The sequence below is a fragment of the Delftia lacustris genome (genome assembly GCF_040267515.1).
In the GTDB taxonomy this organism is placed as follows: Bacteria; Pseudomonadota; Gammaproteobacteria; order Burkholderiales; family Burkholderiaceae_C; genus Comamonas; species Comamonas tsuruhatensis.
Window position 1 is genome coordinate 4,867,487 of the sequence record NZ_CP141274.1, and the last position, 111,597, is coordinate 4,979,083.

At 66.0% G+C, this 111,597-nt stretch carries 111 protein-coding genes, 6 tRNA genes and 1 pseudogene (2 of these 118 only partly in view); 78 read left to right on the top strand and 40 right to left on the bottom strand.

The features are described from left to right. Positions 1-343: the final stretch of an efflux transporter outer membrane subunit gene (locus U6958_RS23735; RefSeq protein WP_023098535.1), read on the top strand. Its footprint begins 1,112 nt before the window's first position; the window shows 343 of its 1,455 coding nt (coding positions 1,113-1,455); its start codon lies off the left edge, out of view; its stop codon occupies positions 341-343. A 178-nt stretch (positions 344-521) separates the two neighbouring features. After that, entirely contained in the window at positions 522-1,655 is a 1,134-nt protein-coding gene (locus tag U6958_RS23740) for an MFS transporter (protein ID WP_197913143.1), read from the top strand. A 105-nt stretch (positions 1,656-1,760) separates the two neighbouring features. Here the strand turns inward: U6958_RS23740 and U6958_RS23745 are convergent. Beyond that, positions 1,761-2,085: pseudogene (locus U6958_RS23745) on the bottom strand (superoxide dismutase); the annotation flags it as partial. 71 nt (positions 2,086-2,156) lie between these two features. On the opposite strand from U6958_RS23745, the gene soxR reads away from it, so the two are divergent. Next, entirely contained in the window at positions 2,157-2,609 is a 453-nt protein-coding gene (gene soxR, locus U6958_RS23750) for a redox-sensitive transcriptional activator SoxR (RefSeq protein WP_023098533.1), read from the top strand. Positions 2,610-2,843: 234 nt separating this feature from the next. On the opposite strand, the gene U6958_RS23755 is transcribed toward soxR, so the two are convergent. Beyond that, the gene (locus U6958_RS23755; protein ID WP_003090234.1) at positions 2,844-3,266 is read right to left on the bottom strand and encodes a MerR family DNA-binding protein; all 423 of its coding nucleotides are present in this window, start codon (positions 3,264-3,266) and stop codon (positions 2,844-2,846) included. A gap of 143 nt (positions 3,267-3,409) precedes the next feature. On the opposite strand from U6958_RS23755, the gene U6958_RS23760 reads away from it, so the two are divergent. From U6958_RS23760 to U6958_RS23855, 20 genes are all read left to right on the top strand, one after another. After that, a complete protein-coding gene (locus U6958_RS23760; protein ID WP_079279895.1) occupies positions 3,410-3,844 on the top strand; it encodes a hypothetical protein in 435 nt (144 codons plus the stop codon). Between the two features lie 154 nt (positions 3,845-3,998). Then, positions 3,999-4,400: a hypothetical protein gene (locus U6958_RS23765; protein ID WP_003090236.1), complete on the top strand. Its 402-nt coding sequence runs from the start codon at positions 3,999-4,001 to the stop codon at positions 4,398-4,400. Positions 4,401-4,411: 11 nt separating this feature from the next. Next, positions 4,412-4,651 (top strand): DUF2933 domain-containing protein, encoded by a 240-nt coding sequence (locus tag U6958_RS23770; RefSeq protein ID WP_003090237.1) that lies wholly within the window; start codon positions 4,412-4,414, stop codon positions 4,649-4,651. Then, positions 4,648-5,298: an isoprenylcysteine carboxylmethyltransferase family protein gene (locus U6958_RS23775; protein ID WP_003090238.1), complete on the top strand. Its 651-nt coding sequence runs from the start codon at positions 4,648-4,650 to the stop codon at positions 5,296-5,298. Before U6958_RS23770 ends, U6958_RS23775 begins: the two co-directional genes overlap by 4 nt. 1 nt (position 5,299) lies before the next feature. Further along, complete coding sequence (locus tag U6958_RS23780) at positions 5,300-5,458, top strand: hypothetical protein (RefSeq protein WP_010791738.1); 159 nt, start codon at positions 5,300-5,302, stop codon at positions 5,456-5,458. Between the two features lie 10 nt (positions 5,459-5,468). Further along, positions 5,469-6,332: a polyphosphate kinase 2 gene (gene ppk2 / locus U6958_RS23785; RefSeq protein ID WP_003090242.1), complete on the top strand. Its 864-nt coding sequence runs from the start codon at positions 5,469-5,471 to the stop codon at positions 6,330-6,332. A gap of 32 nt (positions 6,333-6,364) precedes the next feature. Further along, positions 6,365-8,830 (top strand): cation-translocating P-type ATPase, encoded by a 2,466-nt coding sequence (locus U6958_RS23790; RefSeq protein WP_023098532.1) that lies wholly within the window; start codon positions 6,365-6,367, stop codon positions 8,828-8,830. 31 nt (positions 8,831-8,861) lie between these two features. Next, positions 8,862-10,169: an MFS transporter gene (locus tag U6958_RS23795; RefSeq protein ID WP_170954377.1), complete on the top strand. Its 1,308-nt coding sequence runs from the start codon at positions 8,862-8,864 to the stop codon at positions 10,167-10,169. After that, on the top strand, positions 10,166-10,777 hold the full coding sequence (locus U6958_RS23800; protein WP_009516025.1) for a LemA family protein: 612 nt from the start codon (positions 10,166-10,168) through the stop codon (positions 10,775-10,777). The genes U6958_RS23795 and U6958_RS23800 overlap by 4 nt, the downstream gene beginning before the upstream one ends. Position 10,778: 1 nt before the next feature. Next, a complete protein-coding gene (locus U6958_RS23805) occupies positions 10,779-11,684 on the top strand; it encodes a YgcG family protein (RefSeq protein WP_023098530.1) in 906 nt (301 codons plus the stop codon). 1 nt (position 11,685) lies between these two features. After that, positions 11,686-12,174, top strand: coding sequence for a TPM domain-containing protein (locus U6958_RS23810; protein ID WP_074923282.1), 489 nt, complete (start codon positions 11,686-11,688; stop codon positions 12,172-12,174). A gap of 25 nt (positions 12,175-12,199) precedes the next feature. Continuing rightward, positions 12,200-13,561 carry an MBL fold metallo-hydrolase gene (locus U6958_RS23815; RefSeq protein ID WP_003090261.1) on the top strand — a complete coding sequence of 454 codons (1,362 nt, stop codon included), beginning with the start codon at positions 12,200-12,202 and terminating at the stop codon, positions 13,559-13,561. After that, positions 13,558-15,111, top strand: coding sequence for a thymidine phosphorylase family protein (locus U6958_RS23820; RefSeq protein ID WP_023098529.1), 1,554 nt, complete (start codon positions 13,558-13,560; stop codon positions 15,109-15,111). Before U6958_RS23815 ends, U6958_RS23820 begins: the two co-directional genes overlap by 4 nt. Continuing rightward, a complete protein-coding gene (locus tag U6958_RS23825; protein ID WP_023098528.1) occupies positions 15,108-16,007 on the top strand; it encodes a ribose-phosphate pyrophosphokinase in 900 nt (299 codons plus the stop codon). The genes U6958_RS23820 and U6958_RS23825 overlap by 4 nt, the downstream gene beginning before the upstream one ends. A 53-nt stretch (positions 16,008-16,060) precedes the next feature. Further along, positions 16,061-16,705, top strand: coding sequence for a DUF6629 family protein (locus U6958_RS23830; RefSeq protein WP_003121541.1), 645 nt, complete (start codon positions 16,061-16,063; stop codon positions 16,703-16,705). Beyond that, complete coding sequence (locus U6958_RS23835; RefSeq protein ID WP_023098527.1) at positions 16,702-16,956, top strand: hypothetical protein; 255 nt, start codon at positions 16,702-16,704, stop codon at positions 16,954-16,956. Before U6958_RS23830 ends, U6958_RS23835 begins: the two co-directional genes overlap by 4 nt. Next, positions 16,953-17,984, top strand: a complete 1,032-nt coding sequence (locus U6958_RS23840) for a hydroxyacid dehydrogenase (RefSeq protein ID WP_023098526.1) — start codon at positions 16,953-16,955, stop codon at positions 17,982-17,984. Before U6958_RS23835 ends, U6958_RS23840 begins: the two co-directional genes overlap by 4 nt. Before the next feature lie 86 nt (positions 17,985-18,070). Beyond that, on the top strand, positions 18,071-19,603 hold the full coding sequence (locus U6958_RS23845) for an AarF/ABC1/UbiB kinase family protein (RefSeq protein WP_170954379.1): 1,533 nt from the start codon (positions 18,071-18,073) through the stop codon (positions 19,601-19,603). Positions 19,604-19,630: 27 nt separating this feature from the next. Then, entirely contained in the window at positions 19,631-20,686 is a 1,056-nt protein-coding gene (locus U6958_RS23850; protein WP_023098524.1) for a type II glyceraldehyde-3-phosphate dehydrogenase, read from the top strand. Beyond that, positions 20,683-21,945, top strand: a complete 1,263-nt coding sequence (locus U6958_RS23855) for an MgtC/SapB family protein (RefSeq protein ID WP_023098523.1) — start codon at positions 20,683-20,685, stop codon at positions 21,943-21,945. The genes U6958_RS23850 and U6958_RS23855 overlap by 4 nt, the downstream gene beginning before the upstream one ends. Before the next feature lie 8 nt (positions 21,946-21,953). Here the strand turns inward: U6958_RS23855 and U6958_RS23860 are convergent, their stop codons facing one another. Next, positions 21,954-22,784, bottom strand: coding sequence for an SDR family oxidoreductase (locus tag U6958_RS23860; protein ID WP_023098522.1), 831 nt, complete (start codon positions 22,782-22,784; stop codon positions 21,954-21,956). 105 nt (positions 22,785-22,889) lie between these two features. On the opposite strand from U6958_RS23860, the gene U6958_RS23865 reads away from it, so the two are divergent. Further along, positions 22,890-23,492 carry a TetR family transcriptional regulator gene (locus U6958_RS23865; protein WP_023098521.1) on the top strand — a complete coding sequence of 201 codons (603 nt, stop codon included), beginning with the start codon at positions 22,890-22,892 and terminating at the stop codon, positions 23,490-23,492. A 177-nt stretch (positions 23,493-23,669) separates the two neighbouring features. On the opposite strand, the gene U6958_RS23870 is transcribed toward U6958_RS23865, so the two are convergent. The 9 genes from U6958_RS23870 to U6958_RS23910 all read right to left on the bottom strand — a co-directional run bounded on the left by U6958_RS23870 (position 23,670) and on the right by U6958_RS23910 (position 34,843). Further along, positions 23,670-26,099, bottom strand: coding sequence for a hypothetical protein (locus U6958_RS23870; protein WP_023098520.1), 2,430 nt, complete (start codon positions 26,097-26,099; stop codon positions 23,670-23,672). Positions 26,100-26,205: 106 nt separating this feature from the next. After that, the gene (locus U6958_RS23875) at positions 26,206-27,534 is read right to left on the bottom strand and encodes a cyclopropane-fatty-acyl-phospholipid synthase family protein (RefSeq protein ID WP_023098519.1); all 1,329 of its coding nucleotides are present in this window, start codon (positions 27,532-27,534) and stop codon (positions 26,206-26,208) included. 154 nt (positions 27,535-27,688) lie between these two features. Further along, on the bottom strand, positions 27,689-28,141 hold the full coding sequence (locus tag U6958_RS23880; RefSeq protein WP_009516039.1) for a MerR family transcriptional regulator: 453 nt from the start codon (positions 28,139-28,141) through the stop codon (positions 27,689-27,691). A 217-nt stretch (positions 28,142-28,358) separates the two neighbouring features. After that, entirely contained in the window at positions 28,359-29,492 is a 1,134-nt protein-coding gene (locus U6958_RS23885; protein ID WP_003090282.1) for an acetate/propionate family kinase, read from the bottom strand. 295 nt (positions 29,493-29,787) lie between these two features. Continuing rightward, complete coding sequence (locus tag U6958_RS23890; RefSeq protein ID WP_023098518.1) at positions 29,788-31,455, bottom strand: DUF3141 domain-containing protein; 1,668 nt, start codon at positions 31,453-31,455, stop codon at positions 29,788-29,790. A gap of 8 nt (positions 31,456-31,463) precedes the next feature. Further along, positions 31,464-31,763 (bottom strand): heavy-metal-associated domain-containing protein, encoded by a 300-nt coding sequence (locus U6958_RS23895; RefSeq protein ID WP_003090284.1) that lies wholly within the window; start codon positions 31,761-31,763, stop codon positions 31,464-31,466. Between the two features lie 18 nt (positions 31,764-31,781). Beyond that, entirely contained in the window at positions 31,782-32,108 is a 327-nt protein-coding gene (locus tag U6958_RS23900) for a DUF2933 domain-containing protein (protein WP_003090285.1), read from the bottom strand. A gap of 634 nt (positions 32,109-32,742) precedes the next feature. Next, the gene (locus U6958_RS23905; protein WP_003097498.1) at positions 32,743-34,179 is read right to left on the bottom strand and encodes a Cu(+)/Ag(+) sensor histidine kinase; all 1,437 of its coding nucleotides are present in this window, start codon (positions 34,177-34,179) and stop codon (positions 32,743-32,745) included. Then, complete coding sequence (locus U6958_RS23910) at positions 34,151-34,843, bottom strand: heavy metal response regulator transcription factor (protein ID WP_003097513.1); 693 nt, start codon at positions 34,841-34,843, stop codon at positions 34,151-34,153. The genes U6958_RS23905 and U6958_RS23910 overlap by 29 nt, the downstream gene beginning before the upstream one ends. 254 nt (positions 34,844-35,097) lie before the next feature. On the opposite strand from U6958_RS23910, the gene U6958_RS23915 reads away from it, so the two are divergent. The 9 genes from U6958_RS23915 (at position 35,098) to U6958_RS23955 (ending at position 44,433) form a co-directional block, all read left to right on the top strand. Then, a complete protein-coding gene (locus U6958_RS23915; RefSeq protein ID WP_005408884.1) occupies positions 35,098-37,008 on the top strand; it encodes a copper resistance system multicopper oxidase in 1,911 nt (636 codons plus the stop codon). Between the two features lie 25 nt (positions 37,009-37,033). Continuing rightward, entirely contained in the window at positions 37,034-38,014 is a 981-nt protein-coding gene (locus U6958_RS23920) for a copper resistance protein B (protein WP_005408883.1), read from the top strand. A 37-nt stretch (positions 38,015-38,051) separates the two neighbouring features. Continuing rightward, the gene (locus tag U6958_RS23925; RefSeq protein ID WP_023098517.1) at positions 38,052-38,537 is read left to right on the top strand and encodes a DUF411 domain-containing protein; all 486 of its coding nucleotides are present in this window, start codon (positions 38,052-38,054) and stop codon (positions 38,535-38,537) included. Between the two features lie 33 nt (positions 38,538-38,570). After that, on the top strand, positions 38,571-38,843 hold the full coding sequence (locus U6958_RS23930) for a DUF2933 domain-containing protein (RefSeq protein WP_003097518.1): 273 nt from the start codon (positions 38,571-38,573) through the stop codon (positions 38,841-38,843). 287 nt (positions 38,844-39,130) lie between these two features. Next, complete coding sequence (locus U6958_RS23935; RefSeq protein ID WP_228846310.1) at positions 39,131-41,437, top strand: heavy metal translocating P-type ATPase; 2,307 nt, start codon at positions 39,131-39,133, stop codon at positions 41,435-41,437. Between the two features lie 141 nt (positions 41,438-41,578). After that, positions 41,579-41,965 carry a copper homeostasis periplasmic binding protein CopC gene (gene copC, locus U6958_RS23940; protein ID WP_023098516.1) on the top strand — a complete coding sequence of 129 codons (387 nt, stop codon included), beginning with the start codon at positions 41,579-41,581 and terminating at the stop codon, positions 41,963-41,965. Between the two features lie 4 nt (positions 41,966-41,969). Further along, positions 41,970-42,896: a copper homeostasis membrane protein CopD gene (gene copD / locus U6958_RS23945; RefSeq protein WP_023098515.1), complete on the top strand. Its 927-nt coding sequence runs from the start codon at positions 41,970-41,972 to the stop codon at positions 42,894-42,896. Between the two features lie 128 nt (positions 42,897-43,024). Next, positions 43,025-43,309, top strand: a complete 285-nt coding sequence (locus U6958_RS23950; RefSeq protein WP_003090336.1) for a CopK family periplasmic copper-binding protein — start codon at positions 43,025-43,027, stop codon at positions 43,307-43,309. Between the two features lie 233 nt (positions 43,310-43,542). Further along, complete coding sequence (locus U6958_RS23955; protein ID WP_003097524.1) at positions 43,543-44,433, top strand: LysR family transcriptional regulator; 891 nt, start codon at positions 43,543-43,545, stop codon at positions 44,431-44,433. Between the two features lie 4 nt (positions 44,434-44,437). Here the strand turns inward: U6958_RS23955 and U6958_RS23960 are convergent, their stop codons facing one another. After that, on the bottom strand, positions 44,438-44,743 hold the full coding sequence (locus U6958_RS23960; RefSeq protein WP_003097526.1) for a helix-turn-helix domain-containing protein: 306 nt from the start codon (positions 44,741-44,743) through the stop codon (positions 44,438-44,440). A gap of 107 nt (positions 44,744-44,850) precedes the next feature. Here U6958_RS23960 and U6958_RS23965 point away from each other — a divergent pair, with 107 nt between their 5' ends. The 5 genes from U6958_RS23965 to U6958_RS23985 all read left to right on the top strand — a co-directional run bounded on the left by U6958_RS23965 (position 44,851) and on the right by U6958_RS23985 (position 52,122). Next, positions 44,851-45,492, top strand: a complete 642-nt coding sequence (locus tag U6958_RS23965) for a LysR substrate-binding domain-containing protein (protein WP_023657317.1) — start codon at positions 44,851-44,853, stop codon at positions 45,490-45,492. A gap of 286 nt (positions 45,493-45,778) precedes the next feature. Next, positions 45,779-46,090 (top strand): hypothetical protein, encoded by a 312-nt coding sequence (locus U6958_RS23970; protein WP_006226245.1) that lies wholly within the window; start codon positions 45,779-45,781, stop codon positions 46,088-46,090. A 75-nt stretch (positions 46,091-46,165) separates the two neighbouring features. Continuing rightward, entirely contained in the window at positions 46,166-47,473 is a 1,308-nt protein-coding gene (locus tag U6958_RS23975) for a TolC family protein (protein WP_010791747.1), read from the top strand. 15 nt (positions 47,474-47,488) lie between these two features. Beyond that, positions 47,489-49,006, top strand: coding sequence for an efflux RND transporter periplasmic adaptor subunit (locus U6958_RS23980; protein ID WP_023098514.1), 1,518 nt, complete (start codon positions 47,489-47,491; stop codon positions 49,004-49,006). Beyond that, complete coding sequence (locus tag U6958_RS23985) at positions 49,003-52,122, top strand: efflux RND transporter permease subunit (RefSeq protein WP_023098513.1); 3,120 nt, start codon at positions 49,003-49,005, stop codon at positions 52,120-52,122. The genes U6958_RS23980 and U6958_RS23985 overlap by 4 nt, the downstream gene beginning before the upstream one ends. 130 nt (positions 52,123-52,252) lie before the next feature. On the opposite strand, the gene U6958_RS23990 is transcribed toward U6958_RS23985, so the two are convergent. The 12 genes from U6958_RS23990 to tig form a co-directional block, all read right to left on the bottom strand. After that, entirely contained in the window at positions 52,253-52,609 is a 357-nt protein-coding gene (locus tag U6958_RS23990; protein WP_071535740.1) for a LysR substrate-binding domain-containing protein, read from the bottom strand. Positions 52,610-52,663: 54 nt separating this feature from the next. After that, a complete protein-coding gene (locus U6958_RS23995) occupies positions 52,664-54,598 on the bottom strand; it encodes an integrase arm-type DNA-binding domain-containing protein (RefSeq protein WP_023098512.1) in 1,935 nt (644 codons plus the stop codon). 227 nt (positions 54,599-54,825) lie between these two features. Beyond that, positions 54,826-54,901: transfer RNA gene (locus tag U6958_RS24000), tRNA-Gly, on the bottom strand. Between the two features lie 139 nt (positions 54,902-55,040). Further along, a complete protein-coding gene (locus U6958_RS24005) occupies positions 55,041-55,814 on the bottom strand; it encodes a M48 family metalloprotease (protein ID WP_074923281.1) in 774 nt (257 codons plus the stop codon). Between the two features lie 383 nt (positions 55,815-56,197). After that, positions 56,198-56,271: transfer RNA gene (locus tag U6958_RS24010), tRNA-Cys, on the bottom strand. A 43-nt stretch (positions 56,272-56,314) separates the two neighbouring features. After that, positions 56,315-56,390: transfer RNA gene (locus U6958_RS24015), tRNA-Gly, on the bottom strand. Positions 56,391-56,448: 58 nt separating this feature from the next. After that, positions 56,449-56,524, bottom strand: a tRNA-Gly gene (locus U6958_RS24020). Positions 56,525-56,593: 69 nt separating this feature from the next. After that, positions 56,594-56,669 (bottom strand) — tRNA-Gly (locus tag U6958_RS24025). Positions 56,670-56,772: 103 nt separating this feature from the next. Continuing rightward, positions 56,773-59,187 (bottom strand): endopeptidase La, encoded by a 2,415-nt coding sequence (gene lon / locus U6958_RS24030; protein ID WP_016445089.1) that lies wholly within the window; start codon positions 59,185-59,187, stop codon positions 56,773-56,775. A gap of 120 nt (positions 59,188-59,307) precedes the next feature. Continuing rightward, positions 59,308-60,570 (bottom strand): ATP-dependent Clp protease ATP-binding subunit ClpX, encoded by a 1,263-nt coding sequence (gene clpX, locus U6958_RS24035; protein ID WP_012204530.1) that lies wholly within the window; start codon positions 60,568-60,570, stop codon positions 59,308-59,310. 107 nt (positions 60,571-60,677) lie between these two features. Further along, positions 60,678-61,286 (bottom strand): ATP-dependent Clp endopeptidase proteolytic subunit ClpP, encoded by a 609-nt coding sequence (clpP, locus tag U6958_RS24040; RefSeq protein WP_016445088.1) that lies wholly within the window; start codon positions 61,284-61,286, stop codon positions 60,678-60,680. Between the two features lie 135 nt (positions 61,287-61,421). Continuing rightward, positions 61,422-62,732: a trigger factor gene (gene tig, locus U6958_RS24045; RefSeq protein ID WP_016445087.1), complete on the bottom strand. Its 1,311-nt coding sequence runs from the start codon at positions 62,730-62,732 to the stop codon at positions 61,422-61,424. A 569-nt stretch (positions 62,733-63,301) separates the two neighbouring features. Between tig and U6958_RS24050 the strand changes: the two genes are divergently transcribed. From U6958_RS24050 to U6958_RS24160, 23 genes are all read left to right on the top strand, one after another. Next, positions 63,302-63,520 carry a hypothetical protein gene (locus U6958_RS24050; protein WP_016445086.1) on the top strand — a complete coding sequence of 73 codons (219 nt, stop codon included), beginning with the start codon at positions 63,302-63,304 and terminating at the stop codon, positions 63,518-63,520. Positions 63,521-63,901: 381 nt separating this feature from the next. After that, positions 63,902-64,105 (top strand): tail protein X, encoded by a 204-nt coding sequence (locus U6958_RS24055; protein ID WP_016445085.1) that lies wholly within the window; start codon positions 63,902-63,904, stop codon positions 64,103-64,105. Position 64,106: 1 nt separating this feature from the next. Next, on the top strand, positions 64,107-64,373 hold the full coding sequence (locus U6958_RS24060) for a hypothetical protein (protein WP_074923280.1): 267 nt from the start codon (positions 64,107-64,109) through the stop codon (positions 64,371-64,373). Beyond that, the gene (locus tag U6958_RS24065) at positions 64,370-64,951 is read left to right on the top strand and encodes a glycoside hydrolase family protein (RefSeq protein ID WP_074923279.1); all 582 of its coding nucleotides are present in this window, start codon (positions 64,370-64,372) and stop codon (positions 64,949-64,951) included. Before U6958_RS24060 ends, U6958_RS24065 begins: the two co-directional genes overlap by 4 nt. Further along, entirely contained in the window at positions 64,951-65,517 is a 567-nt protein-coding gene (locus U6958_RS24070; protein WP_012204522.1) for a DUF2514 family protein, read from the top strand. Before U6958_RS24065 ends, U6958_RS24070 begins: the two co-directional genes overlap by 1 nt. After that, entirely contained in the window at positions 65,501-66,010 is a 510-nt protein-coding gene (locus tag U6958_RS24075; protein ID WP_046239913.1) for a phage tail protein, read from the top strand. Before U6958_RS24070 ends, U6958_RS24075 begins: the two co-directional genes overlap by 17 nt. A 98-nt stretch (positions 66,011-66,108) precedes the next feature. After that, on the top strand, positions 66,109-66,714 hold the full coding sequence (locus tag U6958_RS24080) for a phage baseplate assembly protein V (RefSeq protein WP_074923278.1): 606 nt from the start codon (positions 66,109-66,111) through the stop codon (positions 66,712-66,714). Next, on the top strand, positions 66,711-67,061 hold the full coding sequence (locus U6958_RS24085; protein ID WP_016445079.1) for a GPW/gp25 family protein: 351 nt from the start codon (positions 66,711-66,713) through the stop codon (positions 67,059-67,061). Before U6958_RS24080 ends, U6958_RS24085 begins: the two co-directional genes overlap by 4 nt. 8 nt (positions 67,062-67,069) lie before the next feature. Next, positions 67,070-67,915 carry a baseplate J/gp47 family protein gene (locus U6958_RS24090; protein ID WP_244160536.1) on the top strand — a complete coding sequence of 282 codons (846 nt, stop codon included), beginning with the start codon at positions 67,070-67,072 and terminating at the stop codon, positions 67,913-67,915. Continuing rightward, on the top strand, positions 67,912-68,892 hold the full coding sequence (locus tag U6958_RS24095) for a phage tail protein (protein WP_074923276.1): 981 nt from the start codon (positions 67,912-67,914) through the stop codon (positions 68,890-68,892). Before U6958_RS24090 ends, U6958_RS24095 begins: the two co-directional genes overlap by 4 nt. Before the next feature lie 2 nt (positions 68,893-68,894). Continuing rightward, positions 68,895-69,380, top strand: coding sequence for a hypothetical protein (locus U6958_RS24100; RefSeq protein WP_012204516.1), 486 nt, complete (start codon positions 68,895-68,897; stop codon positions 69,378-69,380). Positions 69,381-69,390: 10 nt separating this feature from the next. Continuing rightward, positions 69,391-72,507, top strand: coding sequence for a DUF4815 domain-containing protein (locus U6958_RS24105; protein WP_074923275.1), 3,117 nt, complete (start codon positions 69,391-69,393; stop codon positions 72,505-72,507). After that, positions 72,504-73,043, top strand: coding sequence for a hypothetical protein (locus U6958_RS24110; protein ID WP_074923274.1), 540 nt, complete (start codon positions 72,504-72,506; stop codon positions 73,041-73,043). Before U6958_RS24105 ends, U6958_RS24110 begins: the two co-directional genes overlap by 4 nt. Next, the gene (locus tag U6958_RS24115; RefSeq protein ID WP_074923273.1) at positions 73,040-73,726 is read left to right on the top strand and encodes a hypothetical protein; all 687 of its coding nucleotides are present in this window, start codon (positions 73,040-73,042) and stop codon (positions 73,724-73,726) included. The genes U6958_RS24110 and U6958_RS24115 overlap by 4 nt, the downstream gene beginning before the upstream one ends. Before the next feature lie 336 nt (positions 73,727-74,062). After that, a complete protein-coding gene (locus U6958_RS24120; protein ID WP_074923272.1) occupies positions 74,063-74,473 on the top strand; it encodes a hypothetical protein in 411 nt (136 codons plus the stop codon). Next, complete coding sequence (locus U6958_RS24125) at positions 74,474-74,959, top strand: hypothetical protein (protein WP_074923271.1); 486 nt, start codon at positions 74,474-74,476, stop codon at positions 74,957-74,959. Between the two features lie 58 nt (positions 74,960-75,017). Beyond that, positions 75,018-76,211 carry a phage tail sheath subtilisin-like domain-containing protein gene (locus tag U6958_RS24130; protein ID WP_074923270.1) on the top strand — a complete coding sequence of 398 codons (1,194 nt, stop codon included), beginning with the start codon at positions 75,018-75,020 and terminating at the stop codon, positions 76,209-76,211. 63 nt (positions 76,212-76,274) lie between these two features. Beyond that, complete coding sequence (locus U6958_RS24135) at positions 76,275-76,784, top strand: phage major tail tube protein (protein ID WP_012204508.1); 510 nt, start codon at positions 76,275-76,277, stop codon at positions 76,782-76,784. A gap of 66 nt (positions 76,785-76,850) precedes the next feature. Next, positions 76,851-77,210, top strand: coding sequence for a phage tail assembly protein (locus U6958_RS24140; protein WP_012204507.1), 360 nt, complete (start codon positions 76,851-76,853; stop codon positions 77,208-77,210). Positions 77,211-77,218: 8 nt separating this feature from the next. Beyond that, the gene (locus U6958_RS24145) at positions 77,219-77,335 is read left to right on the top strand and encodes a GpE family phage tail protein (protein ID WP_012204506.1); all 117 of its coding nucleotides are present in this window, start codon (positions 77,219-77,221) and stop codon (positions 77,333-77,335) included. 113 nt (positions 77,336-77,448) lie between these two features. Continuing rightward, complete coding sequence (locus U6958_RS24150) at positions 77,449-80,277, top strand: phage tail tape measure protein (protein WP_074923269.1); 2,829 nt, start codon at positions 77,449-77,451, stop codon at positions 80,275-80,277. Between the two features lie 11 nt (positions 80,278-80,288). After that, positions 80,289-80,729 (top strand): phage tail protein, encoded by a 441-nt coding sequence (locus U6958_RS24155; protein ID WP_012204504.1) that lies wholly within the window; start codon positions 80,289-80,291, stop codon positions 80,727-80,729. After that, entirely contained in the window at positions 80,729-81,730 is a 1,002-nt protein-coding gene (locus tag U6958_RS24160) for a contractile injection system protein, VgrG/Pvc8 family (RefSeq protein WP_074923285.1), read from the top strand. Before U6958_RS24155 ends, U6958_RS24160 begins: the two co-directional genes overlap by 1 nt. Before the next feature lie 48 nt (positions 81,731-81,778). On the opposite strand, the gene U6958_RS24165 is transcribed toward U6958_RS24160, so the two are convergent. Further along, a complete protein-coding gene (locus U6958_RS24165; RefSeq protein ID WP_012204502.1) occupies positions 81,779-82,111 on the bottom strand; it encodes a helix-turn-helix domain-containing protein in 333 nt (110 codons plus the stop codon). 86 nt (positions 82,112-82,197) lie between these two features. On the opposite strand from U6958_RS24165, the gene U6958_RS24170 reads away from it, so the two are divergent. The 6 genes from U6958_RS24170 (at position 82,198) to U6958_RS24195 (ending at position 85,886) form a co-directional block, all read left to right on the top strand. Next, a complete protein-coding gene (locus U6958_RS24170) occupies positions 82,198-82,419 on the top strand; it encodes a hypothetical protein (protein WP_224986487.1) in 222 nt (73 codons plus the stop codon). Between the two features lie 61 nt (positions 82,420-82,480). Further along, entirely contained in the window at positions 82,481-82,804 is a 324-nt protein-coding gene (locus tag U6958_RS24175) for an ogr/Delta-like zinc finger family protein (RefSeq protein ID WP_074923268.1), read from the top strand. Between the two features lie 108 nt (positions 82,805-82,912). Next, entirely contained in the window at positions 82,913-83,377 is a 465-nt protein-coding gene (locus tag U6958_RS24180; protein ID WP_070080536.1) for a hypothetical protein, read from the top strand. A 4-nt stretch (positions 83,378-83,381) separates the two neighbouring features. Continuing rightward, a complete protein-coding gene (locus U6958_RS24185) occupies positions 83,382-85,367 on the top strand; it encodes a replication endonuclease (protein ID WP_074923267.1) in 1,986 nt (661 codons plus the stop codon). A 21-nt stretch (positions 85,368-85,388) separates the two neighbouring features. After that, positions 85,389-85,637, top strand: a complete 249-nt coding sequence (locus U6958_RS24190; RefSeq protein WP_074923266.1) for a hypothetical protein — start codon at positions 85,389-85,391, stop codon at positions 85,635-85,637. Positions 85,638-85,679: 42 nt separating this feature from the next. Beyond that, the gene (locus U6958_RS24195; protein ID WP_012204496.1) at positions 85,680-85,886 is read left to right on the top strand and encodes an AlpA family transcriptional regulator; all 207 of its coding nucleotides are present in this window, start codon (positions 85,680-85,682) and stop codon (positions 85,884-85,886) included. A 26-nt stretch (positions 85,887-85,912) separates the two neighbouring features. Here the strand turns inward: U6958_RS24195 and U6958_RS24200 are convergent, their stop codons facing one another. From U6958_RS24200 to U6958_RS24225, 6 genes are all read right to left on the bottom strand, one after another. After that, positions 85,913-87,220, bottom strand: a complete 1,308-nt coding sequence (locus tag U6958_RS24200) for a type II toxin-antitoxin system HipA family toxin (RefSeq protein WP_074923265.1) — start codon at positions 87,218-87,220, stop codon at positions 85,913-85,915. Continuing rightward, entirely contained in the window at positions 87,220-87,645 is a 426-nt protein-coding gene (locus tag U6958_RS24205; RefSeq protein WP_074923264.1) for a helix-turn-helix domain-containing protein, read from the bottom strand. Before U6958_RS24205 ends, U6958_RS24200 begins: the two co-directional genes overlap by 1 nt. A gap of 119 nt (positions 87,646-87,764) precedes the next feature. Then, entirely contained in the window at positions 87,765-88,781 is a 1,017-nt protein-coding gene (locus tag U6958_RS24210; protein WP_074923263.1) for a tyrosine-type recombinase/integrase, read from the bottom strand. 185 nt (positions 88,782-88,966) lie between these two features. Further along, positions 88,967-89,053, bottom strand: a tRNA-Leu gene (locus U6958_RS24215). 120 nt (positions 89,054-89,173) lie between these two features. Beyond that, the gene (locus U6958_RS24220; protein ID WP_016449589.1) at positions 89,174-92,389 is read right to left on the bottom strand and encodes an efflux RND transporter permease subunit; all 3,216 of its coding nucleotides are present in this window, start codon (positions 92,387-92,389) and stop codon (positions 89,174-89,176) included. Next, on the bottom strand, positions 92,386-93,609 hold the full coding sequence (locus U6958_RS24225; RefSeq protein ID WP_074923879.1) for an efflux RND transporter periplasmic adaptor subunit: 1,224 nt from the start codon (positions 93,607-93,609) through the stop codon (positions 92,386-92,388). The genes U6958_RS24220 and U6958_RS24225 overlap by 4 nt, the downstream gene beginning before the upstream one ends. Positions 93,610-93,783: 174 nt before the next feature. Between U6958_RS24225 and hpnC the strand changes: the two genes are divergently transcribed. The 4 genes from hpnC (at position 93,784) to U6958_RS24245 (ending at position 98,096) form a co-directional block, all read left to right on the top strand. After that, positions 93,784-94,668: a squalene synthase HpnC gene (hpnC, locus tag U6958_RS24230; protein ID WP_074923876.1), complete on the top strand. Its 885-nt coding sequence runs from the start codon at positions 93,784-93,786 to the stop codon at positions 94,666-94,668. Between the two features lie 67 nt (positions 94,669-94,735). Beyond that, the gene (hpnD, locus tag U6958_RS24235; RefSeq protein ID WP_012204489.1) at positions 94,736-95,581 is read left to right on the top strand and encodes a presqualene diphosphate synthase HpnD; all 846 of its coding nucleotides are present in this window, start codon (positions 94,736-94,738) and stop codon (positions 95,579-95,581) included. Beyond that, on the top strand, positions 95,578-96,951 hold the full coding sequence (gene hpnE, locus U6958_RS24240) for a hydroxysqualene dehydroxylase HpnE (protein WP_074923872.1): 1,374 nt from the start codon (positions 95,578-95,580) through the stop codon (positions 96,949-96,951). The genes hpnD and hpnE overlap by 4 nt, the downstream gene beginning before the upstream one ends. 125 nt (positions 96,952-97,076) lie before the next feature. Further along, positions 97,077-98,096 carry a tripartite tricarboxylate transporter substrate binding protein gene (locus U6958_RS24245; protein ID WP_074923869.1) on the top strand — a complete coding sequence of 340 codons (1,020 nt, stop codon included), beginning with the start codon at positions 97,077-97,079 and terminating at the stop codon, positions 98,094-98,096. 45 nt (positions 98,097-98,141) lie between these two features. On the opposite strand, the gene U6958_RS24250 is transcribed toward U6958_RS24245, so the two are convergent. Beyond that, the gene (locus U6958_RS24250) at positions 98,142-98,825 is read right to left on the bottom strand and encodes a GntR family transcriptional regulator (RefSeq protein ID WP_074923867.1); all 684 of its coding nucleotides are present in this window, start codon (positions 98,823-98,825) and stop codon (positions 98,142-98,144) included. Between the two features lie 167 nt (positions 98,826-98,992). Between U6958_RS24250 and U6958_RS24255 the strand changes: the two genes are divergently transcribed. From U6958_RS24255 to U6958_RS24265, 3 genes are all read left to right on the top strand, one after another. Beyond that, entirely contained in the window at positions 98,993-99,391 is a 399-nt protein-coding gene (locus U6958_RS24255) for a carboxymuconolactone decarboxylase family protein (RefSeq protein ID WP_012204485.1), read from the top strand. A gap of 10 nt (positions 99,392-99,401) precedes the next feature. After that, positions 99,402-100,265 carry an NAD(P)-dependent oxidoreductase gene (locus U6958_RS24260; protein WP_074923865.1) on the top strand — a complete coding sequence of 288 codons (864 nt, stop codon included), beginning with the start codon at positions 99,402-99,404 and terminating at the stop codon, positions 100,263-100,265. Between the two features lie 132 nt (positions 100,266-100,397). Further along, positions 100,398-101,381: a tripartite tricarboxylate transporter substrate binding protein BugD gene (locus U6958_RS24265; protein WP_016449598.1), complete on the top strand. Its 984-nt coding sequence runs from the start codon at positions 100,398-100,400 to the stop codon at positions 101,379-101,381. 7 nt (positions 101,382-101,388) lie between these two features. Here U6958_RS24265 and U6958_RS24270 read toward each other — a convergent pair whose 3' ends face one another. The 4 genes from U6958_RS24270 to U6958_RS24285 are packed head-to-tail and all read right to left on the bottom strand — an operon-like array spanning position 101,389 to position 103,902. Then, positions 101,389-101,979, bottom strand: a complete 591-nt coding sequence (locus U6958_RS24270) for a class I SAM-dependent methyltransferase (RefSeq protein WP_074923863.1) — start codon at positions 101,977-101,979, stop codon at positions 101,389-101,391. Positions 101,980-101,998: 19 nt separating this feature from the next. After that, a complete protein-coding gene (locus U6958_RS24275; RefSeq protein ID WP_016449600.1) occupies positions 101,999-102,211 on the bottom strand; it encodes a DUF2788 domain-containing protein in 213 nt (70 codons plus the stop codon). A gap of 56 nt (positions 102,212-102,267) precedes the next feature. Next, positions 102,268-103,101 (bottom strand): DUF2189 domain-containing protein, encoded by an 834-nt coding sequence (locus U6958_RS24280; protein ID WP_074923862.1) that lies wholly within the window; start codon positions 103,099-103,101, stop codon positions 102,268-102,270. A gap of 30 nt (positions 103,102-103,131) precedes the next feature. Beyond that, positions 103,132-103,902, bottom strand: coding sequence for an HAD family hydrolase (locus U6958_RS24285; RefSeq protein ID WP_074923894.1), 771 nt, complete (start codon positions 103,900-103,902; stop codon positions 103,132-103,134). A 91-nt stretch (positions 103,903-103,993) separates the two neighbouring features. On the opposite strand from U6958_RS24285, the gene hemH reads away from it, so the two are divergent. From hemH to U6958_RS24305, 4 genes are all read left to right on the top strand, one after another. Continuing rightward, on the top strand, positions 103,994-105,091 hold the full coding sequence (hemH, locus tag U6958_RS24290; RefSeq protein WP_074923861.1) for a ferrochelatase: 1,098 nt from the start codon (positions 103,994-103,996) through the stop codon (positions 105,089-105,091). A gap of 146 nt (positions 105,092-105,237) precedes the next feature. Beyond that, positions 105,238-106,212 (top strand): sulfurtransferase, encoded by a 975-nt coding sequence (locus U6958_RS24295; protein ID WP_017404609.1) that lies wholly within the window; start codon positions 105,238-105,240, stop codon positions 106,210-106,212. A 93-nt stretch (positions 106,213-106,305) separates the two neighbouring features. Then, positions 106,306-107,403 carry a YeeE/YedE thiosulfate transporter family protein gene (locus U6958_RS24300; protein WP_016454056.1) on the top strand — a complete coding sequence of 366 codons (1,098 nt, stop codon included), beginning with the start codon at positions 106,306-106,308 and terminating at the stop codon, positions 107,401-107,403. Positions 107,404-107,414: 11 nt separating this feature from the next. Beyond that, positions 107,415-107,588: a hypothetical protein gene (locus U6958_RS24305; protein ID WP_016449605.1), complete on the top strand. Its 174-nt coding sequence runs from the start codon at positions 107,415-107,417 to the stop codon at positions 107,586-107,588. A gap of 19 nt (positions 107,589-107,607) precedes the next feature. Here the strand turns inward: U6958_RS24305 and U6958_RS24310 are convergent, their stop codons facing one another. The 3 genes from U6958_RS24310 to U6958_RS24320 all read right to left on the bottom strand — a co-directional run. Continuing rightward, complete coding sequence (locus U6958_RS24310; protein WP_016449606.1) at positions 107,608-108,603, bottom strand: rhodanese-like domain-containing protein; 996 nt, start codon at positions 108,601-108,603, stop codon at positions 107,608-107,610. Between the two features lie 110 nt (positions 108,604-108,713). Beyond that, on the bottom strand, positions 108,714-109,634 hold the full coding sequence (locus U6958_RS24315) for an alpha/beta fold hydrolase (protein WP_074923859.1): 921 nt from the start codon (positions 109,632-109,634) through the stop codon (positions 108,714-108,716). Positions 109,635-109,696: 62 nt separating this feature from the next. Then, on the bottom strand, positions 109,697-111,597 hold the 3' portion of the coding sequence (locus U6958_RS24320) for a 3-hydroxybutyrate oligomer hydrolase family protein (protein ID WP_074923892.1). It continues 304 nt past the right edge of the window; the window shows 1,901 of its 2,205 coding nt (coding positions 305-2,205); the start codon falls outside the window, past its right edge; it ends in the stop codon at positions 109,697-109,699.

Here is a 111,597-nt window from a genome sequence, read left to right on the forward strand (position 1 = left end):
CGAGGCTGGCAACCTGGCAACTTACGAGCGCACCGTGCTGACTGCGCTGGAGGAGACCGAAAACGCGCTGGTGCAGGTTTCCCGCAGCGCACGCCAGACCGCGCACCTGGAGCAGGCGGCGGCAGCCGGGACGCGCGCCGCGAGCATGGCGAGGTTGCGCTTCGACCAAGGCTCGATCGACGTGTTGGAGTTGCTCGACGCCGAGAACGCGCGCTTGCAGAGCCACGACGCCTTCGCGCAGGGCCGCGTGCGCAGCACACTGGCCGTCGTCTCGCTGTACCAGGCGCTCGCAGGCGGCTGGCCTCGCCATCACCCTGCTGCCCATAACGTGGCGAGCAAGTAGGCCGACACCAGTCTTGCGCAGGCCCGCGGCCGCCCCGAGCATCAAGCGCGCGGCGCGGTCTTCTATGCGCGCTTGCGCTCAGGCCATCTGGCCGAATACCAAACGGACGACACAGCAAATGCGTCATTCTTCCACGACGGACGACCAGCACGACGCCAACTGGCCGGCGGTACTATCCATGGCAATCACCATGTTTGCGCTGGTCTGTAGCGAACTGCTGCCGATCAGCATTCTGACGCCCATGGCCAAGGACTTGGAACTGTCGGTCGGCGAGGCAGGCCAGGCCGTGACCGCAACGGCCGTGGTCGCCGCCGTTGCCAGCCCCGCGGTCATCTTTCTCGCCGGGCGGATTGACCGACGTTTGCTGATTCGTGGGCTGACCGTCGTCCTCTTGCTATCGAGTCTGCTGGCGTCGGTCGCGACCGATCAGTGGACGCTGCTTTTCGCGCGCGGGCTGCTGGGGGTGGCACTGGGCGGAACCTGGGCGATGGTGACCACGCTAGCACTGCGGCTGGTATCTCCGGCCCAGGTCGCCCGGGCCATGAGCATCATCTTCACGGGCGTAACAGCGGCGAGTGTCGCCGCGCCCGCCGCTGGTGCCTTTCTGGGCGAAACTTGGGGTTGGCGTGGCGTATTTCTTGTCACGGCAGGCTTGGGCGTGCTGGCGTTGCTCGCGCAATTGTCGACCCTTCCGCGCCTTCCCACGATGCATCGTCCGGCACTGAACGCTTTCGGCGATGCGCTCAGCCGGGCTCCGGTGCTGGGCGGGTTGGTCACGATTGTCCTGGTGCTTTCAGGACAGTTTGCCGGCTACACCTTCATCCGGCCGCTGCTGGAACAGGTGGTTAACCTGAATGTCAGCCAGATCTCGCTGGCGCTTTTGCTTTATGGGATTGGGGGCCTCATCGGAGGTGCGGTCGGCGGGCTGCTGGCGGCGCGCAACGCGTCACTATGTGCAGCGGGAGCGGCGCTTGTGATGGCACTGATGGCCGCCTTGCTGGCATTCGCTGGAACCACTTCCCTGATCTCGCTATTGCTCCTCGTTATCTGGGGGCTGGCCTTCAGCGCTTTCTACGTCTCGATCGCGACGTGGCACGCGAGAGTGGCCCCTGACCTTGCTGAGAGCGTCGGTGCCCTGCAGGCGACCGCATTCCAATTCTCCATTGCGCTCGGCGCCGGCGTCGGCGGCGTTGCCATCGATACTTTCGGCCTCTCCGGCGTCTTCACCTACGCTTGCGCAGCGTTGCTGGCAGGGGCGGCCGTGATCTTGACAACGGGCGTGCGATCCCAGAGGAGGAGCCCATCCCTTTGAAGCAGAAAGAGATGAGAAACCATCAGCACTGTGCGCCAGCATGCACGGACATGCCGCTGTGCGCTGCCGGACGCCAGCCGTGGCAACCGGCAGCGGCATCATTGAACCGACGGCCTCTTTGTAGCGCCGGGCGACTCGTGCCAGTTAACGATGTTGAAGATGGCCGCGATGTAGTCGGGACGGCGGTTCTGGTAGTCCAGATAGTACGCGTGCTCCCAGACATCCAGAGCAAGGATCGGCGTCTCACCTGAGAGGCCTGCGTATGCGCCCATCAGAGAACTGCCCTGGTTAGCGCTGCTCTTGACTAACAGGTTGCCGTCCTGGCCAACCTTCCTTGCGGCTTGCCATCCTCGGCACTCAGTACCGTCCAACACAGCGAGTGGTTGGCGTGACCGCCGCCATTGCTACGCACAGCCGTCTGACTGCGTGGCCAGACTTTCGATTGCGATGCGACTTGGGCACAACTAGAATCTCAACATAACTTGAGCAATGGAGTCAGCCATGAACCGGATCGACACGTCGCGTCGCTTGACGGTTGGAGAGGTGTCACAGCGCAGCGGCCTGCCCGTATCCACGATCCACTTCTACGAGTCCAAGGGCCTGATCCAGAGCGAACGCACGTCCGGTAATCAGCGGAGATACTCGCCCGCTATCTTGAGGTATCTGGCCATCGTCAAAGTCGCGCAGCGGGCCGGACTATCGCTGGACGAAGTGCTCGACGCTCTCGGGCAGTATCAGCCGGGCGTTCATCTGACTGCTGCGCATTGGCGCCGTGTGGCGTCTAGGTGGCGTGAAGACCTTGACGACCGCATTACGCAGTTGATGCGGCTGCGGGACGAACTCGGGGGATGTATCGGGTGCGGTTGTCTCTCTCTCAAAGAGTGCCCGTTGCGTAATCCGGGCGACATACTCGCGGGCCAGGGGCCCGGTGCGCGTATCCTTGAGCGAGAATAGGCGGGACTTGTGAGATTGACAGTCGACTGAGTGGATCGCGCCGGCAGGGTCGACGTAGGGCGATGTATCCGCTACGCCGACCGCCGCAGTTCACGTCGTCTAAGTCGGCCGTGAGATTGCTGAAAATTCATTCGGCATTTTTGTGCAGCGAACAGTCCGCACGACCATTACCAACGAAGTGCGACAGGCCTCGTTCGCTTTCCTTGGGTCTCGTCTGTTCCTCACAGCGCGCAATCATTCGGACGTATTCAAAGGCCCCATGAGCGCAGCAATGATAGGGCAAGGAAGCGCCTCTCCCGTGTCTTCGCACCTCTCCAGCATGTCTCTCAGAGCGCCTCGCATGCGCTGAAGGTCGCCAACCTTCTCATCGATCTGGTCAAGGCGCCGCCGTGTCACCGTCTGAATAGCCCGGCGATTCCGCCCATCCTCCAGATCCAAGAGCGACTTCACCTCGTCCAGCGAGAACCCAAGGCTCTGAGCGCGCTTGATGAAGCCGATCCGCTGGATCATCGAAGCGGGGTAGCGCCGGAAGCTGCCGGCGTTCTTCGGGATCGGCAACAGGCCGCGTCCCTGGTAGTAGCGGATTGTCTCCACGCCGACGCCAGCGACCTTCGCCAGCCTGCCAACCGTCATCCAATCACCCAAACCTTCGTTCATCGAGCGATCCACTGTCTATTCACGAGCAACACAGAATAACGCAGTACCGCGTAGTTGACCCTTGCCTCCATTTGATCCAAATCAATTTCCCGCAGCTCAGTTGGGAATAGGATCACAGGTGTCAATGGGTCAATAGGCCGCACATGCGCACACTTCTCAACCACCGCAGGATTCGCGCCATCGCGTGGATGGTGCTCGGGGTATGGCTGTTTGCGCTCGGGGCCGGGGTGGCCAATGCCTGCCTTCTGGAGTCTCCGCAGCAACATCGGCATGCTGTCGGGTATGAGCATGTCCCATCGTCCGGGCATGGAAATCATGAAGGCCTCCATGGTGAGCACGAAGAAGGTTCCCACGACCCGTCGAAGGCCCCGTGCCTGAAGCTCTGCGGCGACGTCAACCAGTCCGCCATTCAGAAAGCACCAACCTTCGCGTTCGACCTCGTCGGTTTGGCGCCTCCCGCCTATGGAGACCAGCTGCTGGCTCCGACGTTGGCTCTGCGAGCCATCCCATCGAGGGGTCACCAGCGACCACCTCCCAAGCGGCCGTCGTGGCTGCTGTTCGAGCGTCTCGCGCTGTAGCGCCTCCTTTGAGTTGCCGTGTCGGTCACACCCGGCGCACAACTCATAAGCCTTGACTCTGTACCCGACTACGGAGTTTTCATAGGGCTTTGTCCGCTTGCGGCGACATCGGTTTCGCCCCAATGGCAGGCACCCGCGGCTAAAGGAGAGAGAAATGAAATTCACGCATTCGATCGCGGCCATCGTTGGCGCCGCACTGGTCACCTTGTCTGCGTTCGCGCAGGACAACCATCAGGCCCATCACCCCGCAGGTGCGAGTCCGACCGCGGCCGAGACGCCAAGGGCGCCGACCACCGAGGGCATGGATGCGCAACTGAAGTCGATGCAGGCCATGCACGAACGGATGGTGGCTGCGAAGACGCCTGCGCAGCGCAAGGCGCTCATGGCCGAACACATGCAGGCCATGCGGGCTGGCATGGCGATGATGGGCGCAATGAAGGATGGAGCCGAGTCGGCGCCGACAGCTGAGCGGCAGCAAATGCTCGAAATGCGCATGGACATGTGCCAGTCCATGATGCAGATGATGATGGACCGGATGCCTGAGCCGGCGAAGTGAGGAGGACGACCATGACAACTTCTCACCGCACCGGTCCAAGGTTTTCGCGCTCGCGATGGTTCCTGGGCTTTCTGGTCTTCCTGGCCGTGAGCATCTACATGCTGCTGACGGAACACCGCGGGCACTACCTGGCCGCGCTGCCACTGGTCCTCCTGGCGACTTGCGTCATCGCTCATGTGCTGATGCATCGCCATGCCGTACCAGGCGACGGTAGCAAGGCGAATCCACCGTACCCGGGAGAGCGCAAATGAACCACGATGCGCCCGCTTATGGGCTTTGGTTGCTCGTCCTCGTGAACTCGGCGGTCTTCATCATGTTCGCCTTCAGCTTCTTCAAACCGCAGACCTCGCGCGACTGGAGAACCTTCGGGACATTCGCAGCGTTCATTGTTGCCTTGTTCGTCGAGATGTACGGCTTTCCGCTGACGCTGTACGTGCTGTCCGGCTGGCTTCAGACCAAGTATCCCAGTCTGGACTTGCTGTCGCACAACAGCGGCCATCTCTGGTCGACCCTGCTGGGCGAGAGCGGCGACCCTCACTTCAGCCCGCTTCATATCGCAAGCTACATCTTCATCGGGGGCGGCTTCTGGCTTCTGTCGAGCGCCTGGACGGTGCTCTACCACGCGCAACGGCACGCCCAACTTGCCGTGAGCGGCCCATACGCCAGGATTCGGCACCCGCAGTATGTGGCCTTCGTGGCGATCCTTTTCGGCTTTCTGCTGCAGTGGCCGACGCTGTTGACGCTGCTGATGTTCCCCTTCCTCGTCGTGATGTATTCGAGGCTGGCAGTCAACGAGGAGAAGGACATGCGCAAGCAGTTCGGCGCCGAGTTCGACGCCTATGCCGCGCGCACGCCGCGCTTCCTTCCCTCCCTCTCGGACACGCGCCAGCGAGGCTGACATGAAGAAGACCCGCTGGCGTCAGCGCATCAATCGACCGTACCTGGCTGCAGCCTACGGACAAGGCGATGGCTGCGGCTCCCGCTCGGATGCGGACATGAGCGCCGCGCCCCGCCGGGCGTCGACACACGCAATGCTGATCGCCTGCGACCAGACCTAACGGAGAACCCATGGCAAAGAACAAGAAGGGCGCCAAAGGCGCCAAGCACAAGGCCGATGTGGACGGCACCGGCACTGCCCACGGCTCAGCGCGCGACGAGACAGCGACACGCTCGATCGGCCGCGAGGACTACGAAGCACAGTTGCACATGCTGCAGATCGAACTGGTGAAACTGCAGCGGCATTTCATCAAATGCAACGACCGTATCCTGATCCTCTTGGAGGGAAGGGACGGCGCAGGCAAGGACGGCAGCATCAAGCGGCTGGTCGAACACCTGAGTCCTCGGGAAACACGGGTCGTCGCGCTAGGAAAGCCCTCCGACCGGGATCGCACGGGCTGGTACTTCCAGCGCTACGTCCCGCACCTGCCAGTTGGCGAAGAGCTCGTGGTGTTCAACCGCAGTTGGTACAACCGTGCGGGCGTGGAACCGGTGATGGGCTTCTGTACCGCCGAGGAGCACGAAGAATTCATGAACTCAGTGCCCAAGTTCGAGGAGATGCTGGTCAACTCCGGCATCAAGCTGCTGAAGTATTACCTCGACATCGGCAAGAAGGAGCAGAGCCGCCGGCTCGGGGAACGCCGCCGTGATCCCCTCAAACAGTGGAAGTCGAGCCCGGTGGATGCCGTCGCGCTGAAGCACTGGGACGGCTATACACGGGCGCGCGACGAGATGTTCATGCGCACCCATACGGCCGCGGCGCCCTGGTCTGTCGTGCACGCCGACAACAAACGGTTGGCGAGGCTCAACCTGATCAGAGACATCCTCTCCCGGCTGCACTACGCCGGCAAGAAGCACAAGGTCATCGCTCCCGACCGGGAGATCGTCTTCGAGTTCTCGCAGGACTGCCTGGACTCGGGCCGACTCGCTCGTTGAGACCACGAACACAGCGAACAGGAAGAACAGCCATGAAGTCGATCAACGTTGAAGTCGGAGGGCTCGTATCGAGCCTGAGCGCGGAGGGAGTACGCCGCAAGCTGCTGCAGCTTCCCGGCGTCCATCATGCAGATGTCAACTATGTTGCGGGAAGCGCAACGGTCCATCTCGATGAGGGACAACTCAGTGTCGAGGATCTGCGCCAGCGCATCGCCGAATGCGGCTATCACTGCCGTGGCGAGCAGACGCCCAAGCACGTGTGCGCGCCCGCCGCTGGCGTCTCTGCCGACCCCAGCCATGCGGTGCACGGCCATCACGGCGCACCCGCACGTCAGGCGCAAGAGATGGGGCATGAGGGGCACCACGCGCATGCCCCCGCCACGGCCGCACGCGCGAAGGCTGCGGCCACGACGCCCGCCGCCCATGCTGCGCACCAGGCCCACGCAGGCGACCCTGCGATGGCCGACATGATGCACGACATGGGCCACGGGTCGGGCTCGATGCAGGACATGGCTCGGGACATGCGCAATCGCTTCTTCGTGGCCCTGGTCTTCGCCATTCCCGTGTTCTTCTATTCCCCGATGGGGAAGATGTTCGGCGACTTCCAGACGCCGTTCGGGCTGGACGACAAGCTCTTTCTTTTCTTCCTCGCAAGTGCCGCGATCATCTATCCAGGTTGGCCTTTCTACGTGGCGGCGTGGCGCGCGCTGCGCAACGGCGTCGCCAACATGGCCACGTTGGTCGTGCTGTCGGTGGGCACCGGCTACCTGTTCAGCATCGGCGCGACCTTCTTCTACGAGGGTGAGGTGTTCTATGAAGCGGCATCGGTGCTGCTGGTCTTCATCCTGCTGGGGCACTGGCTGGAGATGCGCGCCCGCGCGGGCGCATCCGACGCGATTCGCGCGTTGATGGATCTCGCCCCACCCATGGCCACGGTCGTGCGCAACGGGGTGGAGACCAAGGTACCGACCGCCGAGGTTGCAGCCGGGGAACTGGTCGTGATCAAGCCCGGCGACAAGATCCCGGTGGATGGCGAGATCGTCGAGGGCGCGTCGCAAGTGGACGAGTCGATGCTGACGGGCGAGTCCATGCCGGTCAAGAAGGGCGTGGGCAGCACCGTCGTAGGCGCCAGCATCAACAAGAGCGGGAGCTTTCGCTACAAGGCCACGAAGGTCGGCGCGGACACGGCCTTGGCGCAGATTGTCAAGCTGGTCCAGGAGGCCCAGAACTCGAAGGCCCCCGGCCAGCTGCTGGCCGACCACGCATCCCAGTGGCTGGTGCTGGCGGCGATCGTGATTGGCCTGCTGACCTTCAGCGTCTGGTACTGGGTGATGGGACAGACATTGCTGTTCGCACTCACCTTGACCATCACCGTGTTCGTGATCGCATGCCCTGATGCGCTGGGGCTGGCCACCCCGATGGCCATCATGGTCGGGACCGGGCTGGGCGCAATGAACGGCATTCTCTTCAAGAATGCGGCCGCATTGGAGAACGCCACCAAGTTGACGGTCGTGGTGTTCGACAAGACCGGCACCTTGACACTGGGGCAGCCCGATGTCGTCGAGATGGTGGCCGCGCCCGGTGTCGAGGAGACGCGGCTTCTGGCGACGGCCGCCGCGGTGGAGAAGTTCTCCGAGCACCCCCTCGCGCTCGCAGTGCTCAAGCGTGCGGGAGACATGCCGACGGAGGTCACCGAGAACTTCACCAACATCGATGGGCAAGGCGCACGGGCCACTATCGGGGGCGAGACGGTGCTCCTGGGCAACCGGCTGCTGATGCAGTCGGAACAGGTGGATCTGGCCCCCCTTGCCAGCGAGGCGGCGCGGCTGCAAGGCGGGGGGCGCACTGTGGTCCACGTCGCGCGCGGTGGCCGGCTGATCGGCCTCATCGCGATCGCCGATGCCGTGCGGCCGACCTCGCGCGAGACGATCGCCAAGCTGCAGGCACGCGGCGTGAAGGTCGCGATGCTGACCGGGGACAACCAGGCGACCGCCGAGCGCATCGGCAAGGAACTGGGTATCGACATCGTGCTTGCGGATGTGTTGCCCGGGCAGAAGGCCTCCAAGATCAAGGAACTGCAGCAGCAGGGTCACAAGGTCGGCATGGTCGGCGACGGCATCAACGACGCTCCGGCGCTGACGCAGGCCGACGTGGGCTTTGCGATTGGCGCGGGGACGGACGTTGCGATGGAAAGCGCCCAGGTGGTGTTGATGAAGAGTGACCCCTACGACGTGGTCGGGGCCATCGAACTGTCCCGGGCGACGCTGCGCAAGATGCACCAGAACCTCTGGTGGGCCGTGGCCTACAACGTGATCGCCTTCCCGCTGGCGGCCGGGGTGCTGTATCCGTTCACCTTGTCGCCCGAGGTCGCTGCATTGTCCATGTCGGGCAGTTCCGCGATCGTCGCGATCAATGCGCTGATGCTCAAGCGCACGCGCCTGCCGGGGATCAAGCGCGTGACGTCGCGTGCCAGTGTCCCAGCGGCCGCGTCAGCCTGAGCGGCGGGCCACCATGGTAGAGAGCCGCGCCATGCGATCACCGCGCGAATCCGGGCCCACCCGCCAGCAAGACCTCGGCGTCGCGCAGCTGGGTTGGCTCGCTGCGGCCGTATTCGTCGTCTCGGCCGGATATGGGGCACTGATGCCCTTGATCCCCGACTGGCTGCGGCCCTTGATGGGCGACGCGGATCCTGCGGCGCTTGCGCGCCATGTCGGCTACCTCAGCGGCATCTACACGGCGGGCATCCTGCTGGGTGCGCCCCTGTGGGGCATGCTGGCGGACAGGCTGGGGCGTGCCCGCGTGTTGCTGGTGGGCCTGATCGGCTACGTGGCCAGCCTGCTCCCGCTGCTGCGCCCCGAGTCCCTGGGCGTGGTCGGCATCTATGCGCTGCGCGGCGCGACGGGCTTTTTTGTGGCCGCGGTCGTGCCGGTGGTGCCGGCGCTCGTCGCGCAGTACACCCCAGAATCGATTCGCGCCAGGCGCTTTGCATGGCTGGGTGCGATGTCGCTGCTCGGGTTCCTGTTCGGCCCCGGCCTGAACGCCGCTGCAGAACGGCTTGTCGGCCTGGGCTTCTTGAGCGTGCTGGTACAGGGCTCATCGACCACGCTCGTGATCGCACTCTCGGCCGCGCTCGGCGCGCTGATGATGCTGGGCCTGGCCGCAACGCTTCCCGCACCTTCCTCCCTTGGAGAGGCGGACGCAGCCGATCACGACGGAGCACCCCGGAGCCGCTCCCTGGCGCTCTGGATTCTCAACGGTGTGGTCATGTTCGTGCTTGCCGGCTTTGAACTCGGCATCGTGCTGCAGGGCCAGCGCCACCCCGATCTCTCCTCCCGAGAGGTGTCGTTGATGTTCGCCGAGTGCAGTCTGGTGATGCTGGGCGTCAACGCGGTGCTGTTCTTCACCGGCCTGCTGGAGCGCGCCGACCCACGCCGCGTACTGGCCTGCGGCATGGTCCTGGGCATCGCCGGGCTCCTGATGCTGGCCCGCCATGGCAGCGAGATGTGGCTGTACGTCGGCGTGAGTTTCACGGCTGCGGGCACGGGTCTCGTGCTCCCCACCCTGGCCTACCTCGCTGCCGGCACCTCGGCGCGGCGGCTCGGTATCGCGATGGGAGGGCTCGCCGCGGCAGCCGGCCTCGGACAAACACTGGGATCGGCCGCCACCGGATGGCTATTCGGCGCTGTGATGCAGAGCACCTTTGCGTGGCTGTCGATTCCACTGGCCGCCACCCTCGCGCTGCTGCTCATTCCGCGGCATTGGTGGCCAGCCAACCCCGTCCTGGTGAGCGCTTCACCGTCCCGCACTTTTCTCACTTCCACGGAAACCGAACCATGAGACTGATCCTGATGTCCCTGCTCGCAGCGCTTGCCCTGTCGCTGAGCGGATGCGGCTACAACGACTTCCAGCGGCTGGACGAGCAGACCAAGTCCGCCTGGTCCGAGGTGCTGAACCAGTACCAGCGGCGCGCCGACCTGATCCCCAACATCGTCGCGACCGTCAAAGGCGAGACCAACTTCGAGCAGGAGACGCTGACCCGGGTGGTCGAGGCCCGCGCGAAGGCGACCTCGATCCAGGCCACGCCGGAACTCGTCAACAACCCCGAGGCGTTCCAGAAGTTCCAGGCGGCACAGGGCGAACTGTCCGGCGCGCTGAGCCGGCTGCTGGTGGTGAGCGAGAACTACCCGCAACTCAAGGCGAACCAGGCTTTTCAAGACCTGCGTGCCCAACTTGAGGGCACGGAGAACCGCATCACCGTGGCGCGTGGGCGCTACGTGAAGGCGGTGCAGGATTACAACGTGCTCACGCGCAGCTTCCCGACCAACATCACGGCCAAGCTGTTCAGCTACGTCGTCAAGCCCAATTTCTCGGTCGCCGACGAGAAGGCCATGGCGGCGCCGCCACAGGTCGATTTCGGCGCCTCGGCGCCGGCGGCGCGCCCCTGACATGAGAACGCCCAGAACAGCGGTGCTCTCTCCGGCGGCCCCTCTTCGGCTGGCCCACGCTCTGGCCTGGCTGCTGCTGAGCCTGTTCCTTTCGGTCGCGTCCGCGCAGGAGTTGGTCGCCGTTCCCCCGCTGCAGGCGCGCGTCACCGATCTCACGGGAACGCTCGCCGCCGATCGTGTCGCCGCGCTGGATGCGCAGCTTCGGGCCTTCGAGCAACGCAAGGGCGTGCAGATCGCCGTGCTGATGGTCCGCTCGACGCGGCCCGAACCCGTCGAGCAGTACACCCTGCGGGTGGTAGAGCAATGGAAGCTCGGCCGTCGCAAGGTGGACGACGGCGCGTTGCTCCTGGTGGCCAAGGACGACCGCACCGTGCGCATCGAAGTCGGATACGGCATCGAGGGTGCGCTGAGCGACGTGGTATCGCGGCGCATCATCGACGAGGTGATCACGCCGCGCCTGCGCCAGGGCGATTTCGACGGCGGCATCGTCGCAGGCGCCGAACAGATCATGCGGGTGATCGATGGCGAGGCCCTGCCTGCGGCGGACCCACGGCGGCAGGGGCAGACCAACGACATCGGGCAGGCCTGGCCCTTCCTGTTCGTCGCGGCCCTGATGCTGGGCGGAGTGCTGCGCAACGCCCTCGGCCGCCTTCCAGGCTCCCTGGTCACGGCTGGCGTGCTGGGTGCCGCTGCGTGGCTGTTGGTGGGCACCTTCGCGGTGGCCGCGGTGGCTGGACTGGCGGGATTCCTCGTCACGCTGCTGGGCATCGGCATGGGTGGCCACGGCGGCCTGCACGGGCGCCACCGGGGAGGCGGCTGGCCGGGCGGAGGATTGGGCGGTGGTGGCGGTGGATTCCGCGGCGGCGGCGGCGGCTTCGGTGGCGGCGGCGCGTCAGGACGGTGGTGAGATGAACATGCAACGACTTCTTCGCCACCTTGCGACCACGGATCGCGCAGTCCGCCGCGCCTTCCCCCCGCGTGCCCTGGATGCGATCGAGCAGGCCATCCGCACGGGAGAGTTCCAGCATGGGGGCCAACTGCGCTTCGTGGTCGAGGGTGCGCTGGACGGATCGCCACTGTGGCGCAACCAATCGCCGGGCGAGCGGGCGCTGGACCTGTTCGCACGCCTGGGTGTGTGGGATACGGCGCACAACAGCGGCGTCCTGATCTACGTGCTGCTGGCCGACCGGGCCGTGGCCGATCGCGGCATCCATGCCTGTTGCGGTGCCGAAAGGTGGTCGGCTGTGTGCCAGCGCATGGAAGCCCAGTTTGCGCAGGGACGCTTCGAGGCCGGAGCCCTGGAAGGCATCGTGGCCGTCAGCCACCTGCTGGTGCAGCACTTTCCGCGGGGCGCGGACCACGGCAACGAGTTGCCGGATCGGCCGGTCCTTCTTTGAACGACAACATCCTTGGAGACCTACCATGCAACTTCAATTTCTGGGTGCCACCGGCACCGTGACCGGTTCCAAATACCTGCTGCGCCATGGCGACGCGACCATTCTGGTGGACTGCGGCCTGTTCCAGGGATTCAAGCAGCTGCGCCTGCGCAACTGGGAGCCGCTGCCGGTCGCGCCCAAGACCGTCGACGCGGTCGTGCTCACCCACGCCCACATCGACCACAGCGGCTACCTGCCACTGCTGGCGCGACAAGGCTTTCGCGGCCGGGTTTACTGCACGTCCGCGACGCACGAGCTGTGCAAGATCCTGCTCACCGACAGCGGCCATCTGCAGGAGGAAGAGGCGAAGTTCGCCAACCGGCACGGTTTCTCCAAACACCAGCCCGCGCTGCCGCTGTACACCCGTGAGGACGCCGAGCGCTGCCTGAAGCTGTTCGCGCCACGTCCGTTCTCTCAGGACTTCGAGGCGCTGCCCGGACTCACCGCGCGGTTGACGCCTTCCGGGCACATGCTCGGCTCGGCCTTCGTGCACCTCAACGACGGCCGGCGATCCGTGCTCTTCTCCGGCGACATCGGCCGGCCCAACGACCCGGTGCTGCGCCCGCCGGTGCAGGTCCCCGGCGCCGACTACCTGCTGGTGGAATCCACCTACGGCAACCGCAAGCATGAAGCGTCCGACGCACTGGCGCAGCTGGAGACTGTCATCAACAAGACGGCCGCCCGTGGAGGGGTCGTGGTCATCCCAGCGTTCGCTGTCGGCCGAGCGCAGAGCCTGATGTACGGCATCTACCAGCTCAAGAAGCAAGGGCGCATCCACCAGCACCTGCCCGTGTACCTGGACAGCCCGATGGCCATCGATGCCACACGGCTGTACCACGCCCATCGCGACGAGCACCGGCTCTCGCCCGAGGAATGCGAGGGCATGTGCCATGCCGCGAAGATCGTCAACAAGGTCGAGGAGTCCAAGGCGCTCAGCGCCGGTCGTGGACCGATGGTCATCATCTCCGCCAGTGGCATGGCCACGGGAGGACGCGTGGTGCACCACCTCAAGTCATTCGCGCCCGACCATCGCAACACCATCCTGTTCGCCGGCTACCAGGCGGGCGGCACCCGTGGCGCCGCGATCGTGCACGGCGCGTCCACCGTCCGCATCCATGGCCAGGACGTGCCGATCCGCGCCGAGGTGGCCTCGCTCGACAACCTTTCCGCCCACGCCGATGCCGACGAGATCCTCGCGTGGATGCGCGGCTTCACGCAAACACCGCGCCGAACCTTCGTGACCCACGGCGAGCCGGAGGCGGCCGATGCGCTGCGCGCGCGGATCGACCATGAACTGGGCTGGTCGGTTGCCGTGCCCGAGTACCTGCAGACGGTGGATCTGGTATGACGGCGCACCTGCACGAGACCGGCACCGGCACCGGCACCGGAGAGGATGGCGTGAACACGCTGCAGGCGTGGCGCACCGGCATCGACACCCATCAGGAGCCGGTGGTCTACATGCGGCGCGACTGCCCTGTCTGCCGGTCGGAGGGTTTCACGACCCAGGCGCGCGTGCAGCTGACGGCCGGCCGCCGCAGCATCGTGGCGACGCTCAGCGTCGTCGATGGGGATTGGCTGGCCGAGAACGTCGCTGGCCTGTCCGAATCGGCATGGGCGTCGCTGGGGGCGCAGCCGGGCCAGCTGGTCACGGTGACCCATGCACCGCCGCTGGATTCGCTCAGCCATGTCCGGGCCAAGGTCTACGGCAATGCCCTGGGCGATGCCGAGTTCAGCGCCATCATCTCCGACGTCGCGGCGGGCCATTACTCTGACCTGCATCTGGCCACCTTCATCACCGCCTGCGCCGGCGATCGCCTGGACCTCGCGGAGACCGTCTCGCTCACGAAAGCCATGATTGGCGTCGGTGACCGCATCGATTGGGGGCGCCCGCTGGTGGTGGACAAGCATTGCGTCGGCGGCCTGCCCGGCAACCGCACGACCCTGCTCGTGGTGCCCATCGTGGCCGCCTGCGGCCTCACGACGCCCAAGACCTCCTCGCGCGCCATCACCTCGCCGGCCGGGACGGCCGACACAATGGAGGTGCTGGCGCCGGTGAACCTGGATGTGCGGAGCATGCGGCGCGTGGTCGAACGCACGGGCGGCTGCATCGTCTGGGGCGGCTCGGTACGGCTCAGCCCCGCCGACGACATCCTCATCCGCGTCGAGCGGCCGCTGGACCTGGACAGCGAGGGCCAGCTCGTCGCCTCGGTCCTGTCCAAGAAGGCCGCTGCGGGCTCGACCCATGTGCTGATCGACCTGCCCGTGGGTGCCACCGCCAAAGTGCGCAGCGCGCAGGCCGCGGCGGCGCTCGGTCGGCGCCTGCAGGAGGTGGGCAGCGCCATCGGCCTGCACGTGGCCTTGCGCGTCACCGATGGTGAGCAGCCGGTCGGCCGCGGGATCGGCCCGGCACTGGAGGCCCGCGACGTGCTGGCCGTCCTACAAGGGACGCCCGAGGCCCCGGCCGACCTGCGGGAGCGAGCGTTGCGGCTGGCGGCGGACATCCTCGAAATGGGCGGTGCAGCGCCCGCCGGCGGCGGCCTGACGCTCGCCACGCAGGTGCTGGCCGACGGCCGCGCCTGGGCCACGTTCCAGGCGATCTGCGCTGAGCAGGGCGGCCTGCGCAGCATCCCGGTGGCAACGCATCGGCACACCGTCGCATCGCCGTCCACGGGACGGGTCTCCCGAATCGACAACCGGCTGCTCGCGCGGGCGGCCAAGCTCGCCGGAGCACCGACCGCCGCTGCCGCCGGCATCGACGTGCATGCGCGCCTGGGCGACCAGGTCGAAGCGGGACAGCCGCTCTTCACGCTGCACGCCCAGGCGCCGGGCGAGCTGGCCTATGCGCTGCAGTTCGTCCGCTCGCGCCCACCGATCTTCCAGATTTCGGAGAACCTATGAAACCTCTCGTTTTTCACCTGCCGGGCGACGAAGACTTCGCCGATGGACTGATCCGGGCGTTGTGCGCGCAGCGGGCTGCCCTGCAACTGCACCGGTTCCCGGACGGCGAGTCGCTGGTGCGGCTGGACGCCGACGTCACCGGCCGCACCGTCGTGATCGTGGCCAGCCTGGCACAGCCGGACGCCAAGGCGCTGCCCTTGTTGTTCGCCGCGGACGCAGCGCGCGACCTCGGCGCCACCCGCGTGTTGCTGGCTGCCCCGTACCTGGCGTACCTGCGTCAGGACCGGCGCTTCAACACGGGCGAAGCCATCACGTCCCGCACGTTCGCTGCGCTGGTGTCGACGGTGTTCGACGGTGTCGTCACCGTCGATCCCCATCTGCACCGCTACCGCTCGCTCGGCGAGGTCTACCGGGTGCCGACCCGTGTGGTCCAGTCCGCGCCCGCCATCGCGGCCTGGGTCGCAGCCCATGTGGACCGTCCCGTGTTGATCGGACCCGATGCGGAAAGCGAGCAATGGGTCCAGGAAGTCGCGCGCTTGGCTGGCGCGCCGTTCACGGTGTTGCAGAAGATCCGCCGGGGCGACAAGGACGTGGAGGTCAGCCTTCCCGACACCGCGGCCCTGGCAGACCGCCAGCCCGTGCTCATCGATGACATCGTGTCCAGCGCGCGCACGATGATCCAGGCAATCGCCAGTGTGCGCAGCGTGGGATTGCCGCCACCGGTGTGCATCGGGGTGCACGCCCTGTTCGCCGCCGACGCGTACCACGCACTTCTTGCGGCAGGGCCCCAGCGGGTGGTGACCTGCGACACCGTGCCGCATGTCTCCAACGGCATCAGCGTGGTGGCACCGCTGGCGACAGCGGTGCAGGAACTGATGGAAGCCGGCGCGCCATGAGCCGCTGCGCCGCGCTCGCCATGACGCTCACGATCGAGGGGAGATGACTGCCCATGTGCTTTTCCGCACCCGCCAGTTTCACGGCCGCAGCGGTTCTGCTGGGCCTGGGGACCGTCACCATGCGCCGGGCCCGCTCACGGCGCGAACTGCCGTATGCCGCCATCCCGCTGCTGTTCGGGGTCCAGCAACTGCTCGAAGGCATGCTGTGGCTGACGTTCCCCGACCGCGCGCCCTTGCTGAACGTGGCGCTGACGCATCTCTACTCGTTCTTCTCGCACGTCCTGTGGCCGATCTACGTCCCGCTGGCTGCGCTGGCGCTGGAGAGCGTCCGTTGGCGCCGTCGGGTTCTGGTGGCCATTGCAGTCGCGGGCGCGCTCGTCGGTCTGTACCTGCTGGCGATGCTGGTGAAGCTGCCCATCACGGCCCGCGTGGTCGGCCAGCACATCCTCTACGACTCGCCGCACTTCTACGTGATGACCACGATGGCCCTGTATCTGATCGGCACCTGCGCAAGCCTGATGGTTTCTAGCCACCGGCGCGTGGCGGCTTTTGGGGTGGCCGCCTTTGTCTCCGCAATCGCCGCCTACATGTTCTATGCAACCTGGTTCATCTCGGTGTGGTGCTTCTTTGCCGCTGTGCTCAGCTTCATCGTGCTGTGGCAGTTCCGTGAGCCCCGAGCGAGGCTGGCCGTACCATGACGAATCCTCCGGCCAGATTCAAGCCCGCACTGGCCTACGCGGACTGCGGCCCCACGCAGGGCCCGATGCGCCGCGCGGCGTTCTTCACGGTTCAGTTGCTCGACGGATTCGAGACCATGCGCGATGCGGTCGCCGGCCGGCTGCCGACGGTATTCGCGCAAGCGGGACTCGCGCAAGGCACCAAGATCGGGCACTTCATCGCCGCGTTCTGCATCCTGTCCCTGCACCGGGTAATCGAGGAGGGCTCATGACCGCACAAAACCGTCTGTCCGTTCTGTTCTCCGACATCGCACCGGCGGACCAGGCCGCGCTGCAGCAACGGCTTCCGACCCACTGGCACGCGCATTTCGTCCAGAACGAACGCCTGGTGGTATCCGATGTCGGCGATGAAGACACCGAGGTGCTGTGCGTCTTCGTGCGCACGCGCGTTGACGAATCGGTGCTCCGGTTGCGGCCGCGCGTGCGGCTCGTGGCAACGCGCTCCGCGGGCTTCGATCACATCGACCTGCAGGCTTGCCGCCGACGCGGCATTGCCGTGTGCCACGTGCCGGACTATGGGTCCGCCAGCGTCGCCGAACATGCCTTCGCGCTGCTGCTGGGCGTGGCTCGCCATCTGACACAAGCCCACGAGCGGGCGCGCCAAGGTTCGTTCGCTTACCGCGGCCTCACCGGCTTCGAGCTGGAAGGCAAGACGCTGGGCATCGTCGGGCTGGGCCGGATCGGGCGCCACGTGGCCCGTATCGCCCTGGGCTTCGGCATGGAAGTTCTCGCGTACGACCCGGCCCTCGCCCCATCGCTCGACATCACGGCAGCGCCCATCGCCGGCGTCCGCGTGGTGACGTGGGAGCAGATCCTGCAAAGCAGCGATGTTCTGAGCCTTCATGTTCCGGCCACGCAGGCCACGCACCACCTTCTCGATGGGCAGGCCTTCGCGCGCATGAAACCGGGCATGGTACTGATCAACACGGCACGGGGTGCGCTCATCGACGAGGCCGCCCTGCTGCACGCACTGGAGGCAGGTACCGTCGCCGCAGCAGGACTGGACGTGCTGGAACAGGAAGGGGATCTGTCTCCCGAAGTGCCCACGGGCTGCGGCGGACTGGGTTGCGATACCGGCTGGTCGGCATCCAGCCCACTGCTGACGCATCCGCGTGTGCTCGTGACACCGCATGTCGGGTTCAATACGTCGGAGGCGATCGCGCGCATCCTCGACGAGACCATCTCGAACATCGCAGCCTGGCATGCGGGCCGCCTGCGCAACAGGTTGGATGAGCCATGACGCGACCGAACCGCCCCGTTTCCACCGTGCGTCTTGCGGGCCGCCCAACGCAACGCTCGGCGCTGCGCCGGGCCACGCAGATCGCTATGGCCCTGAGCGGGTTCCTGCTCTGGGTGGCCTGGCACCGGGGCCTGATGCGCTGTGATACCCACCGGGCGGCCGACCGCTTCGCCGAAGTGCTGCAGCGATTGGGCACGACCTTCGTGAAGCTGGGCCAGCATCTCAGCCTGCGGGCCGACATTCTGGCGCCCGATGCGCAAGAGGCTCTGGCCAGCCTGCAGGCCAATGTGGCGCCGTTTCCTCCCGAGCAGGCGGTCCAGGAGGTCGAGGCGGCGCTCGGCCGCCCATGGCAGCAGCTCTTCGCACGCTTCGACATGCACGCGCTCGCCGCGGCCTCGATCGCCCAGATTCATCGTGCAGCCCTGCCGGACGGGACGGAAGTGGTGGTGAAGATCCGCCGCCCTGGCGCGGCCGAGCAGGCCGAGACCGACATGCGCATCCTGCGCCGCATCGTCCTGGTCATGCAGGGGCTCGTGCCCTCGCTGCGTCGCTGGGGGCTGGCAGCCATCGTGGACGAGGTTGCGGCCAACTTCCGCTACGAGATGGATTTGTCGCGCGAGGCAGCTTCCGTGCGACGTTTCGCCGACGCCTGGCGCGGCTCTGCCGACATCGTGATCCCCGACGTGGTGGACGGCCTGTGCACGCCGACCGTCATGGTCCAGCAGTTCAGCCACGGAGCTCACCTGCACGGTCTGCCTTCGTCCACCGCGGTGGCGGCCGCGGGCAAACTCGTGGACAGCTACGTCGCCCAGATCTTCCGCGATGGCTTCTTCCACGGCGACCCCCATCCCGGCAACGTCTTCGTGATGGACGATGGCCGCATATGCCTGCACGACTTCGGCATCGTGGGCCGGGTCGACGGCAACATGCGGCGGGCGCTGGTGGCGTTCGCCCTGGCCTTCGTCGAGCAGGATGCCGAATGGGTGGTCGATGCCTGGCTCGACCTGGGCCTGCTCGGCGACGGCACCGATCGGGCCGTGTTCGTGCCTGTCGTGCGTGCCCTGGTCGCAGACTGCGCACAGAGGCCGCTGAAGGACTGGTCGCTCTCAGGTGCTCTCGCGCAGCTCGTGGCGGCGGGCCGGACCCAGGAAGTCCGGCTGCCCAGGGACCTCCTCGTGCTCACGCGTACCCTGTTGTTGCTCGAAGGGACGGTGCGCCTGCTGGCACCCGAGTTTTCCATCATCGAAGCCATCTCTCGCCACACGACCACGGGCGTCTTCGACGAGCCCAAGTCTGCGGCATCGCAGCGTCTGCCCTATGAACTGGGGAACGCGGCCCACGCCCTGCCCTCCCTGCTGGCGCGGCGTCTGCACAGCGTCTTGCGGCAGGGTGACCTGCTGCAACTGTCGATCAAGCCGGATGCCAGGATGCTGAGCGGGATCGACCGCCTCGGCCGTCGCGTCTCGCTGGCGCTCGTGACGCTCGGCCTGTACATCGCATCGAGCTTGTTGATGCAGCACGGCGTGGGCCCGCGCTGGGGCGACATGCCGGTACTCGCGCTGCTGGGCTATGCGCTGGCGATCCGGTTCACGTTTTCCATCGCGCGCAGCCGCGGCTGAGGCGCCTCATCAAGCAAGGAGTCAGGCATGAACAAGGTCAGAGTGGCGGTGAACGGATACGGTGTGATCGGCAAGCGGGTGGCGGATGCGGTCGCACTCCAGGAGGACATGGCGCTAGCCGGCGTCGCGGATGTGGTGCACGACTATCGCCTGCAGGTGGCCGCGCAGCGCGCTTTCCCGATTTACGCGGCGACCGCTGAAGCCGCACAATCGATGCGTGCTGCGGGGCTTCCTGTCGCGGGCGATCTGGCCGACCTGCTCGCCAACGCGGACGTCGTGGTCGATTGCACACCCAAGAAAGTCGCCGCGGTCAACAAGAGGGCGTACGACGCTGCCGGTGTGAAGTCCATCTTCCATGGCGGCGAGTCCCACGCGTTGACCGGTCATTCGTTCGTCGCGCAGGAGAACTACGCAACCGCGATCGGCCGCACCTCCACCCGGGTGGTGTCCTGCAACACGACGTCGATCGTGCGCACCCTCGGGGCGCTTCGGACAGCGGGCCTGCTCAAGCGAGCCCGCGGGACGCTGATCCGCCGGGCTTCCGACCCGTGGGAGGCGCATGCGGAGGGCATCATCAACACGCTCGTGCCGGAGAAGACGATCCCCAGCCATCAGGGACCGGACGCGCGCACTGTGATCCCGGACCTGGACGTCGTCACGATCGCGGTCAAGGCGCCGCACAACAGCAGCCACCTGCACACCTGGTGGGTCGAACTGACGAGGCCGGCCACGCGCGACGAGGTGCTGGCGGCCTTTCGCGCTGCGCCACGGATCGCGTTCGTGCGATCCTCGGATGGTCTCGTGGCCCTCAACAGCACGGTGGAACTGATGGCCGATCTCGGCCGCCCGCGCGGCGACCTGTGGGAGGTCGCGTTGTGGGAGGACGTGCTTTCGGTCGAAGGCGATCAGGCGTACTACACCTACCAGGTCTTCAACCAGGCGATCGTGATTCCCGAAACCATCGATGCCATTCGCGCCTTGAGCGGCATCGAGACCGATCCCCAGGTGTCGATGGCGCGCACCGATGCTTCGCTGGGACTGCAGCGTGATTTCATCCGCGACCGCGTCCAGGTTCGACGATGAGTGAATTCGATGATCCCGCGCTGGTCGGGCTCGGGCTGGCACTCGCTTCGGGACTTCTGATCGGCCTGGAACGGGGATGGCAGCAACGCGAGCGGCCCGAGGGACATCGCGTCGCGGGCGTTCGCACCTTTGCGCTGATCGGCCTGCTCGGCGGCCTTGGCGGGCTGCTGGCCCAGCGCTGGGGAGCCGGCATGCTCATCGCGCTGCTCGTACTCGTCGGGGTGTATCTGGTGGTGGGCTACCTGGTGACGGCGCATATGCATGCCGTGATGGGACTGACCACGTCCGTCGCCGCCCTTGCGACTTTCGCCATCGGGGCGCTGGCGACCAGTGGCGCTTGGCGCGTTTCGGCGGTCGCCGCCGTGGTCGTGCTGGCGCTGCTGCGTTTCAAGCAGCTCTTGCACGCCGGCGTCGGCAAGCTGTCCGAGGCGGAGATCAGCAGCGGCACGCAGTTGCTGTTGATCAGCGTGGTCGTACTGCCCGTACTCCCTGATCGTGGCTTTGGCCCCTATGAGGCGTTGAATCCCTATCGCCTTTGGTGGGCCGTTGTCCTGCTGGCAGTGCTGTCGTTCGCTGGGTTCGTCCTGATGCGCTCGCTCGGCAGGAAACGAGGGCTGGTATTCACAGCGCTGCTCGGCGGGATCGTGTCGAGCACCGCCACCACGGCCACGTTGGCGCGCTGGGCCGGGCAGACGCCAGGCTGGCGTCCACTGGCAGCGGCGGGGGCGGCGCTCGCCTGCGCAGCCATGTTTGCGCGCATGGCGGCTCTCGTCGCCATCGCAGCCCCCGGCATCGGCTGGGACCCGGTGGTCATCTTCGTGGCCATGGCCGTGGCTGGCGGTGTTCTGGGGACGTTCCTGGCAGCGCGGTCGCCCGCCGACGACTTGCCCGAACTTCAGCTTGGCAACCCATTGCAGCTGCGCTCCGCGCTCCAGTTCGCAGCCTTCCTGGCCGCGGTGATGCTGGCAGGCCGCTTTCTTGCCGATCGCTTCGGGGATGCCGGCGTCATGCTGACCGCCGCTGCCTCGGGTCTGGTGGACGTCGATGCGATCACGCTCTCGATTGGCCGCCTGGTGACCGAGGGCGCCGTCACCGCCGCTTCGGCCACCCTGGCCTTGTTCATCGCCGCATCCGTCAATCAGGTCACCAAACTTGTCCTGTTGATGTCGCTGGCCGGTAGGGCGCTCGCATGGAGAGTGCTGCCGTCGTACGCGGCCATGGCTGCTGCTGGCTTTGCCGTCGCCCTGGGCTTGACCTGAAACAGCGATCAGCTATCGAAGGCCACCGATCGCGCCAGACTCTCCTGCGCTTCAAGAGCAGACAGCCTGCCCTTGAGCGCCGCCTGGATGACGCCGAAGGCGTCACCGCCCAGCGCCACCCGAAGCGGTGGCTTCTCGCTCGTGGCCGTGTCGAAGATCCGGTGCGCGATCTTCTGCGGATCGAGCGTGTACAACTCGTCACCCGCGTTCTCGAACATCGCGCGAATCTGTCCAGCAGGCGTGTCCTGATAGGCGGGGTTCGCCAGCGCGTACTGCAAATTGCGGCTGAAGCTCGTGCGTGCGCCGCCCGGTTCAATGAGTGTGACGAAGACCCCAAACCCCTCCAGTTCCTGGCGAAGGCATTCGCTGAAGCCTTCCAGACCCCATTTCGCGGCGTGGTAAAGACTGCTGGTCGGCAGGGAGCCTTGGCCACTGGCGCTGGAGATTTGGATGATCCGACCGGCTCGCCGTGTGCGCATGGCGAGAATGAAAGCCCGCGTGACGTGCACCGGCGCCAGCAGGTTGAGGCTGATCTGCCCTTCGATGTCCGCGTCGGAAAACTCTTCGGTGGCGCCGATGATGCCGCCGCCGGCGTTGTTGACCAGGACATCGACCGGGCGGCGGGCCTCGGCGCGCTGGACCACGGGTGCGATGTCCCCCTTCACGGTCACGTCGAGCCGTTCGACAACGAGCTGGTCACCGTAGCGTGCTGCCAGGTCGTCGAGCGTCTCGGGACGCCTGACGGTGGCCGTGAGGTCATCCCCCGAAGCCAGGATGATTTCGGCAAGATGGCGACCGATGCCGCTGGATGCGCCGGTGAGGAACCAATGTCTGGACATAAATGCACTCCTGTGGTTTACTTACCAACTAGTTTGTAAGTTAATGGCGCCCGTGTCAAGCGATGATGGGCGCTCGGATGAAATGTTGTTGAGGAGTAACGGCCCATGGCCAAGAGACGTCCCGCCGAGACCCAGCAAATGCTGCTGGACGCTGCGCTGGGGGAATTTGCCGAGAACGGGCTGGCGGGGGCACGAATTGACCGGATCGCGGCGGCTGCAGGCATCAGCAAGCCGATGCTTTATGTCCATTTCGGGGACAAGGAGGCTCTCTTCGACGCCGTGCTCAGCCGGGAAATCCTCGCCGCGGCGCAGGACGAGCGCTTCGATGCGGACGATCTTCCCGGCTATGCAGGGCGCACCTACGATTTGCTCACCGAGCGGCCGCACCTATGGCGGCTCATGACCTGGTTCCACCTGGAGCGAGGCCAAGAAGTGCTCCTGCTTCCCGCCGGTCACAGCGTACTGGAAGCCAAACATGCGGCCATCACCGCTGCCCAGGCGGAAGGACGCATCACCGCGGATTTCACGCCTGATGAGATCGTGCGACTGGTAGCGACGGTCGTGCAAACGTGGTGCATGGCACCGGCGGCGAGGGATTCGCAGGAGCACGAGGCGCGCAGACGGGCGATTCAGTTGGCGATTGCGCGGATGCTTTCGCCTGGCGAATCCCCTCTCCAGCGCAGGAAAATGGTTGACGCCTCGCGCTGAACGCCCGGACAAGGAAGTGCTACTTGGCACGGGAGGACGACATTCAGGCGCGACGTGGCCATCGGTCCCACAGCCATTCGTCAGACATCCGAACCCAGTGCGACCTGGCAACGCACATGAAGAAGCAGAGTGCGTTGGCGCAATCAGCGTCCGGTCGTGGGTCGTGCTGGAAGGGGGTTAAGCCGAGACCGTGATGACGCGCGGGTCGCCACGCCCCTGCACGGCCGCCCACTCCTCGGCGCTCAGCAAGCTCTGCGGATCGACACCGAGCCCTTGAGCGGCCTCCGCCGCGACGTGCGCCCACGTGCAACGGTTCGCGAACAGCATGCCGGCCACATCGAGTGTCCCGCCGCGCGCCTGGTAGCCCAAGGCACGGGTCTGCCGCGCCCCTGTATCGATCCGACGCATCAGGCCCAGCGTCGGCTCGGGTCGCATGTGCGAGACGATGACGCGCACGGCGGCAGTCTCCGGGAACAGGGCGCGCAAGGCCTGGTCGCCGGCCACAAAGTCCTGCTCGCGTTCGTCGCGGGGTGCTCTGAAGCGGCCCGGCTCGATGACGCAGGTCACTGCGGTCCGATGTCCAGCGGCTTCGAGGCGCCGCGCCGCAAGCAGGGCCTGCTGTAGCTGGTATGCGCCGATGGCAACCAGCAACACGTCGGGGGCGTCGCAGGGCTTCACCACCCAACCACCCTGATCGACCAAGCGTTCGGCCTGCTCGGCACTCAACTGGCTGGCGACGGCCCGCTTGGGAACGACCAGCGTCCAGAACTGGCCATGCGAGGCGTAGGCCGCGCGCAGCGCCGCAACGGCACTGTTGGCATCGACCGGGAACAACACGCGCGAGGTGTCGGACATTTCGCCCAACAGCGCTTCGGCCAGCGTCGGATCCTGGTGCGACTGCTCGTTCTTGCCGTTCTCCCAGGTGTGGGACGTCGCAACCGTGACCACCGACAGCCATCCGGGTGGTGTGCCTGCCTGCGCCTGATGTCGCGCGAACAGGATTTCCTGGCGCAGCGCGCCCAGCATCTTGACGGCAAATGCCTCGTAAGAGACGACCAAGTTGATGCCGCCCTTGTTGCCCAGCGCCGCGCTGACCACCGCTTCTTCGTTGAGCGCCGTGATCACGGCGCCATCGACGGCCTCCGCCAGGCCCGGTTCGGGCGTGAAGACGCGGTGTTTGAGCAGGTCCAATGTCTGGCCCATGCGGTTGCTGCGCAGCTCGTCCGGATTGCCCACCCGCGGACGCAGCTGTGGGTTGGCTTGGACGAGGGCCGCGAAGGCTCCGTCGAGTGCCGCCATTGGCGAGACCTCGCCCTGGCCCGCAACATGCCACTGCGGAACCGGAAGTCTGGGGGCCGCCACCTGGCGGTGCGCCAGGGCATGGTCCCGCTCCAGGGGACGATGCTGCACTTCGTGCCGGCACAGTAGTGCCACCGCTTCGTCGAGTTCGTGCGACGGCACGAAGAGAGCGCGAGCACCCTCGTTGAATTGCTGAAGCGCTATCTGGTCGACCCGGGGGTTCCCCTCCAGCGGCAGGTTGTGCGCGGCATTGGTTCCAGCACCGGGGAAGCCGAATCCTTTGGGCGCTTCGGCGATGGTGTAGTGGAGGGGTACCGGGTACTGAACGGTGCCCTGCGAAACTCCAGCCGCGCAGGCCGACAACCGCTCCTCCATCGCGTGAACGGCCCAGGCGAACGCGGCGGGGTCGGTGCCGTCGATCTCCATCGGGTCGAAGCCGTTCAGCCGCAGATGCTGGTGGAACCATTCTCGGCCCCCCTGCTGCTGCATGGTGCTGCGCTGTTCGATGCGGCGACCGTTGAGGATCATGAACGGAGCCACGAAGCCGCTGTCTTCTGCCCGCCACCAGCGCGGCGCCCAGTCACTGCCACGCTGCTCCTCGAAAGCGCCGTCGCTGAGGAACACCACCAGCCGCTCGCCGGGCAAGGGCATGTGCACGTACTGCAGTTCGGCAAAGCCGAGATAGCCGCCCTCGGACAGACCGCCTGCCGTATTCGGGCCGACGTGGCTGCCCAGCGGCGAGGCGGGACGCCCCTGTGCGTCGATCGCGTAGCTATAGAAATCCCGGGCAAAGCGCGTGAGGCCGCTTTCGCTGCGGTCGTATCTCTCGGCGTGGCGCGGCGTCATGTTGCCCACCAGAAGGTTGCAGGCATCGATGCCCGCGACGCAATGGCCCTGGCCCATCAACCAGCCACGCGTCAACCCACTGAGCGCGTTCGCGGCCAGGTAGCCGACATAGGCCGGCACGATGTTCAGCGACCCACCGGTATGCCCCTCCGGCGTCTCCTTGAAATCCTCGGCTCTCATCCCCCGGCCATCGGGATAGACCCGGTCGGCATAGGTCATGTGAACCGTCAACCACATGCCTGCCACGGCCAGGCGGTCCGCCGCCCAAAGCGTGCGATACACCGCGGTTGTGTCGCTCGCCTTGCCTTCGGCAACCAGCACCTGTGCGAGATCGTGGACTCGCAGTTGCGTGAGATCGTTGTGGGTGATGGGGCCGTGGCCGCGCGCCCAGCGGGCGAACTCGGGATCAGACTCGCGGAACACGCGGACGCGCTCGGCGACCCAGGGAAGCTCGTGGTTCATGTGGAAAGTCCTTGAGAGCCGGTACGCAGGTAAGCGCGACGGCGAGATTGGGAAGGCTGGCGTCTGCGATCGTCTTTCGCGCGCCAGCGGCACGGCCATCTAGCGTTCATGGCTGGTGTTCTCCATAAAGATCAGAGCGGGTCAAGGGCACGGGCCAGCTTCCGCCGTCGCGTTTGGACGCGACGATCTGGTAGATCCCAGTTCCCCCGGCCTCGAATTCCAGTGCACACGCCGCCATGTACAAGCGCCAGATGCGGAAGGTCACCTCATCGACCTCCCGCAAGGCCTCCTCCCGGCGCGCTTCGAGCCGCTGGACCCAATGACGCAAGGTCAGCGCGTAGTGGGGTCGAAGACCTTCGACGTCATGGATCTCGAAGCCGGAGCGCTCCATCCCTAGCTGGATATTGCTGACGCAGTCCAATTCGCCGTCGGGGAAGACGTAGCGGTTGATGAACTCGGTCGCGACGGTTCGGTTCCAGCCCTCCTCGTCATGGGTGATCCCATGGTTGAGGAAGAGTCCTCCTGGCCGCAAAACCCGCTGGACCACGGCGTAGTAGGCCGCTAGGTTCGCGAGTCCCACGTGCTCGAACATGCCAATGCTTGACACCTTGTCGAAAACGGCCGTGCCTTCGAGGTCACGGTAGTCGCGCAGTTCAACAGTGACGAGATCCTGCAGGCCCTCCGAGCGGATGCGCTCGCGCGCGTATTCAAGTTGCTGTTGGCTGAGCGTGATGCCGTGCGCACGGACGCCATGTTCTCTTGCCGCCCAGCATACGAGCGCGCCCCAGCCGCAGCCGATGTCGAGCAGGCGTTCGCCTCGCTGCAGACGCAGCTTGCGGCAGATGTGCTCCAGCTTGTTGCACTGAGCCTGGTCCAGCGTGTCATCCGTCGCCTTGAAATAGCCACATGAGTAGACCCTCTCGGCATCGAGCCAGAGTCCATAGAACGCGTTGGACACATCGTAGTGAAAGGAGATCGCGGCCTGATCGGTTTGACGCGAATGGCGATGGGAGAAGCGACGTGCGACGCGCGAGGCCAGACTCCGCGAGGGCTTCAACCCGTCCTGGTCGGACACGCGCAGCAGCAGTGCGTCGCGCAACAGGGCCAGTTTGTCGCGCCAAGAGAGCGAAAACCTCTCGAAATGCGCCTTGAGCCCGAGCGCGGTGTACAGGTCTCCCTCAATGTCGATGGTGCCGCGGAAATAGGCTTCCGCCAGCAGCAGCGGATCCGGGCGCAGGACCAAGCGACGCAGCAGACCCGGGTCACGGATGATCAGGGTGTATTCCGGGTGCGATTCGAGCTCGTGCAAGAGCATATCGCCCAGACGCAACGCCGGCGGGCGCTCGATGCCGGCCAGCAGCCGGCGCAAGATCCGTAGCGCGGCGGCATATCCGTCGGGCGATACGGTTCGATCCCGTGTCGTGAGGTGGCTCATTGGGGGCGCCTCGCTCGCTCGTGTGCAGCGGATGCTGCGAAGTGGATAGACGACTCATACTTGGCGCTGGCGTGATCGGCACGACCACAACCGCTGCACCGCATGTACGTAGAGCGTCGTGATGCCGGGGAATGTCGACGATGATCAGAGCGATTCATGCGCGTACACGACGGGACTTCGCGCGCACCGAATTGCGCTGAACGTCCGCATCCGCTCCTTCGATCAAACCGCAGACGGAATGGCCATCCGGGACGCCGTCCGGCAGCCGCTTCCAGTCGCGCTCTGCCTGCTGCATGCGGCGATGCAAATCTGTCGCCTCCTTCAGCCGCCGGGCCTGCTCGTCAAGCCGTTCGCTCAGCAGCGCCCGCGCGCGCGGACAAGGCGATGCACCGCGCTGGCTCATCTCGACAAACTCTGCAGCGTCCTTGAGCGTGAAGCCGAGGGCCAATGCATTGCGTATGAAACGAACCCGGGCGACGCTTCGATCCGAGAATGCGCGGTAGCCGTTCGTGCCCCGGCCATCGGGCACCACAAGCCCCACCCGAAGGTAGTGACGCAACGTGTCCGGTGTGACGCCTGCCGCCTTGGCGCATTCAATGAGTTGCATCACCATCCTCCAGCAAGGTTGTCTTGAATCCCTTCACTTTCGAGCGAGTTTGAACCCAGGTGCTGCACATGGGTCAAGGGCCCGGTGTCTGAACCGCTCCGTTTCTTCCTTCAACGTGCGGTTGGATGGGCAACTGGACCATCATCGGCGCGAGCATCAACGGGCGTGGCTCCCGGCCCGGAGGAAGAATTATCGTGGTCTTGTCCCAGTTCATTGCCTATACCAAACCACTTGCCTGGTCATTCAGCGCTCGGAACGTCTCACGCGCGATCGCTAACTGCTCGCGTGCTTGAACCACCAGCACGGCGACGGCGGATCGGGATGACTGCAACTGGGCGACTTCAGTGTTGGGCGAGTAGGCGCGATTGCGCTCTTCGTCTAGTTCCAGGCCGATGAACTCCAGGCCATCAACGATGCGCCGACGCAACGCGGCCGAATTTTCTCCAGCTCCGCCAGTGAAGGCCACAGCATCGCAACCGCCCATCGCGGCGGCGTAGGCGCCGATGTATTTGCGCACGCGGTACGCGTGAACCTGCATTGCCAGTTGGGCGGCTGCGACTCCTTCTCCCGCGCGCTTCTCCACAATCCGCAGGTCCGAACTCTCACCCGACAATCCTTTGAGTCCACTGTCGCTGTAAAGCGCCGCCTCGATCTGCGCCAACGTCAAACCCAGTGCGCGTGCGACGAAGCCGGGTACGCCAGGGTCGAGGTCTCCACAGCGCGTGCCCATCACAAGACCTTCAAGCGCGGTCATTCCCATAGATGTATCGACCGACCTTCCGCGATCGATCGCGCAGACGCTGGCGCCGCTTCCAATGTGGCAGCTCACGATACGAAGTTCTGACGGCGGCCGTTTCAGCTCGGTGCTGACGGCGGCCAGTACACCCTGGTGGGACAGGCCATGGAAGCCGTATCTCCGTACCCCTGCCGCGCGCCACGATGGCGGAACAGCATAGGAATGGGCGTATTCGGGCATGTCGTCATGGAAAGCGGTGTCGAAGACCGCGACGTGGCGCACGCCGGGCCAACGCTCACGGGTCAGGCGTATGCCGGCCAATGCGGCAGGATTGTGATGCGGCGCCAGAGCCGAAGCCTTGCCGATCTCGCGTTCGACTTCTTCATCCACGAGCACCGCGTTGCTCAACAGTGGGCCACCGTGTGCGACGCGGTGACCAATGCCATCGAGCGTTGTGACACCCGCCCTGTGCAAGTGCCGCTCGATCTCCTCGAAGGTCGCAGCATCCACCGCAGGATGATCAATCGCCGAGTCGATCAATGGCAAGGTACGAGCCGACTCGAAAACTCCGAACTTCAGGGTCGCACTGCCGGCATTGATGGCGAGGACGCGCATGTCGGAGCTCCGTCAGCGCCGGTCAGTGCCGACGTCGCCGCCATTGGCAACGTTCATCAGATCGAATTGCCAAGTCTCGCTCGGCGCTAGCAGCACGCGAGGCCGCCGATCAGGCCCATGCTTCCGATGCTGTAGCGCCGTTGCTGGCGTGGTGATACGGGAGAATCCAACTTTGATCCGTGCCTGGACGACGCTGAAAAGCGAAATCGGCCGTGGCAGGCGCATCGCCTCCGACAAGGAGCGTGCTGCTTGCGACCCGTGAGCGTCTCTTTTTGCAGCCACAGTGGAGGGTCGTTCAGTTGGCATAGGCCTGCTCGAACACAAGCTCAGCCCACAGGTCCCGGCTCTTGCGCCATGATTCCATGGCCTGCCCAATCGCGTCTGCACCAGTTCGCTCAAGCTGATACCAAGGATTTTCGACCCGATGGGGATCCTGCGCACTCCACTGCTCAAGCCATCGTTGCACCCATGGCAGCAGCGCCAGGGCCGGGGTCACCTGCTCGGACCAGACCTTGCGACTGACGCGCATGGGGTGCAGCGCGCGAAGTTCACGAGCCGAGTCGGGGGTGACGGCGAAGCGGACCCACGGCGACACCCACTGCGAATAGAAGCGCTCGGTGATCTCCGAGAGTGCTTCGACCTTGTCGAACCCCGCCGGGTTGGCGTCGTAAGGCAGGTCTTCCAGCCGCCGCGGCTGGAACTGCGCAGCGGCGGCCGACTCCGAAGAGGCGCTGTCCTCCAGAACCATCTCGTAGAGTCCAGGCTTGAGTGCCTGGATCGATTCGGCATGATGCAAGATGGCGCGGTGCTCGCGTCGCGCCACCCCCGCGGAGACGAAGATGCCAAGGTGGCCAACATGTTGGTGCAGCAGGTACACCACGCGCTGGCCCGCCGCCACCAGGTCTGCGGTCGTCGGATATACCGCTTTGAGCCAGCCGAGCGCCTGGTGGGGCGGTGTGATGTTGTCGCCGTTGGAGCAAAAGACCACCAGCGGTGCGCCAATGCGGCTGAGATCCGCGCGGCAGTGGCCATCGACCACGACCTCGCCGCTCTCCAGGTGATTACCTACGAAAAGATCGCCTGCGATCGACAACATTTCCTCGCGGGCAAGCTGGTAGAAGCCATTCCACCAACGCTCGAACTCCAGGAAGCGATCGCGCTCAGTCTCCGGCTGCGCGAAGAGCGTGTCGTATTTCTTGAACACGCCCTCGGGCCGCAACGCCTCGAAGTTCTGGACCAGCCAGGCACCGTCGAATCGCCCGGCGCCGAGGTCCGACGCCCAGTGCGCCGGCCAGATGCCGCCCGTGAGCCCACCGAGCAGCCGCATGGGGTTGATGCCTCTCTCGCCTGCCCAGTACGACAGCGGCGAGCCATTGAGCACTGCCAAGGCGGCACGGTGCTCGCAGTGCGACAGCGCCAGCGTGATCGCCCAACCGCCTTGGCAGTTGCCGTAGACGATCGGGGCCTTGCCTCGGTGGCGCTTGGCCACCATGTCGATGAATGTGGCCAGGGTCTGGACGACTGCGCCCATGGTCTGGCCCTCGACGGGCTCCGGATCGAACACTACGAAGTACACGGGATGGCCTTCGAGCAGTGCCATGCCAACTTCAGAATCGCGTTTGAAGCCGCCAATGCCAGGGCCGTGGCCGGCGCGTGGATCGACCACCAGCACCGGCGCGGCGCCTTTGCGCACATGCTTCTCCAAGGCGTCGGTGCCACAGCGAGTGACACGCAGGAGCCGGTAGTTGCTCGCCGGTTGCAAGTCGTGGCCGTCAGCCACCTGCTCTGACTCGAAGTGGAGCAGCGGCGGCATACCCGCCGCTTCGTGTTCGGTCATGTTGTTGGCGCGCTGTCTCAGCGCTTCGCCGGACGCGACGGTCCGCCACAGCATGTCGCCCCAGTAGGCAGCAAAGAGCCCAAGCGGTGCGGCGGCGATACCCTGGGAGTTCGTGCGTGCGTCCATGGCGTCGATCAGCGGCAGCAGCAGCCGCCATGCCCCTTTGAACGGGCAGCGGCCGGCGCATGGGAGGCACCGGCACCCGCCGCAATGCCCGGCGAGGAATCAGCGGATGCCTCGTAGCCCGCGGCAGCTAAGGCCGCGATCAGCTCAGGCGTCTTCTGGGCCGTCTGGTCGCCGGTGACACTCGCTGCGCCGCGAGCGAGATCGACATGCACGTCTTGCACACCAGCTACGCGCTTGAGCGCCTTGCTGACCGAGTTCGCGCAGGAGGCGCAGGTCATGCCGGCAACCTTGAGTTCGATGGTTTCCATGATGATGCTCCGGTGGTTTCAGTGGTGGTGCCCGGACTGGTCGACGGATTTCGGGCGGCTCCGGTCGTCTGATTGGCGCGCAGGCGAACCCCCTTCATCGCCCCGAGGCGGCTGATCTTGATGGTCATGACCGCCATGTGCGCCGTGACTGCCATGGCCGAAGATGTGCATCAACGGACAGGCGAGGATGAAGAGGAAGGGAAGCAGTTGCAGAAGATGGGCGTTGTGGCGGTAGAACATCCAGGCAACGGCGGCGGCGAGGCCGAGCCACAGCAGCCACTGGTTGATGCGAGACCAGTTCGGGCCGTTTCCTGTGCTCTTACTTCGATCGGGCGGAATATTCATGGCGATGCTCCTTCGTGAAGTTGACCCTTGTCGATTGGCGAGATTCCCGCATTCGAGTGCCGTGCAGGGCGCTGATCAGGCCCATCCATAAAACAGGTATGCCAGAAGAATGGGGCTGAACACCGGAGATTTCCATGGCCCCGCTAAAAAGTCCTCGATAGTTTCTGAGCATGATCGACCCGTGCCAAATGTGGCTTGTTAAGCTCAGCATAGAGCTGAGGTGAAGGCAGTACCTTGATCTTGATCAAAAAGACTCTCTGTACCCAGCTACGGGGTACATACCCCGCGCAGCGAACCAGCAGACCAGCTCACCTCAGGGGCTCAGCGCACACCGCCAAGTGAGCGCGCGACAGATGTGCCGAGCAGGCAGACGTTCGGCACCGATCGGAGGCTATCTACGAACGGTGTCCGGAACTGTGACCGGATCGCGGCCGAGCAAAGGCCCTCGCGTGCGGTGTGGACGTAGCGATGGGATACACAAGCGCATGATGTCGGCGCCTGCCGCTAGGACTGGGCACGTGGCAGTCACGGAGAAAAAATGTCCCGCTCGCGTAGCAACGTGGCCGGCCGGGTAGATCCCAGAATCAGGCAAAGAGATACGCCAGTTGGCTGGACGGACCGCAGCGCCCTCGGACTACTGCCGCAGATGGGGCAATACCAAGTCAAACCTGGTGACAAGCTCACTGGAGGTCACGGCAACGGAGCCACCATGTGCCTCCGCAATCGATTTCACGATGGCAAGGCCAAGACCGGCGCCCGCCGTATTTCGTTGCCGTGCCGGATCAACTCGGTAGAAGCGGTTGAAGAGCTTTGGTAGATCGCGCTCAGGAATTCTCTCACCGGGATTGACCACACTGATCGTTGTCCACTGCTCATCCTGCGAAAGCAAGACCGTGATGCTCTTGCCGCGAGGCGTGTGTCGAATTGCATTCGAGAGAAGATTGTTCAGCGCCCGGGTGAGCATTTCCCGATCCGCCGCTATGCTGCCGATCGCCCCTTTAACACCAAGCGTAATGCCGCTATCTTCTGCCAGCGCCTCGAAATAGTCGAACAGACTCCGCACCAATTCGGACAGATCAATGGTAGACAGACGCAAGTTGCGGGGATCATTTTCCGTTTGGGCAAGAAACAGCATGTCACCAATCATGCGTCCCATCCGATCAAACTCTTCCAAATTTGAATAGAGGATTTCTCTGTATTCCTCGTTGCTGCGCGGCTGGCCAAGCGCCACGTGAGTCTGCGTGACCAGGTTGGTGACGGGCGTGCGCAACTCGTGCGCGATGTCTGCGGAAAAGTGTGATAGCCGGGTGAAGCCTTCCTCGATTCTCGCCAACATATCGTTGAAGGCGAATACCAGTTCCGCCAGTTCGATCGGCACATCCCGAGGATCCAGCCTCACATCCAGCTTTGAAGAGCGAATCGCCCGAATCTCTTCATTGACCTTGCGAATCGGCAGGTGGCCCCACTGCACCGCCAGCCAAGCCACACCGAGCGCCAGACACATGACCAAGCCGGTTGCCCACCAGAGCATGCGCTTGAACTCCGCCAGGAAGTCGAGATGAAAGCCGATGTCCATGGCAGCGACGATGCGGTAGCCGGGCGCCGCTGAATCGTCAGCAGGCAGTTGCAGCACCACACCTCGATATGACCTCTGATCCTCCTGCCACACGATCAAATCGTCAGCGGTGATGCGGTTGACCAACTTTTTGCTACTGGCAAGTTTAGACAGGTCAGGACCGGGCGTGGCATAGATGCTATTGCCAGCCCCATCGTAGACGCCGTACGTCATCCCATGATGTCCTGCGACTGCGTTGGCCAAGTGTTGCTTCAGTTCGTCGCTTGCGATGTCACTTGCAAGCTGGTGCAAGGGCTGAGCCAAAGCGGTTGTCACTGCCTCCAGTTCGTGGGCATCCTGTTGAGCAAAGTGGTGCTCCAACGACCGGAGAATGACCCAATTGAACACAAGAAACACCAAGGTCGTGGCGATACCAACGAGGGCCGTGACCCTCAATGCAAGCGACGCTGGACGGCTTTGCCGCGGCTTATGGCGCAGGGGCATCATCGGGCGCATCGAGCGTGTATCCCATTCCACGCACGGTGTGGATGAGCTTCGGATTGAACGCATCGTCTATCTTCGCGCGTAGACGGCGGATGGCTACATCGATGACGTTGCTGTCGCTGTCGAAATTCATGTCCCATACCTGCGACGCGATCAGAGAACGTGGAAGGACCTCCCCCTGGCGACGGGCCAGGAGCTCAAGCAACGCGAACTCCTTGCTGGTGAGATTGATGCGTTGGCCAGCGCGCGTTGCGCGCCGGCGCGCCAAGTCCAGCACCAAATCGGCAACCTGGATGCGATCAGGCTGGCTCGGAGCGCTTCCGCGTCGCAGCAGCGTCCGCACCCGCGCCAGCAACTCAGAGAACGCGAATGGCTTGACGAGGTAGTCGTCCGCTCCCAGTTCCAATCCCTTGACACGGTCGTCTACACCGCCACGCGCCGTCAGAAAGAGCACAGGGACCTGTTTACCGGCATCTCGAAGGGCACGCACGATGCGCCAACCATCGACATCCGGCAGCATGACATCCAAGACCACCAGATCGTATGTCTCGCCCATGGCCAGGTGGTGTCCGTCCAATCCGTTGCGCGCCAGATCCACGACGAATCCCGCCTCCATGAGACCTTGGCGGACGTAATCCGCCGTCTTGTTCTCGTCTTCAACGACCAGCAGTTTCATCGCATGTCCCATGAAATCGCTACGGCGCGGAAAAATAGCCGCTCACGATGTACGCATTCATCCACTTTCAATCAGCAATTTACTGGTTGCCAGCTTCCACGAACATGACACGAACATTACATGAATGTAATTCAGGGGTCATTCGATGGAAAGTGCCCAACCCATAGCATGACCTGCATTGCGTCGAACTGTGCCGCTCAGGATGGGGTGGCGTTTAGAACGACTTCCGAGTCATCTATGGAGGATTTCAGGCCATGCCGCCTCGTTCACCCTTTTTTATCGTGCCCACACAGGGCCTTTCTCGTCGGCGTTTCGTCCAAGGGTTAGCCGCCGGCGGCGTTCTCGCTGGGCTGTCCACGCCGGCGTTCAAGGCATTTGCCCAGCAAGGCTCCGCGACGCGCGGTGCCGCCCCTGTGCTGAAGGGCACCGAGTTCGACTTGGTGATCGCCGAATCGCCCGTGAACTTCACGGGCAAGCCAGGCGTGGCTACGACCATCAACGGCTCGCTGCCGGCACCGACATTGCGTTGGCGCGAGGGTGACACCGTCACAATCCGTGTAACCAACAAGCTGCGTGAAGCCACATCCATTCACTGGCACGGGATCATCCTGCCGTATCAGATGGATGGCGTGCCGGGCATCAGCTTCAATGGCATCGCTCCCGGCGAGACCTTCACGTACCGCTTCAAGGTTCAGCAGAGCGGCTCCTACTGGTACCACTCGCACTCCGGCTTCCAGGAACTCACGGGCATGTACGGGGCGATCATCATCGACCCCGCTGGCGCCGAGACCATCCACGCCGACCGTGACCACGTGCTGCTGTTCTCGGATTGGACCGACGAAGACCCGATGCGGGTGTTCACCAAGCTCAAGTCCCAAAGCGACTATTACAACTACAACCAACCTACCGTCTTCGACTTCTTCCGGGACGCCTCGCGCGAAGGCACGGCCGCTGCGATCGACAAGCGCAAGATGTGGAACGAGATGCGGATGAATCCGACGGATCTCGCAGATCTGTCTGCCGCCACGCTGACCTATCTGGCCAACGGCGTCACCCCCGCCGGCAATTGGACGGCGCTGTTCCGACCGGGTGAGCGCGTGCGGCTGCGCATGGTCAACGGTGCGGGCAACACCTTCTACGACGTACGCATTCCAGGACTGAAACTCACGGTGGTGCACGTCGATGGTGTTGACGTGGAGCCGGTGACCGTCGATGAGTTCCGATTCGGTCCTGGCGAAACCGTCGACGTGATCGTCCAGCCACGGGATGACGCTTACACGATCTTCGCCCAGGCGATGGACCGGACAGGCTACGCGCGTGCCACGCTGGCCGTGCGTGAAGGTCTTCAAGCTCCCGTGCCTGCCCTCGATCCGGTCGAATGGCTGACCATGAACGACATGATGGGCGGCATGATGGGGGGCATGGACCATGGCGGGTCCGGCCAGGCCATGGAGATGACCGGGATGACGGGCATGACGGGCATGACGGGCATGACCGGGATGACCGGGATGGGCTCGGGTTCGATGTCCGGGATGGATCATGGGGCGATGGCAGGCATGAATCACGGCGCCATGAACCACGGTGGCATGGCGATGGATCACAGCCAACACGCCGCGGCGGCGGGGGGACTGGCCGTGCCCAGCACTACTGCTCGCCACGCTCGCACCGAGTATGGTGCCAGCACGGACATGCGCGTTGACATGGCGCGCACCAACCTCGATGACCCCGGCATCGGACTGCGCAACAACGGTCGGCGCGTGTTGACCCTCGCGGATCTGCATACCCCGTCGGGGCCGCTGGACAAGAGAGGCCCCGGCCGGGAGGTCGAACTGCACCTCACGGGCAACATGGAACGCTACGCATGGTCCCTGGACGGGCTGGAGTTCGGAAAGTCCACGCCGGTGCACTTCAAACACGGCGAGCGGCTGCGGGTCATTCTGCACAACGACACCATGATGACCCATCCCATGCACCTGCACGGCATGTGGAGCGAGCTGGAAAGCCCCGACGGTCGCTTCCTTGCGCGCCGCCACACCCTGCCGGTGCAGCCGGCACAACGCATCAGCTTCCTGGTGACAGCCGACGCGCTCGGCCGCTGGGCGTGGCACTGCCACCTGATGTTCCACATGGATGCCGGCATGTTCCGCGAAGTCGTGGTGTCTTGAACCCAGCGCACAAGGAAGACCAAGAATGTCCAAAGCACTCCCCACTCGCGCACTGGCCACGACGCTTCTGGCCCTGGTAAGCGTCGCCGCCCAGGCACAAGCACAGAACGACCATGCAGCGCACGGCCAGGCCGACGCTCAAACGGCCGCGCCATCCACTCAGACCGTGGCTCCTGCCGCCGACCCGCACGCGGGTCACGCGACGTCGGCGAGCGGCTCGACCGCGGCCCCGGCCATGGATCACGGCAACATGCAGATGCAGGGCGGGTCGGCGCCTCCTGACGCCCGCGATCCGCATGGCTACTCCAATGGCCTGACATTGGGATCGGGCGACTACGCCGTACCCGGTGTGCCGCGGCTGATGCTGGCCGACGAACACAGGTTCTTTTCGTTGCGCGGCGAAACTCTGGAACGCCGCTTCACGCGCAAAGGAGACGACTCCACGGCCTACGACCTCCAGGCGTGGTATGGGACGACCTACAACAAGGCCGTCGTGAAGGCCGAAGGCGATATCGCCAAAGGAAAGCTCGAAGAATCGCGTACCGAGCTTCTCTGGGGGCACGCCGTCGCACCGTACTGGGACACCCAGCTCGGCGTTCGGGTGGATAACGGGGAAGGCCCGAGCCGTCAATGGTTGGCTTTCGGCATCCAGGGCCTCGCCCCCTACTGGTTCGAGCTGGAGGCGACGGGCTACGTGGGAAGTGGTGGACGTACGGCGCTGCGTGTCGAAGGCAGCTACGAGCTGCTGCTGACCCAGCGACTGATTCTGGAGCCTCGCGCCGAGTTGCAGTTTTATGGCAAGGACGACCCGGAACGCGGTATCGGCAAGGGCCTGGCCGAAGCGTCTGCTGGCTTGCGCCTGCGCTATGAATTCAGTCGCCAGTTCGCCCCCTATATCGGCGTGGAACGGGCGGGCAGCTTCGGACGCACCGCGGACTATGTGCGTGCCGAAGGCGGCCGTGCGCAGCAGACGCGCTGGGTGGCTGGCGTGCGATTCTGGTTCTAGAACCTAGCGGGTTTGATCATCTGATGAGAGGCGATCCATGAACATGCACCACGACAGAAGCCAGGGCAAAGTGCCGAGACGCCAGGCATTGATCGCTGGCTTGTTGGTGATGGCACTCGCAGGACCGAGCCTGGCGCAGAGCCGACCGATTGCCAAGGTCTGGAAGGACCCGAGCTGCGGATGCTGCAAGGACTGGGTCTCACACCTGCAAGGCGCAGGCTTCGATGTGCAGGTTCTCGACACCGGGAACACCGCAGCGCGCACGCGGCTGGGCATCCCGCAGAAGTACGGTTCTTGCCACACGGCGCAGATCGGCGGCTATGCCATCGAGGGTCATGTGCCTGCCTCGGACATTCAACGCTTGCTGCGCGAAGCCCCGCAGGCCATCGGCCTCGCGGCGCCCGGCATGCCGGTCGGTTCGCCCGGCATGGATGGTCCGGCCTATGGTGGACGCAAGGACGCCTACGACGTGCTGCTGATTGGGAAAAACGGTAGCAGCACGGTCTATCAGTCGCATCGCTGACCATCCATCAACCCTTCTCCGTGGAGATATGCCATGCAGCATCAGCACACACAGACCCCCAGCGATCGCCCCCGGTTCTGGCGATCGCGCTACGGCGTGGCGTTCCTCATCATCGCCGCTGTCGCCGCGTATTTCCTGCTCAAGGAGCACACGGCACATGTTGCCGGCTATCTCCCCTTCCTGCTGCTGGCGGCTTGTCCGCTGATGCACCTGTTCATGCACCGTGGTCACGGCCACGGCGGACACGATCATGCCGCGCGTCAGGGTAAGGAAGGTGCCGCAGCCTCCAAGGAGCAGAAGCAATGAGTCGAGGCACTCGCACCGTGCGAGCACGCGACGCCGCGCTTGTCTCCTTGCGCGCCTGCGGCCTGCTGCGATCACCAGACACCAAAGGTTAACGGCGGAGGGCACTTGTCACTATGAATTCACCCAGCAAGTCTTCAGGACATGAGCACGCAGGCATGGCGGCGGGTGCCACAACGTCCGGCCCGCATACGCACCACCATCACGCCAGCCATGCTGGAAGTGACGACGCGGGCGGGTCCTCAAGCCACACGCAGCCCGATGCCGCGACGCGAGATCCGGTGTGTGGCATGGCGGTCACGGCGGCGTCGGAGCACCGTTCCACGCACTTGGGGAACACGTACTTGTTTTGCAGCACCGGATGCAAGGCCAAATTCGACGCCGATCCGGCGCGATATGCCAGCGGTGACGCGGGCATAGGCACAGGCAGCGGCCATGCACCGCATCACCATGCCAGCACCGCAGTTTCACCGGCCCCGGCGGCATCGCCAACCGCACCCGGAACCATCTACACCTGCCCGATGCACCCGGAGATCCGCCAGGATCATCCGGGAACCTGCCCCAAGTGCGGGATGACGCTGGAGCCTCTGCTGCCCGACCTCGATGACGACAACCCGGAGTTGCGTGACTTCTCGCGTCGCTTCTGGTGGACCTTGCCGCTGACGCTCGTGGTCTTGGCGCTGGCGATGCTGGGCGAGCGGCTGCACCTGATGGACATGGCTACACAGAGCTGGGTCGAGTTGGTGCTGTCGTTGCCGATCGTGCTGTGGGCCGGCTGGCCCTTCTTCTCCCGCGGCTGGCTGTCCGTGGTCAACCGCAGCCCGAACATGTGGACACTGATCGGCCTGGGAACGGGTGCGGCATTCATCTACAGCGTTGTGGCAACCGTTGCGCCGGAAGTGTTTCCAGCTTCCTTCATGTCCATGGGACGGGTCGGCGTGTATTTCGAGGCCGCCGCCGTCATCATCTCGCTGACACTGCTCGGCCAGGTGCTGGAACTCAAGGCCCGCTCCCAGACTTCGGCAGCCATCAAGTCGCTGCTGGGGCTGGCACCCAAGACGGCGCGGCGCATCAATGCGGACGGCAGCGAGGAAGACGTGCCACTCAGCCATGTGCACGTCGGCGACCTGCTGCGCATCCGACCCGGCGAGAAGGTGCCGGTGGATGGCATCGTGCACGAGGGCAGCAGCTCGATTGACGAATCCATGCTGACCGGCGAACCGCTGCCCGTCAGCAAGCGCGTGGGCGACAAGGTCATCGGGGCCACACTCAACACCAGCGGCGCGCTGATCATGCGTTCGGAGCGGATCGGCTCGGACACCGTTCTATCGCAGATCGTCCAGATGGTCGCCCAGGCGCAGCGTTCCAAGGCACCGATGCAACGCATGGCCGATGTCGTTGCCGGCTACTTCGTGATGGCCGTCGTCGCCATTGCGGTAACGACGCTCCTTGTATGGGGATTCTTCGGGCCACAGCCCACCTGGGTCTATGGACTGATCAATGCGGTGGCCGTCCTGATCATCGCCTGCCCGTGCGCGCTGGGTCTGGCCACGCCGATGTCGATCATGGTCGCAACGGGCCGTGGCGCCACGCAGGGCGTGCTGTTCCGCGATGCCGCGGCGATCGAGAATCTTCGCAAGGTCGATACCCTCGTCATCGACAAGACAGGAACCCTGACCGAAGGCCGACCTGCTTTCGATCAGGTCGTCGCAGCCCCCGGCTTTACGAACGATGAGGTGCTGCGTCTTGCGGCCAGCCTGGACCAGGGCAGTGAACACCCCCTGGCCGACGCCATCGTGCAGGCCGCGCGTGCCCAGGGCCTCCAACTCGTGAAGCCTCAGAGCTTTGAATCGGGAACCGGCATCGGCGTGCGCGGAAAGGTTGAGCACCGGCAACTGGCGTTGGGCAACACAGTGCTGATGGAACAGTCTGGCGTATCGGTGGAACCGCTCGTACCCCAGGCCGAAGCTCTGCGCGGCGAAGGGGCCAGCGTCATGTACCTGGCGGTGGACGGGCAGCTCGCGGGCTTGCTCGCCGTGTCCGATCCGGTCAAGGGCAGCACCCCCGAGGCCCTGGCCGCGTTGAAGGCTGCGGGCCTGCGGGTCATCATGGCCACCGGGGACGGGCAGACCACCGCCAAAGCCGTCGGTGCACGCCTAGGCATCGACGAGGTGCATGGTGAGGTCAAGCCGGCGGACAAGCTCATGTTGATCGAGCGACTGCAGAAAGAAGGACGCATCGTCGCCATGGCCGGAGACGGCATCAACGACGCGCCGGCCTTGGCGAAGGCAGACGTGGGCATCGCCATGGGAACGGGAACCGACGTGGCGATGAACAGCGCCCAGGTCACGCTGGTCAAGGGTGACCTGCGTGGCATCGCTGTCGCTCGCACGCTCTCGGTGAGTACCGTGCGCAACATGAAGCAGAACCTCATGTTCGCCTTCCTCTACAACGCGCTGGGCATCCCCATCGCCGCCGGGGTTCTCTATCCCCTCACGGGCTGGCTGCTGTCGCCGCTGATCGCAGCATTGGCGATGAGCCTGAGTTCGGCGTCGGTCGTTGGCAACGCCTTGCGCCTGAGAGCGAGCCGACTGTGACCGGATTTTCTTTCTGAACCTACAGGAGCCTGCTATCGCCCAGCAAACCGTTTCTTTCGTTCCACGCCGTTGCAAAGGTGCGAGCCTTATCTCGGCATTTCGTTCTTAAACCACACCTCACACATCCAGGTAGAAACTTCTATGACCCGTTCACATTTCATCGCCAAGCTCGTCGCGCCGATCGCTGCTGGTCTGTTCGCCACCGCCGCATTCGCGCATCCTTCGCTGGTGTCTTCAACGCCGGCCGACAAGTCGCAGGTTTCTGCGCCAGCCACCATCGAACTGAAGTTCTCCGAGACGCTGGTGCCGCAGTTCTCCGCCGCGAGCCTTGTCATGACTGGCATGCCGGGAATGGCGAGCCATGGCCCGATGAAGATCAACGCCAGCGTCGCGGCTGCCGGCGACGGCAAGACCATGGTCATCACGCCGGCACAGGCGCTCCAGCCCGGTGACTATCGCGTCGAATGGCGTGCCGTCTCCTCGGACACGCATCCGATCACGGGTAACGTCACCTTCATGGTGAAGTAAGCCCATGGCCGGGGATTGGTTGACCATCGTCCTGCGCCTGGCGCTGTATCTGGACCTGGCGGCGGCGTTTGGCGTCGCCATGTTCGGTCTCTATGCTTTGGGCAACGACGAGCGATCCTCGACGATCTCGCGCCGCTATCGCGTCCTCATTGGCGCATCCGCTGCCATCGGCATTGCCCTGTCGATGTGGGGCATGACGGTCATGGCCAAGGCCATGTCCGGTGCCCAGAGCTACGCGGAGCTGTCAACGCACGTCTTCGACATGCTCATTACGGGCACGCACATGGGCATCGCCTGGTGCATTCGCATCCTCGCGCTGTTGGTGTGTGTGCTCGTCGCAATGTTGAAATTGAACGCTACCTTGCGATTTGCAGTGATGGCGCTCTCCACCGGCGTGGCGCTGGCGACCCTTGCGTGGGCAGGCCACGGCGCGATGGACGACGGCGTTCGCGGCTACATCCATCTTGCGTCGGATATCACGCACCTCTGGGCAGCGGGCGCTTGGGTGGGCGCATTGGTGGCGTTCTTGATGCTGGCATCCCACAAGCAGGATGTCGCGCAAGACCCGGTAGCGGTCCTCAGTCGGACGTCGAATGGCTTTGCTCGCATAGGTACAGCGATCGTGGCTGCACTCGTCGTGAGTGGAATTCTCAATTACCTGTCGATCGCCGGACCATCGTTTGATCCGCTCATCTCGACGCTGTATGGCCGGCTGCTGATGGTAAAGCTCTTGCTTTTCGCAGGCATGCTGGCGTTGGCTGCTGCCAATCGGTATCGGTTGAGCCCGAGCCTGGAGGCTGCTTTGAAGGCAGGCAATCGCGCACAGGCAGTCATCAAGCTTAGACAGAGTCTGTTCACGGAGGCGACCTTGGCCGTTTTGGTTCTGGCGAGCGTTGCATGGCTTGGCATCTTGTCTCCCACTGGAACCTAGTCCTTCATGGGCGGCAGATGACAGCACATGAATTGAATGTAATGCACGGGTAAGCGCTCTGTAGACCGCCTGCTTCTACATTTAACGACGCGGCGCAAGTTGTCGTCGTTTTTACAAAGGAGTCGATCATGAAATCGCAAATTGTCATTGCCGCCCTGTTGAGCGCTCTCTCCGTGCCAGCCTTCGCCGGTCATGCAGCAGCCCAAGCAGCCAAGGAAATGGTTCCCTTGGCTGACGGGGGAACGCTGTACATCTTCAAGGACGGAAAGATGGCACAGGAAAGCCGCTTCGGGCGCGCCGTCTATCTCAATGTCGGAGCTTCGGTGTCGACGAAGGATGGGCGCAACATCGCGATCACCAGCAATGAAGTCGCTCGCCTCGGGTCGCTGCTACAAAAAGAGCACGGCGGATGACGCCGCGGGTGTGCGGTGCTTTTCAAAGCTTCTGCACAGTGTGACAGAGACGCGCGCCCCGATTGGGCGCGCGCGCGCTTGGGACGCGTCACGAGCAACCACGAGCGCTCAAGGTGCCAGTTTTTGCGATGTCAAGCGCATCAACTTCCCTGAAATGGATCCAGCCTCCCCGTCCACCGTGATTCGTCCACGGGACATCTGGCGCGAATGAGAACTTGCGAGGAGCCCGATTTATGGAGTTGCGTCATCTACGATGCTTTGTCGTCTTGGCAGAGGAGTTGCATTTCACGCGGGCGGCCGAGAGGCTGCATATAGAGCAACCCCCCTTGTCTCGCGCGATCAAGGAATTGGAAGATGAGCTTGGGGTCACGCTGTTTGACCGCGACCGCAGGGGCACACGGCTGACCGTGGCGGGGGCGGCATTCTTGCAGGACACCCGCCGACTCTTCACTGTCCTGGAGCAAGCGCGTGAGAATGCCAGAGCCATTGCCGCGGGCCTGAGGGGCAGCCTGCGCATTGCAATTTCCGATGGTGCGATGGACCCACGACTATCGGCGTTCCTAGCTCGTTGCCGCGCGGAAGAGCCCGAGGTCGAGATACGTCTCTCCGAGGTACCGCTGACCGAGCAGATACGGGGCCTACGGTCTGGCGACTTCACGATCGGATTTGCACACGCGGCGGATGTTGGCGAAGGCATCGTGGCTGAACCGATCTGGCGAGATCCGATTGTGATCGCCGTGCCAGCGCGGCACTCGCTTCTTGCGCACAAGCAAGTTCCGCTGAACGAACTTCAGGGTCACCCACTGGTTCTGTGCGACAAACTGGCCTGCGAAGGCTACTGCCGAGAACTAAATCGGCTGCTACAGGTTCTGGAACACAGACTCAACGTTGTCGAAGAAGTGTCGTCGCTGGACATGATGCTAACGCTCGTCGGCGCAGGCTATGGGATTGGTTTCATGACGGCGACCAAGATTCCCATCAGCCAGAGGCCGGACGTGGTGATTCGCCCTCTGGCGCAGGACACGGCGGTAATCACAACCTATCTGCTTCGGCCAGAAAGCAGCAACTCATCGGTTTCGCTGGATCGCTTCATCGAACGTCTGCGAGGACCTCCGGATGACTAAAGCGTCAATGCCTATCTGAATCGTGCGCCGCGGCACGAAGATTGCGTTCGGCTGCGCTGACGAGTTCCGCAGCACTGAGCTTGAGTCCGGCGGCGATTCTTAAGATCAGAGCGAGAGTGGGCATGTGCTCCCCACGCTCTATTTTGCCCATGTGCGATCGCTCGATCCCTGCTTTCGCAGCCAGTTCTTCCTGAGCAACACCTTGCGTCAGGCGGGCGACACGAACGGCCGCTCCGAATGCCAACGCTGGCTCGGCGTCGAAAGTGGTAGTTCCTGGGGGACGGCCTCGTCGGACAGTTCGCTTCTCCATCCTTGGAAGCGTCGAACAGTCCAAACAATTTAACCACGTTAAGTTTAACTCAAACTAGCTATCATGAAGACTTTCCATCCTTGTCTTATCGCTTCTTGGGGCCTCTCATGCACGACGCCACCAGCCCACGCCCACAGCTCAGGCTCGCCATAGCGCCTGGTGTGGCCTCTTCGTACCTAGCTGCATTGCTTGCCCTGCAGCGCGCGGAGGAGCCCGAAGTTTCTATGGAATTTAATGAGGTTACGGCGAGCGATCTCATTACGGGCCTCTACAAACGGCGCTTCGACGTCGGCCTTTCTCTGAAGCAGGTGAGCGATTCTTCGCTGAAGAGTCTTTCTATTTGGTTCGAGGCGACAGCTCTTGCCACGCCGCTGCGATACCCACTGCTCCGGCAGCAGTCAATCAGAATAGACGAACTTAAGGAGCACTCCGTGTTTCGATGGAAGGCCGAATATTCTCCTTCGCTGGACCAGTACCTGTCCTCCATGTCATCAACGGAAAGGCCGAATGTCCAGCATGTCAGTTCTTTTGAGATGTTATTGCTCTGGGTCGCAGCTGGATATGGCGTAGGGATTTCCTCGCGATCACGCATCGAAACCGCTAGCCAGTGCGGAATCTGCACGCGCCCAATAGCCGATGGCCCCTACGAGGTCATTACGCACCTGCAGCGACTCTCGGGACAGACGAATCTTGTAGCTGATCGATTTGAGCTTAGAGCCTTGCGAGTTGCCGAGGCGCGTAAAGCATGACAACCACGTGCGGTGCCCGCCCTTGCCGGTGGATTTGCAGCGGGTGCCGGTTCGGGCCAAGGCGCCGTCCAGACGCATCAATTCATCCTGGAAACTGACCTTGATCAATTCAACTCCCTACAACTTCCAATAGTATGTCCGCATGATCGGCTTAAGGCGCCTTCTCGCAAGATGGAGCCGCTGGATTACCAGCGGCCTAGTCGTAACCTTGCTTTTCTCGCAGGTTGCGATGGCGATGTACGTCTGTCCCAAGCCAGACCCGAGGGCATCTGTGGAAACCACGCAAATGCGTGCCACGATCTCGATGCAGCAGGCTGACAAGTTGCCAATGTCGGATTGCACCGGCATGCCTGATTCCATGGACAGCGAAGCGCCACAGTTGTGCCACGCTCATTGCAGTGGCGATCGGGAGTCGGCGCTTTCATGGCAGGGGCTGGACATTCAGTTTCTCGCGGCGCACGTGATGTGGCTCGCCAACTCGCTGCCCGGGTTGGTTCTCGACCGGGTAGCCCTCAGGCGGCACGTTACCTACATTCCTCCCAATCCCCGCGCGGGCTTTCCGCCGATCTACCTCACGTTCCAAGTCCTGCGGAATTGATTTATGTGTCCGTGCTCGCCGCGCACCGATGCGGCAGACCACGTGATTTCGTGAATACCAATTCCGAGGACAACCATGTTTACTCCCTTTTTTGGCGCCCCCGAGGGGCGCCCGTCGGCGTACGGCCGAGGCACAACGCCGGCCTCGATGCGAGTGCATCGTCTGAAAGCTATCAGCATCGCGTTGGCGGGCAGTGCGCTTGTCTCGCCTGTAGCCTACGCCCTCGATTTTGCTGAGGCACGCCTTATCGCGGAGCAGCAGAGCCCACGCATAAGCGCGCAGCAGTTGCAGGTTAACGTCGCCGAATCCGTGCAGAAGGCAGCAGGCTCGCTGCCCGACCCCAAGCTCTCGCTCGGCATCGAAAACTACCCCATCAGCGGCATGGATCGCTGGAGCATGACGCGCGAATCCATGACGATGCAGCGCTTGGCGCTCATGCAGGAAGTGCCCAACAGGGCCAAGCGCGACGCCCAGGTCGCCAGCGCGCAGGCGCGTGTGGATCGAGAACGCGCGGCGCTGGTTTTGCAGCGATTGCAGATCCGCCAGGAGCTCAGCCTGGCGTGGATCGCCGCGCAGGCGGTGGAGCAACGGGAGATACTGCTGACGGAACTGCTCGCGGAGAACCAGCGCCTGCAAGACAGTCTCCCCGCTCGCGTCGCCGGCGGCACCGCCCAGGCTGGCGATCTGTTGGTCGCGCAACAGGAGGCGCTGACACTCACGGACCGCCGTGACGATCTACAGCGGGACCGGGCCAAGGCCAGGGCCGCGTTGCGGCGCTGGGTGGGCTCCAGGGCCGACGAAGCACTGCAAGGCGATCCAGGCCCGCTCACTCGCCCCGTCGCGCAACTGCGCACAGAACTGGCGAATCACGCGGAGCTTGAACTCTATCCGGCGATGCAAAGCATGGCCCGGGCCGAGTCCCGCGAAGCCCAATCAGAGACCCGCGGCGATTGGGCCTGGGAGATAGCCTATAGCCGGCGTGATCGCCGATGGGGCGACATGGTGTCATTTCAGGTGACATTCGATCTGCCTTGGCAGAAGGATCGACGCCAAGTGCCCATGATCGAGGCAAAACGGCACGAGTTGGAACGTCTGGACGCCGAACGCGAAGACGTGGCGCGGCGGCATTTGCAGGAGCTGGACGACAGCGCCGCCGAACTCCAAGCGTTGAACAGCCAGATCGACCGCCTGCAGACCGCCGGCTTGCAACTGGTACGGAACCGAGCGGCACTTGCATTGAGCAACTACCGATCCGCCAAGGGGGACCTGAGCGCTGTGCTCAGTGCACGCGCCCAGGTGCTGGAGACGCGCATGCGTCTGATCGACCTTGGAGCGCAGCGCGACAGCCTCGTCGCCCGACTGAACAGCCTGATCGCGGACTGAGTGGAGACCCTCGCCATGAATACCTCTTCGAGAAACATCCTTGCCGGCTTGACGCTGGTTGCTGCCGGTATTGCCGTTGGATGGGGCGTCGCCCAATGGCGCGCCGGCCACCTCAGCGGCTCCCCCGCTGCCAACGTCACCGTTGCAAGCGCTCCGACCGAGCGCAAGGTGCTGTATTGGTACGACCCGATGGTGCCGACCCAGAAGTTCGACAAGCCCGGCAAGTCGCCCTACATGGACATGCCGTTGATGCCGAAGTACGCGGATGAAGACACGCAAGACAGCACGGGCCTCAGCGTGTCGGCGCAAGCGGTGCAAGCCCTAGGGCTGCGTACAGCCGAAGTCCTGCAAGGCAAGATCGGCGCAGATGTGAACGTCGTGGGCACCGTGCTGCTCAACGACCGCGACGTCAGCATCGTGCAGGCGCGGACCGCTGGCTTCGTCGAGCGTGTCTACGCACGGGCTGCGGGCGACGTGATCGCAGCAGGGGCACCGCTGGCTGACCTATTGCTGCCGGAGTGGATCGCCGCACAGCGCGAGTTTCTCTCGGTTCGCGCGATGGGCGACGCACCGTTGACCGCAGCTGCCCGCCAACGGCTGCTGCTGCTCGGCATGCCGCAAGCCCTGATCGCCCAGGTGGAGCGCACAGGCGAGCCCAAGGGGCTGTACACGGTCACAACACCTCAAGGCGGCTTGGTGGCCGAACTGATGGTGCGCCAGGGCATGACGGTTTCCGCCGGGGAAAGCCTGGCCAGGGTGAATGGCTTGGCCTCGGTGTGGATCGAAGCGGCCGTCCCCGAAGCACAAAGCGGACCATTGCAGGTCGGCCAAACGGCGCAGGTCCGGCTGGCGGCGTTTCCCGGTGAAGTGCTCCAGGCGCGCATCGTGAGCATCCTGCCCGAAGCCAACCGCGACACCCGTACGGTGCGAGTGCGGCTTGAAATGGCCAATCCCGGCCAGCGCCTGAAGGCCGGCATGTCCGGCCAGATCGCGCTCAAAGGCAACGAACAGCCCGCGCTGCTTGTTCCCAGCGAAGCGGTCATCCGCACCGGCAAGCGCGCACTGGCCTATGTGGTCGATGGACCCGGCAAGTTCCATCCCGTGGAGGTCCAGGTGGGCGCGGAGGTAGGCGATCAACTGGTGGTCAACGGCGGGCTCGCGGCGGGACAGCAGGTGGTGGCCTCGGCGCAGTTCCTGATCGATTCGGAAGCCAGCCTGCGGGGCGTGCTGCCTGCAGGTGCCGCGGCGTCCGCGCCTGCATCGCCGCACAACGGGCACGGCACCTCGTCGCCACCGGCCGCGGCCACCAACGCTTTCGTGGTGCGCGGCGTGATCGAGGAGATGTCGCCCACCGAGCTGACGCTGGCGCACGAGGCCGTGCCAGCCCTCCAATGGCCGGCCATGACCATGGGCTTCAAGCTGAGCAGCCCGCAGCTCGCCGCGGGTCTTTCGGTTCGGCAGCAGGTGCGATTCACCTTCTCCAAGCAAGGTGAGGGCTACGTGATCACCGCCATCGAAAAGGTGCAGCCATGATCGCCAAGCTGATTCGATGGTCGGTGGCCAATCGCTTCCTGGTGCTGCTGGCCACCGCCATGCTCACGGCATGGGGCGTGTGGGGCGTTCGCAGCACGCCCGTGGATGCGCTGCCGGACTTGTCAGACGTGCAGGTCATCATTCGCACCAACTACCCAGGACAGGCGCCGCAGATCGTCGAGAACCAGGTCACCTACCCGTTGGCCACCACCATGCTGTCGGTGCCAGGGGCCAAGACCGTGCGCGGCTTCTCGTTCTTTGGCGACTCGTTCGTCTATGTCTTGTTCGAGGACGGAACCGACCTGTACTGGGCCCGCTCACGGGTACTGGAATACCTGAACCAGGTCCAGGGCCGATTGCCCGCCACGGCGAAGCCGGCCCTGGGTCCGGACGCCACAGGCGTCGGCTGGATCTTCCAGTACGCGCTCGTGGATCGCACGGGCAAGAACGATCTGGCGCAACTGCGTGCGTTGCAGGACTGGTTCCTGAAGTTCGAACTCAAGAGCCTGCCCAACGTGGCCGAGGTGGCATCGGTGGGGGGCATGGTCAAGCAGTACCAGGTCGTGCTCGACCCGATCAAGTTGGCGTCCTATGGCCTCAGTCAGGCTCAAGTCCGCGATGCCCTGATGGCGGCCAACCAGGAGACCGGCGGCTCCGTCCTGGAATTGTCAGGCGCGGAGTACATGGTCCGCGCGAGCGGCTACCTCAAGACCCTGGACGAGTTCCGGGAGATCCCCTTGACGGCACGCGGCGGTGTGCCGGTGCGGCTGGGGGATGTTGCGACGCTCCAGATAGGCCCGGAGATGCGGCGTGGCATTGCCGAACTCGACGGAGAAGGCGAGGTCGCCGGCGGCGTGGTGGTGCTGCGCTCCGGCAAGAATGCCCAGGAGACGATCGCTGCCGTCAAGGCCAAGCTCGCGGAGCTGCAGGGCAGCCTGCCGCCGGGCGTCGAGATCGTCACCACCTACGACCGCAGCGCGCTGATCGAGCGGGCCATTCGCAATCTCACGACCAAGCTAGGCGAAGAGTTTCTGGTGGTGGCGCTGATCTGCGCACTGTTCCTTTGGCATCTTCGTTCTGCGCTGGTGGCCATCATCTCGCTACCTCTGGGCGTGATGACGGCGTTCTTGGTCATGCGCTACCAGGGCATCAACGCCAACATCATGTCGCTGGGGGGGATTGCCATCGCCGTGGGGGCGATGGTGGATGCAGCGGTGGTGATGATCGAGAACGCCCACAAGAAGCTGGAGGCTTGGCAGCACGCGCACCCAGATCAACGGCTGCAGGGCAAGGAACGGTGGGACGTGATCACACAGGCCGCGGAGGAAGTCGGTCCTGCGCTCTTCTTCTCGCTGCTCATCATCACGCTCTCGTTCATCCCGGTCTTCACCCTAGAAGCGCAGGAAGGCCGGCTGTTCGGCCCGCTGGCGTTCACCAAGACCTACGCGATGGCCGCGGCCGCAGGGCTGTCAGTGACGCTGATTCCCGTACTCATGGGCTACTGGATTCGCGGGCGTATCCCGGATGAGCAGAAGAACCCCATCACCCGCATCCTGATTGCAGCCTACCGGCCAGCACTGGAGTGGGTACTGCGCCGGCCCAAGGCGACGCTGCTGATCGCCGTGCTGGCCTTGGCGACCACGGCCTGGCCCTTGGCGCGGCTCGGCGGTGAGTTTCTGCCGAGGTTGGACGAAGGGGACCTGCTCTACATGCCCTCGGCCCTGCCGGGACTCTCGGCGCAGCGCGCCACGGAGTTGCTGCAGCTGAGCAACCGCATGATCAAGACCGTACCTGAAGTGGACAAGGTGTTCGGCAAGGCAGGACGGGCCGAAACTGCGACCGATCCGGCGCCCCTGGAGATGTTCGAGACCACGGTTAAGCTCAAGCCCAGGGAACAATGGCGACCAGGCATGACGCCCGAGAAGCTCGTGGAAGAGCTGGATCGTGCCGTGAAGATCCCGGGCCTGTCCAATATCTGGATTCCCCCTATCCGCAATCGCATCGATATGCTGGCTACCGGCATCAAGAGCCCGATCGGGGTGAAGGTGACCGGCAACGACCTGGGCGTGATCGATCGCATCGCTGCAGAGGTCGAGCAGGTCGCCAAGGGCATTCCCGGCGTGACGTCGTCACTCGCGGAGCGCTTGACGGGCGGGCGCTACGTGGATGTTCAGATCGACCGCGTAGCCGCCGGTCGCTACGGCCTGAACATCGCCGATGTCCAGGCGGTCATCGCCGGCGCGGTGGGTGGCGAAAACGTCTCGGAAACGGTCGAGGGGCTTGCCCGCTTTCCGATCAATCTGCGCTACGCGCGAGAATGGCGTGATTCACCACAACGGCTGGCAGAACTACCCATCTTCACGCCGATGGGTCAGCAGATCACGTTGGGGACCGTGGCACGCATCGCGATCACCGATGGACCGCCCATGCTCAAGAGCGAGAACGCACGGCCCTCCGGTTGGGTCTATGTCGATGTGCGCGGCCGTGATCTAGCCTCGGTGGCCAACGAACTGCGCGATGCCATCGGGCAGCAGGTCAAGCTGGAGCCGGGTGTGAGCATCACCTACTCCGGGCAGTTCGAATACATGGAGCGGGCCAATGCACGCCTGAAGGTTGTGGTGCCTGCCACCCTGTTGATCATCTTCGTTCTGTTGTACCTGACCTTCGCGCGTGTGGACGAAGCGGGCTTGATCATGGCGACCTTGCCCTTCGCGCTCACGGGGGGCATCTGGTTCCTGTACCTGCTGAATTACAACCTGTCCATCGCCACCGGCGTGGGATTCATTGCGCTGGCAGGTGTGGCGGCGGAGTTCGGCGTGGTGATGCTCATCTATTTGAAGCAGGCCTTGGCGGAACGTTGCCCCGATGGGCGCAACCCAACGCGAGAAGAACTGCTAGATGCGATCCGGGAAGGGGCGGTGCTGCGCGTGCGCCCAAAAGCGATGACCGTTGCGGTCATCCTGGCGGGCCTGGTACCCATTGTTTGGAGCAGCGGCACGGGCTCTGAAGTCATGAGCCGCATAGCAGCTCCGATGCTCGGCGGGATGGTGACCGCACCGTTGCTGTCGCTGTTCGTGATTCCGGCTGCCTATCTGCTGATGCGTAAGCCGCGCTAACGTTGCAACGCGGCAGGGTGTCATAACCGAGGCCCTGCCGTTTCCGGTGCGGCCTATCGGCACCCCAAGTGAATAACCATTCGACACATGCGCTTTAGCCGGCGCAAGAACTTGGCAGTGACGAGCCATATCAGGGAACAAAACCTGCCCCCGGCCGTTCAGACAGAATCGTCAGCATTTCTATGACAGCCCGAACCTTGGGCTGCAGGTAACGCGATTGCGGCCACACTGCATGGATAGGCACCTCACCACCTGCCCAGTCCGGCAGCACGGGGATCAAGCGCCCCTGCCGTATATCTTCGGCCACCAGCCATGTCGGCATCTGCATGATGCCGCAGCCGGCCAGACCCGCCGCCAGCATTGCTTCACCATCACTGAACTCATGGCGCGGATAGATTTCCTGCCGACGTACGCGCTGGTCCGATACGCGGAGCAACCAAGTGGGTCTCTGCCGTCCCCGAGGACCAGTGATGCAGTCCCGATGCATTAACTCTTCTCAATTCCGACGGCCAAAGCATCCATCTTTGGCCGTCGGCCAGCGTCAGGCACTTTCGAACATTGCCGCATCATTTAGCAACCGTTGAATGCGCTGGCGAGTCTCCTCTGGAATACCTTGCACAGACGAGTCAGGTCCGGGCCTGTTTGGCTGCTGCTGGGTGCCCGCGATGACCCGCACGACCATGCCCAAATTTCCTGGTGTCACGATGTCGATGGCTGCGCGATCACCCAGGTCCGGATGTGGGCGGGTCAGCATCCGGTACAGGTCCCACGGATCCGCATGCGGGCACTGGTTCATGAGCACCTGTGCCAGCTTGTGCTTGAGGGGTACCAGCTGCCAGTCGGGCACGCGTTGCCCGCGGTTGCCCAAGCTGATAGACAGCAGCTTGCCCGCCTTCAGCTCGCGGTTGATCTGGTCCTTGGACTTCCCGGCCAACTTGCCGAACAGCGGGACCGGCAGACTGCTCGGCGATTCGTAGATGGCCAGCATTTCCTCGCGCTCGCGCTGGATGACTGACACCTCCGGCTCTGGCGCATGCGTCGGGGGCGGTGGTACCTGCGACAGTCGCTGGAATGTGATTCCCCCGTCGTTTGGCGTCACGACGATGGGTTCGGCCACCACAGGCGGAACGGATGCCGCAGAAGCAGCAGCGACGATGGTGTTGGGCTTGTCCTCCTCTGCCATGGCCGGCACGCCCTCGATATGGATCGTGAGGTGCGCGCTGGCCGCTTCCACTTGGCCCTGTTCGAGCAGATCGAGACGATCCGCCCAGTCCTGCATCATCCGGCGGCGCGGCTCAACATACTTGGCGTGGTTGTAGGCCGAACTCACCTTGTTCGGGTCCGAGTGCGAAAGCTGCGCGTCCACCCAAATCTTGGGATAGCCGATCTCGTTGAGCGCCGTCGAGATGGTTCCGCGGATGCCGTGACCGGTCAGTTGATCCTCGTAGCCCATTCGTTTCAAGGCCGCGTTGAGGGTGTTCTCGCTGATGCGCTTCTTGAGTTCGCTGCGGTGCGTGAGCAGATGGACCTGGGCCGGCCTCATCACACCCAACAGGTAGCGCACGATCTCGATGGCCTGCACGGACAACGGCACGATGTAGGGCGGAACGTCCTGCGGGCGCTTGCCGGCCTTGCGCATCTCGTCCTGGAGTTGCTTGACGATCTGCGGCGGGATGATCCACAGGCCACGGTCGAGATCGAACTGGTCCGGGGTCGCCAGCCGCAGCTCGCCGGTACGCACGCCGGTCAGGAACAGCAGCCGGATGCCGAGTTGGGTCTGCCAACCACGAGGGTTGTAGAGCCTGAGCTTGTGCAGGAACTCGGGGAGCTCCGGAAGATGCAGGTAGGGGTTGTGGTTCACCGGGGGCTTGGGCTCGGCCACCACGTCCAGGTCGGAGGCCGGATTGGCTTCCAGCCCCTCCACGATGACGAGGGCATAGCGGAACAACTGCCCCAGCCAGGTGCGGACCTTCTCGGCAGTGGTGAACGCCTTGCGCTCCTCGATCCTCGCCAGGACGCCCAGGAGTTGGGGCCGGCGAATGTCGTAGATCGACATCTGCTTGAGGCTAGGCAGCACGTCCTTGTTGAAGATCCGCAGGATCTGCGACAGCGTGCTGTTCCTGCCCTCCTTGATTTCCTTGCGGCGATGCTCGACCCACGCATCGAAGACGGCCTTGAAGGTGTAGTCGGCCGCAAGCTTGACCGCGTGTCGCTTCTGTTTCCGATCGGTATGGGGGTTGACGCCCTTTGCCAGAAGCGCCCGGGCTTCGTCGCGCAAGGTGCGCGCTTCGCGCAAACCGATCTCGGGGTAGTTCCCCAGGGAGATGCGCTTTTGCTTGCCGAGCCAGTAATAGCGCAAATGCCACGACTTGCCGCCGGTGCGGGCGACCACCAGGCCGAGGCCATCGGTGTCGGGGATGCTGTAGGTTTTCTCGGCGGCCTTGGCTTGCCGCACGGTCAGATCAGAGAGTGTCATCATCAAGCTCCTAAGTCTTGGACTTAGGCCCGATGCTGCTTGTCATCCCGATCCAACCCCAGCAACAACCCGGAACCGGCACGACCCGCATTCTTTGGCCTTGTTTTTGGCCTCAAAAATGGTGGCTGTCAGTGGATTCCCATGGCTTTCGCTGGAAAGAAAAAAGGAGCCGAAGCTCCTCTTTTCAATGACTTACAGACGTCAGTGGAAGTCTGTAGATCATAAACTGGAGCGGGAAAACGGGTTCGAACCGTCGACCTCAACCTTGGCAAGGTTGCGCTCTACCAACTGAGCTATTCCCGCATATCTGTCAAGCTGTGCGCCTCACAGAGCAGACTTTAATTCTAGCGCAGATTTCCGGCACTCCGGACCAAGTCCGGAAAAAATCCACGTCGAAGCGGATCAATGCCCACCCGCACAGCAGCCCGCTCCATGCCGTCGCTTACTTGCCGTCGATGCGGTCCTGCATGCGCTTGGCGCGCTGTTCAGACGGGGGGTGAGAGCTCAGGATGGAGCTGCCGCCACTGCCGCCACTGCCGCCGCTGAGCTTGGCCAGCTTCTGGAACGATGTGACCAGGCCCTGGCGACTCATCTTCTTTTCCGTGAGCAGGTCAAAGGAATAGTCATCAGCCGCCGACTCCTGGGACTGGGAGAACTGGGCGTTGATGAACTTCTCACCCAGATCTCCGGCCTGCGAGCGCGACAGCGAGGCCAGCGCCGAATTGCCGCTATTGGCTGCAATCGAGCGCGCAGCCGATGCCGCATAGGCCGTTTGCATGCGCTTCTTGCTATGACCCAGCGCCACATGCCCGATCTCATGGCCAATCACGCCACGCAATTCATCGTCGTTCATCAGATCCATCAGGCCGCTGTAGACGCGAATGCAGCCATTGGCCATGGCCCAGGCATTCACGTCCTGCGTCATATAGACCTTGTAGACGGCTTTTTTCCCATTGACGGCCTGCGGCATGCTGGCAATGACCTTGTTCAGCCGCACCGTGTACTTGCTCTTGGCATCGGCCACCTTGTTCTGCGCATCCATGGCTGCGCAGGAGTCGTTGGACAGCGTGACCACATCGTCATCCGTGAGTGTCATGGCCTTCATGGCCGTGGAGCCCGAATCCAGCAGCCCACCCACATCAGCGGACTCCATGGTTTTACAACCCGCCAGCACCACGCCGCTGGCAACAATCGCCGTCAATAGCTTGATCTTCATAATCCCTCCCGATGAATGAAGCGCGCATCATATCCACGACCGGCCAATTGAAACCACTGCCAATGGCAAGCCATTTGCACTTTTTTGCAATTTTCCAACCAACTTCCAATAAGCACGCTCGTGGCGAGGATCCAGGCAGAACAATTGGAAACAAAATAATTCACCGAACTGGCAATGAATTACAGAATGGAATTCTCTTCATGTCACAGAAGAACAAGCCCTGAACCACTCGCAGAGTGCCGAAACTTTAGAGAGAGGGAGAGATGGAGCTTGACCGGGCACGGGGCCGGCTCGAACCAGACAGCAAGGACAAGCCATGATCCTGACGCAGAAAAAGAAAAAGGCCCCGAAGGGCCTTTTGAACTGTTTTCGCAATGAATTTTTGGAGGCGCGAACCAGAGTCGAACTGGTCTAACCGGATTTGCAATCCGGGGCATAACCGCTTTGCTATCGCGCCAAGATCACTATCAAACATGCAGCATTGCTGCAGTTTCTAAAACTGGAGCGGGAAAACGGGTTCGAACCGTCGACCTCAACCTTGGCAAGGTTGCGCTCTACCAACTGAGCTATTCCCGCAAACATTCAAGCAACTACCCGTCACCTGAATCGAACGTACACAAGGCACATTCAAAACTGGAGCGGGAAAACGGGTTCGAACCGTCGACCTCAACCTTGGCAAGGTTGCGCTCTACCAACTGAGCTATTCCCGCTTGAATCATCCATTCTGGCAGCCAACCGCCACCAGAACCGAACACACCCGAAACGGCATGTTCAAAATCTGGAGCGGGAAAACGGGTTCGAACCGTCGACCTCAACCTTGGCAAGGTTGCGCTCTACCAACTGAGCTATTCCCGCATTTCTATCGAAGCCTGACATTCTACAACGTCGTTTGCTGCGATGGGATGAATTGTAGCGTAGTTCTTGGAGGGTTCAGGAAAAACGCTACATTTTTTCATCTTCAGTGCTTGACTGCAGGCTCCACAGCCTTGGTTTCCGCCGGGGCCACGGCGGCGGCCTCCTCGTCGGACAGAGGCTCTGGCACGCGTTCCAGCGCCACCTTGAGGACCTGGTCGATCCACTTGACGGGGATGATTTCCAAGCCGCTCTTGACGTTGTCGGGGATCTCCTGGAGATCCTTGACGTTTTCTTCGGGGATCAGCACCGTCTTGATGCCGCCACGCAGGGCCGCCAGCAGCTTTTCCTTGAGGCCGCCGATGGCGGTGACCTCACCGCGCAGCGTGATTTCACCAGTCATGGCGACATCGGCACGCACCGGGATACCCGTCAGCGCAGAGACGAAGGCCGTCGTCATGGCCGCACCCGCGCTGGGGCCGTCCTTGGGGGTGGCGCCATCGGGCACGTGCACGTGGATGTCCTTCTTCTCGAAGGCCTCGTCCTTGATGCCCAGCATGCGCGAGCGGCTGCGCACCACGGTGCGCGCGGCTTCGACCGATTCCTTCATCACGTCGCCCAGCGAGCCGGTGCGCGAGATCACGCCCTTGCCGGGCATGATGGCGGCCTCGATGGTCAGCAGATCGCCGCCGACCTCGGTCCAGGCAAGACCCACGACCTGGCCGATCTGGTTGTTCAGTTCGGCACGGCCATAGGTGTACTTGCGAACACCCAGGTAGTCAGGCAGGTTGTCGGCAGTGACGACGACGGTGGGCTCCAGCTTCTTGAGCTGCAGGCCCTTGACGACCTTGCGGCAGATCTTGGACAGCTCGCGCTCCAGCGAACGCACGCCGGCCTCTCGCGTGTAGTAGCGCACGATGTCGCGGATGGCGGATTCCTCCACCCGCATCTCGCCTTCCTTCACACCGTTGTTGGTGATCTGCTTGGGCAGCAGGTAGCGGATGGCGATGTTGACCTTTTCGTCCTCGGTGTAACCCGACAGGCGGATCACTTCCATGCGGTCCAGCAGCGCGGGCGGGATATTCATGGAGTTGGAGGTCGCCACGAACATCACGTCGCTGAGGTCGAAGTCCACTTCGACGTAGTGATCGCCGAAGGTGTGGTTCTGCTCGGGGTCCAGCACTTCCAGCAGGGCGCTCGACGGATCGCCACGGAAGTCCATGCCGAGCTTGTCGATTTCGTCCAGGAGGAACAGCGGGTTGCGCGTGCCGACCTTGTCCAGGCTTTGCAGCACCTTGCCCGGCATGGCGCCGATGTAGGTGCGGCGGTGGCCGCGGATTTCCGCCTCGTCACGCATGCCGCCCAGCGCCATGCGGACGTACTTGCGGCCCGTGGCCTTGGCGATGGACTGGCCCAACGAGGTCTTGCCCACGCCCGGAGGACCGACCAGGCACAGGATGGGCGCCTTGACCTTGTCCACGCGTTGCTGCACGGCAAGATATTCAAGGATGCGGTCCTTGACCTTTTCAAGGCCGAAGTGGTCGGCATTGAGCACCTCCTCGGCATTGGCCAGGTCGTGCTTGATCTTGGTCTTCTTGCTCCAGGGCAGGCCCGTGAGCACATCGATGTAGTTGCGCACCACGGTGGCTTCGGCCGACATGGGCGACATGAGCTTGAGCTTCTTGAGCTCGGCCTCGGCCTTCTTGCGCGCCTCGGCGGGCATGCGAGCGAGCTTGATCTTCTTTTCGATCTCTTCGATGTCGGCGCCGTCCTCGCCCTCGCCCAGCTCCTTCTGGATGGCCTTGACCTGCTCGTTCAAGTAGAAGTCGCGCTGGTTCTTTTCCATCTGGCGCTTGACGCGACCACGGATGCGCTTGTCGACATTGAGGATGTCGACCTCACGGTCCAGCTGCTCGAACAGGTTTTCCAGGCGCTCCTTGATGTCCACCAGGTCGAGCACGGCCTGCTTGTTCTCGAGCTTGAGCGGCAGGTGCGCGGCGATGGTGTCGGCCAGGCGGCCGGCATCGTCGATGCTGGCGATGGAGGTGAGGATCTCGGGCGGGATCTTCTTGTTGAGCTTGACGTACTGGTCGAACTGCTGCGTCACGGCGCGGCGCAGGGCTTCGATCTCGCTGGGCTTGTGGGTTTCGGCCTCGGGCGCCACGGGCACGACGGAGCCCACGAAGTGGGTCTCTTCATCCATGACCTGCTTGACCAGCGCGCGCTGCTGGCCTTCGACCAGCACCTTGACCGTGCCGTCGGGCAGCTTGAGCATCTGCAAGATGGTGGAGACGCAGCCGACGTCGAACATGTCGGCCGCCGTGGGTTCGTCCTTGGAGGCGGTCTTCTGGGCCACCAGCATGATGCGGCGGTCGCCCTCCATGGCCAGCTCCAGCGCCTTGATGCTCTTGGCGCGGCCCACGAACAGCGGAATCACCATGTGGGGGAACACGACCACATCGCGCAGCGGCAGCAGCGCCAGGTCTAGGGGGGTGGAAGGCAAAGGGGTATGTCCTGACATGGGAATCCTCGGTTTGTCAGCGGAAGATGGTCCGCCCACCGGTGTATTTCAACCCCGCAGCCCGAAAGGATTTCGGGCCACAGGGACTTGCGCTGCCGGACCTTTGCAGGCAGCGGCGCATCAGGCTTTCTTGGCCGCCTCGCGGTAAACCAGCAGCGGTGCTTTTCCGTCTTCGATGGTGGACTCGTCCACCACCACCTTCTCGACATTGTCGGCATTGGGCAGTTCGTACATGGTGCCGATCAGCGATTGCTCCAGGATGGAGCGCAGGCCACGCGCACCCGTCTTGCGCGCCAGCGCCTTGCGGGCGATGGCCTTGAGCGCGGCGGGCCGGATCTCCAGCTCCACGCCCTCCATGGCCAGCAGCTTGCTGTACTGCTTGACCAGGGCGTTCTTGGGCTCGGTCAGGATCTGCACCAGGGCGTCTTCGCCCAGTTCGGCCAGGGCCGTGACCACGGGCATGCGCCCCACCAGCTCGGGGATGATGCCGAACTTGATCAGGTCTTCAGGCTCGATCTCCTGGAACACTTCCGAGATGGAGCGCTGCTTCTTGCTCTTGACCGTGGCGCCAAAGCCGATGCCCGACGCCTCGGTACGGTTCTCGATGACCTTCTCCAGGCCCGCGAACGCGCCACCGCAGATGAACAGGATGTTGGTCGTGTCGATCTGCAGGAAGTCCTGGTTCGGATGCTTGCGGCCACCTTGCGGGGGCACGCTGGCCATGGTGCCTTCGATGAGCTTGAGCAGGGCCTGCTGCACGCCCTCGCCCGACACGTCACGCGTGATGCTGGGGTTGTCGGACTTGCGCGAGATCTTGTCGATCTCGTCGATGTAGACGATGCCGCGCTGCGCACGCTCGACGTCGTATTCGCAGCTTTGCAGCAGCTTCTGGATGATGTTCTCGACGTCCTCGCCCACGTAGCCGGCCTCGGTCAGCGTGGTGGCATCGGCCATGACGAAGGGAACGTTGAGCATGCGCGCCAGCGTCTGCGCCAGCAGCGTCTTGCCGGAGCCCGTGGGACCGATGAGCAGGATGTTGCTCTTGGCCAGCTCAATCTCATCCTTGCCGGCCTTGTCCTTGTGACGCAGGCGCTTGTAGTGGTTGTATACGGCGACAGCCAGCGTGCGCTTGGGCAGGTCCTGGCCGATCACGTAGTTGTCCAGGTTGGCCTTGATTTCGGCGGGCGTGGGCAGGTCGCCTCGGCCGTCCTTGGCCTCGGTGCTGGGCTGCTCGTCGCGGATGATCTCGTTGCAGAGATCGATGCACTCGTCGCAGATAAAGACTGACGGACCCGCGATCAGCTTCTTGACCTCATGCTGGCTCTTGCCGCAGAAGGTGCAATAAAGGTTTTTTTCGCTGGAGGAGCCTTTTTTCTCGGCCATGGGGTCGGTGCCTTGTTACAGAAATATGGAAAAGGATGATAACCAAATGGAAAGCGGCGTTTTCCGTAGGGGGAAAACGCCGCCCATTCTCATACAGCCTCCGGGCTTCAGGAGCGCTTGTTGATCACCTGATCGACCAGGCCGTAGTCCTTGGCTTCGTCGGCGGACAGGAAGTAGTCGCGCTCGGTGTCGTGCTGGATCTTTTCCAGCGGCTGGCCCGTGCGCTCGGCCAGGATCTTGTTCAGGCGCTCGCGGGTCTTGAGGATCTCGCGGGCGTGGATCTCGATCTCGGTGGCCTGGCCCTGCATGCCGCCCAGCGGCTGGTGGATCATGACCTGGGAATTGGGCAGCGCAAAGCGCTTGCCCTTGGTGCCAGCGGCCAGCAGGAAGGCACCCATGCTGGCTGCAATGCCGGTGCACAGCGTGGACACATCGGGCTTGATGAAGTTCATCGTGTCGAAGATGGCCAGGCCAGCGCTCACGGAGCCGCCGGGGCTGTTGATGTAGAACGAAATGTCCTTGTCGGGGTTTTCGCTTTCAAGGAACAGCAGCTGGGCCACGACGAGGTTGGCCGTCTGGTCATTGACAGGGCCCACCAGGAAGATCACCCGGTCCTTGAGCAGGCGCGAGTAGATGTCGTACGACCGCTCTCCGCGGCCGGACTGTTCGATGACCATTGGGATCATGCCCAAACCCTGAGTTTCCAATGCGCTCATGTTTTCTCCAGTACTAGGGGGCTACTTTAGCCGTATCCGGAAAGAAAATGGGGCTTGTGCGCCAAAGCACAAGCCCCGCAGATGCCAACCCGCCCGCCGATCTCACGAAGCGGCAGGCAGGTGGTGCTCAAACCCTCAGGCCTGGCCCATCAGTTCGTCGAAGGACACGGCCTTGTCGGAGACCTTGGCCTTGCCCAGCACGAACTCGGTCACGTTGTTTTCGATGACAACGGCTTCGACTTCAGCCAGGCGTTGGCGGTCGCCGAAGTACCAGCGTGCCACGTCTTCGGGCTTTTCGTAGCTGGCGGCCAGCTCTTCCACGTGGGCCTTGATCTGCTCGGGCGTGGCGTGCAGCTCGTTGGCGCGCACCAGCTCGGCCACCACCAGGCCCAGGCGCACGCGGCGCTCGGCTTGGGGCAGGAACACGTCTTCAGGGATCTCGGCCTTGTCGGCGTCCTTGATGCCGCGCTGCTGCAGCTCGGCGCGGGCGCCTTCCAGCAGACGTGCGACTTCAGCCTGCACCGAGGCCTTGGGCAGTTCCAGCTCGGCCTTGGACACCAGGGCGTCCATCACGGCTTGCTTGTTGCGGCCCTGGACGCGGAACTTGACTTCACGCTCCAGGTTCTTCTTGATGTCGGCGCGCAGGCCTTCGACCGTGCCTTCAGCCACGCCCAGGGCCTTGGCAAAAGCCTCGTCCACTTCGGGCAGGTTGGCGGCCTCGATCTTCTTGACCGTCACCAGGAAGTCGGCGGTCTTGCCGGCCACGTCCTTGCCGTGGTAGTCAGCGGGGAAAGCCAGGGGGAAGGTCTTGGACTCGCCGGCCTTCATGCCGCGCACTGCGTCTTCGAATTCCTTGAGCATCTGGCCTTCGCCGACCAGGAACTGGAAGTCTTCAGCCTTGCCGCCGGAGAAGGTCTCGCCGTCGATCTTGCCTTCGAAGTCCACGGTCACGCGGTCGCCGTCCACGGCCACATCGGCCTGGGCGCGCTGCGCGAAGGTGCGGCGCTGCTTGCGCAGGATGTCCACGGTCTTGTCGATGGCGGCGTCGTCCACTTCGGCCGTCAGCTTCTCGACTTCGGCCGAGGTCAGGTCACCGATCTTGACTTCAGGCATCACTTCGAAGATGGCTTCGAACTGGGCCTCGCCCTCAGGAGCGCCTTCCTTTTCGGAGATGCGGGGCTGGCCGGCCACGCGCAGCTTGGCTTCGTTGACAGCCTGTGCGAAAGCCTCGCCGACCTTGTCGTTGAGCACTTCGTACTGCACCGAATAGCCATAACGCTGGGCCACCACGCTCATCGGCACCTTGCCGGGACGGAAGCCGTCCATCTTCACGGTGCGCGCCACTTGCTTGAGGCGGTTCTCGACTTCGCTCTGGATGGAGTTCAGGGGCAGGCTCAGCGTGATCTTGCGCTCGAGCTTTTCAAGGGTTTCAACAGTAACGGCCATGTTTGTTCCTATGAGGGATTGGACCGTGCCGGCTGCTGTACAGCCCGCACCGTATTGCGCAAAAGTCACGGTGCAACGCGAGCCAAAGCCAGTCGGCCGCGCGGCACCTCAGATTTCAAGGGCTTACATCACATGCGCCTGGCCGCTGGGGACCGCACATGGTTCGCTCAACCCGTGATGTAAGCGAAGCCGGACATTATAAACGAGGCGGTTTTAACCTCCGGACGCACCCACTTGCGGGGAATCCCCCAATCCGTTTGCAAACGGGCCGTCCCTACAGGAAGCGGGCTTGAGCAGTGTTCGCCGCAGTTGAGCGGCGTTGGTGCGTGGTGCGCGGGGGGCGGGTCGTCAACCATTCAAAAACAATCACTTGCCTTCACAGCACGGGATTCGCGCGGGCCGTTCAAAAGCCTCGAGGTGCACTCTGCACACCCCAGGTCGACATGTACACGACCTGATCAAAACCCCGCTTGCCGTCCTCAATCAGCAGATGAAACAGGGTCACTTCAAATTGAAACATCTGCCCATTCGACCTATACTGTATGTGCATACAGTAGAAAGAAGACGTGATGCAGCACCAGATTGAGACGGTCAGGGACGATGTGGAAAGCGCCAGCGAGCAAGTGGCCGCCATCTGCGAGCTGCTGGCGGCAGCCCGGGGCACGGCCGTGCACGCCTCGGCCATTACCGCATTGCTGCTGCCGGTGTCACGCAAGCTCAGCGCGGCGGCGGGCGACTTGTCCGACCATCTGCATCGCAGCCAGGCAATTGGCAGCAAGCGCAGCTAGCCCAGCCCACCTTCGCCTCGACAAGGCCCCGCCCTGCGGGGCCTTGTCGTTCCTGCACCGGATACGCCGATGGTGTGCCCGGTTTGCGCACAGGCTTCGGCGATTGCCCGGCTGGCGCCCCTGGGCAAACATGGCATTCATCCCCGGCCCGCGCGCCGGACTTGGCATACCGCCTGCCCGGTGCCTCCGTGATCCGGTGGACTGAGGCGTTCCCGGCATCCGCAGTCACATGCATGGCGGGTGCACCAGGAACAGGTCCACGCGGGCCGGCCCACGAGGAGCCTCAGTGAGTCTTGCCATTCCCATTCCCATTCCTGCGCCGGTTCAGGCGATATCGCCCCCTGCCCATACCGCCACCCATGGTCAAAGGGAGCGCGACTGATGCAGGCCATTGCCCGTGAATACGAAACGCTGGACGAGCTGTGCATGCGCCAGTTGGGCGCCACGCGCGGCGTGGTGGAAGCCACGCTGGAGCGCAACCCGGGCCTGTCGGCCCACGGGCCCCACCTGCCCGCCGGCCTGGCTGTCGAGCTGACCGAACCCGCCCAGGCGCCCAGCCTGCCCCTGATCAGTTTCTGGGATTGACATGGACCGAGAAACCATCGTCAAGACCGCCGCCCTGGAAGGCGCCAAGGCCGCGCCTCCCGTCACCGTCGTGGCCGCTAACGTGGCCAATGGCTGGACCATGACCCATACAGCGACCGCGCTGACCATCGTCTACGTGCTGCTGCAGGCCGCGTATCTGCTGTGGCGCTGGCGCAATGAACGCGAGGACCGGCGCGCGCGCCAGGCCGAGGACGCTGCGCGCAGGAAGGCGTCTTCGACCGCCACAGACACCGGAGCGGCCCCATGAGCACAGCGCGCATGCCAGCGGCAGGCCTGGGCATTGGCGCGGCCATTCTCGCGGCCTGGATTGCCGCAGAAGGCTTCAGCGCAGATCCGATCATCCCGGTTCGCGGCGATGTACCCACCATCGGCCACGGCACCACGCGCTACGAGGACGGCACGCGCGTGACCCTGGCCGACCCGCCCATCACCCGCGAACGGGCGCGCGAGCTGGCCATCAACCTGCTGGAGCAGCAGTACGGCGCCTGCGTGCGTGATTCGCTGGGCGACACGCGGGTGCACCCGGCCGAGTTCGCCCAGGCGGTGGACTTCGCAGGCCAATACGGCTGCGGGGCCTGGCGCGGCTCCTCGATGCTGGCCAGGACACGGGCTGGCGACTACGCCGGCGCCTGCCAGTCCTACCTGTCCTGGCGATTCATGACCAGCAGCCAGCCTTTGCAGGGCTTCAGCGCCTATCGATGGGATGGCGCAGGCCGGCCCACGCGCTGGCGCTTTGACTGCTCTGCACCCGGCAACAAGGTATGCCGCGGCGTGTGGACACGCCAGCAGGCACGCCACGCGGCCTGCATGGAGGCCCAGCCTTGATGGACCGCCTGCAAACCCATGCCTGGCAGCTGCTGGCCCTGCTGCTGGCGGCACTGCTGGTCTGGCAGTCGCTGGCGCGGCTGGGTGCCGAGCGCGATGCGGCGCAGGCGCGCACGGATCTGGCGACCGACCGCCAGGCCGCTGCCACCGCCGCGCTGCACGCATCCGAACGCTATCGACAACGGGAAGGAGCCTACCGTGAACGCCTCGACTTTCTTGCACGCGACACGGACCTGGCCCTGGCGCGCGCTGCGGCGGATGCCGATGCTGCCCGCGCTGCTGCTGGCCGGCTGCGCGGCGACCTCGCCGACTACATCACCGCCCACCGTGCCGCCGCCCAGGCTCGCGCCGCTGCCGGACAGTGCGCGCCAGACACCGCAGCCCTCGATCTGCTCGCCGAGCTGCAGCGCCGCGCTGACGAGCGAGCGGGAGCGCTGGCGCGCATTGCTGACGACGCCCGCCACCGAGGCAGCGCCTGCGAGCGCGCCTACGACGCCGGGCTCGCGCTGACCAGCGCCCTGACCAGCACCATGACCCAGGACCCCCGCCATGCTCAAGCCCGCTAGCCTGCGCGACGCGCTCGTCGCTGCCCTGCCCCAGTTGCAACAGTCGCCGGGGAACATCCGTTTCACCATCCAGAGGGGCCGTGTGGTCAACACGGGCACGCCGTCCCTTTCCTGGGAATACCGCTACACGCTGAGCCTGGTGATTGCGGACTTCACCGGCAGCATCGATGCCGTGACCGTGCCGCTGCTGGTCTGGGCGCGGCGCCACCAGCCCGACCTGTTCGACCATGCCGAAAGGCGCGAGCAGGCGATCCGCTTCGACATTGCGCCTCCTTCCACGGACCCTGCAGCCGCCTCGCAGCCGCAGCAGCTCGCCATCGAGATCGACCTGGTGGAGGCCGTGCTGGCGCGCCCGCGCGAGGGCAGCCCCGGCGCCTTCGACCTGATCTACAAGCCCGAGCCGCCGGGCCAGCTCGACATTGCGCAGCGCCAGTTGTGGGAGCTGTTCCTGTTCGGCGAGAAGGTGGCCGAGTGGAACTACGACCCGCGCTGAGGCGTGGCCCTGCTCCATGCCGGGCTGCATGCCGGGCTGCATGTGGCAGCGTGCGCCACGCCCGGCACACGGCGACACGCAAGGGCCCGGCCGGCACCATGAACGCCATGGATTCGCCCGTCGCACAAACCGAAAGCCCGTACGAGATCATCCGCCGCCTGGAAGGGCTGATCCGCACGGGCACCATCGCCGCAGTCCGCCATGCGCGCCCTGCGCGCTGCCGCGTCAAGACCGGCAATCTGACGACCAACTGGATTCCCTGGCTGGCCCTGCGCGCCGCAGGCGAGAACGCCAGCGTCTGGTGGCCGCCTGCCGTGGGCGAGCAGTGCGTGCTGCTGTCGCCCGGCGGCGACCTGCTGGGCGCCGTGGCGCTGACCGGCATCTACAGCAGCGCCGCAGCCCAGCCCAGCGACCGCGAAGGGGTGTGCCACACGCAGTGGAGCCCCACTGATTTCATGGAGCACGACAGCACCACGGGCCGTCTCAACATCAACGTGGCCCACGGCATCACGCTGCGCGTGGGCAACTCGGTGATCAGCATCGACGAGCAAGGCATCAGCCTGCAGGCCGGTGGCGGTTCGGCCATCGTCAACGCGCAAGGCCTGGCCGGCGCGCCCGATGTGACCACCGGCCCCATCAGCCTTTTGCGCCACCGCCACGGCGGCGTCAGGGCGGGCGACGCCGTCACGCAGGGGCCGCTATGAACCGCCATACAGGCCGCCGCATCGAGGGCATGGAGCATCTGCGCCAGAGCGTGGCCGACATCCTGTCCACGCCCATCGGCTCCCGCGTGATGCGCCGCGACTATGGATCGCTGGTCCCGGCGCTGCTGGACCAGCCCGACAACAACGCCACCCAGGCGCGCCTGCGCGCCGCCGTGGCCAGCGCGCTGATGCGCTGGGAGCCGCGCATCCGGCTGACGCGCATCGTGATCGAGCGCGATCCGGCCGCACCCGGGCGCGCCGACCTGACGCTGATCGGCACCTTCAACAACACGCGCCGCCCGGCACCGCTGAGCCTGCAGATGCCCATCGCCCGCACCCTTTCATGAAGCAAGACATGACCCCTGCACTGGACGCCCTGCCGCCGCCCGGCGTCGTCGAGACGCTGGATTTCGAGCGCATCCTCGACGCCCACCGCGCCGATCTGCTGGCGCGCCACCCCGAGGCCGCCGCGGTCCTGGCGCTGGAGAGCGAGCCGCTCAACAAGCTGCTGGAGGCGCACGCCTATCGCGAGCTGCTGTACCGGGCGCGCGTCAACGATGCCGCGCGTGCGCATTTGATTGCGTTCGCCCGGGGCTCGGACCTGGACCACAAGGGCGCCTTCTACGATGTGGCCCGACTGCCCGGGGAAAGCGACGAACGCTACCGCCAGCGCATCCTGCTGCGCGTGCGCGCGCTGGCCGGCAGCGGCACGGCAGAGCACTACGAGCACCTGGCCATGACGGCCAGCGCCAATGTGCACAGCGCCATCGCCACGCAGCCCCAGCCCGGCCGCGTGAGCGTGCAGCTGTGGCTGGTCGAGCCCGCACAGGCCGAAGAGACCCTGGCCATCGTGCTGTCGGCCCTCAATGCGCCAGGCGCGCGGCCGCTGGGCGTGCCCGTGTCGGTATCGCTGGCGCGCCCGCACCCCATCGACATCACGGCGCACCTGCTGCGCGAGCCCGGTGCGCCCGTGGACATCGTGGCGCGCCTGCAAGCCGGCCTGGCCGCCCAGATCGCCGCCTACGCGCTGCTGGGCCGCGATGTGCCGCGCTCGTGGATCACCACGCGCCTGCATGTGGACGGCATTGCCCGCGTCACCTACCCCGACGCCCAGGCCCCGGCCGAGCTCACGCCGCTGGCCGCCGACGAATACCCGGTGCTGGGCCGAGTGCAGCTGGTGGACGAGGGCCTGCAGGCATGAGCACCGCCGCCATCGTCCCGACGGCGCCCCGCCGCCACGTGCTGCCGCCCAACGCCACGGCGCTAGAGAAGGCCGTGGACCAGGTCGTCCCGAATTGGGATGGCCTGGCCGGCGCCTTTCCCGCACCTGCCCAGGGCGAGCCTGCGGCCTTTCTGCCCTGGCTGGCGGCCGAATGGGGCATTGCCCAGTTCGACCGCTACTTCGACGATGTGCCCGCCCTCATCGCCAACGGCCTGCCCTGGCTGCGCGAGCGCGGTACGGCCGCTTCCATGCAGCGCGCGCTGGGCTGGCTGGGCTATGACGGCGCGCAGCTCGACGAGGATGGTGCCTGGCTGCACCTGGACCTGGGCCGCATCATCGGCGACGCAGAGCTGGCCAGCGTGGCCCATGTGGTGCGCGCCAGCCTGCCGGCGCATGTGCGCTTTTACCGCGTCTTCCACGGCCACGACCTGCGCCCGCTGCGGCTGGACCACGGCCCGGGCCTGGACGCCGGCATGCTGGATAACGACAGCGGCACCTGGATCGATGTGTCGCCGTATGGCGACCCCGTCAAGCTCAGCCAGGGCCTGCCCCGCCGCACCGGCACCGAGGCACCGCCTTCGGACGGCGTGCTCACGGCCCAGCTGTTCCGCGTCACCACCATCGCCACCTATGCCGACCGCATGCTGCTCGATGCTTGGACGCTGGACAGCGAGATCCTGATCGACGCCAGCCTGGGCATCACCGAAGTCAACGCCACCACCACGGGCGAGCCCGCCTACTACGCGCCGCTGCGGCCCATTCCCGCCCAGGCCATGGCCACCCACAGCGCCTGGACGGCGCCCGCTCCGCTGGCCCTGGCCAGCCTGCACCCCTGGGCCAGCACCGAGCGCCCGCACGACAACACCCGTACCTGGACCGGACGCTGGGACAGCACGCCCTGGCGCCGATCCTTCGAAACCCGCACCACCACCACCGAAGAACCCGAGGAACCCTGAACATGGCAGTTCTGCAGCAAGCGGGCCGCATCGCCCTCGCCAAGGCCGTCGCCGCCCAGACCATCCACATCGCCTGGGGCCGCGGCCTGCCCGCCTGGGACGCCGCGCCCGAGCCCGAACCCATCACCGCCAACGCCCTGGTCGACGAAATCGGCCGCCGCCTGGTCACCGAGGTGCGCTTTGCGCGGCCCGACGACAACGGCGAGATCGAGCTGCCCAGCGGCGCGCGCTACAGCGTCAGCGACACACCCACCACCTTCGTCTACCTGCGCGCGGCCTTCGGCTTCGACGACGCCAAGGGCGAGGACGTGCGCGAGATGGGCGTGTTCTTCGGCACCCAGGTCGCCACCGACGTGCCGCCCGGCCAGCGCTGGGTGCTGGCCAGCCAGCTGACCGGCAAGGGCGAGCTGTACACGCTGGAGCGCCGCCCCCGGATCCTGCGCAGCGGCAGCGTGCGCCAGGTCGAAGAAATCATCCTCCCCTTCTGAACGGCACCCCATGAGCCAGACCAAGATCTACGACCGCTTCGACGCCGGCAAGCGCTACGACAGGCTGCAGTTCGCGGCCGACCGCGTGCTGCAATCGGCCGAACTCAACGAGCTGCAGAGCATGCAGCAGCACCGCCTGCGCGGCATCACCGATGTGCTGTTCAAGGAGGGCGACATCGTCCGCGGCTGCCAGTGCATCACCTCCGCCGACACGGGCGCCACCACCATCGAGGCCGGCGCACTCTACGTGGCCGGCGCCGTGCGCGGCATCACGCCGGGCACGCTCACCGTGGCCACCGTGGGCACGGTCTACGTGGGCGCCTACCTGCAGACCGACACCGTCACCGAGCTGCAGGACCCCGAACTGCTCAACCCCGCCGCCGGCACGCGCGGCTATGGCGAGCCCGGTGCGCTGCGCGAGCGCGTCACCCTGGTCTGGGGCGCGCAGGGCGACGGCACGGCCGGCACCTTCTATCCCGTGTGGACCATCATCGACGGCTCGGTCATGCCCAAGGAGCCGCCGCCCAACATCGACGCCGTCACCCAGGCCCTGGCCCGCTATGACCGCGACAGCGCGGGCGGCACCTACGTGGTGCGCGGCCTGGACGTGATCATGGGCGAGGACCTGGCCACCGGCCAGCAGGTCTACACCGTGCGCGAGGGCGCCGCCCGCGTCAACGGCCATCCGCTGGAACTGGGTGCCAGCCGCCGCCTGGTCTACGAGGCCAAGCCCGACCTGTTCTTCGTGGACAGCGAGCCCCACACCTCGGCCGGCACGGCCGCCCAGCGCATCCGCTTCGACCGCCAGCCCGCCGTGGGCACGCCACAAGTGCGCGTGCAGGCCCGCAAGACCGTCACGCTCACGCACGGCGGCTTCACGGGCGCGGCCGACCCGCTGCCCGACAACGCCGTGCTGGCCGTGGACAGCGTGGTCCAGGCCGGCACCACCTACGTGCAGGGCACGGACTGGAAGCTGGTCGGCGGCCAGATCGACTGGAGCCCTTCAGGCGCCGAGCCCGTTCCCGGCAGCACCTACCAGGTCACCTACCAGTACATGCTCAACGCCACGCCCACGGCCGTGGACTCCACGGGCTTCACCGTGGAAGGCGCGCTCAAGGACACCCTGGTACTGGTCAGCTACCACTACGCGCTGCGCCGCTACGACCGCCTGGTGCTCAACAGCGAAGGCCAGTTGCAATGGGTGCCCGGCGTGCCCGCCGCCTGGTCGCCCAAGGTCCCGGCCGCACCCAGCGGCACCCTGGCCCTGGCCTCGGTCTACCAAAGCTGGGACAGCAACCGCCGCGTGGACCAGGACGCCGTGCGCGTCGTGCCCATGCAGACCCTCAAGGCCTACCAGGACCACATCCAGACCATCTACGCCGACCTGGCCGAGCTGCGGCTGTCGGTGGACGTGTCGGGGCGGCACAGCGGGGTCAAGAAGGGGTTGTTTGCGGATCCGATGCTGGACAACGGCCTGCGCGATGCGGGGCGCAGCCAGAGCGCCCATATCCTGGGCGGACAGCTGCAGTTGCCCATGAACGCCGCGCTGCACCAGATCGGCACCGACATCACCGCTCCCCAGACCACGCCCTACCAGCCTGTGGTCGTGCTCGACCAGTTGGGCCGAACCGGCTCCATGCTGGTCAATCCCTATGGCGCCTTCGATGTGCTGCCCAGCGCAGCCACCCTGACGCCGGCCGTGGACTACTGGACCGATGTGCAGACCCAATGGGCCAACCCCATCATCCTGCGCCTGACGCCCAGCCAGGCGCGTCCTTCGGAAACCGAAAAGCTGCTGTCCGAATCCACCAAGGCACTGGAGAAGCTGCGCCAGATCGATGTGCAGTTCTGGCTGGATTTTCCGGTGGGCGAAACCCTCACCGAGCTGATCTTCGACGGCATTCCCGTCACGCCCCAGCCCCTGACGGGCGGCACGCTCGTGGCCACGGCGCAGGGACTCAAAGGCACGTTCAAGATCCCGGCGGGCGTGCCCTCGGGCACCAAGAGCGTGCACTTCACGGGACGCGCCGGCAGCCATGCCGAAGCCGTCTTCACGGGCCAGGGCCAGTTGCTCGAGCGCAGCGTGGCCAAGATCACGGTCCAGCTCTACGACCCGCTGGCGCAGACCTTCACCCTGGGCACCACGCGCGAGATCTGCGGCACGCGCCTGTGGTTCGCCGCGGCGGGCGACAAGGATGTGCAGGTGCAACTGCGTGAAGTCACCAGCGGCGTGCCTTCGCGCAGCATCCTGGCCGAATGCGTGCTCAAGCCGGCCCAGATCAACGCCGACATCGCCGCAGCCAAGCCCACGCAGGCGCAATGGGCGCCGGTGCTGCTGGAGTCGGGCGTGGAATACGCCATCGTCGTGCTGACCAACGACGCCACCACCGCCCTGGCCGTGGCCGAGCTGGGCGGCTGGGACGCGGCGCGCGCGCAGTGGGTCACCAGCCAGCCGTACAGCGTGGGCGTGCTGCTGTCCAGCAGCAATGCCAGCACCTGGACGCCCCACCAGACACGCGACATGACCTTCGAACTGCTGGCGGCCGAACACACGGCCACCACGCGCACCATCGAGCTGGGCAGCATCGCCGTGCAGGACGCCACCGACCTCATGGTCCAGGCCGGCGCCATGCTGCCCGCAGCCGACGCACAACTGGTCTTCGCCATGCAGCTGGAAGACGGCAGCACGCTGGAGGCCGCACCAGGCCAGGCCGTGCAGCTGGCCAGCCGCTACAGCGGCAACGTGGCCGTGCGCGCCAAACTTTCGGGCAACACCAACCACGCAGCCCACCTGCTGCCCGGCATGCAGCTGGTAGCCGGCAGCCTGCAGGCCACGGGCGACTACATCAGCCCCGCCATCAACGCCGGCAGCAACGTCACGCTCAACGTGGTGGCCGAGGCCGTGCTGCCCGCCGGCAGCGCCCTGGCCGTGCAGATGCAGGCCGAAGGCAGCAGCGCCTGGACCAACGTGCCCTACCTGAGCACCAGCCCCCAGACCGCAGGCGTGCTGGAGCTGAGCTACCGCCTCACCGGCATCAGCGCCGAGCGCCTGCGTGTCCGCCTGGTCCTCACGGGCAGCCACGGCGCCCGTCCCCAGGTCACCAACCTGCGAGCCATCGTGATATGACATTGCACGACGACAAGACAGCGCAGGGCTGGCCCCTGCCCCACCCCGACAACCGCCTGGAAGACGACGTGCTGCGCCTGCGCCAGGCCGTGCAGGACGTGGACCAGGCGCTGACCGCAGCGCGCCAGCTCATCGACACCAAGGCCAGCTCCCAGGGCGTGCAGGACGCCATGGACGTGGTGGCTCACCGCATAGAGCAACTGGAGACCGCCGTCCAGTCGCTGAGCACCGGCAAGGTGGCCAGCGTCAACGGCGTGGCCGGCGTCAACGTCAAGCTCAACCCAGAGCACATCGCGCTGGGCCCGGCCAACGGTGCCACCAGCGAAAGCTTCGGCTACGACGCCCAGGGCCGCATCAGCAGCATCACGCGCACCGTCAACGGCTTCAGCGCCACCACCGCCGTCAGCTACGACGGCGCCGGCCGCGTCTCCCAGCAGCAGACCAGCTACCGCGGGCGCGTGCGCACGGAAACCTATGCCTACGACGCCGCCACGGGGCGGGTGTCGGGGGTGAATGCTACGGAGGTACAGGGATGAGTTTCGACCCCATCACGAATGCAGGCGTCAAGGCGCTGCAGGGTCAGGTCAACACGGTGCAATCGCAGACGACTGCGCTGACCACCAAGCTGGCGCAGATCGAGAGCGCGCTGGCCAATCTGGGGACGGCGCAGACTGCCTCGCGCAGGCCGCTGAGAGTGACGGAGTACACGTCGGGGTCGGGAACCCACACCTTCCTTGCAGAAAGCACGCATCAGTACATCACACTGATCGGAGCGGGGGGCGCTGGAAAGGCGGGTTATGAGACCCAATATGAGCGCAAGCTCGGCTACGGCGGCAACGCGGGCTATGAGTTGAGATTGCGGACCGCGCTAAAAAACAGCCTGACCTATGAAGTGGGTGCGTCAGTCAATAAAGACGGCATCAGTGGCGGCAATTCGCGTCTTGGCTCACTGTGGGTTGCAGGCGGCTCCGGAGGTTCCCTCAACGAGCCCGGTTCGGCTACTCCACAAATCGGCTTCGGCGGCATATCCATCGGCGAATCAGGTACTCCTTACAAGGGAGGTTCGTCTTCTCTTGGGGAAGGGGGGCAATGCCGCGGCTATTTGGGCACCCCACCGCACATTGCAGCCACAGGATACGGCTCAGGCGGTGGAGGCTCCACCGGGGCCGGGGGCTTCATACCAGGCACTGGCGGCTACATCCGCATTGAAGAGTACTGATTCCAAGCGGCCAAACGCGGGCTTTTCATCCACATAGTGTTCTTGCCTCCAAGCCTCAGCGCACACGTAGCTGGGGCTTTTTCGTTTCTGGCCTACCCCGGAACCAGCGCCAAACCAAGTCTCTGTGCAGCCCCCCCGCACAGCCAAGGTCGCTGGCGCCCATGCCCCCGCCGCGAGAACATCAATGCAACCCGGGCACAGCGCCAGCGGCCTTGCAGGCGGCAGGCGCCAAGCCCTGCAAGGACAACCAGGCCGCCTTCGCTGCATGAACTTCAGCATGACACAAACCATCACTGTCGATTCCATCAACACCGCAGCTTGCGCAAAGGTGCCTGCATGAGCCTGGATGCCGTCATCAGTGCCGATCTGGTGAAGACGCGGGCGGAGATTGCTGCGTTGAGCAGTGCCGTGGCGGCTGCGCTCGATGAAATCGCGGGCCTGAGCACTCAGATAAGCGGCAGCAGCCATATCAAGAGCATTCAACGCGGGGTGATCGACATGAGCAGCCAAGCGACGAAGACCATATCCATCACCGCAGTTACTCCAGGCAAAAGCTTGCTCAAAAACCTGGGCAACACAGGCGCATTTTTCTCTAGCGTCTACACCTCCCAAGGGGTCTCCAATGTCTTGTCCAGCAATTCTGTAATGCTTGAACTGGTCAACAGCAATCAGATCAAGGCCAATGGCACAGTGCAAACGCCTTACTACAACACTTTGGTCTCCTGGGAACTGGTGGAGTACAAATAAATGCCCCACCACTACGCCCAGCTCACCCCCGCCGGCGTGGCCTTCGCCATCACCGAAACGCACGCCGAGCTCAACGCCCCCGACCTGCTCCCTCTGCCCCGCTACGACACCTCGGTGCTCGGCCGCCGCTGGACCGGCACGCACTGGGAAGACGTGGCGCAGGCCTTGCCTGAAGACCGGGCAGCGTCCAACGAATCCGCTCCCCGCCACATCACCCCCCACGCCCTGCGCCGCCGCTTCACCGTGGTCGAGCGCACGGCGCTGGAGTGGGCCGTGGTGGACCGCGCCGAGGCGGGCGAGGCCGACCGGCTCAACGCGGCCACGCTGCGCTCGCTGCTCAAGGACATCGAGCAGGCGCGGCAACTCGATCTTGACGACCCCGAACTGGCCGACAGCCTGCGCCGGTTCGAGGCCTTCGGACTCATCGCCGCGGGGCGTGCCCAGGAAATCCTGGACGGCCCCGTACAAGCCCACGAACAGCCGTGACCACCCCTTTTTTGACGACAGCCCCACGGCCCAACCACCCCCCAACCCGGAGAACACCATGGCGACAGCCCCGTTCCATCATGGCATTCGCGTCACGGAAGTGAGCGAAGGCATCAATTCCATCCGCATCGTGTCCACGGCCGTCATCGGCCTTGTGGCCACGGCCAGCGACGCCGATGCGGCCACTTTCCCGCTGAACCGCCCGGTGCTGGTCACCAAGGTCGATGCGGCCATCGGCAAGGCCGGCACCAAGGGCACGCTGGCCCAGGCGCTGAACGCCATCAAGGAGCAGTGCCGCCCGGTACTGGTCGTCGTGCGCGTGGCCGATGGCGAAGGCGCCACCGAGGCCGAGCGCCGCACCGACCAGGACGCCAAGGTCATCGGCACGACCACCGGCAACCAGTACACGGGCCTGCAGGCGCTGCTGGCGGCCCAGGCCCAGCTCGGCGTCAAGCCGCGCATTCTGGGCGCGCCGGGCCTGGACAGCCAGGCCGTGACCGACGCGCTGGCATCCGTGGCCATCAAGCTGCGCGGCTTCGCCTATGCGGCGGCCATCGGCAACGATGTGGCCGAGGCCCAGGCCTACCGCGAGCACTTCGGCCAGCGCGAGCTGATGCTGCTGTGGCCCGGCTTCAAGGCACTGGACCTGTCCACCGCCGCCGTGCAGGATGCCTCGCCCGTGGCCTACGCCCTGGGCCTGCGCGCACGCATCGACCAGGAGCAGGGATGGCACAAGACGCTGTCCAACGTGCCGCTGTCCGGCGTGCTGGGCATCTCGCGCGATGTGCACTGGGACCTGCAAAGCCCCGATACCGAGGCCGGCATCCTCAACCAGGCCGGCATCACCACGCTGATCCAGAGCCAGGGCCACCGCTTCTGGGGCTCGCGCACCTGCACGGACAGCGAGCTGTTCCGCTTCGAGTCCAGCGTGCGCACCGCGCAGGTGCTGGCCGACACCATGGCCGAGGCGCATTTCTGGGCCGTGGACAAGCCCATGCACCCCAGCCTGGTCAAGGACATCCTGGAAGGCATCAACACCAAGTTCCGCGAACTGAAGGCCCTGGGCTACATCCTGGACGGCAAGGCCTGGTACGACGAAACGGTCAACGAGACCGCCACGCTCAAGGCCGGCAAGCTGGTGCTGGACTACGACTACACGCCCGTGCCTCCGCTGGAGGACCTGGGCTTTCGCCAGCGCATCACCGATCGCTACTTCGCCGACTTCGCCCTGCGCGTGGGCACCGGCCAGTAAACGGCGGCCGCACCCGACACACCCAATACACCGAACACACCGGATACACAGGAGAAAAGCACCATGGGACTGCCCCGCTCTCTCAAGAATTTCGCCACCTTCGTGGATGGCAACTCGTACATCGGCGACATGCCCGAAGTGGGCTTGCCCAAGCTCACCCGCAAGATGGAGAAGTACCGCGCCGGCGGCATGAACGGCGAGGTCAGCCTGGACTTCGGCATGGAGGCCATCGAGGCCGACCTGACCGCTGCCGGCTACATGAAGGAGTTGATCTCCACCTGGGGCACGCTGCGCCACGACGGCGTGCTGCTGCGCTTCGCCGGCGCCCTGCAGGGCGATGACAGCGAAGGCGTGGACTCGCTGGAAGTGGTCATGCGTGGCCGCTTCTCGGAGTTCGACCCCGGCAAGGCCAAGGCCGGCGACAAGACCGAGATCAAGTACAAGCTGGCAGTCAGCTACTACCGCCTGTCCATCAACGGCCAGGTGCTGATCGAGATCGATCCGGTCAACTTCGTCGAAGTCGTCAACGGCATCGACCGCCTGGCCCAGGTCCGCGCCGCGCTGGGCATCTGAGCCTGGCTCAACTGACCGGGCCGGCCGGCCCGGTCCTCCTCTTCTTCACCCGAACGCTGACACACCATGGACACCACCAAGCCCCAGGAAGACCTCCAGAACCAGGCTGCCGCCAATGCGGCCGCCCTCGCATCGGGCGATGCGCGCGAGATCACGCTCGACGTGCCGCTCAAGCGCCCCGGCGGCGACCTGGCCCGGGTGCTGGTGCGCCGCCCCAATGCCGGCGCGCTGCGCGGCCTGTCGCTGGTCGAGCTGCTGCACATGAACGTGACCGCGCTGCAGACCCTGCTGCCGCGCGTGACCGAGCCCATGCTGCACAAGGCCGAGGTGCTGCAGCTGGACCCCGCCGACCTGGTGACCCTGGGTACGGAGGTGGCCTCTTTTTTGGTGCCGAAGGCTCAGAGGGAGCAATTCCCGAGCGCGTAGAGGACGCCATGGCCGACCTGGCCATGGTCTTCCACTGGCGGCCGGCGGACATGGAGGACATGTCGCTGGCCGAACTCGGCCAATGGCATGAGCGGGCGCGCGAGCGCTACGAAAGCCAGGACTGAGCCAGGACTGAGCACCACCCCCACTCCATCGCCCGCCTCTCGCCCCTCTCTTGCACGCCCCTTGCCCATGACCTCCACCCAACGCCAACACCGCACCGGCCAGGGAGCCCTCCATGGCCGTTGACACCCTGCGCCTGGACGAGGTGCTCAAGCAGGCCGAGCGCGTGCACCAGCCCCTGGCGCTGCTGGGCAGAACCAGCAGCAACACGGCCCGGGAACTCAAGGAAACGGTCGACCAGTTGAAGAAGCTGCAGCAGCAGCAAGCCCAGCTGGGCGACTACCGCGCGCTGCGCAGCGGCCTGGCCGACACCACGGCACGGCTGCGCGGCGCGCGCCAGCAGATGGCCCAGCTGCGGCTGGAATCGGGCGCGGGCGAGCAGCCCTCGCGCGCCATGCTGCGCGCGCTGCGTTCGGCCCAGGTCGAGGAAGAGCGCCTGGCGCTGCTGCGCGCCACGCAGCGATCGCGCCTGATGGACATGCGCGAAGGCCTGCGCGGCGCGGGCGTGGACACGGGCAACCTGTCCGCGCACGAGCGCAAGCTGCACAACGACATCCGCGCCACCACGGCCCAGATGGAAAAGCAGCGCAAGGTGGTGGCACCGGCCGCCCAGCGGCTGGAGAGGATCGACGCCCTGCGCGAGCAGAGCAAGACCCTGGCCGATCGCGGCCAGGCGCTGCGCGAGACGGGCGGCAAGATGCTGGCGCCCGTGCGCGCCGTGAGCCAGGCCTTCATGACCGACGACCAGGCCGCCGCACAGCTGCGCGCCACCATGGCGGGCAGCAACGGCAAGCCGGGCGCCGATTACCAGCAGGTGCTGGACATGGCCAAGAGCCTGGGCACCGACATGCCCGGCAGCACGGCCGACTACATCGTGATGATGAACCAGCTGCAGCGCCAGGGCGTGTCCTCGCAGGATGTGCTGGGCGGCGTGGCCCGGCAGGCGGCCAACCTGGGCGCGGTGCTGAACATGCCCGCCAAGGAGGCCGGCGAGTTCGCGGCGCAGCTGCAGCAGGCCACCCGCGCAAGCGCGGGCGACATGGCCGCACTGGCCGACACGGTGCAGCGCACCTCCCACCTGGGACTGGACCCCACAGGCATGGTCAAGGGCCTGGACGCCATCGGCAAGGCCCTGCCGCAGCTGGGACAGCAGGGCGCAAGATCGGGGCAGATGTTCGCGCCGCTGCTGCTCATGCTCAACGACGCCAGCATCAGCGGCGAGGCCGCCGGCAAGGCCGTGGGCAACCTGGTCAAGAACTCCATGGACCCGGCCAAACTGGGCCAGGTCAACAAGATGCTCGCGGGCCAGGGCGTGTCGCTGGACTTCAAGGACGCCAGCGGCAAGTTCGGCGGCACCGAGCAGATGATGGCCCAGCTGCAAAAGCTGCAGAGCCTGGGCAGCGACAAGCTGCGCGCCGCTGCGCTGGACAAGCTGGCGGGCGGCGATGCGCAGACGCGCAAGGCCCTGGAGGCGCTGCTCCAGCAGGGCCCGGGCGGCTACCAGCAGATCGCCTCCCAGCTCAAGTCACAGGCGGATCTGGATGGGCGCGTGGCCATCCTGAAGGACTCGGTCTCGGCCCAATACGAGTCCGTCAAGGACAGCTACAACGGCCTGTTGAGCGACATGGGCTCGACCATCGAGTCCGACCTCAAGGCCGTGCTGGGCACGCTGCGCGAGATGACCGAAGGCATGCGTGCCTGGGTCAAGGAGCATCCCCAGATCGTGCAGTGGACGCTGCGCATCGTGGCCGTGCTGGGCCTGCTGGTGGCAGGCGTCGGCGTGGTGAGCAGCGTGCTGTTCGGCCTGCTGGCGCCGCTGCTGCTCACGCGCACCGTGTTCGGCCTGCTGGGCGCGGCCATGGGCGCAGGCAGCGGCGCCTTGGGCGTGCTCAGGCGCGGCCTGGCGGCCGTGGTCCTGTCGCTGGGCATGATGGGCGGCGGCGGCAGTGCCATGGGCCTGTTGGCCGGCGGCTTGCGCATGGCCAGCAACGCTGCGGGCGTGCTCAGGCGCGGCGTGGGCGCCGTGGTCCTGTCCCTGTCCATGATGAGCGGCGGTGGCGGAGCCATGGGTCTGCTGTCGGGAGGCTTGCGCATGGCCAGCAACGCTGCGGGCGTGCTCAGGCGCGGGCTGGGAGCCGTGGTCCTGTCGCTGGCCATGATGGGCCGCGGCGCTGCCATGGGCAGCATAGGCACCGCCCTGGCCGGCGCGGGCCGCGCTGCAGGCCGCATCTTCGGCGGCGGTGCAGGCAAGGGCCGTGCGGGCGCCGTCATGGGCCTGCTGGGTGCCGGCCTGGGTGCCGCAGGCGCCGTCGGCGGTGGCCTGGGCGGTAGTCTGGGTGGTGCAGCCGCATCGCTGATGGGCCTGGTGCGCATGACACCCATGGGCCGGCTGGCAGGCGGCCTGATGGGCGCGGGCGGCTCGATCATGCAGAACTGGGACGGCCTTTCCACCGCCTTCAAGGCCGGCGACTGGAAGGGCGTCGGCGGCACGCTGCTGGACGCCGGCAAGGCCGGCCTCGATGGCGCCACGGGCGGCCTGTTCGGCGTGGTCTCTGACCTGGCCGGCAAGGGCATCAGCGGCCTGGCCTCGTCGGTGGGCTCATGGTTCAAGTCCGGCGATGCGTCGACACCCGACCAGGGCCGCGCCGGCGCACTGCGCCAGGGTGTCGCGGCTGCAGCCACGGCGGCCACGCTGGCCACGGGCGCCATGCCGGCCCTGGCCGACACGGGCGCCGTGCGCATCGACAGCCGCCCGCCGCTGGCCAGCGCCGCTGCTCCCGCGCCGGCACCGGCCCCGGTGGCCGGCGCCACCATCCATATCACCGTCAACGCTGCGCCCGGCCAGGATGCGCAGGCCATTGCCCGCGCCGTGGCCGCCGAGCTGGACCGCCGCGAAATGGCCAAGCGCTCCAGCGTGCTGTCGCAGCTGTCCGATATCGATTGAGGAGCATGAGCATGCTGATCACACTGGGCCAGTTTGCCTTCGGCATCGACACACTGGCATTCGACAAGCTGGTGCGCAGCAGCACCTGGCGCCACCCGAGCAACAGCCGCGTGGGCGCGCGCCCCGCCCGCCAGTCGCTGGGCCCAGGCGATGAAACGCTGGGCCTGACCGGCGTGCTCGCACCCGAGTTCCGGGGCACGGCCAAGTCGCTGGACGACCTGCGCGAAATGGCCGACCAGGGCAAGGCATGGGCCCTGGTGGGCGGCGAAAGCATCCTGGGCGCCTGGGTCATCGAGAGCCTGCAGCAGACCGGCACGCACTACACACCGGGCGGCAAGCCGCGCCGCATCGAGTTCGATCTCAAGCTGGCCCGCGTGGACGACCACCTGGCCGAAGGCGGCGGCGGCGTCGATCCCTGGCCCGATGACGACTTCTGGGAATGGTGGATCTGATGGCCACACAGGAATACCTGCACGCCAAGCCCCAGTACGAGATCGTCCTGGACGGGCGCAACATCACCAGCCAGGTGGACACGCGGCTGATGAACCTGACGCTGTCCGAATCGCGCGGCGAAGAGGCTGACAAGCTGGACATCACGCTGGACGACAGCGATGGGCGCCTGGCCCTGCCGGGCAAGGGATCCAAGATCGCGCTGAAGCTGGGCTGGGCCGGCCACGGCCTGGTCGACAAGGGCACCTACGAGGTGGACGAGGTGGAGCACCAGGGTGCGCCCGACAGAATCGTGGTGCATGCGCGCTCGGCCGAGCTCAAGCGCCAGCTGCGCACGCGCTCCGAGCACAGCTACCACAACAGCACGCTGGGCCAGATCGTGCGCAGCATTGCGCAGCGCAACGGCCTGCAGGTACGCGTGGACGCGCAGTTCGAGAACCTGCGCGTGGACCACATCGACCAGACCCACGAAAGCGACCTGAACTTCTGCAGCCGCCTGGCGCGGCAGTACGACGCCGTGTGTACGGTCAAGAAGGGCAAGCTGGCCTTCATCGCCATCGACAGCAAGATCACCGCCGGCGGCCAGACCGTGGAGGCCGCCACGCTCACGCGCGCCGAGGGAGACAGCCACGCCTACCACACGGCCGCGCGCAACGACTACAGCGGCGTTCGCGCGTACTGGAACGACGCGGATCGCGCCGAAAAACGCAGTGCCACGCAGGGCGCCGAAGACAACGAAAAGCGCCTGAAGGACACCTACGGCAGCGAGGCCGAGGCGCAGGCCGCCGCCAAGGCCGAGATGGGCCGCATCAACCGCGCCAAGGCCACCATGGGCCTGAAACTGGCGCTGGCGCGGCCCGACCTGATGCCGCAGACGCCGCTGAAGCTGCAGGGGTTCAAGGCGGAGATCGATGACACGCCGTGGCTGGTCGTCAAGATCCAGCACGAGCTGGGCGACGCCGGCTTCACCTCCAAGCTGACGCTGGAGACACGCGCCAAGTGAGCGAGAGGGGCGGGTAGAGCGCGTCCTGGAGCGGCCGGCGCAGGCCGTTCAGCGCGCGGCCAGGGTCGCCACGGCCATGATGGCGGCGCGGCCCGAATCGTCGGCCCGGCCGTAGCAATCGAGCAGCTCGCGCTCGTCGGGCGCCAGGGTCTGGACCGATGCGTTCGCATGCTGGCCCGTGACCACATACAGGACATCCACGCCCAGGCCCGCCATCACGGCCAGGGCGGCCGCATTGGGCGATTGCTCGCCCTTCTCCCAGGTGGCCAGGGTGCCGCGCGAGACGTCGCAGGCGTCGGCCATGGCGAGCTGCGCCACGTCCAGACGCAGACGCTCCTGCCTCAGCCTTTCACCGATGTGATCGAAATTTCTTCTATTCATCAATTGACATGCTCGAAATTTCGAGCAATGATGCAGTCAGCGTGTAACCAAACCATCCAAACCATCCCAAATACTACATGACAGCCATGCACTCCCCCAGAGCCGTGCCCGGTATCCCTGCGGATCCGGTGCTTCATGACAGGCCCGTGCCACTGCGCATGACGGCATCCGAACGCGAACGCCACGCCCGCTATGCCAGCCGTGAAAGCCGCAGCGCCTCCAACTTCGCGCTGAAGCTGTACCGCATGGGCATGCAGCAGTACGAGCAGCAGATGCCGCCGCTGCCCCAGGCCGATCAGGCGCGATAGCCACCCGCGCCGACCTGTTCACCGCCTTGTCTTCGATCCCAACTGCCCCCAGGAGCCTGCCATGCGCATGATGTGCCCCCACTGCAACGAACACGCCTACACCCGCACCAGCCTGCAGCTGACCAGCACCAGCCGCGAGACCATCTTCCAGTGCCGCAACTTCGAGTGCGGCCATGTGTTCTCGGCGGTCACCGAGATCAACCGCACCATCAGCCCCAGCGCCATCCCCAACCCCATGGTGATTCTGCCGATGAGCACGCACATCAAGCGCAAGCTGCTGCAGACCCAGCTGGACGCCATGCCGTCCTCGCAATACGAAGGCACAGCGCACCGCGCAGCCCAGGCGGCCGAATCCGCCCAATCCACCGAAGGCGCGCGCAGCTAGCGCGGCCGGGGCGCCTTCGCCGCTCCTGACGGCGCCCCACCCGGCGCGCGGGCAGCCCGCCTGCACCGCCGCCACCCCACCCCCTTTCCCGCAACCTGCGGAGCCTGCATGAAGGCCCTGCGGGATGCGCTCACCCTGAAACGACCTGGACAGACCATGAAGCTCGGCGACCTGCGCCTTTCCGATCTGATGCGACTGCTGCAGGCAGACGATGCGCCCGCGCCCGAATACCGGCCCGAATACCGGCCCGTGGACCCGCCCGCACTGCCCGAGGCCTACCAGCGCCTGAGCGTCAGGGACTGCCGCATCCGCCTGCGCGAGCTGCAGCGCGAAGCCGCGCAGCGCGCCTCCAACGGCCGCTCGGGCAGCGCCGAAAGCCGCGAATGGGCGGGCCTGGCCAGCCACTACCGCATGGCCCTGGTGCTGCTGGCGGGCATAGACGGCGAGATCGAGGAGCTGGCCCTGCGCGACTGGCGCGAAATGCCGCCGCCCGAGCGCGACGCCATCCGCCGCCAGATCCGAGCGCTGCGCACCTGCCTGCTGCCGCTGCGCGCGCTGGCCCTGAGGACCTGAGCCCATGTCCGTCCTGCTCGCCGCCAAATCCACCGGCCGCAGGCTGCGCACCGCCAGCCTGCAGCAATGGGACCAGCACAAGCCCCGCCCCCACATGGTCCAGCGCGCCATGCAGGCGCTGGAAAAAGCCTTGCCGCCGCAGTGGCTGCAGCCCATAAAGCTGCTGGGCCTGGGCGACTGGCAAAAGGGCGCGCAACACGCCAACGGCCAGCCCGAATGGGCTGCCTGCCACGACGCGCTGGCCGCCATTGACGACTTTGCCAGCCGCCACGGCCGTGCGGCCGAGTGGAACCTGGACGACTACGAGATCTGCCAGATGGCCAGGCGCCTGAGCGACGAAGTCGGTGAGCTCGACGCCGGCGCCCAGGCCCAGAACATGGACCTGGCCGCACGCGTGGACCTGGTTCGGCTGATGCTGCGCATGCTGGGCCTGCAGGAAAGCACGCCGCTGGCCGGCGAGCCCGCCATCCGCCGCGCGCTGGACGCGGCCTGGTGGCGCCGCATGCTGCGCCGCCACGTCACGCGCACCGTGGAGGCCGGCGCCGTCAAGCTGGGCATCGTCAACCGCAGCGCCGGCGGCTATGCCAGCAACGCCACCGTGCGCCGGCGCACCGCGCAGATCGAACGCAACGCCCGCGCGCTGGAGCGCAGCCTCTACCGAAACGAGGCCGGCCAAGTCTTCACCCTGGCCGAGCTGGCCGCGCTGTCGCCGGCCAACCCCGTGATCCGTGGCGGCGAGCTGATGACGCGCATCCGCGGCGCAGAGGAATATGCCGACGCGCGCAGCCATGTCGGCCTCTTTCTCACGCTGACGGCGCCCAGCCGCTTTCACGCCGTCACGCTGGGCAGCGGCGGCCGGCCGCGCCCCAATCCCCATTACGACGGCCACAGCACGCCGCGCGATGCCCAGCTGTGGCTGCGCACCATGTGGGCGCGCGTGCGATCGCACCTGGGCCGCCAGCGCATCGCCATGTACGGCATCCGCGTGGCCGAGCCGCACCATGACGCCACGCCGCACTGGCACGCCCTGGTCTGGGCCGAGTGCGAGGAGCACGCCCAGCACATCGAGGCCGCCATCCGCAAATGGTGGCTCAGCGAAGATGGCGACGAGCGCGGCGCCCAGCGCAACCGCGTCAACGTCAAGCGCATGACCGGCGGCGGCGCTGCCGGCTACGTGGCCAAGTACATCGCCAAAAGCGTGGGCCATGCGGCCCTGGCCGACCACCTGGACGTGGTGCAGGGCCGCCTGTGGGATGTGGAGCAGGGCGGCATGCCCGGCCACCGCCGCGTGGACGCCTGGGCCGCCTGCTGGGGCATTCGCCAGTTCCAGGCCGTGGGCATGCCCAGCGTCTGCGTCTGGCGCGAGCTGCGCCGTGTCAGCAAGGACCAGGTCGAACAGATCCGTATCGACGGCGACAAGGCCAGCTGGAAGGCCTGGGGCGCCAGCCACCGCCACGGGCCCGACATCCCCGCCGACTGGCGCCGCTACATGGAAGCCATGGGCGGCCACTGCCTGGCCCGCGACCGCTGGCACCTGCGCATGGCACGCCGCCCCGTGCCCGCCGGCGCCGTCAACCAATACGGCGAGGCCATCGCGCCCGGCTGCGGCCGCGTGGTGGGCCTGGAAACCCGGCGCGGCCAGTGGCTGGTCTCGCGCCGCATCGCCTGGCGCAGCGTGGCGCGCGCCACGCTGGAGTTCCAGGAAACCCAAGGTGCAGAAAGCGCCGAGGGTGCCGAGGTCGCCGACGTGGCCCCGCCCGCCCTGCCCGCCCGCGCGCCACTGGCGCGCGCTTGGACTGGTTTCAATAACTGTACGGCCCGGCTCACGGGCCACACGCTGCGCGCCCTCATCGGCCGCGGCGGGCACCAGCGCGAGGACCGGGCCAACCCGTCCGAGCCCGATTCGGGTGCCGATTCCGCGCCCGATTCCGTGCTGCACCGCCCCGCATCCGGCGCCACGCCACCCAACCACCCGTTCTTTACCAGCTGATCCACCCCAGGAGGACCCACCATGCACCACAACATCACCGCCCTGCGCAGCTACCGCGCCACCCTCATCCCCCACGGCGTGGACGCCGCGCATCTGGATCAACTGGCCGACGCCCGCCTGCTGCCCGTGCTGCGCCTGAAGGCGGCCAGCGCCAGCCACGCCCAGGCCTGCGCCCTGCTGGCCAGCGGCCGGCCCGTTCTGCGAGTCGAGCGAGTTGAACGTGTGGAGCGCAAGAAGGCAGGCAAGTCCATCACGCCGCGCCAGGCCTGATCAAGCACCCCAGCACCGGACACGACATCGGAGAACACCGCAATGACGCAACAGAACATGGAACTCTTTCACAGCGCCCCGCGCCTGGACACCCAGGGCATCGCCAACTACCTGGGCCTGAGCCGCGAGCACGTCACCGCGCGCCTGACCAAGCGCCCGGACTTTCCCAAGCCCTTCATCAACGCCAGCCGCCGCATCCGCTACTGGCGCATGGCCGACGTCAAGGCCTGGGCCGAGGGGCGCCGGTGAGCAGGCACCAGGCCATCGCCGTGCGCTCAGTGATCGCTGCCCGCAAGAAAACGGCGTGCCTGGTCGCGCGCCCCGTCGAAGATCTGCCGGGCCATAGGCTGCGGCACGCTGGCCGGCAGGCGCGGCTGCAGCCGGTCGATGGCGCCGTCCAGCGCCTCGACCATCTCCACCATGCTCTCCCACAGGCCTGCGATGCGCGTGGTCTCGGCCAGGGCCTTCCAGTGGCGGCGCTGGATCTCGCCCAGGCGGTAGTGGCGGCTGCGCCCCGGCAGGGCCATGGCCATCCTGGCGCGCTGGCGGGCAATCTTGCCGTGGCCGTGACCGATGATGGGCCAGGCCGACAGCACGTCGTACAGCGGTGTCATCTCATAGCCGCCGCCCGGCTGCAGGAACACCGAGAAATTCTTGGCATGCCCGTCCGTGGCCGCCAGCAGCCAGAACGCCAGCTGGGCCATCACGAAGCGGGCGCAATCCTGGGCAGGCTCGCTGCCATGCTGCAGCACCTGCAGGCACTGCAGCATGCCGGGCCCGCCGTGAGTCTCGTACTTGCTGGCGCTGGCAACGCCGCGCACCTGGCAGAAGTCTTCCTGCGGCAGGCGCGCAATCCAGCCCTGCGCCGTCCAGGCGCGATCAAAGCGCTCCACGCACAGCACCTGCTGCCCGCCAAAGGTCTCGATGCTGCTGTCGGCCACGGCAAAGCCCAGCTCGGCCAGCAGGCGGGCGCACAGCCACTCATTGGCCACTGACTCGCTCAGGTCGTAGTGCCAGTGCGGCACCACGCCGATGGCCGGCTTCAGGATATGCGTGGTCGGCGTCGCACCCAGCGGGCGGCACCACTGGCCGCCATGGCGCAGCACCGCCGTCTTCTCCTGCGCACCGGCAATGGACAGCCGGAACTCCTGGTCCACCTCCAGCGCGCCAAACCCGCCACCCAGGCTGGCCAGGTGCTCGGCAATCTGCGCCTCGCTCAGCGGCTCGAAGCGCACCTGGTCAAAACCGTCGGGCACGGCCCCCTCGGGCAGCAGCTGCACGGCACCCACGCAATCGCGGCCAATGGCCTCCAGCAGCGAAAACGCATCGATCCCGCGCAGCCCGAAGCGCTGGTGAATGCGCCGGCGAATGCCCTCGCCGTCCGGCAGCAGGTTGTCGAAATAGTGGGCCACCACCTCGCCCGCCACCGTCAGGTCGCGGGTGAAGGGCATGGACAGTGACAGCGGCCGCGCATGCGCGCTCTGCGGCCAGGCCGGGTCATAGGCGAACACATGGCGGCCCGTGCGCGTGACCTCCCAGGTGCCCACCCGCTCCCCATTCATCCAGACGCCCAGCGCCGCCATCACCAGGACCCTTTCGGCTTGCGGTCCTGCCAGTGCGGCGGCAGCGCCTGCGGCTTGAAGGCCACGGGGCGGTCGGCAGGCTTGCGGGGTACGTTGTCACCCGCGTACGGTTGTGGAGCGGGCTCAGCCACCCTCAACGCAGCAGGCACAGGCGCAGGCACAGGCACAGGCACAGGCATAGGTGCAGACGCAGGAGAAGCCACCGCATCCGCCCTGGGCCGCATGAGCAGATCGGCATCCAGCAGTTGCAGGATCTCCATCAGCTGGCGCACGCTGATGGCGGCCGGATCACGCTCTATCGCCGCCACACGCGACTGGGACACGCCCAGCCGCTGTGCCAGTTGAGCCTGGCTCACGCCGGCGGCCTTGCGCAGCGACTTCAGGTGCAGCGCAAGCTGATCGGGCAGTTGCAACAGGTGGTCCATGGTGTTCTCCTGGCCAGGGCATTCAAAATATCATCTCAAGATGATGAATTGAAATTATCACTCTAGAATAATATTGTCAAGATATCATATTGGAGTGATATTTCTGGCAGCCATCCTGCCTACAACCGTGCCGCGATGTCCTCGGCCGTCTCCCGGTAATAGGTATTGAACAGCTCGTTGATATCCACGTGGCCGCTGATGCGGGCCAGCGTCATCACATCCACGCGCTTGCTCAGCCAGGTCAGCGCCGTGGCGCGCAGGTCATGGAAGCGCAGGCCCTGCACCATCACCCGGTCGCGCAGCTTGCGGTAGAGCGTGTCGCGGCTGGCGTCGCTGATGGTCCAGTAGGCGTCGCGCCCGGCAGCCTCGGCGGCGGCGTCCAGCACGCGCAGCAGGCGCACGGCACGGCGCGTCAGCGGCACATGGCGCTCGCCCACCTTGGCCTCGGTCTTGTGGTGCGGCAGGTGGTAGACCCGGCGCTTGAGATCCACATTGCTGCGGCCCATGCTCAGGATCTCGCCGCTGCGCATGGCCGTGTGCAGGGCCACCAGCATGGTCCAGGCCGTCTGCTCCATGGCGGTGACAGGCGCCAGGCGCGGCGAGACATTGGCCGAGCGCAGCATGCGCCGCACCTCGCTCCACTGCCCCGTGCGCCGGCGCGCATGGGACTTGGCCGGCAGCTTGATCTCGGGCCAGGGGCTCTTGCCCACCCATTTCCACTGCTTGACCGCCAGCGTCCAGATGGGACGGAACTGCTGCGCCTCGCGCAGCACGCTGGCGCCAGAGACCTGCTGCAGCCGCGCATCGCGCCAGCGCGCCAGGTCGTCGCCCGTGATCTCGTGGAACACCTTGGCCGCCAGCTCGGGGAACTCGCGCAGCCAGGCATCAAAGCGCAAATGGTCGGCCCGCGCCGTGCTGGCCGTCTTTTTGTCGGTGACCTCGCGCCGATAGCGCTCCACCGCCTCGGCCAGCGTGCGCCGCGGAAACTCCCCGCGCGCGCCGGCCAGAATGGCCGCCTCCTCGGCCACGGCCCAGCCCTGCGCCTCGGCCTTGGTCGCCCGCGTGGCGGTGCGCCGAATACCCGCACGCTCCACCTCGGCCCGCCAGCCGTTCTTCACCTTCCGGAAATACGCCATCCCATCTCCTGCTGCACGCGCGGGATCACAAGCGGGATCTGCGCGGGATTGTGATGTGATTTTGCGCTGTTTTGTGCCGGTTTCAACCCGTTCCGTTTTGCAGCGGAGACCCAGAAAAAAAGCCCGCCTCCTCTACAGGAAGCGGGCTTGAGCAGTGTTCGCCGCAGTTGAGCGGCGTTGGTGCGTGGTGCGCGGGGGGGGACTCGAACCCCCACACCATTGCTGGCGTCAGGACCTAAACCTGGTGCGTCTACCAATTTCGCCACCCGCGCTGGTTCTTGGGGGAGCCGCCTGCGCGGCGGCTCCTAGGTCAGGGCGCAGATTCTAGCCGCAATTGCGGGGTGCATTGCCATACCCCGGATTTGAGCGGCGGCCTCTGCGTTTCCGCCACCTCAATGCGTGGGCTCGCGGCGCACGCGGAACACGGCGGCGTACATGGCCGGCAGCGCCAGCAGTGTCAGCACGGTGGCCACGATCAGCCCGCCCATGATGGCCACGGCCATGGGGCCCCAGAACACGCTGCGCGACAGCGGGATCATGGCCAGCACGGCGGCAGCGGCCGTCAGCACGATGGGGCGCAGGCGGCGCACGGCGGCTTCGATGATGGCGTCCCAGGCCGGCACGCCGCGCGCGCGGTCGGTCTCGATCTGGTCGATCAGGATCACCGAGTTGCGCTGGATCATGCCCATCAGCGCCACCACGCCCAGCAGCGCCACGAAGCCGAAGGGCCGGCCCAGCAGCAGCAGCGCCGCCGCCACGCCGGGAATGCCCAGCGGCCCGGTGATGAACACCAGCAGTGAACGGCTGACACTGCGCAGTTGCAGCATGAGCAGCGTGAAGGTGAGGAACAGCATCACGGGCACACCAGCGACGATGGCGTCCGAGCCCTTGGAGCTTTCCTCCACGGCGCCGGCCACATCGATGCGGTAGGCCGTGTCGCCCGCGGCATGCCAGCGCGCCTCGATCTCGCGCAGGCCCGGCAGCAGCGCATGGGTCAGCGTTGCGCCCTGCAGGCCCTCGCGCACATCGCCCTGCACGGTGATGGCGAACATGCGCTTTTCTCGCCACATCACGCCGGGCTCCCAGACCATCACGGGCTTGGCGATCTGCGTGAGCGGGATCGACTTGCCCGATGCCGTGGGCAGGTAGGCGTTGGCGATGTCGGTGATGGCGTCGCGCTCCGAATACGGCGTGCGCAGCACGATGTCGATGAGCTTGTCACCCTCGCGGAACTGGCCCACGGTGGAGCCGCTGAGCATGACGCGGGCCGCCTGGGCGATGGCCTGGCTGCTCACGCCCAGGGCGCGCGCCTTGTCCTGGTCCACCTCCAGGCGCACGGCCTTGACGGACTCGTTCCAGTTGTCGTTGACGCCGCGCATGTCGGCGTTGGCGATCATGGCCTGCTTGACCTCGTCGGCATAGGCACGCAGCTTTTGCGGATCGGTGCCGGAGACGCGGAACTGCACCGGATAGGGCACGGGAGGCCCGTTGGGCAGCAGCTTGACGCGGCCGCGCACTTCGGGGAACTCCTGGGCCAGCAGCGCCGGCAGCGCCTTGCGCAGACGCTCGCGTGTGGGCAGGTCCTGGGCGACCAGGATGAACTGCGAGACGTTGTTCTGCGGGAACACCTGGTCCAGCGGCAGGTAGAAACGCGGCACGCCCGAGCCTACCCATTCGCTGACCGTGCGCACGCCGTCGAGCTTCATGAAGCGCTCTTCCACGCGGCGCGTGACGGCCTCGTTGGCGGCCAGCGACGTGCCTTCGGGGAACCAGATGTCCACCAGCACCTCGGGTCGGCTGGAATCCGGGAAGAACTGCTGCTGCACGCGCGACATGCCCACCAGGCCCAGCGCGAAGACCAGCACCGTGATGGCGATGGTCAGCCAGCGGTGCGTCACGCACCAGTTCACGGCGCGCCGGAAGCGGTTGTAGAACGGGCTGTCGAAGACCTCATGCTCGGCTGAGGACGCATTGAGGTTGGTCTCCTCGATGGGCACCTCGCCCGAGGCCACCTCGGGCGGCAGCGTGGCCGCGTGCGGCGGGCGCTTGAGCAGCAGCATGCCCAGGTAGGGCACGAAGTACACCGAGGCGAACCAGCTGAGCACCAGCGCAATCACCGTCACCGCGAAGATGGCGAAGGTGTACTCGCCCGTCATGGACTTGGCCATGCCGATGGGCAGGAAGCCCGCCGCCGTGATCAGCGTGCCGGTCAGCATGGGCTTGGCCGTGATCTCGTAGGCAAAGGTGGCGGCGCGGTACTTCTCGTAGCCTTCCTCCATCTTGCGCACCATCATCTCCACCGCAATGATGGCGTCGTCCACCAGCAGGCCCAGCGCGATGATCAGCGAGCCCAGCGACACCTTGTGCAGGCCGATGTTCCAGTACCACATGGCCAGGAAGGTCGCGGCCAGCACCAGCGGGATCGTGATGGCCACCACCAGGCCCGGGCGCGGATCGATGTACCAGCGCTTCCACAGCGGCTGGTGGCCCTCGCGCTTGTGCAGGCCCAGGCTGATGAAGCTCACGGCCAGCACCACCACCACGGCCTCGATCAGCACCTGCAGGAATTCGTTGACCGAGTCGGCCACGGCCTTGGGCTGGTCCTGCATGTTGGCCAGCTCCACGCCAGCCGGCAGCGTGCGCGCGATGTCGCCCACGGCGCCGCGCAGGGACTTGCCCAGGCGGATGATGTCGCCGCCCTTGGTCATGGACACGCCCAGCGCAATCGTCTCGCGCCCCTGGTGGCGCACCTTCACATTGGCCGGATCGGCATAGCCGCGGCGGATCTCGGCGATATCGCCCAGGCGCAGCTGCGCGCCCGATGCGCCGCGGATGGGCATGGCGCGCAACTCGTCCACCGCCAGGAACTGGCCGGCCACGCGCACCTGCACGTCCTCGCGCGGCGTCTGCAGCACGCCTGCGCCCTCGATGGCGTTTTGCTGGCCCAGCTGGCCCAGCACCTGGTTCATGTCCAGGCCCAGCTGCGACAGGCGGCGCTGCGACAGCTCGATGTAGACCTTCTCGTCCTGCACGCCGAACAGCTCGACCTTGGCCACATCGGGCACGCGCAGCAGCTGCTGGCGCACGTCGTCGGCCATGGTCTTGAGCTCGGCGTAGCTGAAGCCGTCGGCCTGCAGGGCGTAGATCACGCCATAGACATCGCCGAACTCGTCATTGAAGAACGGCCCCTGCACGCCCTGCGGCAGGGTGTAGCGCATGTCGCCGATCTTCTTGCGCACCGTGTACCACAGCTGCTGGACATCGCCGGGGCGCGAATTGTCCTTGAGCTGGAAGATGATCAGCGACTCGCCGGGCTTGGAGTAGCTGCTGATCTTGTCGGCGTAGGGCACCTCCTGCAGCGTACGCTCGATCTTGTCGGTGACCTGCTCGGCCATCTGCTGCGCCGTGGCGCCCGGCCAGTTGGTGCGCACCACCATGGCGCGGAAGGTGAAGGGCGGGTCTTCGTCCTGCCCCAGCTGGAAGTACGAGGCAAAGCCCAGCAGCAGCAGCACGACCATGAAATAGCGCGTCAGCGCCACATGGTCCAGCGCCCAGCGCGAAAGATTGAAGTGCCCGCCCTGCGGCGCCTTGTGCTTGGGCCCGCTCATTGGGCCGCTCCGCTGGACGCAGCACCTGCGGAAGCTGCGGCACCTGCGGCGGCAGGCGCCTGTGCCGGCTGCTGCGTCTTGTCATACCGGTCCTGATAGACCGTGACCTTCTGCCCGGGCGTGAGCACATGCACGCCGGCGGCCACCACCTGCATGCCGGGCGTCAGGCCGGCGGCAATCACGGCCTCGTTGCCATCGGCCGTGGCCAGTTGCACGGGCTGCAGCTTCACCGTGCTGCTGGCGGCATCGAACACCCACACGGCCGTGCCCTGGCCGCCGCCGCCTTCCTGGCGCAGCGCCGTGGTGGGCAGCTTGATCACGGGCTGGCCCGTGGGGCCCATGCCCTCGGGCAGCGCATGGACCGTCGCGCCCAGCGGCGGCACGGCGGCCGCATCCGACGCGGGCAGTGCCACCTTCACCTGGTAGGTGCGCGTGACCGGATCGGCACTGGCCGCCACCTCGCGCACCTGGCCCTGCAGCGGCTGCATGCCGGCCGACCACGGGCGCACATTCACTTTCTGGCCCACGCGGATGGCGCCGCGCTTGTCTTCGGGCACCACGAACACCACGTCGCGCGGGCCGTCCTGGGCAATGCGCACCACGGGCGAGCCGGCCGACACCACCTGGCCGGGCTCGGCGTCTATGCCTGTCACCACGCCGGGCACATCGGCCAGCAGTTGGGCATAGGCCTCCTGGTTGCTCTGCGATGCCAGCTGCGCCTTGGCCTGGTCCAGCGTCGCCTGGGCGGACTTGAGCGTGGCCTCGCGCCGCTCCAGCTCCGCACCGCTGATGAAGTTCTGCGCCTTCAGCTGCGAGTAACGCCTCACATCGGCGGCGGCAAGATCGCGCTGCGTGGTCGCGGCCGTCACCTGGGCGCGCGCGGCGTCAGCTCCCAGCCGGTAGTCGCTGGCATCGAGCCGCGCCAGCAACTGGCCTGCCTGCACGTGCTGGCCCAGTTCCACCTCGCGGCGCACGAGCTTGCCGGCCACGCGAAAGCCCAGGCGCGACTCTATGCGCGCGCGCACCTCGCCCGCGTATTCCAGTTGCGTGTCCAGCGCGCCCACGCCTACGGTGAGCAGCTTGACGGCGCGCACCGGCTCGGGCGGCGGCTCGGCCTTGGAACAGGCGCCCAGCGCCAGCGCGGCGGCCAGGCACAGAGGGGCAAGAAGAAGATGGCGCGGCAAAGCGGGCGCGGCAGGGTTCGATGGCAAGTCGGGCATGTGGATCCGGGAGGGCTGGTGCGAAAAGCGGCTGCGGGCTGCAAGATCCGGGCAACATGCCGCGGCAGCTGGCTGGCGCCGTTTACTGACTGACGGGTTAGTAATTTAGGAGAAGCCCTTGAGCCCGTCAAGTGAAATGCATGGCCTTGCGCGCAGCATCGACAATCGGCCACCGTGAAGTCCACCGCTCCCACCCTGCCCGCCTCCCCCGCCCCGGTCACGCACTACGAGAACTTTCCCGTGGCGTCCTGGCTGTGCCCGCCCCGCTTGCGCCCGCCGATTGCCGCGCTCTACCACTTCGCACGCACTGCAGACGATCTGGCCGACGAGGGCGACGCCACGCCGTCCGAGCGCCTGGCTGCGCTGGCCGCCTACCGTGCCGACCTGATGGCGCTGGGCACCGAAGGCGAGGCCTCCATGCTCGCCCGCACGGCCTGGCCTCTTGTCTTTGCAGGGCTGGCGCCGCAAGTACGCGCCCACCAGCTGCCGCTGGCGCTGATGGACGATCTGCTCAGCGCCTTCGCGCAGGACGTGCGCAAGACCGAATCCGGCGCCACCTACGCCGACCGCGCCGAGCTGCTCGAGTACTGCCGCCGCTCGGCCAACCCCGTGGGCCGGCTGCTGCTGCATCTGTACGGGGTGGATGATGCCGAATCGCTGGCCCGCAGCGACGCCATCTGCACCGCCCTGCAGCTGATCAATTTCTGGCAGGACTTCAGCGTGGACCTGCCACGCCAGCGCCACTACCTGACCGATGCCGACTGCGCCGCCCATGGCGTGCGGCGTGAAGACCTGCGCGCCGAGCCCGCTGCACTGACCCCTGCCGTGCGCGCACTGCTGGCCGAGCAGTCGGCCTGGGCGCGTGCACTGATGCAGTCCGGCGCACCGCTGGTGCACCGCCTGCCGGGCCGCATCGGCTGGGAGCTGCGCCTGGTCGTGCAGGGCGGGCTGCGCATCCTGGACAAGGTCGATGCGCTGCAGGGCGCCAGCCTCTACCGCCGCCCCACCGTCGGCAAGGCCGATGCGCCGCTGCTGCTGTGGCGCGCCCTGCGCATGTGATGGCGGGCCGGCCGTTGCGACACCCAGGCTTTGGCTCCCAGCCGTCCATGGGACAATCCGGCCCCATATGAATCCGGATCAGTACGTCCAAGACAAGGCTGCCGCCTCGGGCAGCAGCTTTTACTACGCCTTCCTCTTCCTGCCGCGCGAGCGCCGTGCCGCCATCACCGCCTTTTATGCGTTCTGCCGCGAAGTGGACGACGTGGTGGACGAAGTCTCCGACCCCGGCGTGGCCGCCACCAAGCTCGGCTGGTGGCAAAACGAAGTGCACCAGGCCTTTGCAGGCAAGCCCTCGCATCCCGTGATGCGGGCGCTCATGCCGCACGCCCCGGTCTACGGCATCGAGGAGCGCCACCTGCAGGCGGTCATCGACGGCTGCCGCATGGACCTGGAGCAGACCCGCTACCTGGACTTCCAGGGCCTGACCCGCTACTGCCACCTGGTCGCAGGCGTGGTCGGTGAAGTGGCCGCGCGCATCTTTGGCCAGACACAGGAAGAAACCACCGCCTACGCCCACAAGATGGGTCTGGCCTTCCAGCTGACCAACATCATCCGCGACGTGGGCGAGGACGCCATGCGCGGACGCATCTACCTGCCCATCAGCGAGCTGCAGCAGTTCGACGTCAAGGCGCATGAGATCACCAAGCGCGAATACTCCGACCGCTTCACCGCGCTGATGCGCTTTCAGGCCGAGCGCGCCCACCGCCTCTACGACGAGGCCCTGGCCTTGCTGCCCGCGGCCGACCGCCGCACGCAAAAGCCCGGCCTGATGATGGCCAGCATCTACCGCACCCTGCTGCGCGAGATCGAGGCCGACGACTTCCGCGTGCTGCACCAGCGCATCAGCCTGCCGCCACTGCGCAAGCTCTGGCTGGCCTGGAAGATGCAGGCGCTGGGGCGCATGGCGCGGTGAGCAGAGACAGCTCCAAAGACAAGCCGCGCGCCGCCATCCTCGGCGGAGGCTGGGCCGGCTTCGCGGCCGCCCTTGCGCTGGCGCGCAGCGGCTGGCACATCACCCTGCACGAGGCCGCACGCGAGCCCGGCGGCCGTGCGCGCGGCATGGACCTCGACACGCCACAGGGCCCGCTGCGCGTGGACAACGGCCAGCACATCCTCATCGGTGCGTACACCGAAAGCCTGCGCCTCATGCGCGAGGTGGGTGTGGACCCTGAACGGGCGCTGCACCGCCAGCCCATGGCCCTGCCCTACGCCGATGGCAGCGGCCTGCGCTTTCCCGACTGGCCTGCGCCGCTGGATGCGCTGGCCGGCATTGCCACCGCACGCGGCTGGAGCCTGGGCGAGCGTGCAGCCCTGCTGGCGCGTGCCGTGCGCTGGCGGCTGGCGGGCTTTCGCTGCGTGCCGCAAGCCACCGTGGCCGACCTGTGCGCCGGCCTGCCGCAGCGCCTGGTCAGCGAGTTCATCGACCCGCTGTGCATCTCGGCGCTCAACACACCCATTCACCTGGCCAGCGGCACGGTGTTCCTTCGCGTGCTGCGCGATGCGCTGTTCAGCGGCAGTGGCGGCTCGCATTTCCTGGTGCCGCGCCGTGACCTGGGCAGCCTGTTCCCCGCGCCGGCCGCGCAGTGGCTGCAAGAGCGCGGCCACGCCGTGCGCCTGGGCAGCCGCGTGGCCGAACTGCAACCCCAGGGCCCGCACTGGACGCTGGGCGCAGCCCAGGGCGAAGACGCGCCCTTCGACGCCGTGCTGCTGGCCTGCCCCGCACCCGAGGCCGCGCGCCTGGCACTCACCGCCGCCGAGCACGACAGCCTGCCTGCACGCGACGGCATAGCCCTGCAGCGCTGGGCGCAGCTGGCCCAGGACCTGCAGCACCGCCCCATTGCCACCGTCTATGCGCAGACCGGCGATCCCTCCCACACCTTGCCCCCGGGCGCGCCCTGGCTGGCGCTGCGCTCCACGCCCGATGCGCCTGCGCAGTTCGTCTTCGACCGGGGGCAACTCGGCGGCCCTCAGGGCCTGATGGCCTTCGTCATCAGCGACAGCGCATCGGACCGCGACACCCTGCAGGCCCAGGTGCTGGCCCAGGCACGGGCGCAGTTGGGCTGGCATGGACTGGTTGCGCTGCGCACCGTGATCGACAAGCGCGCCACCTTCGCCTGCCTGCCCCAACTTCAGCGGCCCGGCCTGGAGCTGGGCCACGGCCTGTGGGCCTGCGGCGATCATGTGGACGGGCCGTATCCGGCCACCATCGAAGGCGCCGTGCGCAGCGGCATGCAGGCTGCCGAGGCCGCAGCCGCAGCCCATCGCACAGCACACACCGACTGACCCCCGGGTATCTCCGTAGCCTGCGGACCCCGGTTTGACAGCAGATTGACAGCCGCCAGCGCCACCATCGCTGGCGCCGCATCTGCTGCGGACCATCCACTACAACGATATCCAGGAGACCAGACATGCCTTCGCGCGACTTTCTTCACCACGCAGACCTGCCCCCGCTCAGCCGCCGCCAACTGCTGGCCGGCACGGGCGCCATGGCCCTGTCTGGTCTGCTGCCTGCGGCCGCGCTGGCGCAGGACGCCTGGCCCACGCGCCCCATCCGCTTTGTCGTGCCCTTTGCGCCGGGCGGCAGCTCGGAAATCGTGGCGCGCTCCACGGCGGCCGAGCTGTCCAAGACCCTGGGCCAGAACGTCTTCGTGGATAACAAGCCCGGCGCGGCCGGCAACATCGCCATGCAGGAAGTGGCGCGCGCCGATGACCAGAGCACCGTCATCCTGGGCCACATCGGCACGCTGGCCGTCAATCCCTACATCTTCGACAAGCTGCCCTACGACGCCAACAAGGACTTCCAGCCCGTCAGCCTGCTGGCCAAGGTGCCCAGCCTGTACGTGGTCCACCCCGATGTGCCGGTCAAGAACCTGCGTGAACTCATCGCCTACGCCAAGAAAAAGCCGGGCCAGCTCAGCTACGGCTCGGCCGGCAATGGCAGCGCCGGGCACCTGGCCTTCGAGTACCTGAAGATGACGGCCGAGATCTTCATGCTGCACGTGCCCTATCGCGGCACGGGGCCCATGATGACGGACCTGATGTCGGGCCGCCTGGACGCTGCCTCGGTCGGCGCTGCCGCCCTGCTGCCCTTCATCAAGGCAGGCAAGGTGCGCTGCATCGCCACGGGATCGACCCAGCGCCTGCCCCAGTTGCCCGACGTGCCCACCGTGGCCGAGCAGGGCTTCCCGGGCTTCGAGATGACGCAGTGGTACGGCATGCTCGCCCCCTCCAGCATGACCAAAGCCCACGTGGACAAGCTGGCCGCCGAGTGCGCCAAGGCCGTCAAGGCGCCGGACGCGCTCAAGCGCCTGCAGGGCGATGCGGCCGAGCCCATCGGCAGCACGCCCCAGCAGTTCGCGCAGTTCATTGCCTCCGAGCAGACACGCTGGCAGAAAGTGCTCAAGCGCGCCCAGGTCAAGCCGGACTGAGCGCACACGGACTGACACTCCCAGGTACAGGCGCAGGCCCCGGCATCAGCTGGCCGGGCCAGCCTTCTCGGCCATGGCGCGCAACACGCCCTGGCTGGCCTTTTGCACATGCTCGGCGCTCAGGCGCGCAGCCTGGTCCGCGTCGCCCTGCTCTATTGCCGTCACGATGGCATCCAGCTCGGCCAGCGTCTGCGGCAGGCGCCCGGGCTGGGACATGGAGATGCGCCGCAGCACCGTCACGCGGTTGTTCAGCTGCCGCAGCATCTGGCCGGCCACCAGATTGCCGCAGCCCTCGATCAGGACGTCGTAGAACTGGTTCTTGATCGCCAGCAGGGCCACCTTGTCGCTGGCCACGGCGGGCACTGCCAGCTCGCCCAGCTTGGCGCGCAGCGCGGCGCGCTGGCCTGCCGAGGCATGCAGCGCAAAGCCCCGGCTGGCCAGGCCCTCCAGGCTGGCCCGCACCTCGTAGATATCGCGCACTTCCTGCACCGAGATGTCCGTGACCTCGGGACCCCGGTGCGGAACGATGGTGATCAGCCCCTCGGCCTGCAGGTGCTGCAGGGACTCGCGCAGGCACGAACGGCTCACATCAAGGCTCTCGCACAGTTCGCGCTCGGACAGCTTCTGGCCCGGCGCAAACACGCCATCGAGGATGGCCGTGCGCAGGGTCTGCGTCGTGCGCTGGCGCAGCGACGTTTCTTCGCGGGGGACACGCAGCATCTGGTTCATGGGACGAATCCTACCCGCCAATCCAGGGGCCGGACGGACTGACGGATTGTCATACACACACCTGGCCCGGCAGGCAATCCCGATTTTCATCAAGTATGATTGTCTGACAATCTGATTAAATCCATTCCACCGAAAGACACCTTCACCGCCTTCCATCAGGAGTTTTCATGACCCGAGCCTACGCCCCCAAGAACCCCGCCCTCTTCGACCAGGGCCTGTCCACCCGCCGCGAGGTGCTGGGCGCCGAGTATGTCGATGCGTCCATCCAGAACGCCACGGACTTCAATATCGACATGCAGGAGCTGGTCACCCAGTACTGCTGGGGCGATGTCTGGAACCGCCCGGGCCTGGACCGCAGGACGCGCTCCTTCCTGAACCTGGCCATGATCACGGCGCTGAACCGCCCGCATGAACTCAAGCTGCATGTGCGCGGCGCCATCAACAACGGCCTGACCAAGGAAGAGGTCAAGGAGGTCTTCCTGCAGACCGCCATCTACTGCGGCGTGCCGGCCGCCATCGACTCCTTCCGCGTGGCGTCGGAAGTCTTCAAAGAGATGGACATCTGAGGCACGCAGCATGACCACCATAGGATTCATCGGCCTCGGAATGATGGGCCAGCCCATGGCCCACCTGCTGCACGCCGCAGGGCACGCCCTGGTCATCCGGGACGCCGTGCCCGCTGCCACCGCACGATTCGCTCAGGAGCATGAGGGCGTGGCCGTGGCATCCGGCGCGGCCGACTTTGCCGGCTGCAGCGTGGTCTTCACCATGCTGCCCGACTCCCGCATCGTCGATGCCGTGGTGGGCGAACTGGCACCGCACCTGCCGCCCGGCGCCTGCATCATCGACATGAGCTCGGCCGACCCCAACCGCACGCGGGCGCTAGCCGGCCTGCTGGGCGAGCGCGGCATCGGGCTGCTGGATGCGCCGGTCTCCGGCGGCGTCAAGCGCGCCATTGCGGGCACGCTGTCCATCATGGTCGGCGGCGATGCGGACCTGCTCGCCCAGCACCTGCCGCTGCTGCAGCGCATGGGCCAGGCCATCACCCATGTCGGCCCCGTGGGCGCAGGCCATGCGCTCAAGGCGCTGAACAACTATGTCTCGGCGGCGGCCCTGATCGCCACGGCCGAGGCCATCCATGCAGGCGCGGCCTTCGGCATTGCGCCGGCCACCATCGTGGACGTGATCAATGCCTCCACCGGCAAGAACAACACCACCGAAAACAAGGCCCACCAGTTCATGCTGAACGGCGCCTTCAACTCGGGCTTCTCGCTGGCGCTGCAGGCCAAGGACGTGGGCATTGCCCTGTCGCTGGGCCAGGCCATGCACACGCCCATGGCACTGGCCGAACAGGTCAGCGCCATGGCGGCCGACGCCTCCAGGTCCCTGGGACCCGCCGCCGACCACACCGAGCTGTACAGGTACGTGGCCCCGGCCTGAACCTGCGCCGTCTCGCCGTCGTCAAGGGCCGCATGCAGCCCTTGCCTTCCTGCCTCACGCCACCAAACACGCCACCGACAACCGGCCGCACAGAGCCGGCGGCCCCTGCACGCGCCTCCAGGAGACAAACCCATGCGCCCCCTCATCCGCAATCCCCTCGCACAGACCCTTCTCGCCGCCGCGCTGGCAGCAGCCAGCCTTGCCGCCCAGGCCTTCCCCAACAAGCCCGTCACCATCGTCGTTCCCTACGCGGCCGGAGGCTCCACCGACGTGCTGGCCCGCGTGCTGGCCGAGGCCATGACGCGCGACCTGGGCCAGCAGGTCATCGTCGAGAACCTGGGCGGCGCCGGTGGCACCATCGGCACCAGCCGCGTCACACGCGCCCAGGCCGACGGCCACACCCTGCTGCTGCACAACATGGGCATCGCCACGGCGCCCGCGCTCTACAGCAAGCTCTCTTTCGATGTGAGGCGCGACCTGGAACCCATCGCGCTGGCCGGCGACGTGCCCATGATCCTGGTGCGCAGCAAAGGCTTTGCGCCCGCCACGCTGGCGGACTTCATCGCCCACATGAAGGCCAAGCCGGGCGAAGTGCGCTTCTCGCATGCCGGCGTAGGCGCCACCTCCCACCTGTGCGCCATGCTGCTGCTGCAGACCACCTCCACCGAGGCCACCCTGGTGCCCTACCGTGGCACGGGTCCGGCCCTGCAGGACCTGGTGGCAGGCAATGTCGATGTCATCTGCGACCAGCCCGTGGCCACCGGCCCGCACATACAGGCGGGCATGCTCAAGGGCTACGCCGTCGCCACGCGCGAACGCCTGCCCTCCCTGCCCGATGTGCCCACCTTCGCGCAGGCAGGCCAGCCCGGTTTCGAGCTTGCCGTATGGCACGGCCTCTACGCCCCGCGAGGCACGCCCCAAGCCGTCATCGAGCGCCTCAACAAATCGCTGCGCACCGCCCTGGCCGAACCCGCCCTGGTCAAGCGCTTCACGGACATGAGCGTCATCATCCCGCCCGCAGACCGCCTCACCCCCGACGCCCTGCGCCAGCACACCGCCGCAGAAATCAAGCGCTGGGACCCGGTGATCAAGGCTGCGGGGGCCAAGGCCGAGTAACGCCGCACTACGACGACACCGGCCTGCGGGCCACGACATCAAAGCGATGCCAGTGCTTGGGGCCCCGCATGCTGGGGGCCATGCCATCGAACTCCTTGAAGGCCACCAGCTCCATGCCATCCAAAAGGTGCAAGACCTGATCACGCGAATGAAAGCTCATGGACTGCGAATCGGCCCAGGCATCGCGCGGCCCGAAAAAATGACCGGCGAACACACCGCCCGGACGCAGCGCAGAACGCACCAGCGACCAAAACGCATCGAAGCACTCAGGATGGCAAAAGGGCAGGCTCAGTCCAGCGTGGATCAGATGCGCTGCAGGCAAAGAGGAAAGATCCTCGAAACGGCAAGCCTGCAGCGTCAAAGCGCCGGGCGCCTGCGATGCCAGGGGGCGCAAGCCCTCGATGGCCGCAGGTTCGCTGTCGATGGCGTGGACGCGCCAGCCGGTACTGAGCAGCACGCGGCACTCATGGCCCGCGCCACAGCCCAGATCGATGGCCGCTTTATCTGCCGTATCACCCGCCAACGCGTCAAGCGCCTGCACCAGCAGAGGAGATATCTTGCGTCCCTCGGTAAAGCGGTAGTAGTCCGTCCAGCTCATGGGTGTGACGCCTGCGGCGTCATCTCTCCATCCACCACTGGATGACGATCTTGGCGACGTAGCCGACAAAGCCCACGCCCAGGCCCAGGAAAATCACGAAGGTGCCGAACTTTCCTGCCTTGGACTGGCGTGCCAGCTGCAGGATGATGAACACCATGAAGAGGATGAAGGCCCCCACGCCGTAGGTGAGGAAGAAATGGGCGATCTGTTCTTCTGTATACCCGAATATCACGACAACACCGTCCTACATCCTCCCCTGCAGGCCCGGCCGGTCCGGGCCCGCCCGGCTCAACGCGCCGGGAAGGCCGACGCATCGACCAGATCGCGGTACGCGTGCCAGCTCGCGTGCCCCAGCAGGGGCATCACGGCCACCAGTCCCAGCAGCCAGCTGCCCAGGCCCAGCAGGGTCAATAACACAATGAGGGCGGCCCACAGTGCCAGAGGCACAGGGGTGGCCAGCACGGCCAACCAACTGGTCAGCACGGCCTGGCGCACCGTCACCCGCCTGTCCAGCATCAGCGGCATGGCCACCACGCTGGACGCAAAAATAGGCGCTGCCAGAAAACTGCCCAGCGCCAGCCATATCGCAAACAACTGCCCGTCGCGGGCCAGCACCACGTGCTGCAGGAAATCCGCCGGAGTGGCAATGCGCACGGGCGAGAGCACGGTGATCAGCGACGCCGACACCAGCACCCAACCCGTGGCCGCCAGCGACAGCAGCAGCCCGAACTGCACCAGGCACCAGTAGCCGCCCTGCCCCTCGGCCTTGGCCGCATGGCCGTTTTGCCAGCGCGTCCAGGTACGCCGCACCAGGGACAGATCGGCAGCCTCGCCGCGCTCCAGCGCACGGCTGATGGCGTAGAGGCTGGTCGCCACGACAGGGCCGACGATCAGGAACCCCGACAGGGCCCCGGCCATCAGCCAAAAGCGATTGTGCCCCAGCGTCAAGATCAAAAACCCGATCAAGGTCAACACCAAGCCATGTGCCAGGCTCAGCCAGGGCGCCCTGGCCATGTCGCGCGCGCCACGCGCCAGCCAGCTCAGGGGGTGTTTCCAGCCGATGCTGCGCACGGCGGGGAGGACGGGGGGGTGGAGGAAAGCTGTGCTGTGGCTGATGGGCATGGCGTGGCGCGGCTTCGCGGGCAGGCAGGGTCAGCTGTCAGCCAGCCCCTGGCACAACTGCGCAAGGCTGGCCACCGTGACGTGGGGCGTGGACCCCTCGTGAGGCCATGCTACGCCCGTGCGGTTGAGCCAGACTGCGTGCATACCCGCATCCATGGCGCCCAGCGCGTCGAGCCGCGCGTCGTCGCCAATGTGCAGCACCTCGTCAGGCGCCACGCCAGCCGCCGCCGCTGCCGCGTGGAAAAAGCGCACATCGGGCTTGGCCATGCCGGCCTTGCTGGCGCTCAGCGCGGCATGGAAATGCTCGCCGATGCCCACCACATGCACGCTGGCGTTGCCATTGCTCAAGGCCACCACGGGCCAGCGCGCGGCCAGGAACTGCAGGGCGGGCAGCGCGTCCTCGTACAAGTCCACGCGCTGGCGCTCGGCAAAGAAAAGATCGAAGGCCGGCTCGGCCAGCGCGCCGTCGTCGCCATTGCGCTGCAGCGCCAGGCGGATGGACTCGCGGCGCAGGCCGCTCAGGTCATGGGCCAGGTCGGGACGATCGCGCTCGATCTGCACGCGGATGGCGCGCACGGCGGCCACGTCGCGCAGCGCCGCGGCCGTGGCCGGCGCATGGGTGTGCAGCCAGTCCAGCAGCACCTGTTCGGCACGCGAGATGGCCGGCCACACAGGCCACAGCGTGTCATCCAGATCGATGGATATGGCGCGGATGCGGCCGCTGCGGCGCAACTGCTGCAAGGCGGTCAGTGCAGGGGCAAATGAGGATTCGGCGAGGTGAGCGGTGGTGGCTTGGGACATGGTCCGAGCATAGCGAAGGCAGCCGCTGCAGGCTGCCGCCGGGTCATCGGGCTCGCATGGCAGGCCGCCGCGTCCTGCCACAATCGGGGCCATGCCATCCCGCTTTGCGCCAGAACCCCCATTCCGCCACGACCAACCCCAGCGCACCGCCGTGCTGCTGTGCAACCTTGGAACGCCCGACGCGCCCACGGCCCCGGCCGTGCGCCGCTACCTGGCGCAATTCCTGGGCGACGACCGCGTGGTCGAGATCCCCAGGATTGCCTGGCTGCCCATCCTGCACGGCATCATCCTGCGCACGCGGCCGGCCAAGTCGGCGGCCAAGTACGCCACCGTCTGGCATGAGAAGGACGGCTCCCCCCTTCAGCACTGGAGCGAGCGCCAGGCCCTGCTGCTGCGCGGCTGGCTGGGCGAGGCCGGGCACAACGTGCTGGTGCGCCATGCCATGCGCTACGGCAACCCGTCCATCCCCAGCGTGCTCGATGCCCTCAAGGCCGAAGGCGCCACGCGCATCCTCATCCTGCCGCTGTACCCGCAGTACTCGGGCACGACCACGGCCAGCGTGTTCGACGCGGTCTATGACTGGGCCCGCACCCAGCGCCACATCCCCGAGCTGCGCTTCGTCAACCGCTACCACGACGACGCTTCCTACATCGACGCGCTGGCCCAGCGCATCGAGGCCCACTGGCGCGGCAACGGCCGTGGCGAGAAACTGGTCATGAGCTTTCACGGCGTGCCCGAGCGCACGCTGCACCTGGGCGACCCCTACCACTGCGAATCGCGCAAGACCGCCCGCGTGCTGGCCGAGCGCCTGGGCCTGTCGCCCTCGCAATACCTAGTGACCTTCCAGTCGCGCTTTGGCAAGGCCAAATGGCTGGAGCCCTATACCGAACCCTCGCTGATCGAGCTGGCACGCAGCGGCACCAAGCGCGTGGACGTGGTCTGCCCCGGCTTCACCAGCGACTGCCTGGAAACGCTGGAGGAAATCAGCCAGGAAGCGCGCGAAGCCTTCATGCATGCGGGCGGCGAGCAGTTCGAGTACATCGCCTGCCTCAACGACAGCGCGCCCTGGATCACGGCGCTGAGCCGCATCGCCCAGCAGCACCTGCAGGGCTGGCCCACGCAGAAGGCGCCGCAGGCCGAACTGGACGCCAGCCTGGAGCGCGCCAAGGCCGTGGGCGCACAGCGCTGAGGCCGTTCTGCATCTTCTGCACCGCGCCATATAACCCTGCCTCATGAGCAGAATGCATAAGCGTCTTTGTATATAGATGCTGCAAGCGGGACAATTGCACCTCTGTTGCTTGTCCCGCCGGTCTTCCATGGCCGGCCCCAGCCATCATGACCAAGACCTTTTCCCCTGCTCTGCGCCTGGCGGCCCCGCTGCTGGCGCTGGGCCTTGCCTGCACCGCCCTGGGCACGGCCCACGCCGCCGAACCCCTGCTCACGCCCGCAGGCGTGCAGGCCGCCGCCGGCCAGGACGCCGTGCGCATCATCGACATCCGCGATCCCAAGGCCTATGGTGAGCGCCACATTCCCGGTGCGCTCAACGCTCCCTACGGCAAATGGCGCGGCCCCGCCACCAATCCCGGTGAACTGCCCGAGCTGCCCAAGCTCACCGAACTCGTGCAGTCCCTGGGGCTGACGCCGGCCACCCACGCCATCGTGGTCTCCACGGGCGCGGACGCCACCGACTTCGGCGCCGCAGCGCGCGTGTACTGGACGCTCAAGCTGCTGGGCCTCAAGGAGCTGTCCGTGCTCAACGGCGGCATGAAGGCCTGGAACGAGCAAAAGCTCCCGCAGGACAACGAGGCCGTCAAAGTGGCCCGCAGCAGCTACCAGCCCCAGCTGGACACCAGCCTGATCGCCACGCGCGAGGATGTGGGCCAGCATGTCAGGCTCAGCAACGCCGCCCTGGTGGACTCGCGCCCCGACGCCTTCTACCAGGGCAAGACGCGCGCGCCGGCCGCCAAGCTCTCGGGCACCCTGCCCGGCGCGCAGCAGCTGGACTTCAACCAGTGGTTCGTGCCCGGCACCTCCACCTTTGTCGATACCGCAACGGCCAAGCAGATCGCGGCCAAGGTCAAGCGCGAGCAGGGCCAGGACATGGTGGCCTTCTGCAACACCGGCCACTGGGCGGCCACCGACTGGTTCGGCCTGTCCGAAGTCGCGGGCCTGCCGGGCGTCAAGCTGTATGCGGGCTCCATGGTGGACTGGACGCAGCAGGCCGATGCGCCGCCCATGGCCAACCAGCCCGGCCGCGCCGAATCCCTGGCCTACGACGCCAAGCAGTGGTGGGAAAAAAAGTTCAAATAAACACTCCCTGAGGCGCTTGCGCGCCTTCCCCCCGTGGCACGGCGCCTCTCTACCCGCTTCGCGGGGAAGGGCGACTGCATGGAGAAAAATGATATGAAACGACTTCCTCTTGCGGCCATCCTGGCCGTTTTCTTTGGCTGGCTGCTGTGGAGCGTCTCGGTGCGCCAGGCCGCGCTGTTCGCCGTGGGCCTGGGCCTGGGCGCGGTGCTGGCCGGCAAGCGCTTTGGCTTCACCACGGGCTGGCGCATGCTGATCGAGGACAAGGACGCCAGCGGCGTCTTCGGCCAGTTGCTGCTGCTGGCGCTGGCCGCTGCGCTGGCCATGCCGCTGCTGGGCCACTATCCCGAACTCACGGCTGCCCTGGGCCCGCCCAGCATCAGCCTGCTGGTGGGTGCCTTCGTCTTCGGCCTGTGCATGCAGATCGCGGACGGCTGCGGCAGCGGCACGCTGTACAAGGCCGGCATGGGCATTCCCATGAATGCGGCCATCCTGCCCGTGTTTGCCATCGGCAGCTTCCTGGGCAGCCTGCACCTGGGCTGGTGGCTGGACCTGGGCAACACCCAGCCCGTGGGCCTGGTCACGGCCTGGGGCTGGGCCCCTGCCCTGCTGGCCACGCTGGCTGCGCTGGCCGTGGTCGCGCTGGGCGTGGCCTGGTATGTGCGTGGCGCCAACGTGGCACTCAAGCGCCCCGCCAAGCCGCTGTTCGTGCGCAAGTGGGTGGTGGGTGCCGTGCTGCTGGCCGTGCTGGCCACGCTCAACCTCATCATTGCGGGCCAGCCCTGGGGCGTGGTCTACGGCTTCGGCCTGTGGGCCGCCAAGATCGCCAACGCCACAGGCGCCGTGGACCTGGCCGGCAACTGGTTCTGGAGCCAGCCCGGCAACGCCGCGCGCCTGCACGAGACCGTGCTGCTGGACGTGACCAGCATCACCAACATCGGCATCCTGGGCGGCGCCCTGTGGGTGGCTGCCGCCAAGCCCGTCAATGCCAAGCCGCTCACTGGCACGCAATGGATGGTGGCCCTGGTGGCAGGCCTGGTGCTGGGCTACAGCTCGCGCCTGGCCTTCGGCTGCAATGTGGGCGCCATGCTCTCGGGCATCTCCACGGGCAGCATCCACGGCTGGATCTGGGTGCCGCTGGCCTTTGCCGGCACCATCTTCGGCCTGCGCATCCGCCGCCACTTCAATTTCTGAAAGGACCCGCCATGACACAACAGAACAGCCTGCGCGCGGTCTTCTGGGCCGTGCTCGTCCTCTTCCTGGCCTGGGACCACCTGCACTCGCCCCCCGTGGACCTGCGCTTCGAGGCACCGCTGATCGCGGCCGGCTCGGGCAAGGCCACGCAAGGCGGGCACTGCTCGATGCCGGCGGGCAAATAGACCAAGACCAAGACCAAGGTCAGGGGACGCTGGGCGCCGGCCCCTCATCCGCGCCAGCCGTCACGGGCAGCGGCGCGGTTTCCACATCGAAGCCGGCCGCCTGCCAGGCCTTGAGGCCGCCCACCAGCGGGCGCACGTTGGCGAAGCCCGCGCGCTGCAGCTGGCGCGCCAGCCGCGCGGCCGAGATTTCATTGGGACAGTCGCAATAGACCACCACCCCGTGAGGATGGTCGTGCTGGGGCAGCAGGTGCGCATGCGACTCGCCGCCATCGCGCGGGCGCAGCTCCCAGGACTGTGCACCCGGGATATGGCCCTGGCGGTACTGCGGCAGGGCGCGCACATCGATCACCGTGGGCTGCATGCCCTGGGCATGCAGGCCCGCCAGCTCGCGCACCGACATGCGCGGCATGCGCAATGAACGCACCATGCGATGGCGCTGCCACCACTTGCGCACGATGAACAGCCCCAGCGCCACGGCCAGCAGCAACAGGCCCCACTGGCCCAGCGCGGTGAGCACGCCCAGCAGGTCTTCCACCGTGGAGCTGAACAGCGAGCCCAGGTACACGGCCGAGCCTACCCAGATCAGCGCACCCAGCCCGTCATACAGCACGAAGCTGCGCAGCGGCGTGCCCATCACGCCGGCCAGCGCGCTGGCGATGGAGGCGAAGCCCGGCACGAACTTGGCCACCAGCAGCGACCTTGCGCCCCAGCGGCCGTAGACGGTCTCGGTCTGGCGGATGCAGGCATCGGGCGACAGCGAGATGCGGCAGATGCGTCCCAGCACACGGTGGCCGTAGGCCTTGCCGGCCTGGTACCAGAACAGGTCGGCAATCAGCGCCGCGCTCACGGCCACGGCCACCAGCCACAGCAGGCGCACCCAGTCGGCGCCTTCCAGCGCACCGGTCACGACCAGCACCGGGTAGGCCGGAATCGGCGCGCCCAATTGCTCGACGAACACATTGAGAAAGACGATGCCGAAGCCGTACTCGCGGATCAGCTCCACCAGAAAACCCATGTCAGGCCTCTCTTGCCCAGACGGTGCCCGCACCCGAAAAAGAAGGCGAGGCTGCACCCGTCGCAAATGCTAGCGCGGCTGCAACATCCGCGCCCGGCCCGGGTTGATGCTCAGCCGCGCTGCAGATGCTCCAGCACCCATTGCCAGTGCGCGGGCACGTTCAGCGCCGGCGCATGGCCGCAGCCGGGCACCTCCTGCCAGTGCAGCAGGCCGCGCGCGCCGGGGCCGCGCGTGGTCATTTCCCTGGCCACCTCGGGCAGCACCAGGTCCGAGTCCACGCCCCGCAGCAGCAGCACGGGGATCTCCAGCGCGTCGTAGTGCGGCCAGATGCCGTAGTCGTCGTCATGGGCCGTGAACTGCTCGATCATGGCCGGGTCGTAGTGCGGCGTGACGCGCCCATCGGGCAGGCGGCGCACGCTGGTTTCGGTGAGCTTGCGCCACTCGGCCTCGCCGAGCCAGCCATAGGGCCGGTAGGCCTGGCGAAAAAAGGCCTCCAGCTCGCCCACGGTGTCGAAGGCCGGCGGCTCACCCGCATAGGCCTTGATGCGCGCCAGCGCTGACTCGGCCAGTTGCGGCGCATTGTCGTTGAGCACCAGCGTCGCAATGCGGGCGCGCAGCGAAGGCTCGAACAGGCCCGAGGCGCAGACCGTGCCGATGGCCCCGCCCATGGACGTGCCCACCCAATGCGCGCGCTCCAGCCCCAGCGCATCGAACAGCCCGCGCGCAATGCGGGCGTAGAAGCCCAGCCGGTATTCCTCGCGCGGCGCGCGGCTCCACTGGCTCAGGCCCCGGCCCAGCGTGTCGGGGCAGACCACGCGCCAGCCCTGCCCCGCCAGGAACTGCGCCAGCGCATCCATGTCGCGCCCCGTGCGTGCCAGCCCGTGCCAGGCGATGACCGTACCCGCAGGCTCCGCGCCGGGCGCAGGCTGCCAGTCCATGTAGTGGATCTCATAGCCCGAGCAGTGCGCGTAGCGGGAATCCGGCACGGCAACACAAGGGGATGCGGACGAGGGTGATGCTGTGGAAGCCATGGAAGAAATCTCTGTGCAGGAGCGGCCGGCCGCCGTGGCAGCCGGCCGCCCCGGGGCCTGGCTCACTCAGGGATGCGGATCAGCCCGTCGCTGACCTCGATGGTGTTGGCCGTTGCGGGCCGCGTCACGAAGGGCGGCACCTGGGCCGCCGTGATGGCAGGCGCCGCGCCCGGCTGGCCGCCGCGCGGCGTGGTGCGCACCACCTGGCTGGCGGGCAGCGCGGTGCTGCTGCGCAGGTTGGCCCACACGGCATCCATGGCCTGGTTGAAGTACGGGTGCAGCGGCACGAAGCGCGTGTCGAAGCCGGAGAACGGCAGGAAGGCATCGAAATGCTGGGCATTCACCACCTCGATATAGCGCAGCCGCGTGCTGGAGCCATCCAGGCCACGGTTGAGCACCGTGTAGGCGCGCGCATTGTGGTTGACCGGCACCAGCGCATCGCTGCGGCCCGCCACGATGATGGTGGGCTTGCCGCGCAGCCTGCCGGTATGCAGCACCTCGTTGATGCCGGCGCGCACGGCGTCGCTCTGGGCACGCGTGGGCACGCTGCTCTCGGACAGGTTGAAGCCGGTCACCGGATCGAAGCCCGTCACCAGCGCGTGCTGGCACAGCGCGTTGTCCAGGCCCAGGTCGGCCACGCGCGTGGAGGGCGACACGGCAAACTGCCAGGCCTTGGCCCCGCCCACCGAGTCGTTGTAGACCACCGTGGCGGGCGTGCCGTTGGCCGTGCCATTGGCCGTGGCAAAGCTCTGGGCCAGCGCGGCCCCCGTGGCGGGCACCACGTCGCCCGTGGCATTGGCGGCCGCAAAGCTGGTGCGGCACAGGTTGGCATCCACGCCAAACCGGCCATAGGCCATGGTGTACATGGCCGACAGGATGGGGCCGTTGCCCAGCGCGTAGTGGGCGTTGTGCATGCGGTCGTGGTCGCGCGTCCAGCCGTACAGGCGCAGCTTGCTCAGCGCATTGGCGGCGCGGTCGGCCGTGGTGGCGCCGATGACCAGGCCCTTGGCGGCCAGGCTGGTGCAGCGTGCCTCGGCACGCGCCGTCATGGCGGTGAGGCCTATGTAGTTGAAGATCGAGGTCTCGGTCAGCGCCGCATCGGGAGCCAGCGCCGCGCAGGGCTGGTAGATGTTGCCGTAGGTGGTGTACTCGGCCAGCGTGCGGCCCGGGTTGGGCATGGTCGCATTGCCCACGGCAATGGTGTAGCCCTGGCGCGTGGGCATCTCGGTCACGGGTTCGGAGGCCACCACGCCGTCGATCAGGCCGTCCGTATCCAGCTCGGCCGCACGCAGCACGGCCGCGCCGCCGTTGGAGGCCGAGCCCGCCAGCACCAGCGTGTTGTCCTTGCCGAAGGGCACGGGGTCCTGCGTGGTGCCATAGCGGGCATTGAGCACGTACAGCGCATAGCGGGCCGCCGCCAGCGTGTCGTTGCCCCAGTCCTTTTCAGGGTTCTGCTGGGAATGCGCGTGCTTGATGGCAATGCGGTTGGGAAACGCCGCGTTGTAGGCGGCGCGCGCCGCATCGGTCAGCCGTGCGGCAAAGAAGGACAGGCTGCCCGCATCCGTGCGCGTGGCGCGCGTGCCGTCCAGCTTGTTGACGGTGTCGTCGCTCAGGTTGTGCAGGCCCACGCCCTTGCCCGCGTCGGTCAGCGCCACGGCGCAGCCCTTTTTCAGGCCCCACTCGCCCGCCGTGCCGATGGCGCCATACACGCCGCGCGAGCCCGAGGACGGGCCCAGCACGATGCAGGGCCGGTTGCGGTCAAAGCTGTCCGGCACCTGCACGGCCACCATGGTCTGCTTGCGGCCCGTGCCGTCGTCCAGCACGGCCAGGTACTCGCGCCCGGGGATCAGCCCTTCGCCCGCAGTCACCTGCCCGTCTGCCGTGATGTTGGGGCCGTACAGCGTGCCATAGCCGCCGCCCGCCGTGGGGTCCAGGATGCCCCGGTAGTTGGAGTACAGCGCAT

What these genes read in the sequence shown, in the direction of transcription:
- U6958_RS23915 (WP_005408884.1), top strand. Translation starts at nt 35,098, where the DNA reads ATGCCGCCTCGTTCACCCTTTTTTATCGTGCCCACACAGGGCCTTTCT.
- U6958_RS24005 (WP_074923281.1), bottom strand. Translation starts at nt 55,814, where the DNA reads ATGAAGATCAAGCTATTGACGGCGATTGTTGCCAGCGGCGTGGTGCTG.
- U6958_RS23905 (WP_003097498.1), bottom strand. Translation starts at nt 34,179, where the DNA reads ATGCGCCCGATGATGCCCCTGCGCCATAAGCCGCGGCAAAGCCGTCCA.
- U6958_RS24120 (WP_074923272.1), top strand. Translation starts at nt 74,063, where the DNA reads ATGAGCCTGGATGCCGTCATCAGTGCCGATCTGGTGAAGACGCGGGCG.
- U6958_RS24055 (WP_016445085.1), top strand. Translation starts at nt 63,902, where the DNA reads ATGCAGGCCATTGCCCGTGAATACGAAACGCTGGACGAGCTGTGCATG.
- U6958_RS24090 (WP_244160536.1), top strand. Translation starts at nt 67,070, where the DNA reads ATGACCCCTGCACTGGACGCCCTGCCGCCGCCCGGCGTCGTCGAGACG.
- U6958_RS24150 (WP_074923269.1), top strand. Translation starts at nt 77,449, where the DNA reads ATGGCCGTTGACACCCTGCGCCTGGACGAGGTGCTCAAGCAGGCCGAG.
- U6958_RS24105 (WP_074923275.1), top strand. Translation starts at nt 69,391, where the DNA reads ATGAGCCAGACCAAGATCTACGACCGCTTCGACGCCGGCAAGCGCTAC.
- U6958_RS23970 (WP_006226245.1), top strand. Translation starts at nt 45,779, where the DNA reads ATGCGTGCCACGATCTCGATGCAGCAGGCTGACAAGTTGCCAATGTCG.
- U6958_RS23810 (WP_074923282.1), top strand. Translation starts at nt 11,686, where the DNA reads ATGAACATGCAACGACTTCTTCGCCACCTTGCGACCACGGATCGCGCA.
- U6958_RS24255 (WP_012204485.1), top strand. Translation starts at nt 98,993, where the DNA reads ATGACCCGAGCCTACGCCCCCAAGAACCCCGCCCTCTTCGACCAGGGC.
- U6958_RS23755 (WP_003090234.1), bottom strand. Translation starts at nt 3,266, where the DNA reads ATGAACGAAGGTTTGGGTGATTGGATGACGGTTGGCAGGCTGGCGAAG.
- U6958_RS23890 (WP_023098518.1), bottom strand. Translation starts at nt 31,455, where the DNA reads ATGGACGCACGCACGAACTCCCAGGGTATCGCCGCCGCACCGCTTGGG.
- U6958_RS23965 (WP_023657317.1), top strand. Translation starts at nt 44,851, where the DNA reads ATGCACGACGCCACCAGCCCACGCCCACAGCTCAGGCTCGCCATAGCG.
- U6958_RS24085 (WP_016445079.1), top strand. Translation starts at nt 66,711, where the DNA reads ATGAACCGCCATACAGGCCGCCGCATCGAGGGCATGGAGCATCTGCGC.
- U6958_RS23865 (WP_023098521.1), top strand. Translation starts at nt 22,890, where the DNA reads ATGGCCAAGAGACGTCCCGCCGAGACCCAGCAAATGCTGCTGGACGCT.
- U6958_RS23830 (WP_003121541.1), top strand. Translation starts at nt 16,061, where the DNA reads ATGTGCTTTTCCGCACCCGCCAGTTTCACGGCCGCAGCGGTTCTGCTG.
- U6958_RS23790 (WP_023098532.1), top strand. Translation starts at nt 6,365, where the DNA reads ATGAAGTCGATCAACGTTGAAGTCGGAGGGCTCGTATCGAGCCTGAGC.
- U6958_RS24155 (WP_012204504.1), top strand. Translation starts at nt 80,289, where the DNA reads ATGCTGATCACACTGGGCCAGTTTGCCTTCGGCATCGACACACTGGCA.
- U6958_RS24300 (WP_016454056.1), top strand. Translation starts at nt 106,306, where the DNA reads ATGAAACGACTTCCTCTTGCGGCCATCCTGGCCGTTTTCTTTGGCTGG.
- U6958_RS24265 (WP_016449598.1), top strand. Translation starts at nt 100,398, where the DNA reads ATGCGCCCCCTCATCCGCAATCCCCTCGCACAGACCCTTCTCGCCGCC.
- tig (WP_016445087.1), bottom strand. Translation starts at nt 62,732, where the DNA reads ATGGCCGTTACTGTTGAAACCCTTGAAAAGCTCGAGCGCAAGATCACG.
- U6958_RS24100 (WP_012204516.1), top strand. Translation starts at nt 68,895, where the DNA reads ATGGCAGTTCTGCAGCAAGCGGGCCGCATCGCCCTCGCCAAGGCCGTC.
- U6958_RS24270 (WP_074923863.1), bottom strand. Translation starts at nt 101,979, where the DNA reads ATGAGCTGGACGGACTACTACCGCTTTACCGAGGGACGCAAGATATCT.
- U6958_RS23880 (WP_009516039.1), bottom strand. Translation starts at nt 28,141, where the DNA reads ATGCAACTCATTGAATGCGCCAAGGCGGCAGGCGTCACACCGGACACG.
- U6958_RS24250 (WP_074923867.1), bottom strand. Translation starts at nt 98,825, where the DNA reads ATGAACCAGATGCTGCGTGTCCCCCGCGAAGAAACGTCGCTGCGCCAG.
- U6958_RS23815 (WP_003090261.1), top strand. Translation starts at nt 12,200, where the DNA reads ATGCAACTTCAATTTCTGGGTGCCACCGGCACCGTGACCGGTTCCAAA.
- U6958_RS23990 (WP_071535740.1), bottom strand. Translation starts at nt 52,609, where the DNA reads ATGCATCGGGACTGCATCACTGGTCCTCGGGGACGGCAGAGACCCACT.
- U6958_RS24165 (WP_012204502.1), bottom strand. Translation starts at nt 82,111, where the DNA reads ATGAATAGAAGAAATTTCGATCACATCGGTGAAAGGCTGAGGCAGGAG.
- U6958_RS23825 (WP_023098528.1), top strand. Translation starts at nt 15,108, where the DNA reads ATGAAACCTCTCGTTTTTCACCTGCCGGGCGACGAAGACTTCGCCGAT.
- U6958_RS23780 (WP_010791738.1), top strand. Translation starts at nt 5,300, where the DNA reads ATGAAGAAGACCCGCTGGCGTCAGCGCATCAATCGACCGTACCTGGCT.
- U6958_RS24070 (WP_012204522.1), top strand. Translation starts at nt 64,951, where the DNA reads ATGGACCGCCTGCAAACCCATGCCTGGCAGCTGCTGGCCCTGCTGCTG.
- U6958_RS24260 (WP_074923865.1), top strand. Translation starts at nt 99,402, where the DNA reads ATGACCACCATAGGATTCATCGGCCTCGGAATGATGGGCCAGCCCATG.
- U6958_RS23870 (WP_023098520.1), bottom strand. Translation starts at nt 26,099, where the DNA reads ATGAACCACGAGCTTCCCTGGGTCGCCGAGCGCGTCCGCGTGTTCCGC.
- U6958_RS24050 (WP_016445086.1), top strand. Translation starts at nt 63,302, where the DNA reads ATGCAGCACCAGATTGAGACGGTCAGGGACGATGTGGAAAGCGCCAGC.
- U6958_RS23845 (WP_170954379.1), top strand. Translation starts at nt 18,071, where the DNA reads ATGGCCCTGAGCGGGTTCCTGCTCTGGGTGGCCTGGCACCGGGGCCTG.
- U6958_RS24080 (WP_074923278.1), top strand. Translation starts at nt 66,109, where the DNA reads ATGAACGCCATGGATTCGCCCGTCGCACAAACCGAAAGCCCGTACGAG.
- U6958_RS24305 (WP_016449605.1), top strand. Translation starts at nt 107,415, where the DNA reads ATGACACAACAGAACAGCCTGCGCGCGGTCTTCTGGGCCGTGCTCGTC.
- U6958_RS24225 (WP_074923879.1), bottom strand. Translation starts at nt 93,609, where the DNA reads ATGCCCGACTTGCCATCGAACCCTGCCGCGCCCGCTTTGCCGCGCCAT.
- U6958_RS23795 (WP_170954377.1), top strand. Translation starts at nt 8,862, where the DNA reads ATGCGATCACCGCGCGAATCCGGGCCCACCCGCCAGCAAGACCTCGGC.
- U6958_RS23765 (WP_003090236.1), top strand. Translation starts at nt 3,999, where the DNA reads ATGAAATTCACGCATTCGATCGCGGCCATCGTTGGCGCCGCACTGGTC.
- U6958_RS24295 (WP_017404609.1), top strand. Translation starts at nt 105,238, where the DNA reads ATGACCAAGACCTTTTCCCCTGCTCTGCGCCTGGCGGCCCCGCTGCTG.
- U6958_RS24160 (WP_074923285.1), top strand. Translation starts at nt 80,729, where the DNA reads ATGGCCACACAGGAATACCTGCACGCCAAGCCCCAGTACGAGATCGTC.
- clpX (WP_012204530.1), bottom strand. Translation starts at nt 60,570, where the DNA reads ATGGCCGAGAAAAAAGGCTCCTCCAGCGAAAAAAACCTTTATTGCACC.
- U6958_RS23910 (WP_003097513.1), bottom strand. Translation starts at nt 34,843, where the DNA reads ATGAAACTGCTGGTCGTTGAAGACGAGAACAAGACGGCGGATTACGTC.
- U6958_RS23980 (WP_023098514.1), top strand. Translation starts at nt 47,489, where the DNA reads ATGAATACCTCTTCGAGAAACATCCTTGCCGGCTTGACGCTGGTTGCT.
- lon (WP_016445089.1), bottom strand. Translation starts at nt 59,187, where the DNA reads ATGTCAGGACATACCCCTTTGCCTTCCACCCCCCTAGACCTGGCGCTG.
- clpP (WP_016445088.1), bottom strand. Translation starts at nt 61,286, where the DNA reads ATGAGCGCATTGGAAACTCAGGGTTTGGGCATGATCCCAATGGTCATC.
- U6958_RS23875 (WP_023098519.1), bottom strand. Translation starts at nt 27,534, where the DNA reads ATGAGCCACCTCACGACACGGGATCGAACCGTATCGCCCGACGGATAT.
- U6958_RS24065 (WP_074923279.1), top strand. Translation starts at nt 64,370, where the DNA reads ATGAGCACAGCGCGCATGCCAGCGGCAGGCCTGGGCATTGGCGCGGCC.
- copC (WP_023098516.1), top strand. Translation starts at nt 41,579, where the DNA reads ATGACCCGTTCACATTTCATCGCCAAGCTCGTCGCGCCGATCGCTGCT.
- U6958_RS23805 (WP_023098530.1), top strand. Translation starts at nt 10,779, where the DNA reads ATGAGAACGCCCAGAACAGCGGTGCTCTCTCCGGCGGCCCCTCTTCGG.
- U6958_RS24200 (WP_074923265.1), bottom strand. Translation starts at nt 87,220, where the DNA reads ATGGCGGCGCTGGGCGTCTGGATGAATGGGGAGCGGGTGGGCACCTGG.
- U6958_RS23840 (WP_023098526.1), top strand. Translation starts at nt 16,953, where the DNA reads ATGACCGCACAAAACCGTCTGTCCGTTCTGTTCTCCGACATCGCACCG.
- U6958_RS24170 (WP_224986487.1), top strand. Translation starts at nt 82,198, where the DNA reads ATGCACTCCCCCAGAGCCGTGCCCGGTATCCCTGCGGATCCGGTGCTT.
- U6958_RS24185 (WP_074923267.1), top strand. Translation starts at nt 83,382, where the DNA reads ATGTCCGTCCTGCTCGCCGCCAAATCCACCGGCCGCAGGCTGCGCACC.
- U6958_RS23920 (WP_005408883.1), top strand. Translation starts at nt 37,034, where the DNA reads ATGTCCAAAGCACTCCCCACTCGCGCACTGGCCACGACGCTTCTGGCC.
- U6958_RS23935 (WP_228846310.1), top strand. Translation starts at nt 39,131, where the DNA reads ATGGCGGTCACGGCGGCGTCGGAGCACCGTTCCACGCACTTGGGGAAC.
- U6958_RS23855 (WP_023098523.1), top strand. Translation starts at nt 20,683, where the DNA reads ATGAGTGAATTCGATGATCCCGCGCTGGTCGGGCTCGGGCTGGCACTC.
- U6958_RS24245 (WP_074923869.1), top strand. Translation starts at nt 97,077, where the DNA reads ATGCCTTCGCGCGACTTTCTTCACCACGCAGACCTGCCCCCGCTCAGC.
- U6958_RS23775 (WP_003090238.1), top strand. Translation starts at nt 4,648, where the DNA reads ATGAACCACGATGCGCCCGCTTATGGGCTTTGGTTGCTCGTCCTCGTG.
- U6958_RS23860 (WP_023098522.1), bottom strand. Translation starts at nt 22,784, where the DNA reads ATGTCCAGACATTGGTTCCTCACCGGCGCATCCAGCGGCATCGGTCGC.
- soxR (WP_023098533.1), top strand. Translation starts at nt 2,157, where the DNA reads ATGAACCGGATCGACACGTCGCGTCGCTTGACGGTTGGAGAGGTGTCA.
- U6958_RS23960 (WP_003097526.1), bottom strand. Translation starts at nt 44,743, where the DNA reads ATGGAGAAGCGAACTGTCCGACGAGGCCGTCCCCCAGGAACTACCACT.
- U6958_RS24095 (WP_074923276.1), top strand. Translation starts at nt 67,912, where the DNA reads ATGAGCACCGCCGCCATCGTCCCGACGGCGCCCCGCCGCCACGTGCTG.
- U6958_RS23885 (WP_003090282.1), bottom strand. Translation starts at nt 29,492, where the DNA reads ATGCGCGTCCTCGCCATCAATGCCGGCAGTGCGACCCTGAAGTTCGGA.
- U6958_RS24220 (WP_016449589.1), bottom strand. Translation starts at nt 92,389, where the DNA reads ATGAGCGGGCCCAAGCACAAGGCGCCGCAGGGCGGGCACTTCAATCTT.
- U6958_RS24145 (WP_012204506.1), top strand. Translation starts at nt 77,219, where the DNA reads ATGGCCGACCTGGCCATGGTCTTCCACTGGCGGCCGGCGGACATGGAG.
- U6958_RS24195 (WP_012204496.1), top strand. Translation starts at nt 85,680, where the DNA reads ATGACGCAACAGAACATGGAACTCTTTCACAGCGCCCCGCGCCTGGAC.
- U6958_RS24180 (WP_070080536.1), top strand. Translation starts at nt 82,913, where the DNA reads ATGAAGGCCCTGCGGGATGCGCTCACCCTGAAACGACCTGGACAGACC.
- U6958_RS24205 (WP_074923264.1), bottom strand. Translation starts at nt 87,645, where the DNA reads ATGGACCACCTGTTGCAACTGCCCGATCAGCTTGCGCTGCACCTGAAG.
- U6958_RS23895 (WP_003090284.1), bottom strand. Translation starts at nt 31,763, where the DNA reads ATGGAAACCATCGAACTCAAGGTTGCCGGCATGACCTGCGCCTCCTGC.
- U6958_RS24130 (WP_074923270.1), top strand. Translation starts at nt 75,018, where the DNA reads ATGGCGACAGCCCCGTTCCATCATGGCATTCGCGTCACGGAAGTGAGC.
- U6958_RS24060 (WP_074923280.1), top strand. Translation starts at nt 64,107, where the DNA reads ATGGACCGAGAAACCATCGTCAAGACCGCCGCCCTGGAAGGCGCCAAG.
- U6958_RS24210 (WP_074923263.1), bottom strand. Translation starts at nt 88,781, where the DNA reads ATGGCGTATTTCCGGAAGGTGAAGAACGGCTGGCGGGCCGAGGTGGAG.
- U6958_RS23740 (WP_197913143.1), top strand. Translation starts at nt 522, where the DNA reads ATGGCAATCACCATGTTTGCGCTGGTCTGTAGCGAACTGCTGCCGATC.
- U6958_RS23835 (WP_023098527.1), top strand. Translation starts at nt 16,702, where the DNA reads ATGACGAATCCTCCGGCCAGATTCAAGCCCGCACTGGCCTACGCGGAC.
- U6958_RS24175 (WP_074923268.1), top strand. Translation starts at nt 82,481, where the DNA reads ATGCGCATGATGTGCCCCCACTGCAACGAACACGCCTACACCCGCACC.
- U6958_RS24280 (WP_074923862.1), bottom strand. Translation starts at nt 103,101, where the DNA reads ATGCCCATCAGCCACAGCACAGCTTTCCTCCACCCCCCCGTCCTCCCC.
- U6958_RS23800 (WP_009516025.1), top strand. Translation starts at nt 10,166, where the DNA reads ATGAGACTGATCCTGATGTCCCTGCTCGCAGCGCTTGCCCTGTCGCTG.
- U6958_RS23950 (WP_003090336.1), top strand. Translation starts at nt 43,025, where the DNA reads ATGAAATCGCAAATTGTCATTGCCGCCCTGTTGAGCGCTCTCTCCGTG.
- U6958_RS23995 (WP_023098512.1), bottom strand. Translation starts at nt 54,598, where the DNA reads ATGACACTCTCTGATCTGACCGTGCGGCAAGCCAAGGCCGCCGAGAAA.
- U6958_RS24135 (WP_012204508.1), top strand. Translation starts at nt 76,275, where the DNA reads ATGGGACTGCCCCGCTCTCTCAAGAATTTCGCCACCTTCGTGGATGGC.
- U6958_RS23820 (WP_023098529.1), top strand. Translation starts at nt 13,558, where the DNA reads ATGACGGCGCACCTGCACGAGACCGGCACCGGCACCGGCACCGGAGAG.
- U6958_RS24140 (WP_012204507.1), top strand. Translation starts at nt 76,851, where the DNA reads ATGGACACCACCAAGCCCCAGGAAGACCTCCAGAACCAGGCTGCCGCC.
- U6958_RS24115 (WP_074923273.1), top strand. Translation starts at nt 73,040, where the DNA reads ATGAGTTTCGACCCCATCACGAATGCAGGCGTCAAGGCGCTGCAGGGT.
- U6958_RS24315 (WP_074923859.1), bottom strand. Translation starts at nt 109,634, where the DNA reads ATGGCTTCCACAGCATCACCCTCGTCCGCATCCCCTTGTGTTGCCGTG.
- hpnD (WP_012204489.1), top strand. Translation starts at nt 94,736, where the DNA reads ATGAATCCGGATCAGTACGTCCAAGACAAGGCTGCCGCCTCGGGCAGC.
- U6958_RS23975 (WP_010791747.1), top strand. Translation starts at nt 46,166, where the DNA reads ATGTTTACTCCCTTTTTTGGCGCCCCCGAGGGGCGCCCGTCGGCGTAC.
- U6958_RS24110 (WP_074923274.1), top strand. Translation starts at nt 72,504, where the DNA reads ATGACATTGCACGACGACAAGACAGCGCAGGGCTGGCCCCTGCCCCAC.
- U6958_RS23770 (WP_003090237.1), top strand. Translation starts at nt 4,412, where the DNA reads ATGACAACTTCTCACCGCACCGGTCCAAGGTTTTCGCGCTCGCGATGG.
- U6958_RS24310 (WP_016449606.1), bottom strand. Translation starts at nt 108,603, where the DNA reads ATGGGTTTTCTGGTGGAGCTGATCCGCGAGTACGGCTTCGGCATCGTC.
- U6958_RS23900 (WP_003090285.1), bottom strand. Translation starts at nt 32,108, where the DNA reads ATGAATATTCCGCCCGATCGAAGTAAGAGCACAGGAAACGGCCCGAAC.
- hemH (WP_074923861.1), top strand. Translation starts at nt 103,994, where the DNA reads ATGCCATCCCGCTTTGCGCCAGAACCCCCATTCCGCCACGACCAACCC.
- U6958_RS24125 (WP_074923271.1), top strand. Translation starts at nt 74,474, where the DNA reads ATGCCCCACCACTACGCCCAGCTCACCCCCGCCGGCGTGGCCTTCGCC.
- U6958_RS24190 (WP_074923266.1), top strand. Translation starts at nt 85,389, where the DNA reads ATGCACCACAACATCACCGCCCTGCGCAGCTACCGCGCCACCCTCATC.
- U6958_RS24285 (WP_074923894.1), bottom strand. Translation starts at nt 103,902, where the DNA reads ATGTCCCAAGCCACCACCGCTCACCTCGCCGAATCCTCATTTGCCCCT.
- copD (WP_023098515.1), top strand. Translation starts at nt 41,970, where the DNA reads ATGGCCGGGGATTGGTTGACCATCGTCCTGCGCCTGGCGCTGTATCTG.
- U6958_RS23925 (WP_023098517.1), top strand. Translation starts at nt 38,052, where the DNA reads ATGAACATGCACCACGACAGAAGCCAGGGCAAAGTGCCGAGACGCCAG.
- U6958_RS23850 (WP_023098524.1), top strand. Translation starts at nt 19,631, where the DNA reads ATGAACAAGGTCAGAGTGGCGGTGAACGGATACGGTGTGATCGGCAAG.
- U6958_RS23760 (WP_079279895.1), top strand. Translation starts at nt 3,410, where the DNA reads ATGCGCACACTTCTCAACCACCGCAGGATTCGCGCCATCGCGTGGATG.
- U6958_RS24075 (WP_046239913.1), top strand. Translation starts at nt 65,501, where the DNA reads ATGCTCAAGCCCGCTAGCCTGCGCGACGCGCTCGTCGCTGCCCTGCCC.
- U6958_RS23985 (WP_023098513.1), top strand. Translation starts at nt 49,003, where the DNA reads ATGATCGCCAAGCTGATTCGATGGTCGGTGGCCAATCGCTTCCTGGTG.
- U6958_RS23955 (WP_003097524.1), top strand. Translation starts at nt 43,543, where the DNA reads ATGGAGTTGCGTCATCTACGATGCTTTGTCGTCTTGGCAGAGGAGTTG.
- ppk2 (WP_003090242.1), top strand. Translation starts at nt 5,469, where the DNA reads ATGGCAAAGAACAAGAAGGGCGCCAAAGGCGCCAAGCACAAGGCCGAT.
- U6958_RS23930 (WP_003097518.1), top strand. Translation starts at nt 38,571, where the DNA reads ATGCAGCATCAGCACACACAGACCCCCAGCGATCGCCCCCGGTTCTGG.